The organism is Citrobacter sp. Cpo045 (genome assembly GCF_030332875.1).
Classification (GTDB): Bacteria; Pseudomonadota; Gammaproteobacteria; order Enterobacterales; family Enterobacteriaceae; genus Citrobacter; species Citrobacter portucalensis.
Map to the genome: position 1 here is coordinate 115,343 of NZ_JAOWGZ010000076.1, position 115,343 is coordinate 230,685.

At 51.6% G+C, this 115,343-nt stretch carries 96 protein-coding genes, 1 tRNA gene and 4 pseudogenes (2 of these 101 running past the window's edge); 47 read left to right on the forward strand and 54 right to left on the reverse strand.

The window, feature by feature from the left end; translation table 11 throughout:
• The 5 genes in view from chuY to OGY13_RS04280 are tightly spaced (at most 18 nt apart) and all read right to left on the reverse strand, a layout consistent with a single transcriptional unit that may run on beyond the window.
• Window positions 1–171: the 5' end (the start) of an anaerobilin reductase gene (gene chuY, locus OGY13_RS04260; protein WP_213752445.1), read on the reverse strand. Its footprint begins 453 nt before the window's first position; 171 of the gene's 624 nt are visible here — the first part of the coding sequence; its start codon is at window positions 169–171; its stop codon lies beyond the left edge, outside the window.
• The gene (gene hutX / locus OGY13_RS04265) at window positions 171–665 is read right to left on the reverse strand and encodes a heme utilization cystosolic carrier protein HutX (RefSeq protein ID WP_032942563.1); all 495 of its coding nucleotides are present in this window, start codon (window positions 663–665) and stop codon (window positions 171–173) included. The genes chuY and hutX overlap by 1 nt, the downstream gene beginning before the upstream one ends.
• A 12-nt stretch (window positions 666–677) precedes the next feature.
• A complete protein-coding gene (gene hutW, locus OGY13_RS04270; RefSeq protein WP_128612065.1) occupies window positions 678–2,015 on the reverse strand; it encodes a heme anaerobic degradation radical SAM methyltransferase ChuW/HutW in 1,338 nt (445 codons plus the stop codon).
• Window positions 2,016–2,033: 18 nt separating this feature from the next.
• Window positions 2,034–2,858 (reverse strand): heme/hemin ABC transporter substrate-binding protein, encoded by an 825-nt coding sequence (locus OGY13_RS04275; RefSeq protein WP_213752444.1) that lies wholly within the window; start codon window positions 2,856–2,858, stop codon window positions 2,034–2,036.
• A gap of 2 nt (window positions 2,859–2,860) precedes the next feature.
• On the reverse strand, window positions 2,861–5,005 hold the full coding sequence (locus OGY13_RS04280; RefSeq protein ID WP_213752443.1) for a TonB-dependent receptor plug domain-containing protein: 2,145 nt from the start codon (window positions 5,003–5,005) through the stop codon (window positions 2,861–2,863).
• A 290-nt stretch (window positions 5,006–5,295) separates the two neighbouring features.
• Between OGY13_RS04280 and cueR the strand changes: the two genes are divergently transcribed.
• Window positions 5,296–5,706, forward strand: a complete 411-nt coding sequence (cueR, locus tag OGY13_RS04285) for a Cu(I)-responsive transcriptional regulator (protein ID WP_008783984.1) — start codon at window positions 5,296–5,298, stop codon at window positions 5,704–5,706.
• On the opposite strand, the gene OGY13_RS04290 is transcribed toward cueR, so the two are convergent.
• The 4 genes from OGY13_RS04290 to OGY13_RS04305 are packed head-to-tail and all read right to left on the reverse strand — an operon-like array spanning window position 5,703 to window position 9,925.
• Entirely contained in the window at window positions 5,703–6,419 is a 717-nt protein-coding gene (locus OGY13_RS04290; RefSeq protein WP_048235953.1) for a DUF3142 domain-containing protein, read from the reverse strand. The genes cueR and OGY13_RS04290 overlap by 4 nt on opposite strands.
• Entirely contained in the window at window positions 6,389–8,533 is a 2,145-nt protein-coding gene (locus OGY13_RS04295; RefSeq protein WP_213752442.1) for a PA5441 family protein, read from the reverse strand. The genes OGY13_RS04290 and OGY13_RS04295 overlap by 31 nt, the downstream gene beginning before the upstream one ends.
• A gap of 19 nt (window positions 8,534–8,552) precedes the next feature.
• Window positions 8,553–9,011: an NfeD family protein gene (locus tag OGY13_RS04300; RefSeq protein ID WP_213752441.1), complete on the reverse strand. Its 459-nt coding sequence runs from the start codon at window positions 9,009–9,011 to the stop codon at window positions 8,553–8,555.
• Window positions 9,008–9,925 (reverse strand): SPFH domain-containing protein, encoded by a 918-nt coding sequence (locus tag OGY13_RS04305; protein WP_003831073.1) that lies wholly within the window; start codon window positions 9,923–9,925, stop codon window positions 9,008–9,010. The genes OGY13_RS04300 and OGY13_RS04305 overlap by 4 nt, the downstream gene beginning before the upstream one ends.
• Window positions 9,926–10,058: 133 nt before the next feature.
• On the opposite strand from OGY13_RS04305, the gene fetA reads away from it, so the two are divergent.
• Together fetA and fetB are read left to right on the forward strand one after the other, a co-directional pair.
• Window positions 10,059–10,736 (forward strand): iron efflux ABC transporter ATP-binding subunit FetA, encoded by a 678-nt coding sequence (fetA, locus tag OGY13_RS04310; protein WP_057067790.1) that lies wholly within the window; start codon window positions 10,059–10,061, stop codon window positions 10,734–10,736.
• Window positions 10,723–11,502: an iron efflux ABC transporter permease subunit FetB gene (fetB, locus tag OGY13_RS04315; RefSeq protein WP_008783989.1), complete on the forward strand. Its 780-nt coding sequence runs from the start codon at window positions 10,723–10,725 to the stop codon at window positions 11,500–11,502. The genes fetA and fetB overlap by 14 nt, the downstream gene beginning before the upstream one ends.
• A gap of 105 nt (window positions 11,503–11,607) precedes the next feature.
• Here the strand turns inward: fetB and OGY13_RS04320 are convergent, their stop codons facing one another.
• The 3 genes from OGY13_RS04320 to tesA form a co-directional block, all read right to left on the reverse strand.
• Window positions 11,608–12,462 carry a co-chaperone YbbN gene (locus OGY13_RS04320; RefSeq protein ID WP_250153112.1) on the reverse strand — a complete coding sequence of 285 codons (855 nt, stop codon included), beginning with the start codon at window positions 12,460–12,462 and terminating at the stop codon, window positions 11,608–11,610.
• A 58-nt stretch (window positions 12,463–12,520) separates the two neighbouring features.
• A complete protein-coding gene (locus OGY13_RS04325) occupies window positions 12,521–13,291 on the reverse strand; it encodes an SDR family oxidoreductase (RefSeq protein WP_213752439.1) in 771 nt (256 codons plus the stop codon).
• A gap of 163 nt (window positions 13,292–13,454) precedes the next feature.
• Window positions 13,455–14,069 (reverse strand): multifunctional acyl-CoA thioesterase I/protease I/lysophospholipase L1, encoded by a 615-nt coding sequence (tesA, locus tag OGY13_RS04330; protein ID WP_043015448.1) that lies wholly within the window; start codon window positions 14,067–14,069, stop codon window positions 13,455–13,457.
• Here tesA and ybbA point away from each other — a divergent pair.
• The 6 genes from ybbA to OGY13_RS04360 all read left to right on the forward strand — a co-directional run bounded on the left by ybbA (window position 14,040) and on the right by OGY13_RS04360 (window position 21,281).
• On the forward strand, window positions 14,040–14,726 hold the full coding sequence (ybbA, locus tag OGY13_RS04335; protein ID WP_008783992.1) for a putative ABC transporter ATP-binding protein YbbA: 687 nt from the start codon (window positions 14,040–14,042) through the stop codon (window positions 14,724–14,726). The two genes, tesA and ybbA, sit on opposite strands and share 30 nt — an antisense overlap.
• Window positions 14,723–17,137: a putative ABC transporter permease subunit YbbP gene (gene ybbP / locus OGY13_RS04340; protein ID WP_213752438.1), complete on the forward strand. Its 2,415-nt coding sequence runs from the start codon at window positions 14,723–14,725 to the stop codon at window positions 17,135–17,137. Before ybbA ends, ybbP begins: the two co-directional genes overlap by 4 nt.
• Before the next feature lie 186 nt (window positions 17,138–17,323).
• Window positions 17,324–18,457, forward strand: a complete 1,134-nt coding sequence (locus tag OGY13_RS04345; RefSeq protein WP_008783995.1) for a porin — start codon at window positions 17,324–17,326, stop codon at window positions 18,455–18,457.
• Window positions 18,458–18,718: 261 nt separating this feature from the next.
• A complete protein-coding gene (locus OGY13_RS04350) occupies window positions 18,719–19,549 on the forward strand; it encodes a MetQ/NlpA family ABC transporter substrate-binding protein (RefSeq protein ID WP_003831083.1) in 831 nt (276 codons plus the stop codon).
• Between the two features lie 63 nt (window positions 19,550–19,612).
• Window positions 19,613–20,629, forward strand: a complete 1,017-nt coding sequence (gene sfbB / locus OGY13_RS04355) for a virulence-associated ABC transporter ATP-binding protein SfbB (protein WP_032942581.1) — start codon at window positions 19,613–19,615, stop codon at window positions 20,627–20,629.
• Window positions 20,622–21,281, forward strand: coding sequence for a methionine ABC transporter permease (locus OGY13_RS04360; protein ID WP_003831085.1), 660 nt, complete (start codon window positions 20,622–20,624; stop codon window positions 21,279–21,281). The genes sfbB and OGY13_RS04360 overlap by 8 nt, the downstream gene beginning before the upstream one ends.
• Here the strand turns inward: OGY13_RS04360 and mnmH are convergent, their stop codons facing one another.
• The 5 genes from mnmH to ppiB form a co-directional block, all read right to left on the reverse strand.
• Window positions 21,282–22,367, reverse strand: coding sequence for a tRNA 2-selenouridine(34) synthase MnmH (gene mnmH, locus OGY13_RS04365; protein WP_186413640.1), 1,086 nt, complete (start codon window positions 22,365–22,367; stop codon window positions 21,282–21,284).
• Between the two features lie 96 nt (window positions 22,368–22,463).
• Window positions 22,464–23,531, reverse strand: a complete 1,068-nt coding sequence (gene purK / locus OGY13_RS04370) for a 5-(carboxyamino)imidazole ribonucleotide synthase (protein WP_008783999.1) — start codon at window positions 23,529–23,531, stop codon at window positions 22,464–22,466.
• Window positions 23,528–24,037, reverse strand: coding sequence for a 5-(carboxyamino)imidazole ribonucleotide mutase (purE, locus tag OGY13_RS04375; protein ID WP_008784000.1), 510 nt, complete (start codon window positions 24,035–24,037; stop codon window positions 23,528–23,530). The genes purK and purE overlap by 4 nt, the downstream gene beginning before the upstream one ends.
• A gap of 238 nt (window positions 24,038–24,275) precedes the next feature.
• A complete protein-coding gene (gene lpxH, locus OGY13_RS04380) occupies window positions 24,276–24,998 on the reverse strand; it encodes a UDP-2,3-diacylglucosamine diphosphatase (protein WP_100272817.1) in 723 nt (240 codons plus the stop codon).
• Between the two features lie 2 nt (window positions 24,999–25,000).
• Window positions 25,001–25,495 (reverse strand): peptidylprolyl isomerase B, encoded by a 495-nt coding sequence (ppiB, locus tag OGY13_RS04385; RefSeq protein WP_003021875.1) that lies wholly within the window; start codon window positions 25,493–25,495, stop codon window positions 25,001–25,003.
• A gap of 173 nt (window positions 25,496–25,668) precedes the next feature.
• Between ppiB and cysS the strand changes: the two genes are divergently transcribed.
• A complete protein-coding gene (gene cysS, locus OGY13_RS04390; protein WP_003831109.1) occupies window positions 25,669–27,054 on the forward strand; it encodes a cysteine--tRNA ligase in 1,386 nt (461 codons plus the stop codon).
• A 77-nt stretch (window positions 27,055–27,131) separates the two neighbouring features.
• Here cysS and OGY13_RS04395 read toward each other — a convergent pair whose 3' ends face one another.
• From OGY13_RS04395 to folD, 3 genes are all read right to left on the reverse strand, one after another.
• The gene (locus OGY13_RS04395; RefSeq protein WP_003831110.1) at window positions 27,132–27,656 is read right to left on the reverse strand and encodes a metal-dependent hydrolase; all 525 of its coding nucleotides are present in this window, start codon (window positions 27,654–27,656) and stop codon (window positions 27,132–27,134) included.
• A gap of 125 nt (window positions 27,657–27,781) precedes the next feature.
• Window positions 27,782–27,994: a ribosome-associated protein YbcJ gene (gene ybcJ / locus OGY13_RS04400; RefSeq protein ID WP_003831111.1), complete on the reverse strand. Its 213-nt coding sequence runs from the start codon at window positions 27,992–27,994 to the stop codon at window positions 27,782–27,784.
• Window position 27,995: 1 nt separating this feature from the next.
• Complete coding sequence (gene folD / locus OGY13_RS04405) at window positions 27,996–28,862, reverse strand: bifunctional methylenetetrahydrofolate dehydrogenase/methenyltetrahydrofolate cyclohydrolase FolD (protein WP_003831112.1); 867 nt, start codon at window positions 28,860–28,862, stop codon at window positions 27,996–27,998.
• Window positions 28,863–29,437: 575 nt separating this feature from the next.
• Between folD and fimA the strand changes: the two genes are divergently transcribed.
• From fimA to sfmF, 6 genes are all read left to right on the forward strand, one after another.
• Window positions 29,438–29,992, forward strand: coding sequence for a type 1 fimbrial major subunit FimA (fimA, locus tag OGY13_RS04410; RefSeq protein ID WP_032934356.1), 555 nt, complete (start codon window positions 29,438–29,440; stop codon window positions 29,990–29,992).
• A 77-nt stretch (window positions 29,993–30,069) separates the two neighbouring features.
• Window positions 30,070–30,603, forward strand: coding sequence for a type 1 fimbrial protein subunit FimI (gene fimI / locus OGY13_RS04415; RefSeq protein ID WP_286637542.1), 534 nt, complete (start codon window positions 30,070–30,072; stop codon window positions 30,601–30,603).
• Between the two features lie 41 nt (window positions 30,604–30,644).
• Entirely contained in the window at window positions 30,645–31,343 is a 699-nt protein-coding gene (gene fimC / locus OGY13_RS04420) for a type 1 fimbria chaperone FimC (protein ID WP_213752437.1), read from the forward strand.
• Between the two features lie 7 nt (window positions 31,344–31,350).
• Window positions 31,351–33,972 (forward strand): fimbrial biogenesis usher protein, encoded by a 2,622-nt coding sequence (locus OGY13_RS04425; RefSeq protein WP_213752436.1) that lies wholly within the window; start codon window positions 31,351–31,353, stop codon window positions 33,970–33,972.
• Between the two features lie 4 nt (window positions 33,973–33,976).
• Window positions 33,977–34,984: a type 1 fimbria D-mannose specific adhesin FimH gene (fimH, locus tag OGY13_RS04430; RefSeq protein WP_048214757.1), complete on the forward strand. Its 1,008-nt coding sequence runs from the start codon at window positions 33,977–33,979 to the stop codon at window positions 34,982–34,984.
• Between the two features lie 34 nt (window positions 34,985–35,018).
• Window positions 35,019–35,513, forward strand: a complete 495-nt coding sequence (gene sfmF / locus OGY13_RS04435; protein WP_187392937.1) for a fimbria assembly protein — start codon at window positions 35,019–35,021, stop codon at window positions 35,511–35,513.
• Between the two features lie 49 nt (window positions 35,514–35,562).
• Here the strand turns inward: sfmF and fimZ are convergent, their stop codons facing one another.
• From fimZ to fimW, 3 genes are all read right to left on the reverse strand, one after another.
• Window positions 35,563–36,195 carry a fimbria biosynthesis transcriptional regulator FimZ gene (gene fimZ / locus OGY13_RS04440; protein ID WP_003831119.1) on the reverse strand — a complete coding sequence of 211 codons (633 nt, stop codon included), beginning with the start codon at window positions 36,193–36,195 and terminating at the stop codon, window positions 35,563–35,565.
• A gap of 586 nt (window positions 36,196–36,781) precedes the next feature.
• Complete coding sequence (gene fimY, locus OGY13_RS04445; protein WP_213752862.1) at window positions 36,782–37,504, reverse strand: fimbria biosynthesis regulator FimY; 723 nt, start codon at window positions 37,502–37,504, stop codon at window positions 36,782–36,784.
• 386 nt (window positions 37,505–37,890) lie between these two features.
• The gene (gene fimW / locus OGY13_RS04450; RefSeq protein WP_213752861.1) at window positions 37,891–38,484 is read right to left on the reverse strand and encodes a fimbria biosynthesis transcriptional regulator FimW; all 594 of its coding nucleotides are present in this window, start codon (window positions 38,482–38,484) and stop codon (window positions 37,891–37,893) included.
• A 34-nt stretch (window positions 38,485–38,518) separates the two neighbouring features.
• Between fimW and OGY13_RS04455 the strand changes: the two genes are divergently transcribed.
• Together OGY13_RS04455 and OGY13_RS04460 are read left to right on the forward strand one after the other, a co-directional pair.
• Entirely contained in the window at window positions 38,519–38,698 is a 180-nt protein-coding gene (locus OGY13_RS04455) for a hypothetical protein (RefSeq protein WP_213752860.1), read from the forward strand.
• A gap of 39 nt (window positions 38,699–38,737) precedes the next feature.
• Window positions 38,738–38,814: transfer RNA gene (locus OGY13_RS04460), tRNA-Arg, on the forward strand.
• A 15-nt stretch (window positions 38,815–38,829) separates the two neighbouring features.
• On the opposite strand, the pseudogene OGY13_RS04465 reads toward OGY13_RS04460, so the two are convergent.
• The 4 genes and pseudogenes from OGY13_RS04465 to OGY13_RS04480 all read right to left on the reverse strand — a co-directional run.
• Window positions 38,830–39,154, reverse strand: a pseudogene (locus tag OGY13_RS04465) (site-specific integrase); the annotation flags it as partial.
• Between the two features lie 709 nt (window positions 39,155–39,863).
• On the reverse strand, window positions 39,864–41,321 hold the full coding sequence (locus OGY13_RS04470; RefSeq protein WP_186413637.1) for a glucosyltransferase domain-containing protein: 1,458 nt from the start codon (window positions 41,319–41,321) through the stop codon (window positions 39,864–39,866).
• A complete protein-coding gene (locus OGY13_RS04475) occupies window positions 41,311–42,249 on the reverse strand; it encodes a glycosyltransferase family 2 protein (RefSeq protein WP_186413636.1) in 939 nt (312 codons plus the stop codon). Before OGY13_RS04475 ends, OGY13_RS04470 begins: the two co-directional genes overlap by 11 nt.
• Window positions 42,246–42,608, reverse strand: coding sequence for a GtrA family protein (locus OGY13_RS04480; protein WP_174770601.1), 363 nt, complete (start codon window positions 42,606–42,608; stop codon window positions 42,246–42,248). Before OGY13_RS04480 ends, OGY13_RS04475 begins: the two co-directional genes overlap by 4 nt.
• A gap of 342 nt (window positions 42,609–42,950) precedes the next feature.
• Here OGY13_RS04480 and OGY13_RS04485 point away from each other — a divergent pair.
• Together OGY13_RS04485 and torD are read left to right on the forward strand one after the other, a co-directional pair.
• Window positions 42,951–43,256, forward strand: a pseudogene (locus OGY13_RS04485) (trimethylamine-N-oxide reductase TorA); the annotation flags it as partial.
• Window positions 43,253–43,867: a molecular chaperone TorD gene (gene torD / locus OGY13_RS04490; RefSeq protein WP_213752859.1), complete on the forward strand. Its 615-nt coding sequence runs from the start codon at window positions 43,253–43,255 to the stop codon at window positions 43,865–43,867. The pseudogene OGY13_RS04485 and the gene torD, both read left to right, overlap by 4 nt.
• Before the next feature lie 55 nt (window positions 43,868–43,922).
• On the opposite strand, the gene uspF is transcribed toward torD, so the two are convergent.
• Entirely contained in the window at window positions 43,923–44,351 is a 429-nt protein-coding gene (gene uspF, locus OGY13_RS04495; RefSeq protein WP_003831130.1) for a universal stress protein UspF, read from the reverse strand.
• Between the two features lie 527 nt (window positions 44,352–44,878).
• Between uspF and OGY13_RS04500 the strand changes: the two genes are divergently transcribed.
• Window positions 44,879–45,973 carry a NapC/NirT family cytochrome c gene (locus OGY13_RS04500; RefSeq protein WP_213752858.1) on the forward strand — a complete coding sequence of 365 codons (1,095 nt, stop codon included), beginning with the start codon at window positions 44,879–44,881 and terminating at the stop codon, window positions 45,971–45,973.
• Window positions 45,974–45,993: 20 nt separating this feature from the next.
• Complete coding sequence (locus OGY13_RS04505) at window positions 45,994–48,438, forward strand: trimethylamine-N-oxide reductase 2 (RefSeq protein ID WP_213752857.1); 2,445 nt, start codon at window positions 45,994–45,996, stop codon at window positions 48,436–48,438.
• Between the two features lie 69 nt (window positions 48,439–48,507).
• Here OGY13_RS04505 and OGY13_RS04510 read toward each other — a convergent pair whose 3' ends face one another.
• The 5 genes from OGY13_RS04510 to cusR form a co-directional block, all read right to left on the reverse strand.
• Window positions 48,508–49,311: an MBL fold metallo-hydrolase gene (locus OGY13_RS04510; RefSeq protein WP_213752856.1), complete on the reverse strand. Its 804-nt coding sequence runs from the start codon at window positions 49,309–49,311 to the stop codon at window positions 48,508–48,510.
• Window positions 49,312–49,394: 83 nt separating this feature from the next.
• Complete coding sequence (locus tag OGY13_RS04515) at window positions 49,395–49,898, reverse strand: hypothetical protein (protein ID WP_008784020.1); 504 nt, start codon at window positions 49,896–49,898, stop codon at window positions 49,395–49,397.
• 372 nt (window positions 49,899–50,270) lie between these two features.
• Window positions 50,271–50,597 carry a PcoE/SilE family metal-binding protein gene (locus tag OGY13_RS04520; protein ID WP_048214749.1) on the reverse strand — a complete coding sequence of 109 codons (327 nt, stop codon included), beginning with the start codon at window positions 50,595–50,597 and terminating at the stop codon, window positions 50,271–50,273.
• A 125-nt stretch (window positions 50,598–50,722) separates the two neighbouring features.
• On the reverse strand, window positions 50,723–52,174 hold the full coding sequence (locus tag OGY13_RS04525) for a Cu(+)/Ag(+) sensor histidine kinase (protein WP_063941362.1): 1,452 nt from the start codon (window positions 52,172–52,174) through the stop codon (window positions 50,723–50,725).
• Complete coding sequence (cusR, locus tag OGY13_RS04530) at window positions 52,164–52,847, reverse strand: copper response regulator transcription factor CusR (RefSeq protein ID WP_003831137.1); 684 nt, start codon at window positions 52,845–52,847, stop codon at window positions 52,164–52,166. The genes OGY13_RS04525 and cusR overlap by 11 nt, the downstream gene beginning before the upstream one ends.
• 195 nt (window positions 52,848–53,042) lie before the next feature.
• Here cusR and OGY13_RS04535 point away from each other — a divergent pair, with 195 nt between their 5' ends.
• The 4 genes from OGY13_RS04535 (at window position 53,043) to OGY13_RS04550 (ending at window position 59,330) form a co-directional block, all read left to right on the forward strand.
• Window positions 53,043–54,425: an efflux transporter outer membrane subunit gene (locus tag OGY13_RS04535; protein WP_213752855.1), complete on the forward strand. Its 1,383-nt coding sequence runs from the start codon at window positions 53,043–53,045 to the stop codon at window positions 54,423–54,425.
• 32 nt (window positions 54,426–54,457) lie between these two features.
• Complete coding sequence (gene cusF / locus OGY13_RS04540; RefSeq protein WP_008784023.1) at window positions 54,458–54,805, forward strand: cation efflux system protein CusF; 348 nt, start codon at window positions 54,458–54,460, stop codon at window positions 54,803–54,805.
• 77 nt (window positions 54,806–54,882) lie between these two features.
• The gene (locus OGY13_RS04545; RefSeq protein ID WP_213752854.1) at window positions 54,883–56,175 is read left to right on the forward strand and encodes an efflux RND transporter periplasmic adaptor subunit; all 1,293 of its coding nucleotides are present in this window, start codon (window positions 54,883–54,885) and stop codon (window positions 56,173–56,175) included.
• Window positions 56,176–56,186: 11 nt separating this feature from the next.
• Complete coding sequence (locus tag OGY13_RS04550; RefSeq protein WP_213752853.1) at window positions 56,187–59,330, forward strand: CusA/CzcA family heavy metal efflux RND transporter; 3,144 nt, start codon at window positions 56,187–56,189, stop codon at window positions 59,328–59,330.
• Window positions 59,331–59,382: 52 nt separating this feature from the next.
• Here OGY13_RS04550 and rclR read toward each other — a convergent pair whose 3' ends face one another.
• Complete coding sequence (rclR, locus tag OGY13_RS04555; RefSeq protein WP_137377130.1) at window positions 59,383–60,237, reverse strand: reactive chlorine-specific transcriptional regulator RclR; 855 nt, start codon at window positions 60,235–60,237, stop codon at window positions 59,383–59,385.
• A 237-nt stretch (window positions 60,238–60,474) separates the two neighbouring features.
• Here rclR and rclA point away from each other — a divergent pair, with 237 nt between their 5' ends.
• From rclA to OGY13_RS04585, 6 genes are all read left to right on the forward strand, one after another.
• On the forward strand, window positions 60,475–61,800 hold the full coding sequence (rclA, locus tag OGY13_RS04560; protein ID WP_213752852.1) for a reactive chlorine resistance oxidoreductase RclA: 1,326 nt from the start codon (window positions 60,475–60,477) through the stop codon (window positions 61,798–61,800).
• Window positions 61,801–61,972: 172 nt separating this feature from the next.
• On the forward strand, window positions 61,973–62,203 hold the full coding sequence (gene rclB, locus OGY13_RS04565) for a reactive chlorine resistance periplasmic protein RclB (protein WP_048216347.1): 231 nt from the start codon (window positions 61,973–61,975) through the stop codon (window positions 62,201–62,203).
• Between the two features lie 11 nt (window positions 62,204–62,214).
• Window positions 62,215–62,775 (forward strand): reactive chlorine resistance membrane protein RclC, encoded by a 561-nt coding sequence (rclC, locus tag OGY13_RS04570; RefSeq protein ID WP_008784029.1) that lies wholly within the window; start codon window positions 62,215–62,217, stop codon window positions 62,773–62,775.
• Window positions 62,776–63,343: 568 nt separating this feature from the next.
• Window positions 63,344–64,039, forward strand: a complete 696-nt coding sequence (locus tag OGY13_RS04575; RefSeq protein WP_103015057.1) for a flagellar brake protein — start codon at window positions 63,344–63,346, stop codon at window positions 64,037–64,039.
• Window positions 64,040–64,060: 21 nt separating this feature from the next.
• Window positions 64,061–64,642 (forward strand): helix-turn-helix transcriptional regulator, encoded by a 582-nt coding sequence (locus OGY13_RS04580; RefSeq protein ID WP_003831148.1) that lies wholly within the window; start codon window positions 64,061–64,063, stop codon window positions 64,640–64,642.
• A 100-nt stretch (window positions 64,643–64,742) separates the two neighbouring features.
• Complete coding sequence (locus tag OGY13_RS04585; RefSeq protein ID WP_003831149.1) at window positions 64,743–65,510, forward strand: putative bifunctional diguanylate cyclase/phosphodiesterase; 768 nt, start codon at window positions 64,743–64,745, stop codon at window positions 65,508–65,510.
• A 144-nt stretch (window positions 65,511–65,654) separates the two neighbouring features.
• Here the strand turns inward: OGY13_RS04585 and OGY13_RS04590 are convergent, their stop codons facing one another.
• The 3 genes from OGY13_RS04590 to OGY13_RS04600 all read right to left on the reverse strand — a co-directional run bounded on the left by OGY13_RS04590 (window position 65,655) and on the right by OGY13_RS04600 (window position 77,567).
• Entirely contained in the window at window positions 65,655–74,999 is a 9,345-nt protein-coding gene (locus OGY13_RS04590) for an autotransporter outer membrane beta-barrel domain-containing protein (protein ID WP_286637543.1), read from the reverse strand.
• A 196-nt stretch (window positions 75,000–75,195) separates the two neighbouring features.
• Window positions 75,196–75,774, reverse strand: coding sequence for a helix-turn-helix transcriptional regulator (locus OGY13_RS04595; protein ID WP_008784033.1), 579 nt, complete (start codon window positions 75,772–75,774; stop codon window positions 75,196–75,198).
• Window positions 75,775–76,391: 617 nt separating this feature from the next.
• A complete protein-coding gene (locus tag OGY13_RS04600) occupies window positions 76,392–77,567 on the reverse strand; it encodes a coiled-coil domain-containing protein (protein ID WP_008784034.1) in 1,176 nt (391 codons plus the stop codon).
• Window positions 77,568–77,866: 299 nt separating this feature from the next.
• Between OGY13_RS04600 and OGY13_RS04605 the strand changes: the two genes are divergently transcribed.
• From OGY13_RS04605 to OGY13_RS04630, 6 genes are all read left to right on the forward strand, one after another.
• The gene (locus tag OGY13_RS04605) at window positions 77,867–78,952 is read left to right on the forward strand and encodes a YncE family protein (RefSeq protein ID WP_137377133.1); all 1,086 of its coding nucleotides are present in this window, start codon (window positions 77,867–77,869) and stop codon (window positions 78,950–78,952) included.
• A gap of 146 nt (window positions 78,953–79,098) precedes the next feature.
• Entirely contained in the window at window positions 79,099–80,493 is a 1,395-nt protein-coding gene (gene pheP / locus OGY13_RS04610) for a phenylalanine transporter (protein WP_008784036.1), read from the forward strand.
• Between the two features lie 180 nt (window positions 80,494–80,673).
• Window positions 80,674–81,915 (forward strand): MFS transporter, encoded by a 1,242-nt coding sequence (locus tag OGY13_RS04615; protein ID WP_003835691.1) that lies wholly within the window; start codon window positions 80,674–80,676, stop codon window positions 81,913–81,915.
• 15 nt (window positions 81,916–81,930) lie between these two features.
• The gene (locus OGY13_RS04620) at window positions 81,931–82,959 is read left to right on the forward strand and encodes a sugar phosphate isomerase/epimerase family protein (protein WP_213752850.1); all 1,029 of its coding nucleotides are present in this window, start codon (window positions 81,931–81,933) and stop codon (window positions 82,957–82,959) included.
• A complete protein-coding gene (locus OGY13_RS04625) occupies window positions 82,956–84,107 on the forward strand; it encodes a Gfo/Idh/MocA family protein (protein WP_111465954.1) in 1,152 nt (383 codons plus the stop codon). Before OGY13_RS04620 ends, OGY13_RS04625 begins: the two co-directional genes overlap by 4 nt.
• Before the next feature lie 77 nt (window positions 84,108–84,184).
• Window positions 84,185–85,165 carry a LacI family DNA-binding transcriptional regulator gene (locus OGY13_RS04630; protein ID WP_003831159.1) on the forward strand — a complete coding sequence of 327 codons (981 nt, stop codon included), beginning with the start codon at window positions 84,185–84,187 and terminating at the stop codon, window positions 85,163–85,165.
• 3 nt (window positions 85,166–85,168) lie between these two features.
• Here the strand turns inward: OGY13_RS04630 and OGY13_RS04635 are convergent, their stop codons facing one another.
• The 4 genes from OGY13_RS04635 to OGY13_RS04650 all read right to left on the reverse strand — a co-directional run bounded on the left by OGY13_RS04635 (window position 85,169) and on the right by OGY13_RS04650 (window position 88,201).
• The gene (locus OGY13_RS04635) at window positions 85,169–86,413 is read right to left on the reverse strand and encodes a mechanosensitive ion channel family protein (protein ID WP_057066482.1); all 1,245 of its coding nucleotides are present in this window, start codon (window positions 86,411–86,413) and stop codon (window positions 85,169–85,171) included.
• A gap of 65 nt (window positions 86,414–86,478) precedes the next feature.
• Window positions 86,479–87,132 (reverse strand): oxygen-insensitive NAD(P)H nitroreductase, encoded by a 654-nt coding sequence (gene nfsB / locus OGY13_RS04640; RefSeq protein WP_003831162.1) that lies wholly within the window; start codon window positions 87,130–87,132, stop codon window positions 86,479–86,481.
• Window positions 87,133–87,251: 119 nt separating this feature from the next.
• The gene (locus OGY13_RS04645) at window positions 87,252–87,620 is read right to left on the reverse strand and encodes an MmcQ/YjbR family DNA-binding protein (RefSeq protein ID WP_008784040.1); all 369 of its coding nucleotides are present in this window, start codon (window positions 87,618–87,620) and stop codon (window positions 87,252–87,254) included.
• The gene (locus tag OGY13_RS04650; RefSeq protein WP_071445801.1) at window positions 87,620–88,201 is read right to left on the reverse strand and encodes a TetR/AcrR family transcriptional regulator; all 582 of its coding nucleotides are present in this window, start codon (window positions 88,199–88,201) and stop codon (window positions 87,620–87,622) included. The genes OGY13_RS04645 and OGY13_RS04650 overlap by 1 nt, the downstream gene beginning before the upstream one ends.
• 190 nt (window positions 88,202–88,391) lie before the next feature.
• On the opposite strand from OGY13_RS04650, the gene OGY13_RS04655 reads away from it, so the two are divergent.
• Window positions 88,392–89,504, forward strand: a complete 1,113-nt coding sequence (locus OGY13_RS04655; protein ID WP_008784042.1) for an MBL fold metallo-hydrolase — start codon at window positions 88,392–88,394, stop codon at window positions 89,502–89,504.
• A 17-nt stretch (window positions 89,505–89,521) separates the two neighbouring features.
• Window positions 89,522–89,863 (forward strand): RamA family antibiotic efflux transcriptional regulator, encoded by a 342-nt coding sequence (locus OGY13_RS04660; protein WP_003021996.1) that lies wholly within the window; start codon window positions 89,522–89,524, stop codon window positions 89,861–89,863.
• Between the two features lie 21 nt (window positions 89,864–89,884).
• On the opposite strand, the gene OGY13_RS04665 is transcribed toward OGY13_RS04660, so the two are convergent.
• The gene (locus tag OGY13_RS04665; RefSeq protein WP_008784044.1) at window positions 89,885–90,133 is read right to left on the reverse strand and encodes a DUF1158 domain-containing protein; all 249 of its coding nucleotides are present in this window, start codon (window positions 90,131–90,133) and stop codon (window positions 89,885–89,887) included.
• Between the two features lie 67 nt (window positions 90,134–90,200).
• Entirely contained in the window at window positions 90,201–91,319 is a 1,119-nt protein-coding gene (locus OGY13_RS04670) for a YbdK family carboxylate-amine ligase (RefSeq protein WP_213752849.1), read from the reverse strand.
• A 142-nt stretch (window positions 91,320–91,461) separates the two neighbouring features.
• On the opposite strand from OGY13_RS04670, the pseudogene OGY13_RS04675 reads away from it, so the two are divergent.
• Together OGY13_RS04675 and OGY13_RS04680 are read left to right on the forward strand one after the other, a co-directional pair.
• Window positions 91,462–92,151, forward strand: a pseudogene (locus OGY13_RS04675) (GNAT family N-acetyltransferase); the annotation flags it as partial.
• A 294-nt stretch (window positions 92,152–92,445) separates the two neighbouring features.
• A pseudogene (locus OGY13_RS04680) lies at window positions 92,446–93,159 on the forward strand (alpha/beta hydrolase); the annotation flags it as partial.
• A 51-nt stretch (window positions 93,160–93,210) separates the two neighbouring features.
• On the opposite strand, the gene OGY13_RS04685 reads toward OGY13_RS04680, so the two are convergent.
• From OGY13_RS04685 to OGY13_RS04700, 4 genes are read right to left on the reverse strand one after another with little or no spacing between them, the layout of a single operon-like run.
• Window positions 93,211–94,719, reverse strand: coding sequence for an FGGY family carbohydrate kinase (locus OGY13_RS04685; RefSeq protein ID WP_213752847.1), 1,509 nt, complete (start codon window positions 94,717–94,719; stop codon window positions 93,211–93,213).
• Between the two features lie 32 nt (window positions 94,720–94,751).
• Window positions 94,752–96,170, reverse strand: coding sequence for an L-fucose/L-arabinose isomerase family protein (locus tag OGY13_RS04690; protein WP_032942637.1), 1,419 nt, complete (start codon window positions 96,168–96,170; stop codon window positions 94,752–94,754).
• 26 nt (window positions 96,171–96,196) lie between these two features.
• Complete coding sequence (locus OGY13_RS04695; RefSeq protein ID WP_191238773.1) at window positions 96,197–97,153, reverse strand: transketolase family protein; 957 nt, start codon at window positions 97,151–97,153, stop codon at window positions 96,197–96,199.
• A complete protein-coding gene (locus OGY13_RS04700; protein WP_032942640.1) occupies window positions 97,146–97,976 on the reverse strand; it encodes a transketolase in 831 nt (276 codons plus the stop codon). The genes OGY13_RS04695 and OGY13_RS04700 overlap by 8 nt, the downstream gene beginning before the upstream one ends.
• A gap of 316 nt (window positions 97,977–98,292) precedes the next feature.
• On the opposite strand from OGY13_RS04700, the gene OGY13_RS04705 reads away from it, so the two are divergent.
• A complete protein-coding gene (locus OGY13_RS04705; RefSeq protein WP_079934804.1) occupies window positions 98,293–99,243 on the forward strand; it encodes a sugar-binding transcriptional regulator in 951 nt (316 codons plus the stop codon).
• Window positions 99,244–99,292: 49 nt separating this feature from the next.
• Here OGY13_RS04705 and OGY13_RS04710 read toward each other — a convergent pair whose 3' ends face one another.
• A complete protein-coding gene (locus OGY13_RS04710) occupies window positions 99,293–100,765 on the reverse strand; it encodes an apiosidase-like domain-containing protein (RefSeq protein WP_174770587.1) in 1,473 nt (490 codons plus the stop codon).
• Between the two features lie 404 nt (window positions 100,766–101,169).
• On the opposite strand from OGY13_RS04710, the gene OGY13_RS04715 reads away from it, so the two are divergent.
• Window positions 101,170–102,516, forward strand: coding sequence for a glycoside-pentoside-hexuronide (GPH):cation symporter (locus OGY13_RS04715; protein WP_213752846.1), 1,347 nt, complete (start codon window positions 101,170–101,172; stop codon window positions 102,514–102,516).
• A 97-nt stretch (window positions 102,517–102,613) separates the two neighbouring features.
• On the opposite strand, the gene OGY13_RS04720 is transcribed toward OGY13_RS04715, so the two are convergent.
• The 6 genes from OGY13_RS04720 to OGY13_RS04745 all read right to left on the reverse strand — a co-directional run bounded on the left by OGY13_RS04720 (window position 102,614) and on the right by OGY13_RS04745 (window position 109,893).
• Entirely contained in the window at window positions 102,614–103,702 is a 1,089-nt protein-coding gene (locus OGY13_RS04720) for an ABC transporter permease (protein ID WP_048214725.1), read from the reverse strand.
• A gap of 1 nt (window position 103,703) precedes the next feature.
• Window positions 103,704–105,230: a sugar ABC transporter ATP-binding protein gene (locus OGY13_RS04725; RefSeq protein ID WP_213752845.1), complete on the reverse strand. Its 1,527-nt coding sequence runs from the start codon at window positions 105,228–105,230 to the stop codon at window positions 103,704–103,706.
• Complete coding sequence (locus OGY13_RS04730) at window positions 105,230–105,838, reverse strand: DUF2291 family protein (protein WP_213752844.1); 609 nt, start codon at window positions 105,836–105,838, stop codon at window positions 105,230–105,232. The genes OGY13_RS04725 and OGY13_RS04730 overlap by 1 nt, the downstream gene beginning before the upstream one ends.
• Before the next feature lie 11 nt (window positions 105,839–105,849).
• The gene (locus tag OGY13_RS04735) at window positions 105,850–106,791 is read right to left on the reverse strand and encodes a D-ribose ABC transporter substrate-binding protein (RefSeq protein WP_032942648.1); all 942 of its coding nucleotides are present in this window, start codon (window positions 106,789–106,791) and stop codon (window positions 105,850–105,852) included.
• A 117-nt stretch (window positions 106,792–106,908) separates the two neighbouring features.
• Entirely contained in the window at window positions 106,909–107,571 is a 663-nt protein-coding gene (gene entD / locus OGY13_RS04740; RefSeq protein WP_111465944.1) for an enterobactin synthase subunit EntD, read from the reverse strand.
• 48 nt (window positions 107,572–107,619) lie between these two features.
• Entirely contained in the window at window positions 107,620–109,893 is a 2,274-nt protein-coding gene (locus OGY13_RS04745; RefSeq protein ID WP_128611415.1) for a TonB-dependent siderophore receptor, read from the reverse strand.
• 253 nt (window positions 109,894–110,146) lie between these two features.
• Here OGY13_RS04745 and fes point away from each other — a divergent pair, with 253 nt between their 5' ends.
• The 3 genes in view from fes to entF are tightly spaced (at most 30 nt apart) and all read left to right on the forward strand, a layout consistent with a single transcriptional unit that may run on beyond the window.
• On the forward strand, window positions 110,147–111,364 hold the full coding sequence (fes, locus tag OGY13_RS04750; protein ID WP_213753040.1) for an enterochelin esterase: 1,218 nt from the start codon (window positions 110,147–110,149) through the stop codon (window positions 111,362–111,364).
• A gap of 30 nt (window positions 111,365–111,394) precedes the next feature.
• Window positions 111,395–111,613, forward strand: a complete 219-nt coding sequence (locus tag OGY13_RS04755; RefSeq protein WP_109421421.1) for an MbtH family protein — start codon at window positions 111,395–111,397, stop codon at window positions 111,611–111,613.
• Window positions 111,610–115,343, forward strand: the 5' portion of a protein-coding gene (gene entF / locus OGY13_RS04760; RefSeq protein WP_213753041.1) for an enterobactin non-ribosomal peptide synthetase EntF. The gene runs 157 nt beyond the window's last position; only the first 3,734 of its 3,891 coding nucleotides appear in the window; the start codon lies at window positions 111,610–111,612; its stop codon lies beyond the right edge, outside the window. Before OGY13_RS04755 ends, entF begins: the two co-directional genes overlap by 4 nt.

Sequence of the window (115,343 nt, forward strand, 5' to 3'; positions counted from 1 at the left end):
GCTGTCGCAGGCGTCGCCAATAAAGACCTGCACACCTTTTTCCTGCAGCCCGGCAGCAACCTGGGGATTGCGAACGACAGCAATCACCGGACGATGCTCCGCCAGTGCGAGCTCCAGCGTTTTCGCGCCGACGCCGCTTCCACCTGCACCAAAAATAAGCCATGGAGCCATCAGGCATGTTCCTTTAAAGATGAAGACAACGTGTGAAAGGCGCTGACCTGTTCGGCCAGCAGCTGTCGATGCTCATCGCGACCGAGGAAAATTTTGAACATAGCGCTACCCGCCTGGTTGAAGAAGAGAATGGACGCAGTGTCCATTCCCATAAATTTGCGTTCAATCAGGGCAATATGCGTGCAGTTTTCTGCCTTGATATGACCGGTCATGCCTTTTTTGCCGCGCAGGTTGAAGTAACCGTGGCGGTGGAATCCGGAAGGTAATTCACCGGTGAATTCCAGAATGACATCAGCAGTATGGACCAGTGTGGTGACTTTGCCCCATTCGCAGACGGTTTCCCAGACGGTATCAAATTGACTGCCGGAAACCAGCGTTGGGGAAGGGAGGTTTTTCACCACCTCCAGCAATGTAGTGTTGTACTGGGCTGCGATAGCTTCCAGCGTACCGTCCGGCTCAGTTTTCAAAAAATCCTGTAAAGAGACATGGCTCATTATTCACTCCTTTTATGGTTGCTCTACCGCAATGCGCGGCGCGTTAAGTTCCTGAATCAGTTCATCAAGAGACTGCAAAATATTGCTCGCCCAAAAACGCCCTTCATTGGTCAGGCGTACACAGGTGCTGGCATCTCGCGTCAGTCCTGCGTGATGCCATTGGGTCAGTAGTGGGGCCAGTTTTTGTGCATGAGGCGTCAGCTCATCCAGCGGAACGCGGGCCGTCTCAATACCAGCCTGGAGAGTGTGTCGCCACTGGAAACCACGCTCGGCGGTGCGCATCATCATCATTAGCGGTTTTTTTCCGGCGGCGATAGATTCATGCCATGTATTCAGGTTGCGCTCGACCATCCAGGAATAGCCATTGACTGACCCTCCTGCGCCAGAGCCGAATGCCAGACAGTCTGCACCCTGTTTAATCAGCAGGTTGTACAGATTGCGTTCCCGTGTGGTACGCGCCCAGTGGCTGTTGCTGATGCAGCGCCAGCCCGCGCTGTCCATGAAATCGCAGCCCTGAAGATAGAGATCGCGGCGTTCGGCGGGAGAGGGAACGGTTGTGCGCCCGGTTTCAACCGCTTTGCCAAGCGGTGTATTAGGGATCAGATTCAGCGCATAAAGATCTACGCCGTCGAGGCCGATGTCGCGGGCAATCGCCAGATCCTCGCCCCACAGTTTTGCGTCTTGTCCTGGCAGACCAAACAGCAGATCGCACACCACGGCGGCACGATCTCGTTTTACCAGTCCCTGCATAAAGGCCGTCGCGGTCGGGCCGTCCGAAGTACGCGCCATTTTCTTGCGGATTCGGCTGTTAAAAGACTGAATACCGATTGAAAATCTATTGGCGCCAGCGTCAAGGCAGGCATCAATTCGCGCATCGTCAAAATTGAGCACCCGTCCCTCAATGGTGATTTCGCAGTCCGGCGCCAACGGTAGCTTGTCACGCAGCGCGGTAATGATTCTGGCCAGGTCCTGTGCAGACAGCGCAGAAGGCGTACCGCCGCCAAAATAGACGGCGTGAATGGGGGCTGACTGATGTAATGCGCTATCAGCTTCCATCTCTATTTCGCGCAACAGCGCGTTGGTGTAGCGGGCGCAGTTGTCTTCTTCAAATCGGTTTTGATAAAAACCGCAGAAAGTACAATGTGTTGCACAAAAAGGAATATGCAAGTACACCAGCCGTTTACGCGGTGGGGTTGGCTGGTTGATGACCTCCTGCCAGGTCTGTGACAATAGCTCTTTGGCAACCGGGATCGCCCCACGCCAGGGCATCGTGGCGCGGCGATCCTTAAATGGCTGACTTCCCTCGAGCGCAAAATGCGCGGTGAGATCCAGCGAATGTTCAGTTTTCATTCTTCTTAATAAATCCAGTTAGTGAGGCCAGAATTGCTGGTGCAGGGCTTCAACCGCATCGGCGACGCGTGGTCCCATTCCCAGAATCAGCGCCTGGTCTACCGCCACAATGCGCTGGTTTTTCCAGGCCGCAGTGTGGGTAATACCGGCAATCGCGCTCAGGCGAGCCAGACCGCCATCGACCATTTGTGACGTCACCACTATCACCTCCGGGTTGGCGGCGATCAGTGACTCCGCGCTGTAGCTTTTATACTGCGCATGGGTGGCGACATTTTGTGCGCCTGCGAGGGCCATAATGGCATCGGCAACGCTGCCTTTTCCGGCGATCTGAGGTGCGCTGCCGCCAGCAGAGAGAATGAACATGGCTTTGACCGGCGCGTTTTTCGCCGCCACGCTGTGCTTAATACGCTCCAGACGTTGCTGCAGGCGATTGACTAGCGCCTCACCTTGGTCAGGAATGTGCAGTGTTGTAGCCAGTTCTTGAATGTTGGCGTACATCTGTTCGACGGTGGCCGGTACGCGCGACAACGTCACGACGTTAACCTTTTGCGCCCGCAACTGATCCAACACGATTTGGGGACCTGCATCCTGCCAGGTGATAAAGCTGTCCGGATGGAGCGACAAAATGCCCTCGCTGCTTAACTGCTTCCAGTAGCCGATATGCGGGAGTGCGGCAGTTTCGGGCGGATACGAGGTGGTTTCATCAACGCCAACCACCCGGTTGCCGACGCCCATGGCGTATACCAGTTCACTAAGCGAGCCGCCCGCCACCACCAGGCGGTCGGCGGACTGGGCACTGAAAACGCAGGCGAGGCTCAGTAAGCCAATCATGAGCTTTTTCATCGTCAGAAATTCCACGCAAAGCCAACGGCGGCATTGAAACCAGCATCTGGAATAGATTCATGTGCGGTTCTGTAACGCTTATCGGTCAGGTTGTTGAGCGCGAGGTTGACCTGATACTGGTCCTGCGGACCGAACTCGGTGTTGAATGCGAGGTTAAGTGTGGCCCAGCCTGGGTAGTTGATTTCCGTGGTGCCGGTATTATCTTTAGCGCTGGACGCCGCGCGGATAAAGGCATCGGACGTCACGTTAGCGACATTCATCAACCAGGTATGTTTCAGGCCGACACGCCCGGTCAGCGTGGGTTCGCCGGTATCCCAGGTTTTTAGGGTATTGCCTTCGTACTGACGGCGAATGAGATTACCGCTCAGGTAAGGTGAAACCGCCCAGCCGTTGTATTCTGCGGTGAGTTCCATGCCCCAGGTTTTGGCCCGATCGATGTTTTCGTAGTAGTAATAGCCGCCCCGTGAAGAGGTGGTATTACCGCTGCAAACGGGTTGGCCTGAACAGGCCAGGCTGGCGATATAGTCTTTGGCTTCGGAGTAATAAATGGCGCCGTCAATCAGCCACATATTCCCTTTATACCGTGCGCCCAGCTCATAGTTATTCGAGTGTTCCGCCTTCAGGTTTGGGTTGCCGTAGGTCACGCTTCCGCCTGCGGACGTCTGCATAAACAGCTGAGTCAGCGTGGGGAAAACATAGCCCTGGGCATATGCTGCCCGGAGTTCAAGATCTTTAAAACCGGAATAGCGTAGGCTGGTTGAGGTCACCAGTTCATCATCGTGTACTGAATTTCCCCCGGTGGAATGCCAGGTGCTGCCGCTGCTTTGCAGGGTTTGCGTATCGTTGCGATTGAGCTTCGAAGACAGCCAGTACTGGCGTGCGCCTACGGTCCAGGTCCAGTCATCGGCAAAGCGCCAGTCGTTTTGCGCGAACAATGAGGTGTTGCTTTGCTCCGCTTCGTTGTATGACAGGGTGCGGGTTTGCGTATCGAAGAAGCCGGTAGCTGCGGTCTGGCGCGTACTGCCGTCCGTGTCCTGTTTGATTTTGTCATGCTGATATTGAGTGCCAATCACCAGCTCGTTGTTCGCGGGAAGGGAGAAATTGCCCTGCAGCGTTACCCCCTGGGTATACTGTTTGTCGTTGGTATTGGTTTGATTGTTTATCGTCAGCGCTTTAATCGCCGGGCTGGGGATTACCTGAGTCGTTTTGACCCGGTTTTCAAATTTGCGCTCTATTGTCTGGGTGTATGCGTCAACATGGATTTTCTTCAGGTAATCCCCGCCAGCCGCGTAGTCGTAGAAAAGACCGATTTTCTCGCGTTCCAGCTTAGGTATTTTGACGCTAAAGTCGTCGAACTGGCCCTCTGGATCGTCAAACCAGGTTTGAGTAGACAGTTTGTAACGATCGAGGGAGAGTCCGATTTTATGGCGATCGAAATTGTAGCCAAGCCACACGCCCTGGCCGTTATTACGGAAATTGGTGTCGGGCAATCTCCCGTCAGGCGTATCGCGGTCCCCCTGGTCGGAATAGCTGCCATTGATGCGGTAGTCAAAGTTTCCGATGCTGCCCCAGGCTGCTGCTGATTCTTCCCATCCTGCCGTTGCGGAGTTATAAACGGCCTTAACGCTGCCGCCGAGAGGCTTATCGCCGCCTTTTTTCGTAATAAAGTTTACGACACCGCCAATCGCCTGCGAACCGTAAAGGACAGAGTAGGGGCCTTTTACTACTTCAATCCGTTCCAGCGCGGATTCGTCAATCAGCAAACCGGCCCCGTAGTTTTGCCCGGCGCGCTGGTAGCTGACGACCTGGCCGTCGATCAAAATCAGCACCCGCGAAGAGGCTTCGCCACGGATACGAATTTGTTTCCGGCCAGCGAGGGCGTTATCGGTGACTTCGACGCCGGGAATATCTTGTAAATCATCAGCAATAGAAACGCTGGTGGAGTTTTGCAGCGTCTGGCGATCGATAACCTGAATAGTTGCCGGGCTATCCCAGAGACTACTTTCAGAGCGGTTAGCCGTGACGATCACCGTATCATCGTCGGGCGTTGAAGCGTGTGTTGTAGAGGTAGCTGCAGAAGCAGCGCCGGACATGCATAATGTCAGGGCTGAAAGAATAAATGGCCTTTGGTTAATCCATGGCAACATAAGAGAACCTTTATTAAATGTAAATGATCATCATTATCATTCGCATTTGTATATAAAAATGTTTCCCTTTGTTCAATATGAAAGATGCATAACCAATATATCTTTTGATTTGAGTCAATTTTGTACGGTCAATAAATACTGAAATGTGATCTGTATCGGGTATAACAATGTGAATAGAAAGGATTTATTCATCTCTTTGTTGGCTTATAATGTGCAGAGTTCTCGGGTAAATGATTACGGCAATCTGGGCTATAATGTGGCTCAGCACCAACAAGCACCGCGGGGGAAATGTGAATATTAGCGATGTTGCGAAAAAAACCGGTTTAACCAGCAAAGCCATTCGCTTTTATGAAGAGAAAGGACTGGTGACGCCGCCGCTGCGTAGTGACAATGGCTATCGCACTTACAACCAACAGCATCTGAATGAACTGACGTTGCTGCGTCAGGCGCGGCAGGTTGGGTTTAACCTGGAAGAGTGCGGCGAGCTGGTAAACCTGTTTAACGATCCGGCGCGTCATAGCGCGGATGTGAAAAAGCGCACCCTGGAAAAGGTGGCGGATATTGAGCGGCATATCAGTGAGCTGCAGGCCATGCGCTTGCATTTACTGGCGCTGGCGGACAGTTGCCCGGGTGATGACAGCGCTGAATGTCCGATTATGGATAATCTCTCCGGCTGCTGCCATCACAAAGCGAAGGCTTAACGGCGAGAAGGATTAAGCATAAACACCACCGTGCCGCGGTACCACGGAGATTTCTCAAGCTGCGCTTCAGCCAGTGGATCTCGGCTACCGTTTTGCACCAGTCCCAGCTTAAATGGAATGCGCAGGCGGCTCAGCGCGGGTAGATACGCCTGATAATTCGTCACCGTGCGACGCCCCTGATAGCTTTGCACCACCAGTTCATCGACCGCCAACGCGTTCAGCGTAGCGACGTCGCCCGTTTTTGCCCAATCCAGTAGTCCGGTTACCCCTAGCGCAAACTCGGCCGGGAGCTGTTGGCGCAGTTGCTGCAGAAAGCGGGCGTAGTCGGTCAGTTGATGGGTCGCTGCGTCAAAATCAACCTGCAGGCCGACGACGTTATTCCCGGCGGTCTGCCAGCGCTGCATCAACCGTATGATACGCGCCGGGATCTCTTCCGGTACGTCGAGGGTTGTAAAGCGTACGGTCAGCCAGATTGAGGGAAAAGACAGACGACTGACCGGCAGTCCGAGGCGCTGGAACACCACGTTACCGGAACGAACCAGTACCTCGCCCTGGTGCAGATAAACCGTTTGCGCGTCTTTCAGCTCGTAACTGGCTTTCACCCCAGACCACAGCCAGAAGGCTGAATGTTCACGGGCGGCGACGATATCCGCCGCCTGTGCCTGGCCGAGAAGCAGTGCGGTTACCAGTAATATTTGAGTTTTTGCGCCCACGGGCTTCCCGGATACTGCGTTTTCAGTTGGGTGAACCAGCCCTTACGCTGCAATTTGTCCACGTCTTCTCCGCCACATTCGTTAGCGCCTGATGGCGCATAGCACATGATGGCGCGATACAGCGCGAAGCTCTTATCTTCGACTTCCGCGGTGGGTGAGGTGATTACCTGCTGGTAGTAGCTCTGTCTGTCGAACTGGCCGAACGGTTTCTTGCGCGAGATAGCTGATTCAAGCACGTCGTTGCCAGCGCTGTTTTTCCACAGGTCGACATGTGTTTGCGTGGTGCGGAAGAATTCGCCAAGGCAGTTCAGCGCGTGAGCATCATCCGCTTTTTTGCTCAATACCGTTACCGTTTCATTGAGGCTGCGGCACGTATAACCCGCCTGCGCCGTGTCGCCATTCCAGTCGAATATGCTCAGGTTAACGTCAGCAAACGCTTCGCCAATGACCGGTGATGTAATCGCGCTGGCCAGCTTTCTGTCAGTAAGCCAGTCGCCAAAACGATTCTCTGTTAGATCCCGCACCAGCAGCGTATGCAACGCAATGGTACGCTCTTCGTTATTCGGGCCATGAACGGCCTGCTGGCGCAGCAGTTCTGGTGTGGCCTGCGTTTTCAGTACCTGCGAACGAAAGCGCAGGTTGGTCACCGCGCTATTCGGTGCGAAAACTGCCGCCACGTCGCCGCTATATACCAGCGTCGCAGTGAGCTTAGCCTGCACATATTGCTGCTGTTCGTTATCCTGGCTGAGTTTTAACAACTGCTGCCAAAAATCGCGCGCCTCGGCCCATTTCTTCTGGCCCATCAACGCTTCGCCGTACAGCACCTGTTCGCTGAAGGCGAGGGTATCGTGAGCGGCAAGTTTCTGCGCTGGCGTAACTGCCTGAATAATTGCCGCGTAGTTGCCCGTTGCCAGCCACAGATTCAGTTGCAGATCGCGCCATAGCGGCAGTTTTTGGCTTTGTTCAAACACCGGTTTGCTGGCGTCGAGCTGTGCCTGCGTCAGCGTCGGTTTGTTATTGTTATCGAGGCGCAGCGCGCGTAGTAGCTCGATATAGCTGACTCGCGGCGCGTCGGGGAAGGCCTCAACGACGGACTGGTCGTAGAACGCCATGCCATAGACATTATCGTATTCGATGACATTTTCGCGCAGTTGCTGTGCGTCTGCCGACTGCTGCAAAGTCTGTTCATACAACCCGGCCAGCTGCGGCCATGACTGTAAATACCAGTTGATGCGACGCAACATGCCTCGTGAAGAGTCAGCGTAGAGTCCTTGGGGAAAACGCTGCAGATAGGCCTGCGCCAACTCTTGAGCCTGAGTGGCATCCTCGCGGTTAATTTTCGCAATATCAAAATCGCCGTACTCGCCCACACTGTTCTGACTGCTCTTGTTCAACGCCGTGCGCATCAGCATGTATTGCGCGGTCTCTGCCAACCACGGACGGTCGCTTGTAGCAAGCTGAGTGAAATCCCGTTCGGCACTGGCATAATCACCGACATAGAAACTGGCGGCTGCTGCCAGATAGCTTTTATAGGGCAGAGCTTGAGAATCTGCCGGGAAGGTGGCAAGAGAAGACTCAATTTGCTCGCGGGTTGCCCCAGAAAGTAGTCCCATACGCGCCTGGGCTAAGGCCTGACGCTGTTCCGCTGTTAATGTGGAATCGGCCAACAGCGCGGCAAAAAAGGCGCTAACGCTCTCGGCGTTATTCGAAACATGACGGTTCTCTAGCTCAGCGTCATTGATGTTTATTTCGTCGGCGCTAATGTTCAGCTCGGCCATCTGTCGGGAGAGAGGACTGTCCGCGGCGGATGCCTGAGCTGCCGCTGTTTGCGGGGCAGCCTCATCCCATTGCGGGTGATAGGCAAAATAGAAATCGCGGGAGCGAGTGATGTCTGCGGGCATTGATTGCACCGGCAGAGCAAATGATTTTTCCTGGCTCAGCAGCCGCAGCAGGTTGTCACGGCTGTCGTTTTCAGGGTTAAAGGTCGGCGTTCCCTTTAGTAGACAGCTGTCGTCGCTCCATTTGCAGTCTTCCATATCGAACGAAGCGAATGCATGCGGAGCGGCGGTCAGTAATGTGCAAAGGGCAAAGGCAAGGGGTGTCTTCCTGACCATAGTCTTATTTCCTGTCTCTTTAGTGTGATACCGCTTTTATAATCAGGGTGATTCCCTCAACGGCAATGACTTCAACCTGCGTTCCGGCGCTCAAATCATCGCGGGCGCTAACGGGCCAGGAGCTGTCGCCGACGCGCATATGTCCCCGGCCATTGACCAGGGCGGTTTCCAGAATAAATCGACGGCCAACCAGCTGTTGTCCGCGCTGGTTCAGATGGCTGTCGGCGGGTTTCTGCTCCTGAACGCGCTTTGCCAGCCACTTCCACCACAGCCAGGCCGCCAGCAGAGTGAGGGCAGCGAACATTGCCCCCTGCCACGCCCAGTCTAGCGGAACGAGCCAGACGACAAGACCGGTAATCACCGCTGCCACGCCGCTCCACAGCAGATAGCCGTTGCCGCCCAGCATCTCGGCGGCGAGTAGCAAACCGCCGAGGCTGAGCCAGAAGATGTGCGGGTGCACCAGAATCATCGCTATCATGATTTTTTCCGCTCGCTGGCGCTGTCCTTAACCAGTTCGGCGATCCCGGCAATGGAGCCCATCAGGCTGCTGGCATCCAGCGGCATCATCACCACTTTGCTGTTATTCGACGAGCCGATATGCTGCAGCGCTTCGGTGTATTTCTGTGCCACGAAGTAGTTCACGGCCTGAATATCCCCGGCGGCAATGGCCTCAGAAACCATCTGTGTTGCGCGGGCTTCTGCTTCTGCGGAACGTTCACGCGCTTCAGCCTGTAAAAATGCGGACTGACGTTCACCTTCCGCGATGAGGATTTTCGACTGCTTCTCACCTTCGGCCTTGACGATTTCCGCCTGGCGGATCCCTTCGGCTTCCAGAATGTAGGCGCGCTTGGTACGTTCGGCTTTCATCTGCGCGTTCATGGCGTCAATCAGTTCCGCCGGTGGACGCACGTCACGAATCTCAATACGGGTGATTTTGATGCCCCAGGGATTGGTGGCCTCATCAACAATATGCAGCAGGCGCGTGTTGATGTTGTCACGCTGGGAGAGCATTTCATCGAGCTCCATCGAGCCGAGAACAGTACGAATGTTGGTCATGGTCAGGTTGATGATCGCCAGTTCCAGGTTGCTGACTTCATACGCGGCTTTCGGCGCGTCGATCACCTGAATAAAGCACACAGCATCAATCGAGACGTTGGCGTTATCTTTGGAGATGACTTCCTGAGAGGGGATATCAAGCACCTGTTCCATCATATTGATCTTACGACCAATGCGGTCCATGAACGGTACAACAAGGCTTAAACCCGGTTGCAGGGTTTTGGTGTAACGGCCAAAACGCTCTACCGTCCACTGATATCCCTGCGGGACGATTTTGACGCCTGCGCCGACGATCACCAGCGCGACAAAAATAAGAATAGGAATAAAAATGAGCATTGATGAAACCTCCTGTTGTGCTGTCCTTTACTGCCTCATTAGTCAAATTATACCCGATTTATCAAGGTGGGCTCCCCTATAATAAATTACAGGGATAGACTATCTGCACGAAAGATGTAAAAAGGGATTGGTAATGGAAGAAAGCAGCATTCTGCTTCAGTTAAAAAATGTCGCATGGCAGGCAGGGGCGACGCAGGTTCTTAATAACATCTGTTTTGATCTCCACGCCGGAGAATTTAAGCTGATTACCGGCCAGTCCGGCTGCGGTAAAAGTACGTTACTCAAGATAGTCGCGTCGTTAATTAGCCCGAGTTCTGGTGAAATCCTTTTTGAGGGTAAGGAGATATCAACGCTTAAGCCTGAAGCTTATCGCCAGCAGGTCTCTTATTGCGCGCAAACGCCCGCTTTGTTTGGTGACACCGTTTACGACAATCTCATTTTCCCCTGGCAAATTCGCGACAAACGTCCGGATCCGGATGTGTTTCTGGCCGATCTGGCCCGCTTTGAGTTACCCGAGACGATCCTCAAAAAAAATATCAATGAGCTATCCGGCGGCGAAAAGCAGCGCGTCTCGTTAATTCGTAATTTGCAGTTTCTGCCGAAAATTCTGCTGCTTGATGAAATCACCAGCGCGCTGGATGAATCCAACAAGCGTAATGTGAACGAATTAATTCACCACTATGTTCGCGATAAGAATATTGCTGTGCTGTGGGTGACGCATGACAAAGATGAAATTGATCATGCGGATAACGTCATAACCCTTCAACCGCACGCCGGTGAAATGCAGGAAGTAAGTAATGAACGAGCATAATATTACCAATGAATCCCTGGCGTTAGCGATGATGCTGGTGGTGGTCGCGATACTGATCAGCAACAAAGAAAAGCTGGCGCTGGAAAAAGATATTCTCTGGAGCGTTTGCCGGGCAGTGGTTCAGCTTATTATCGTGGGCTACGTGCTGAAATATATTTTCGGCGTCAACCATAGCATTCTGACCTTATTGATGGTGCTGTTTATCTGCTTTAACGCGGCCTATAACGCGCAAAAACGCAGTAAATATATTGATAAAGCTTTTCTCTCGTCGTTTATTGCTATTACGGTGGGAGCGGGGCTAACGCTTTCGGTGCTGGTTCTTTCAGGCTCTATCGAGTTCACGCCGATGCAGGTCATCCCGATCTCCGGCATGATTGCAGGCAATGCGATGGTGGCGGTGGGGCTGTGTTACAACAATTTGGGGCAGCGGTTTAACAGCGAGCAGCAGCAAATTCAGGAAAAACTCAGCCTCGGCGCAACGCCGAAGGTGGCTTCTGCACCGCTTATTCGCGACAGCATTCGCGCCTCGCTGATCCCGACGATTGATTCAGCGAAGACCGTAGGACTGGTTAGTTTACCGGGAATGATGTCAGGACTGATCTTTGCAGGTATTGACCCGGTAAAAGCAATTAAGTATCAGATTATGGTGACGTTTATGCTGCTATCAACCGCCAGCCTGTCGACCATTATCGCCTGCTACTTAACCTATCGAAAATTCTATAACTCACGTCACCAATTAGTGGTAACGCCATTAAAGAAACCGTGATGTGATGCCGTATGGCGGCTACCGCCATATCCGGCCGACGGGAATGAGGTGTTGGTTGTGTTTGTAAGCCCGATAAGCGTAGCGCCATCGGGCATGATGAACCAATTAGTACAACAGCGCGTACAGCTGGCGGCGATACTTCGAGGCCAGCGCATCACCGGTACCCAGTGCGGCAAGGATCTCCTGGAAAGTCTTACGTGCCTGACCATCGGCAGCCGTAAGATCTTTCTTCAGGTGGCTGAACAGTAATTCCAGCGACTCTTCGTTGCGCCCGACCTGGTGCAATTGAATAGCCAACTGTGTTGCCAGCGCCGCATCCTGTGGATTGCTGGCGACCTGCTGCTGCAACTGTTGGATTTCCGGTGTATCAGCGGCCTGCTTCAGCAGTTCGATCTGTGCCACCAGTCCCTGATAACGGGTATCCTGATCCTGCAACGGAATGGTTTTCAGTACCGCTTCGGCTTCATCAGAACGGTTCAGGGCGATTTGCGTTTCCGCCAGCAGCAGACCGATTTCGCTGCTCTGGTTGGAGATCTGCCAGGCTTCTTTCAGCAGCGGCAGCGCATCCGCGTGATTACCAGCTTCGATGAATTCGATAGCCTGGCGTGCTTTCAGCTCTTCTTCGCTCGGCAGCACTTTCTCCAGCAGCGCGCGAATAACCTCTTCCGGTTGCGGGCCCTGGAATCCATCTACCGGCTGACCGTTCTGGAACAGATAAACCGTAGGGATCGCGCGCAGACCAAACTGGGAGGCGATCATCTGCTCGGCGTCGCAGTCCAGCTTAGCGAGAATAAACTGACCGCTATACTGGGCGGCAAGGTTCTCCAGTACCGGCGTTAATTGCAGACAATGCTGGCTGCGCTCAGACCAAAAATAGAACAGGACCGGCGTGGTCATCGACTGTTCGAGGGTCTGCTGTAGGTTCGATTCGTTAATGTTAACAATATTCTGTGTGGACATGGAGTTACTCTCTTTTGTCGATTTCTTGTTACATGGGGGCTGACGCGCGAGCTTCAACTCAACCCTGTAAAATTTTGTCCATTATGCGGCCTGGCAACAGGCGTTTAAGCAGCATCACTGCCCAGGTCACCAGCGTAACCGGATAACGTAGCTTTGGTTTATCGCTCTCAAACGCATGACGCACTTTGGCGACAACCGCTTCTGGTCCCAGCGTAAAACGCGCGGCAATGCCGGGATTTTCAACGGGAGCATCGCTCTGGGTCTGGTTGACGTTTTCGGTAAAGCGGGTACGGATGGGGCCGGGTTCAATCAGGCTGACCTTAATCCCGCTGTGGCGCAGTTCCATACGCAGTGCGTCGGACCAGGCTTCCAGTGCATATTTGCTGGCGGCATAGGCGCCGCGTCCCGGCGTTGAGATCAATCCCATCACCGATGAGGTCATCACAATGCGCCCTTCGCCGTGGGGTAGCATGGCAGGTAACAGGCGCATGGTAAGTTGATGTGCGCCAAAGAAGTTGGCGGAAAACTGCTGTTCCATCTGTTCACGGCTGATGGTGGGCAGGGGACCATAGACACCGTATCCGGCGTTGTTAAAGATCCCATATAAACGATTATCGGTCAGGGCGATCACTTCATCGGCGGCACGATCCACGCTTTCGGGTGAATCCAGATCCAGCAACACGCCAGTGAATCCCATGCTGTTCATACGCGCGACATCGTCAGGTTTGCGACAGCCTGCCAGAATTTTAAAACCCTGGCGCTTTAGCTCAAGCGCACTTTCCAGGCCGATTCCGCTGGAACATCCTGTTATTAAGACCGATTTTTGCATAACTTTACCTGTCAGGATCTCCGTTGAATTACGAGTCGTGATTTACTATATCCGTCATACTTCAAGTTGTCTGCGCGTTGGCTATGCTCGCTCACCCCAGTCACATAGTTATCTATGCTCCTGGGAACTCTCTCACTTGCCGCCTTCATACAACTCGAATTATTTAGGATAGAAAAGGGGTGAGATGTTGCGCCATCCAGTCGGCGATAAACGGCTGGGCGTCACGGTTAGGATGAATACCATCATCCTGCATCCACTGGGGTTTCAGATAAACCTCTTCCATGAAAAATGGCAGCAGAGGGATATCAAACTCTTTGGCGAGCTTTGGATAAATCGCGCTAAAGGTTTCATTATAACGGCGACCGTAGTTTGCCGGCAGACGAATTTGCATCAGCAGTGGTTCGGCATTTGCCGCTTTCACGTCCTGCAAAATTGTTCGCAGGGTTTGTTCGGTTTGCGCAGGTGCGAAGCCGCGCAGGCCGTCGTTGCCGCCAAGTTCGACCAGCACCCAGCGCGGCTGGTGCTGCTTGAGTAATGCAGGCAGACGGGCCAGACCTTGCTGCGAGGTGTCGCCGCTAATGCTGGCATTCACCACCGGCGTTTTGGTTTGCCATTTATCATTAAGTAGCGCAGGCCACGCGGCGCTGGCGGACATTCGGTATCCGGCGCTCAGGCTGTCACCCAGAATTAATAACGTGTCCGCAGCGGCGGCGCGGAAAGTTAACAGGACCAGGAACAGGAAAGGCCAATGCCAGCGGAAAACATTGTTGAAGTTCATCATCTTAAGAAATCCGTCGGTCAGGGTGATCATGAGCTATCCATCCTTACCGGAGTTGAACTGGTTGTCAAACGCGCCGAGACCATTGCGTTGATTGGCGAGTCGGGATCGGGGAAATCCACGCTGCTGGCGATCCTCGCCGGGCTTGACGATGGCACCAGCGGTGAAGTCAGCCTGGTGGGGCAGGCGCTGCACACCATGGACGAAGAAGCCCGGGCGCAGCTGCGGGCGCGGCACGTGGGTTTTGTCTTCCAGTCATTCATGTTAATTCCGACCCTCAACGCGCTGGAAAACGTCGAACTGCCCGCGCTGTTGCGCGGCGAAAATAGCGGAAAAAGTCGTGACGGGGCAAAAACGCTGTTGGAACAACTGGGACTGGGAAAACGTCTTGATCATCTTCCGGCCCAGCTTTCCGGCGGGGAGCAGCAGCGCGTGGCGCTGGCGCGAGCGTTTAACGGTCGCCCTGACGTGCTGTTTGCCGATGAACCAACGGGCAACCTCGATCGCCAGACCGGAGACAAAATAGCCGACCTGTTGTTTTCTCTGAACCGGGAACACGGCACCACCCTGATTCTGGTGACGCATGACCCGCAGTTGGCGGCGCGTTGCGACAGGCGCTTACGTCTGGTGAATGGACAGTTGCAGGAGGAGGCATGATTGCACGCTGGTTCTGGCGCGAATGGCGCTCGCCTTCATTACTGATTGTCTGGCTGGCGCTGAGCCTGGCGGTAGCCTGTGTGCTGGCGCTGGGCAATATCAGCGATCGTATGGAAAAAGGGCTGAGCCAGCAAAGCCGTGAGTTCATGGCGGGCGATCGGTCACTACAAAGTTCGCGTACCGTGCCGAAAGCGTGGATTGACGAGGCGCGACAGCGTGGCCTGAAGGTGGGCGAACAGCTCACCTTTGCCACCATGACTTTTGCCCGGGATACGCCGCAGCTGGCGAACGTCAAAGCGGTAGATGATGTGTATCCGATGTACGGCACGCTGCAAACCAACCCGCCGGGACTGAAACCGCAGCCGGGCTCGGTGCTGCTGGCCCCACGTCTGATGGCGCTACTCAACTTAAAAGTCGGTGATTCCATCGACGTTGGCGATGCCACGCTGCGTATTGCCGGGGAGGTGGTGCAGGAGCCGGACTCTGGTTTTAATCCGTTCCAGATAGCACCGCGTCTGATGATGAACATGGCGGATGTCGAAAAAACGGCGGCGGTCCAGCCGGGAAGCCGCGTGACCTGGCGCTATAAATTTGGCGGGACGCCATCGCAACTGGAAGCCTATGAAAAGTGGCTGCTGCCACAGTTAAAGCCTGAACAGCGCTGGTATGGGCTGGAGCAGGATGAAGGGGCGCTGGGGAAATCACTTGAGCGTTCGCAACAGTTCTTGCTGCTGTCGGCGCTGTTAACGCTGTTGCTAGCGGTCGCCGCGGTTGCCGTGGCTATGAGCCATTATTGCCGCAGCCGTTACGATCTGGTGGCTATTCTGAAAACGCTCGGTGCGGGCAGAGCGCAACTGCGCAGGCTGATTGTTGGTCAATGGCTGATGGTGCTGGCGCTGTCTGGCGTGACCGGCGGACTATTCGGACTGTTATTCGAGCGCGTGCTGGTGCTGCTGCTCAAGCCGGTTCTGCCTGGAGAACTACCGCCTGCCAGCCCCTGGCCGTGGTTATGGGCACTAGGCACCATGACGGTGATTTCGCTATTGGTGGGGTTACGCCCTTACCGCCTGCTGCTGGCGACGCAGCCGCTGCGGGTGCTGCGCCGTGACGTGGTGGCAAACGTCTGGCCCCTGAAGTTTTATTTGCCGGTGGTAGTGATAGTCGTGATTGCACTGCTTGCTGGACTGATGGGCGGAAGTTCGCTGCTGTGGGCGGTACTGGCTGGTGCGGTGGTACTGGCGCTGTTGTGCGGGGTGCTCGGCTGGATGCTGCTCAACGTGCTGCGTGGTCTGACGCTCTCCTCACTGCCGCTGCGTTTGGCGGTCAGTCGACTGTTACGCCAGCCGTGGTCAACGCTCAGCCAGCTATCGGCATTTTCGCTTTCCTTTATGCTGCTGGCGCTGCTGCTGGTACTGCGCGGCGATCTGCTCGACCGATGGCAGCAGCAAATGCCGCCGGAAAGCCCGAACTATTTCCTGATCAACATTGCCACCGAGCAGGTGGTTCCGCTGAAGGCTTTCTTGTCTGAGCATCAGGTGATCCCGGAATCGTTCTATCCGATTGTGCGGGCGCGTCTGACGGCGATCAATGAGAAGCCGACCGAAGGCAATCAGGATGAGGCGCTGAACCGCGAGCTTAACCTGACCTGGCAGGATACCCGACCGGATCATAACCCGATAACCGCCGGAAGCTGGCCGCCAAAAGCGGGCGAAGTATCGATGGAAGAGGGGTTAGCGAAACGGCTGAACGTCAAACTCGGCGATCGGGTGACTTTTATGGGCGATACCCAGGATTTCAGCGCCACGGTCAGCAGTCTGCGCAAAGTGGACTGGGAAAGCCTGCGGCCCAACTTCTTCTTTATCTTCCCCTCCGGCGCGCTGGATGCTCAGCCGCAAAGCTGGTTAACCAGCTTTCGCTGGGAGAACGGCAACGGCATGCTAACGCAGCTTAACCGCGAATTCCCGACCATCAGCCTGCTGGATATTGGCGCCATCCTCAAACAGGTGAGCCAGGTGCTGGATCAGGTGAGCCGCGCACTGGAGGTGATGGTGGTACTGGTCACCGCCTGTGGCATGCTGCTGCTATTGGCGCAGGTCCAGGTCGGGATGCGTCAGCGTCATCAGGAGTTGGTGGTCTGGCGCACGCTGGGAGCAGGTAAGAAGCTGCTGCGTACCACGCTGTGGTGCGAGTTCGCCATGCTCGGGATGGTTGCCGGACTGGTGGCGGCCATCGGTGCGGAAACAGCGTTGGCGGTACTGCAAACCAAAGTGTTTGATTTCCCGTGGGAGCCAGACTGGCGACTGTGGGTAGTATTACCATTTAGTGGAGCATTGCTGCTCTCTTTATGCGGCGGATGGCTCGGTTCACGTCTGCTAAAAGGTAAAGCGCTGTTCCGTCAGTTCAGTAGTTAATTCATATTCGTGATGATTACGCACCGGTTTTAAAATCGGTGCGTCTTTTTTTCTATGTAGCACAAATTGATAACTCCTTGATATTTAACAGCACAGAACAATAAAAACCCAACAACACGAGAGTATTAATAAACGTTAATATTTGTGTGCTGAATAATTGGCAGGCTATCTATCAAGGTATAAATAATGACTATAAAAAAAACAGCGCTGGCGGTATCGATCGGCGCAGCAGTGGCATTAACGACTTTCGCTTCACAGGCGGAAATCACGGTCCTGAAACAAGATCCGCAGGCGGGCAACCCGCTGAGCCGTCTTAACTTCACCGTCGGCGGCAGTATTCGTCCGCAGTTCCAGAATATGGCCGGTGACGATGGTAAGAATGGCTACAAACGTAATGGCTTCGATGGCGGTACACGTTTCCGCTTCGCCGCTGACTACTATCTGTTTGATGATATCAGTTGGGTGAGCTACTACGAGCTGGGTGTTAACTTCCCGGCGATGTTCAACTGGGATAACCACTACGCTGACGGTGCCAACGATACCACGCGTCGTATGCTGTACACCGGTCTGAAGAGTGCAACCTGGGGTACGCTGACCTTCGGTCAACAGAACAGCATTTACTATGATGTAGTCGGTGCGAAAACGGATATCTGGGACTATGACATGATCGGTCAGGCGCCAGGTAACGGTATTAATGGCGACTATGATGGTTCCTATCGTACGCGTAAATCACTGAAGTATAAGAATACCGTTGGTGATGTGGATCTCTACGCCTCTTATCTGTTCAGTGATGATTACAACCCGAACAACGGTCTGCGCTACAAGCGTAAAGGCGGCGGCTCACTGGGTGTGGATTATCACATTACCGATGACCTGACCTGGGGTACGGCGTGGAACTACACTCGCGCGGAAATGCGTGGCAACACCAGCAAAACCTACGATCAAAACATCGTCGGTACCGCGCTGAGCTGGAAACCGGACAACTGGACCTTCTCGATGGGCGGCGGTTGGTATCAAAACTTCATGACCACCAAAAAAGTCTCTGTTAACGACTACTTTGCCGGTGACGCCTGGGGTCTGGAATACTTCGCCGGTTACACCTTCCCGGTGGGTCAATATGCGCTGAAATCCGTTCAGCCGTACTTTATGGGCGACCGTATTGAGTACGTGAATGGCCGTAACTATCTGCGTACCGACAACGGCGTGGGGATCAGCTTCCAGCTGGATTACGGTTTCCGTGTTGACTACGAACACGTCTTTACCTCCAGCACCGACAATCTGGGTGACATGAACCTGGTTCGTCTGCGTTACGACTTCTAATCGAACGCCTGCCGCCCGATACGCTTGCGCTTATCGGGCCTAAGAAAGCTGTTGTAGGCCGGATAAGGCACTTGTGCCGACATCCGGCTTTTTCATGCCTTCTTTCATTTAAAAACATACTCTGCAACATCATGAAATAATTTCAAGGACAGCAGGTTGTGATCTGTGTCATGTTAACAATCAGCCTGTTAACGGGCCAACAAGAACAACGCCGCAAGAACGGCGTGAGACATGACACCACAACGTTAAAATGGAGAGAATATGGGATTGCGTCAGAGTTTACGCGTCGCGACCGGGGCGCTGTTACTGGCCTGTGGATTACAGTTTGCTCATGCGAACAGTGACCCGCACACAATCGTGTTTGGCGTCGCGCCTGGGCCATACGGTGATATGGTGAAACAGGCCATTGCCCCCACGCTGAAAGAGAAAGGCTATAAGGTAGTGGTGCGCGAATTCAGCGATTACGTGCAGCCAAACATGGCGCTCTCCAACGGTAGCATTGATGCTAACCTGTTCCAGCATTCGCTCTATTTTGACAAATTCACCGCCGATAAAGGCCTGAAGCTGAGCAAGCTGATTGTGGTCCCGACGGCCGGGATGGGGTTTTACTCACATAAAATCAAAAGCCTGGATGAGTTGAAAAAAGGGGATGTGATCACGCTTTCCAACGATCCCACCAACCTGGCTCGCGGTCTGCGTTTCCTGCAGTCTATTGGCCTTATCACCATCAAAGACAATATTGATCCAACTAAAGCCTCCGAGCGCGATATCGCCAGCAATCCCAAAGGGCTGGTGTTTAAACCGCTGGAAGCGGCACAGCTGCCGCGTACGCTGGACGGTGTGACCGGTGCGCTGGTCAACGGTAACTTTGCCGTGGCGGCAAAAATGGATCTCGCCAGCGCCATCAAGCAGGAACACCTGGACGAAAATCTGAAAAATATCATCGCGGTACGCAGTGAAGATGCGGATAAACCGTTCGCAAAAGATATTGTTGAGGCGGTGAAATCTCCGGCGTATCGCGCGGTGATCGACGATCCGCAAAATATCTACAGCGCCTTCCAGAAACCGGAATGGATGTCGACAGCCCAATAATCGCTGCGCACAAGGGTTAACAGGGGCAGCGACGACTGCCCTTTTCGCATTTCTGAGGTGGCTATGATTGAGATTGAGAAAGTTTGCGTGGATTTTAGCGCAGGCCGAGGACCATCAACCCGGGCGGTTGATGACGTTAGCTTGCGCATTGGCGCAGGTGAGATATTTGGCATTGTCGGGACCAGCGGCGCGGGGAAAAGTACGCTGCTGCGCACCCTGAACGCCTTAACGCGTCCGAGCCAGGGAAGCGTGAAGGTGAACGGCGTAGAAATTTCCGCGCTGGAAGGGGGGCATCTACGTAAAGCCCGTCAGCGTATCGGTATGATTTTTCAACATTTTAACCTGATGCATACCCGTACCGTGGCGCAAAACGTCGCCTTTAGTCTGAAGGCTGCCGGATGGGAGCGCAGTAAAATTGGTCCGCGCGTGAGCGAAATCCTGGCGCTGGTGGGGCTGTCAGACAAGGCGAACCGCTTTCCGGTTCAGCTCAGCGGTGGGCAAAAGCAGCGTGTGGGTATTGCCCGCGCGATTGCCAATCACCCGGATGTGCTGCTGTGTGATGAACCTACCTCGGCGCTGGACCTCGAAACCTCAGCCACGATTCTGGCGTTGCTTAAGCAGATCAACCAACAGTTGGGGATCACGATCGTGCTGATCACTCACGAGATGAACGTGATCAAATCGATTTGCGATCGCGTGGCGGTAATGTCCGGCGGCAAGGTGGTGGAGTCTGGTGAGGTGTTTGACGTTTTTGCTCACCCGCAGCACGCGTTCACGCAGCAGCTGGTGTCGCATACCCTCAATTTGACGCTGCCCGAGCGTCTGCGCCAGCATCTGCCTGGTCAGTTGCTAAAAATTCTGTTCATCGGCGATTCGGCGGAACAGCCGGTGTTGTCAGAAGTCGCGGTTAAATTTGGCGTGGCGGTGAACATTCTGCACGGCAAAATTGAATATATTGGCGAACGTGCGCTGGGGATTCTGGTCGTGCAACTGACCGCGCCGCATAACCCTTCAGCGGTGGAAGTCGCCGTGGAACATATTCGTCAACGTACTGCACAGGTGGAGGTGATTCGTGGATGATTTATTGCCGGATTTGACGCTGGCGTTTAATGAAACCTTCCAGATGCTGAGCATCTCTACGGTGCTGGCAATTATTGGTGGTCTGCCGCTCGGTTTTCTGATTTTCGTCACCGACCGGCATTTATTCTGGCAAAACCGTTTTGTGTATCTGCTCAGCTCCGTGCTGGTGAATATCATTCGTTCGGTACCGTTTGTGATCCTGCTGGTCCTGCTGCTGCCGCTAACCCAGTTTTTGCTCGGGAATACCATTGGCCCGATTGCGGCGTCGGTCCCGCTCTCGGTGGCGGCAATCGCTTTCTATGCCCGTCTGGTTGATAGCGCGTTACGTGAAGTCGATAAAGGCATTATTGAAGCGGCGGAAGCGTTTGGTGCCAGCCCGATGCGCATCATCTGCACCGTTCTGTTACCTGAAGCGAGCGCGGGTCTGCTGCGTGGGTTGACGATAACGTTGGTGAGTCTGATCGGTTACTCCGCGATGGCCGGGATCGTTGGCGGCGGTGGAGTCGGCGACCTGGCGATTCGCTTTGGTTATTACCGCTACGAAACCCAGGTCATGATCGTCACCGTGGTGGCGCTGATTATTTTGGTGCAGGTCGTTCAGGTGCTGGGTGACTGGCTGGCAAAACGCGCAGATAAGCGCGACAGACACTGATCACTGTGCGTTAAGCCACTCGGCAACGTCGTGCCATGTGCCGCGAAAAACGATTTTCGCGGCTTTCTTTTCCAGCTGATAACGATACATCGGGTCGTAATACTCATTGAGCAACGGCACCAGCCAGCCCATATGGGCGTCGGTGCTGCCCGTTGCCTGCTGTTCGCGCAGAGCCTCGTCGAGCAGGGTGGTCAGCTCGGCAAAACGTTGTAAACCCAGACGACGGCGGATAGCAAACAGGCCGTGGTGCAGATACTCGCTGTACTCCTGCCAGCCCTGGCTCTCGCCATAAGCGTGGGTAAAATCGTGGTGCATCTTCACGAAATACTCTTCGCGTAGTCGCTCCAGACGACGCTCAAAAGGATCGTCCACCACCGCAATTGATGCCTGGGTCATGCGCTCGCGCAGGCATTCGGGCAGATGATTAGCCCCAATCATGCGGCCTTCATCTTCCAGTACCCACAGACGTAAATCTTGACGGCTATCGGTTTTGAGCATTTCAACCGCCAGCAGGTTTTCAAAACTCGCCTGACTCAATTGAGGTTCAACGGTGCGCCCAAACGAGGAGCCGCGATGGTGCGCCAGACCTTCGAGATCCACACCGTTTGGCTGCTGTTGCACCAGCTGCGTTTTACCGTTCCCGGTACAGCCGCCAATTAAGACGATCGGCTTTTGCACTAATTCTTCAGTCAGCTGTATCACTGCCTGGCGCAGGGCTTTGTAACCGCCTTTAATCAGCGGATAGTCAATACCGGACTCATGCAGCCACTGCTGCACAATATGCGAACGCTGACCGCCGCGCGCGCAGCATAAATAGCCTGCAGGATTTTGACGGCAGGCGTCCTGCCAGGCCCGCATTCTCTGTTGGCGGGTCTCACCCGAGACCAGTTGATGGCCGAGCGCGAGGGCGGCTTCGGGTCCCTGACGTTTATAACAGGTCCCAACGGCGGCACGTTCGTCATCGTTCATTAAGGGAAGGTTGATTGCGCCCGGCATTGCGCCCTGCTGAAATTCCACGGGGGCGCGTACATCGATTAAAGGCGTACCGGCGAGCAAAATTGCGCGGTAGTCCGTTCCATCGTTCATGTTTGATCCTGAAAATACAAAACAGCAATGGAGGGGATTTTACGCGCCAGAGGAGGGGCCGGGGAAGGATAAAATCAACTCCCCGGCATTATTGGCTTATTTCAGCTTTGACTGCGCCCAGATAATACCGCTGGCATATTCCGGCGGTAGCAGGGGGATAAGCGCTTCCAGCGTTGCGCTAAGGCGCGCGGTATCGCTGTCGCTCAGGTTCAGGTGACCCACCTTACGCCCTTCACGCACCTCTTTGTCATACCAGTGCAGATGCACCAGCGGCAGCTTCAGCCAGTCGTAGTTCAGGTCGCTACCAATCAGGTTTACCATCACCGAAGGGTGGTTCACCACCGGCGTCGGTAATGGCAGGTTGGTAATGGCACGTAGATGCAACTCAAACTGGCTGATGCTGGCGCCGTTTTGCGTCCAGTGGCCACTGTTGTGCACGCGCGGAGCCAGTTCGTTAATCAGCAGACCTTCCGGGGTGATGAAACACTCCATCGCCATCACGCCGACATAGCCCAGCTCCTGCATGATGGCAGAGAGCATTGCTTCAGCCTGTTCCTGCTGTCTGGCGTTAGCCTGCGGGAATACCACGCTGGTGCGCAGAATGCCATCCTGATGGAGGTTATGGGTCAGCGGATAGAAAACGGTGCTGCCGTCGTGCGCACGAGCGCCAACCAGTGAGACTTCTCCGGAGAAGTTGATTCCCCGCTCGACGATGCACTCGCCGTAGCAGTCGTCCGGCAGTTGCTCAGTTTCATTTGCGCGCAAGCGCCACTGTCCACGTCCGTCGTAGCCGCCGACGCGACGTTTCACAATCGCCAGCTCGCCAAGTTTGTCGAATACCGCAGACCATTCGCTTTTATCTGCCAGTAGCTGCCACGGCGCGGTCGCCAGACCGAGCTTGTCAAAAAGCTGCTTTTGCGTCAGACGGTCGGCAATAATCGGGAAGACGTCGCGGTTAACAAACGCCGGGTGGCGTGCCAGTTCGCGGGTGAGTGCCGTTTCCGGCCAGCGCTCAATCTCAGCAGTGATCACGCTTTGCTGAAAAGGGACCGCAGCCGGTTCAGCGTCCAGCCCGACGGGCCAGACCGCTATGCCCAGTGGCTCACCGGCCTGGCGCAGCATGCGCCCTAGCTGTCCGTTGCCAAGTACGCAGACCTGCTTCATGCGACACCTCGCGGGTCCGGGTTCTCCAGCACCTCATCGGTTTGCGCTTTGCGCCAGTCATGCAGACGCTGATGCAGTTCTTTATCGTGTGTAGCCAGAATTTGTGCTGCCAGCAGGGCCGCATTTGCCGCGCCCGCTTTGCCGATAGCCAGCGTGCCGACCGGAATACCGCGCGGCATTTGAACGATAGAGTAGAGGCTATCTACGCCGCTCAGCGCTGCGCTTTGCACCGGGACGCCTAAAACAGGCACCAGCGTTTTCGCCGCAATCATGCCAGGCAAATGCGCTGCGCCACCGGCCCCGGCAATAATCACCTGATAACCGTTCTCTTCAGCGCTTTCGGCGAAGCTAAACAGTTTGTCTGGGGTGCGGTGGGCGGAGACGACTTCAACATGATGCGGAACGTCCAGGATTTCGAAGATTTCGGCGGCGAACTGCATGGTAGCCCAGTCGCTTTTGGACCCCATCACGATGGCGACACGCGCCGGATTATTGCGGGAAGACATGCGTCTGAAAACTCCTGTGGTGCACTACACTCGACTTTTGAGGCCACAGAGAATAGCATAATTCACCGCCAAGGAAAACGATTGCGCGCTTTGCACTTCACTCTTCAAGCAGCCTCTTTGTTGGCTGCATCTGCTCACCCCAGTCACTTACTTTTGTAAGCTCCAGGGGACTCACAGATTTGCCGCCTCGATGCAACTCGAATAGTTTTGTGTAAAGAGGAACTGGGTATCTGCAGAATTAAAACGGAAAGGCGATCAGTTCAACGTCGTCAGGGGTGACTTTGATCATCGAACCTTCGGTGTGCCATGCGCCTAATACCACGCGGAAAGCGGGTTGCTCATTGGCCGTAAGTTCGTGGACGGCAGGGCGGTGGGTATGGCCGTGAATTAACCACTGAACCTGATGTTTTTCCATCTCGCTAATCACGGCCTGCTGATTCACATCCATGATTTCCAGAGATTTGGTGTTGTTGGCTGCTTTACTGTTGGCACGCATTTTCGCAGCGATTCGCTGGCGAACGAACAGCGGCAGAGCGAGGAACAGCTTCTGTAACCAGGGTTGATGCACTTTGGCGCGAAATGCCTGATAGCCTGCGTCGTCGGTGCATAAGGTGTCGCCATGCATGATCAGCACCTTGCGGCCATACAGGTTGAGCACTTTTTCTTCGGGAAGCAAGGTCATGCCGCTCGCACGGGCAAAACGTTTACCGAGCAGAAAATCACGGTTGCCGTGAATAAAAAAGCAGGGAACGCCGGAATCAGTCAGTGATTTTATCGCCGCGGCCATTTCACGATGCAGCGGATTAGGATCGTCGTCGCCAATCCAGGCTTCAAACAGGTCGCCAAGAATGTATAGCGCATCGGCCTTTCGCGCATCACCGGCTAAAAAACGCAGAAAACCGGCGGTAATCGCCGGTTCTTCTGTGCAGAGGTGAAGATCTGCAATAAACAGTGTCGCCACGATTACTCGCTGACGGTCACGTTTTCGATGATAACGTCTTCTTTTGGCACATCCTGATGCATACCGCTGCGACCAGTGGAAACGCCTTTGATTTTATCAACCACGTCCATGCCTTCAACAACTTCAGCGAACACGCAGTAACCCCAACCCTGCATGCTTTCGCCGGAGAAGTTCAGGAAGTCGTTGTCTGCAACGTTGATGAAGAACTGTGCGGTTGCGGAGTGCGGAGCCTGAGTACGCGCCATCGCCAGCGTACCACGGGTATTTTTCAGACCGTTGTTCGCTTCGTTTTTGATCGCTTCTTTCGTGGCTTTTTGCTTCATGCCTGGCTCGAAACCGCCGCCCTGGATCATGAAACCGTTAATAACACGGTGGAAAATGGTGTTGTTGTAAAAACCTTCGCGGCAGTAGTCCAGGAAGTTTTTAACTGTTTCAGGCGCTTTATCATCAAACGTTTTGATTACGATATCGCCGTGATTAGTGTGGAAAGTAACCATTTTTGCATCCTGTTCCGATAGATTGGTGCTTCGACCCCGTCAAGGGTCAGAGTTAGGGGTGTGTTATAGCATAACCGCAAGCTGCGATCACCTCGCAAAGTGTGCTGCTTCCGGTCTAAATTATGGGTATTATACAGACTTTACTATCCACACACGTCTACACGGAATCTTCGATGTTAAAAATCTTTAATACACTGACGCGCCAAAAAGAGGAATTCAAACCTATTCATGCCGGGGAAGTCGGCATGTACGTGTGTGGTATTACCGTTTACGATCTCTGTCATATTGGCCACGGACGTACCTTCGTTTCTTTCGACGTCGTTGCGCGTTATCTGCGCTTCCTCGGCTATAAGCTGAAGTATGTGCGCAACATTACCGATATCGATGACAAAATCATCAAGCGCGCGAATGAAAACGGCGAAAGCTTTGTGGCGTTGGTCGACAGAATGATCGCGGAAATGCACAGCGATTTCGATGCGCTGAATATTCTGCGCCCGGATCTGGAGCCGCGTGCTACGCACCATATCGCTGAAATTATCGAAATCACTGAACAACTGATTGCCAAAGGTCACGCTTACGTTGCTGATAACGGCGACGTGATGTTCGACGTGCCGACTGACCCGAACTACGGCCAGCTGTCGCGCCAGGATCTGGATCAGCTGCAGGCAGGCGCACGCGTTGACGTGGTTGATGTGAAACGCAACCCGATGGACTTCGTGCTGTGGAAAATGTCCAAAGAAGGCGAGCCGAGCTGGCCGTCTCCGTGGGGCGCGGGCCGTCCGGGCTGGCACATCGAATGTTCGGCGATGAACTGCAAACAGCTGGGCAACCATTTCGATATTCACGGCGGCGGTTCGGACCTGATGTTCCCGCACCATGAAAACGAAATCGCTCAGTCCACCTGTGCACATGACGGTGAGTACGTTAATTACTGGATGCATTCCGGGATGGTGATGGTTGACCGCGAGAAAATGTCCAAATCGCTGGGCAACTTCTTTACCGTTCGCGACGTGCTGAAATACTACGACGCCGAAACCATCCGCTACTTCCTGATGTCTGGTCATTACCGTAGCCAGTTAAACTACAGCGAAGAGAACCTCAAGCAGGCGCGTTCTGCGCTGGAGCGTCTGTATACCGCGCTGCGTGGCACCGACAAATCCGTTGCGCCAGCCGGTGGCGAAGCCTTTGAAGCGCGCTTTATTGAAGCGATGGACGACGACTTCAACACCCCGGAAGCCTACTCCGTACTGTTTGATATGGCACGTGAGGTTAACCGTCTGAAGGGTGAAGATATGGCGGCGGCTAACGGCATGGCTGCGCATCTGCGTAAGCTTTCCAGCGTACTGGGCCTGCTGGAACAGGATCCAGAAGCGTTCCTGCAAAGCGGTGCGCAGGCGGATGACGGTGAAGTTGCTGAAATTGAAGCGTTAATCCAACAGCGTCTGGATGCCCGTAAGGCGAAAGACTGGGCGGCAGCTGACGCCGCGCGTGACCGTCTCAACGAGATGGGCATCGTGCTGGAAGACGGCCCGCAGGGTACCACCTGGCGTCGTAAGTAACTCTGTAATGCCCGGTGGCGCTTACGCTTACCGGGCCGTGTAGGCCGGATAAGACGCATCGCGTCGTATCCGGCAGATTAATGTTTCCGATACCACCACAGCACACCCATCATTACGATTCCCGGCAGCCATACCCACATCAACTCCGACATGATCACCTGATGCCCGTACGGCGTGGCATAGCGTGATAGCGCAAACGGGGCGACTTTAATCACCTGCCATGGTGCGAAGAAGCGTTCATCCGACCACGGCCACAGCCAGCCGACGCCTTTGCCGCCGGTGGTGACAGAATCCAGCAGACTGTGCGACAGCAGTGAAACCGTCAGGAATAGCCAGCAGCGAATCAATCCCGCCTTAAACCATCGTCGGCCAATCAAGACGCAGAGCAGCGGTACCACGAAGGCGAACAGCAGTGAGTGGGTAAATCCCCGGTGGCCAAACACATTGCCGTAGGCGACGCCGAACTTAAATGACAACACGTCGGCATCTGGCAGCATGGCCAGAACGACGCCAGCAAACAGTAATCGTGGGGGGATGACTTTAAGTCCGAGACCTAACCCTAAACAGAGCGGAACGGCCGCGTGGGTAACGATAGTGGGCATGATGATCGCTTCGTATGGAAAAACAACATGCTATCAGTTCACTGTGAAGTGGGGATGAAGTCATTATCTGAAAACGAGAGGGGGAAGTGGCCGGATACGGTGTTAACCTCATCCGGCACTTAGGGTCACGCCACGACGTTAATGCTGTGGCCTTCAAAGCTGACGGTCTGTCCGGCAACGATTTTGCAGCGTTTACGCGTTTCAACAACGCCATCGACCTTCACTAACCCTTCGCCAATAGCAATTTTTGCCTGGGCGCCACTTTCGCTCCAGCCTTCCAGCTTCAGCAAATCGCAGAGTTCAACGTGTGGGTGTTTACCCAGTGAAAATGTGGCCATCTTAAACGTCCTTTACATCATGATATTCAACACACGCCTGCAGCGTGTTTTCGATAAGTGTGGCGACCGTCATTGGTCCTACGCCGCCGGGGACCGGCGTGATATATGACGCTCGTGCGGCCGCATCGTCAAAGACCACATCGCCAACAACCTTACCATTCTCCAGACGGTTGATGCCGACATCAATCACAATCGCACCTTCTTTGATCCACTCACCAGGAATAAAGCCCGGTTTACCGACGGCAACAATCAGCAGGTCAGCATTTTCTACGTGGCGGCGCAGATCTTTGGTGAATCGGTGGGTGACGGTGGTGGTGCAGCCAGCCAGCAGTAGCTCCATACTCATTGGGCGACCGACAATATTCGAGGCGCCAATGACCACGGCATTCAGACCGTAGGTATCGATGTTGTAACGCTCAAGCAGGGTAACAATACCGCGCGGAGTACATGGGCGCAGGCGCGGCGCGCGCTGGCACAGACGACCGACGTTATACGGGTGGAAACCGTCAACGTCTTTATCCGGTGCAATACGTTCCAGCACTTTCACGTTGTCGATACCCGCCGGCAACGGCAGTTGTACCAGGATACCGTCGATGGTGGTATCTGCATTGAGCGTATCGATCAGCTCAAGAAGCTCCGCCTCGCTGGTGGTTTCAGGCAGGTCATAGGAGCGGGAGACAAACCCCACTTCGTCACAGGCTTTGCGTTTACTCGCAACATAAATCTGCGAAGCCGGGTTGCTACCTACCAGCACAACAGCCAGGCCTGGGGCGCGTAATCCAGCCGCTAAACGCGCCTGAACTTTTTGAGCAACCTCAGAGCGCACCTGCTGCGCAATCGTTTTACCGTCAATAATCTTTGCTGCCATCAGAGAGAGAATTCCGTCTGTTACGTTAAACCGAAGGGGATGTCACTATTTTGTCAGAAGCGGGGCGTGCTGTCAGTTTTCGTTTGCGTTTTTACGTGCGATAACGGGTGCCATGGTCAGAGCATGGGATCAGCACAGAGGCTGAAGTCCTCCGGATAATTAATGAGCATGCGAATTAAAATTAACGTGAATGAAACAATTCATCACCCTGGTGTTTTCAGGGGTAATGCGCCATAAACCAGTCTGTTACGTACCTTTATGGGAGCATTTAAGTAATATTCACCCAGATTTTTCTTAGGTCCCAATAAGAATTGGCCAGGGTCAATAAAAGGATTTGCAGGTATTTTTCATTAATTGAAATGTTTAATTTAACCCTGTGACGAATAGTCATATTCGCGAAGATTAATTAGTGAATCAAATACTCAGGAGAGTTGGGGTAAAAGGTTAGCTAATTCTCTTGCGATATATATCTTTACAGGATGCAGAGATAATTAGCCTGACATTTAATGTCGATAATGATTCAAACGGATCCCGCAGGATGCCGGAGCCGGATGTGTGTAATTCAAGGGAAATCCATGAAACGTAAATTAATGACCTCTTCTGTTATTGCCAGCCTGATGTTAGTTGCAGGTGCAGCGGTTGCAGCCGATCCGGTAAGCGTTAGCGGCGGTACTGTGCATTTTGAAGGTGAACTGGTCAATGCAGCCTGTGCAGTCAGTACTCAGTCATCCGATCAGGTTGTCACCTTAGGCCAGTATCGTACCGCCAGTTTTACCGCAGTTGGCGATACAACTGCGCAAATTCCGTTCTCAATCGTGCTGAACGACTGTGACCCGAAAGTTGCCGCAACCGCAGCCGTGGCTTTCTCTGGTCAATCCGATATTACCAACAACAACCTGCTGGCTGTCACTTCTGCAGATAACGGTACCACTGCCAGCGGTGTCGGGATTGAGATCCTGGACAATACGTCCACCGCGCTGAAGCCGGATGGAGCTACCTTCTCTACCGCTCAGGCGCTGGTAGAAGGGACCAACACCCTACGTTTCTCTGCGCGTTACAAAGCCACAGCCACCAGCGCTACGCCGGGTCAGGCAAATGCCGACGCGACGTTCATCATGAAGTACGAATAAGCCGTTCTGATTTGCGCAAGGATGACGTTCGCCTCACTGGATGAGGCAATTTCCGGGGATGATGAAGGATGCGGCAGATGATAGGGAAAGGCGTGGCGCTGGCGGGAATGCTGTGCGTACTGCCTGTGTTTGCACATACGGTAATACTGGAAAGTGGCCGCCTTCACTTACGGGGGCAGCTCGTCAATGGTACCTGTTCGGTCGCTACCGACAGCCAAAATTTGCGGGTGCAAATGGGGCAGTATCGCACCAATGCTTTCTCCGGGACGGGAAGCTTTGCCTCGACCAGCGTGCCGTTTTCACTGCGCTTAACGTCATGCAGCTCCGATGTTTACGACCACGTTGGGATTGCGTTTGCAGGTGTGACACCAGCAGAAGATCCGCAGGTTTTTCTTGCCAGTGGTGATGCGTCTGCGGCTTCGGGGATCGGTCTGGCGTTATTTGATGAGCGCCAACGGCAAATTATTCCGAATGCGCTGCCGCTTCATTATGCACCGATTATAACGCAAGAGATGACGTTTCATTTCACTGCTCGTTATCGGGCTGTCTCGGAAAATATAACGCCGGGAACGCTTCATTCAGACGTGTGGTTTACGTTGGTTTATCCCTGATTAATTTCCCAACGATAATCACACCAAAGGTATTTGTAGCTATGTTTAATTATCTAAAATCAGGTTTTATCCTTTTACTGGCCTTATTTTCTGCTGCCAGTGTTCAGGCTGCCGGCGGTATTGCATTAGGCGCTACCCGCGTTATTTATCCAGCTGATGCCAAACAAACGTCCCTGTCTATTAGCAATAGTGATACCAAAGAACGTTACCTGGTCAATTCATGGATCGAGAATAGCTCAGGCGTTAAAGAAAAATCGTTTGTGGTTACGCCTCCGCTGTTCGTCAGCGAACCCAAAAGCGAAAACACGCTGCGTATCATCTATGCAGGTGTTCCGCTGCCCAAAGACCGTGAATCGCTGTTCTGGATGAATGTGAAAGCCATTCCGTCAGTCAATAAAAACAGCCTTGAGGGTAAAAACGTTCTGCAACTGGCGATTCTGTCCCGCATCAAGCTTTTTGTCCGTCCGAATAATCTGCCGCAAATTCCGGAAGATGCGCCCGGGATGCTGAAATTCTCCCGTACCGGCAACGGCAACCACCTGAAAATCAATAATCCGTCAGCGTATTACGTCACCTTGGTCAATCTCAACGTGGGGAAAACGAAGGTTGATAACGTGATGGTCGCGCCGAAAAGTGATGCGCAGGTCCTGCTACCAACGGGCGTTCAGGGCAACGTCACGTTCCAGACGGTCAATGATTATGGCGCCGTGACCCCGGCCCAAACGGTTAGCGTGCGTTGAGATAACGATGAATAAGACAACGTATTTTCCTGGCCTGTTACCGGGGGTTACGCCACCGCTGGCGGGGGTGGCGTTGTCCACGCTGGCGGCGCTCTTTCCCTCTTTAAGCCATGGGGAAAGCTATTTTAATCCGGCCTTTTTATCTGCGGATACGGCAACCGTGGCGGATTTATCACGTTTTGAAAAAGGCAATCATCAGCCTGAAGGCGTTTATCGCGTGGATATCTGGCGCAACGATGAGTTTGTTGCCACTCAGGATATTCGTTTTACGAGCAGTGCGGGAAAAGCCGGGGAGAAGTCTGGTGGGCTGATGCCGTGTTTTGGACTCGACTGGGTGAAGCGCCTTGGCGTCAATATCACCGCATTTCCGGCACTCAGTAAGGATCCGAACGATACCTGCATCAATCTACCTGAGGCGATTCCAGGCAGTGAGATTGCATTTGATTTTTCTACCCTGCGCTTGAACGTCAGCCTGCCGCAGGCGTCGCTGTTAAACAGCGCGCGTGGCTATATTCCGCCGGAGGAGTGGGATGAAGGGATCCCGGCTGCGCTGGTCAACTACAGCTTTACCGGCAGCCGCGGCAGTGACACTGACAGCTATTTCTTAAGTATGCTCAGTGGCCTGAACTATGGCCCCTGGCGCTTGAGAAATAACGGCGCATGGAGCTATTCCAAAGGTGACGGATACCACTCACAAAGCTGGAAAAATATCGGTACATGGCTTCAGCGCGCGATTATCCCGCTGAAGGGTGAACTGGTGATGGGCGACAGCAACACCGGCAACGACGTTTTTGACAGCGTCGGGTTTCGCGGGGCGCGGCTCTATTCCTCAGACAGTATGTATCCCGACAGCTTACAGGGCTACGCGCCAACCGTTCGCGGTATTGCGCGTACCGCAGCGAAACTGACCATTCGTCAGAATGGCTATGTGATTTATCAAAGCTATGTTTCACCGGGCGCTTTTTCGATAACCGATCTCAACCCGACGTCATCCAGCGGTGACCTTGAGGTGACGGTGGACGAAAAGGACGGCAGCCAGCAGCGCTATACGGTGCCGTACTCCACGGTTCCCTTGTTACAACGAGAAGGGCGTTTCAAATACGACGTGGTTGCCGGGGATTTTCGCAGCGGCAATAGCCAGCAATCTTCACCATTCTTTTTCCAGGGAACATTAATTGCCGGGTTACCAGAAGGCTACACCGCTTATGGCGGTACGCAGCTGGCCTCACGTTACACCGCGGTAGTTTTAGGCACTGGCCGAAACCTGGGGGACTGGGGGGCGGTTTCTGTGGATTTAACCCATGCGCGCAGTCAATTGGCGGATGACAGTACGCATCAGGGGCAGTCTTTGCGTTTTCTGTATGCAAAATCGCTGAACAACTTTGGTACAAACTTCCAACTGTTGGGATATCGCTACTCAACGCGCGGTTTCTATACCCTCGACGATGTCGCGTATCGCAGCATGGAAGGGTATGAGTATGAATACGACAGCGAAGGCAATCGCCACGACGTGCCCGATGTGAAGAGTTACCACAACCTGAGTTACAGCAAAAAGGGCCGCTTCCAGATTAACATTTCGCAGAACCTGAGAGACTACGGCTCGCTGTATGTTTCGGGGAGTCAGCAAACGTACTGGAATACCTCAGACACCAATACCTGGTATCAGGTGGGCTATGCCAGCGGCTGGCAGGGAATTAGCTATTCACTCTCCTGGTCGTGGAATGAATCGGTAGGCATCTCCGACACCGACCGTATTCTGGCATTCAATATGTCAGTGCCGTTCAGCCTGCTAAGCGGACGGCGCTACTCGCGTGATAACGCACTCGATCGCACCTACGCCACTTTTAATGCCAACCGCAACAGCAACGGACAAAACAGCTGGCAGAGCGGGATCGGCGGTACATTACTGGATGGACGCAACCTGAGCTACAGCGTGAATCAGGGGCACAGCAGCACCAACGGTTACAGCGGAAACGCCAGCGCCAACTGGCAGGCGGCTTATGGCACGCTGGGCGTGGGATACAACTACGATCGCGATCAACATGACTATAACTGGCAGCTCTCCGGCGGCGTGGTGGGGCATGCGGACGGTATTACCCTCAGTCAGCCGCTGGGGGACACCAATGTGCTGGTTAAAGCACCTGGCGCGCAGGGTGTGCGGATAGAAAACCAGACCGGCGTGCAAACCGACTGGCGCGGATACGCGGTGATGCCGTATGCCACCGTTTATCGCTATAACCGCGTCGCGTTAGATACCAATTCAATGAACAACAATACCGATGTGGAAAATAACGTTAGCAGCGTCGTGCCAACGCAAGGGGCATTGGTGCGAGCAGCGTTTGATACACGTATCGGTGTGCGGGCGCTGATAACCGCGAAATATGCAGGTAAACCTGTGCCATTTGGATCCGTTGTGCGTGAAAACACCAGCGGCGTGACCAGTATGGTGGGCGAAGACGGGCAAATCTACCTGAGCGGCTTGCCGCTAAAAGGCGAATTGCTGATCCAATGGGGGGAAAGCGCTAACGCTCGCTGCGTGGCGCACTATGCCTTGCCTGAGGAGAGTCTGAAACAGGCGGTGACGCTCACGAACGTGACGTGCGAATCTCCAACGGCACGACAGGAATAATACGATGAAACGACAAACAGGTTTGTTACTGGGAAGCGCTTTACTGCTGATGGCTCATTCGTCCTGGGCTACGGTCTGTCAAAACTCGAATGGCACACCAACGGATGTTTTTTACGATCTGTCGAACGTCTTTAACAGCAGCAATAATCAGCCGGGGCAGGTGGTGACGTTACCGGAAAAATCGGGCTGGGTTGGCGTTAATGCCACCTGTCCGGCTGGGACAACGGTGAATTACACCTATCGAAGCTATGTCACTGAACTTCCGGTTCAAAGTACCGAGGGTGGTTTTCAGTATCTGAAGCTCAATGACTACCTGCTGGGGGCCATGAGCATCACCGACAGCTATGCCGGGTTGTTTTATCCTCCGCGAAATTATATCCGTATGGGCGTTGACTCGAACGTTTCGAAGCAGAAGCCTTTTGGCGTACAGGATTCAAACCTGGTGTTTAAACTCAAAGTGATCCGCTCGTTTATTAACATGGTGCCGATCCCGCGCCAGACCATGTTCAGAGTCTATGTCACGACCAGTACCGGAGATGCGCTAAGTACGCCGGTTTATACCATCAGCTACAGCGGTAAGGTGGAGGTTCCACAAAACTGTGAGGTGAACGCAGGGCAGATTGTCGAGTTTGATTTTGGCGATATTGGCGCATCGTTGTTCAGCAAGGCGGGGGCAGGAAACCGTCCCGAAGGCATTAATCCGCAGACCAAAACGGTGGCGATAAAATGCACCAACGTCGCTGCACAGGCCTACTTAACCATGCGGGTAGAGGCCGAGAAAGCCTCCGGGCAAATGATGGTATCGGACAATCCTGACTTAGGGTTCATTGTCGCCGACAAAACCGGTAGACCGCTGACGCCCAATAATCTGTCCAGCACGATCCCATTTCAACTGGATGATAACGCCGCGGCAAACGTGAGTATTCGGACTTGGCCGGTCAGCGTGACGGGGAATAAACCTACCGAAGGGCCTTTTACTGCCCGTGGCTATCTGCGAGTAGATTATGACTAACAAGCAAACGCCAACTTCATGGGCGCTTCTGGTGATGCTGCCCATACTGACATTCAGCTCGTTGTGCCATGCGGCCTCATCGCTGGGCGAAATCAATATTGAACTGCGCGGAAACGTGGTGGACTTTACCTGTGCGGTGATTGCCAGCGACAGCAATAAGTCGGTTGAATTGGGCACCTGGCCAACAAAGCAGTTACAGACCAGCGGGGATACTACCCAACCAGTCGCGTTTACGCTGAAGCTGGAAGGCTGCCCGCCGGGATCCGCGTCAATAACGTTTTCTGGTACTCCGGCCCCCGGTACGACGTTGCTGGCGCTTGATGACGCGGTGATGGCGCAAAAGGTGGCGATCGAACTGCATGACAGTGACCGTACGCGATTACCGCTCGAGCAGGCCAGCCAAACCGTAGGGATTGATGAGAACGGCAATGCCACGCTGACCTTTTTCGCCAACTATATCGCGTTAGCAGACGGGGTTCAGCCAGGCCTCGCCAGGGCCGATGCCACATTTATGATTAACTATAACTAATAAATGCGCGGATAAAACGCTCCCGAACGAAGTCTCGCCGGGAGTGCTATTACATTAATTCATGCATTTTTGCGTAATCGATCAGCTCAACGATAGTATGTAAGCCGAGTTTGGCGTAGATGTTAGCTTTGTGAGCACTAATCGTTTTATTGCTGAGTAACAGCTGTTCAGCAATTTCCTTATTAGAAAGGCCATTTGCCAGATAACGCAAAACCGTAACTTCGCGATTAGAGAGCGGCATGTCATTCAATACACCTTTTTTCATATTTATATTGTTAATGAAGTTAAGGGTGTCTGAAGGGAAAAAAGAATATCCCGATAAAATCATTTTTACCGCATTGTAGATATCATTCAAATCCTTTCGTTTACTGACAAAACCATTTGCACCGGCCCGGATAGCACGCCCGGCATAAAAAGACTCCGATTTGGAGGAGAGAAACAGCACCCGAGTATTCTCCTGCAGAGACTTTATTCTCTTGAGTAATGTAAATCCATCTGAACCAGGTAGTTCAATATCCAGAATGACAAGATCGACAGGGTAAGTGCGCAGGTGCTCTATTGCCGTACGGCTGTCATCGGTCTTCAACACAACCTGAATATTACTGTTTTTTTCAAGTAGTACTTCTATCGACATTCTGACAATAGGGTGTTCGTCCATAATGATAACGGATGCTGGTTTCATTGTTGTATGCCTCAAACTGTATGCGTATCTTGATAATTTTATAAAACATCAGGCGTTATAATATTGTCAAATAGCCAAGGGTTGTTCTGAGGGAGAGTCGAATAAATATTATTTCATCCTTGTTTATTCGGTTGCTCTTCTACAGAACAATGAATTTGTGGAAAATCCATTTCACACTGGGAAAACTAACAATTAATCAGAAAACTATGGGGATTATACCTGCTCTGTTCTTTCGGAAAAGGCTTACAACATTCAGGTTGTTAATGTCAGTTAGGATGTTCTAAAAGATCCAGATGTGTTAATGACTATTGGCATTATTTTACTGCTGTTTGAATTATGGCAGACTGAAAAAAATTTTTAAATGGTAAAAACAATACAATAAACTAATTGTTTAGGATTTGTTAAGGTGGGAATGACGCTATTTGTGCTGATATGCACAGAATCAGTATGGTTTACTGGGGTGGTGGAAGTTAGCATAATACCAGGAATAGTTGTAAATATTAAATAGTTGTGAAATTTAGATCTTTTATCTCATATAAAAATAAGTAATTTCCTAAAAAATCTTATGGCACATAGGGTTAGGGTGTTAAATTAAATGAGCAGAGGTAACGCTGAGGCGATGTATCAGGTGCAAAAAACGCTGCCGGTTTGCTAAGCCCAGACGCGCAATCAGCTGGTTCAAGCGATAGATGATACGGTGGTAGGGGTGAGCTTGTAACAAAGCAATCTCTTTTAAGGAGTTACCTTGTAAGAGTAATTCCACCATCTCCCAATCGAGCTGGTTTATGTGCCTGGAGTGAATATAGTTAAGGACTGGCGACAATAAAGCGCGGCGCATTTCCGGGAGGCGCAGGCTACGTGACAAGATATAAAATGGACCGGACAGAGAAATAAAAGGGATTAGGTCTTCATCGTGGCGGGAAAGCAATATGAAGATTTGGATGTTATTCCGCGGTTTAATTAGCTGGCGCAGATACTCCAGAACATCAAAATAAGAGATTGTTAAACCTTCCATATCAACCACTAACTGACTAATTACCGACTCTCGCAGGCTGACTTTGGCCGATTCAATGGTCTGGAAGATCGCGGTACGTGCTCCTGAAAATAAATGTCGACCCAGCGCATAGGCCAGATAGTAATCTGTCGTAATAATCGCCTGAGATATAGTGTCACTCGGTAATGTGTATTCGAGTTTTTGCGTCAGATACTCAAGTTGGTCAAATACCTGTGATGTGTAGTGAGGATATTGCCAGGTACAGTTAGTGTTTCGTATACGGCGATGTCGATCCCGGCGTTTTGCGCTGTGCATCCTTTTCCATTCCATTTCTGTTGCGGCAGGTCTGGATAAATTGCCGACTATAAACATCCCTGACCCAAATTTTCTCCAGCGTAAAGGTGAGTTTCCTTGTGCTGTTGGGTTTCAATGCTTCAGCAATCATCAGACTGGCAATTGCGTATCCCATCAGAATAATCTGCCGGAAGTTTTCTGATGTCTTACTCAATGCCCAAAAAGTCGTTTTATCCAGTTCAACCTCTCTATGGGATTAGATAAAATATTACCGGGTGTGTCTTTCTGTTACCCCGGAAATAGTAAGCCAGGATTATTCTGGCAGCATGGAGATAGGTACAGTAGGTGCCGATACTTAATTGGTGATGAGATTTTTCTCAATAAAAAATCAGGCAGAGAGATGCCACCTAATTTTGTAGAAAGTTCAGATGCGCCCGGATGTATCTTAAGAATTGCTGATCGTTTTTCACATGCAGCTTTTTCATAATGCTGCGACGGGTGGCTTTGGCCTGAATTTCGCTTACCGAGAGCAAGTGAGCTGTTTCGGCTAAGGTATAGCCGCTGGCGAGAAATATTAAGAACTGACGTTCTTCGATAGAAAAGTTACGAGTGGTGCAGTAATGGCAGATAGTTGCGGGCACGTTGTTGCGCAGCGCACGTTTTTGCAGGATGAGGACTAATTTTTTAGTCATTTCCTCAACGTCATCTTCCCGATAGATCAGTGGCAACATATACAGGCAGGGCCGGAACATCAGCTTATCTTTATCGTTTCTGTTGCAGATGACAACCCGGTGTTGGCGGCGGGTATGGACCGGAATCTGATAGCAATCGGCGCTGAGCCAATCTTCATCCAGGGAAATAAACGCGATGTCAGCGCGATCGATATCCTCGACAGGCAAAAAGCAAATCTCCTGATACCACTGATTTGCCAAATGGGAGATGATAATTTTTAGTCCATGTTCGAAGTGACTGTTTTCTTCCTTGATGGCGATACTTAACATTAAAGAGTTCCTGAACCGCTGGAGGGGTAAGGGAATGTTAAGCAAAATCATAAATATTCTAAATACATGTATCCCTAAATCTGGCGTTTCATGGGCTGAGTTGTTACCAGGCGATTTCCTGGATACCCTTGAACAAGCAGAAAAACTCAACATTCGTACACTTCGCCAGCAACTGAAACAAAAGGCATTGACTCAGCAGGCGCTGACCGTATAATTCACGCGATTCATCTGCATGAAGTAATCACTTCGCAATGCGCCCTTAGCTCAGTTGGATAGAGCAACGGCCTTCTAAGCCGTAGGTCGTAGGTTCGAATCCTACAGGGCGTACCATTATATTTCAGTAACTTATCCATTTTCTGAAAGTTCCTTATTTTCCAGATGGTACATATTTGGGACATCATCACTCGAAAATCGAGTCAATTTGCTTCGCGTGTTTCGTTAAATGGTTCGGCGCAAGGTGAGCGTATCGGCGCACCATCTCGATGCTCTCCCATCCTCCCGTTTCCTGCAGAACAGAAAGCGGTACTCCAGACTGAATCAGCCAACTGGCCCACGTGTGTCTCAGGTCGTGGAAGCGGAAATCATCAATCCCGGCCCGTCGGCAAGCTGCATTCCATGCCCGCTGATCATCGACGCGCATCTTTCTGACGGTTGGCGTCTTTGAACCGTTGGTACCCCATTCTTCAGGTTGTAGAAGTCTGATTTTTCATATCGTAAGCTACTTGCGGTTGCTCATATTATTTACTAAAGAGTAATTATTTTGCTCGGTAACATCCCCTATGCTCAGAATTTTGGCAATCACACTCATTATCTCTACAAGTAAGTAATGCGGCTTATGGCTGATGAAGCCAACAAGATATAAAAATTATTCCTGAAAAAAGTTATAATGAAAGTTAGTCTAACTCCTAAAGTTGTGTACAACATCCTGATCATTAAGAGCATGCTTCTGCATCTAAGCCAGTAAATTTGCTATTTTCGCTGTCAGGTAGCGAATCCTTATGGTTAAATTACACCCAAATTTACAGGTTATACAATGGATTGACGACGAGCGTGTGGGGGGGATATTCCCAGTTTTAACTGAAAATGTATCCAGAGATTGATGCTGTTAACTATCATTATTTTATTTTAATTCAGTACATATTGTAATTATGGATATTGACCACTGTGAGAGCATGTTATTTTATACTATTGTATATACATTTTAAAAGTGGGAGATTGCGATTGGAATGCACAATCTTATCCATGTATATAGTATGGTTATAATTGGTGTTACTTTTATAGAAATGCCGTTACCGTTTAATCCCTCAAACCTAACATATGATTGAGACTGAGGGATTAGAGGTATCTAATGTTTCGATATAATTAATTGTAAGGTCGCATTAGCGGCCATTTCCTAACGCTACGACAGCGACTCCGTTTTTTTCATAAATACTATATTCTGAATTAGAAACAAAAGGAGTTATTTTTTCTTTTTTAAATTCATCTAGTATTTTTTTGTTATTTTTTTCTATGCCATACCCTACTCTAACTCCGGGTAGGCCCTTGTTAGATAACTGATATGTGGCTAAGAACTCGGTTGCCCTGCTAATTGAAGCATTGACCAATGGCCTCTCTTTGGCTATTAGTTCTGATCGTTTGCTAAAATTTATTGTTCCAACAGTTAGTATTTGCTTTATATTTTTTCTGTTTAATATGTCATAACTTATCATATTAATAACAAAATTCTCATGCTCTCTTTGCTCATGAAGAGCATTTGCTAATTGAGCGCTAAAGGCCATTGATGGTATTACAGCTATAAGAGCAATATATTTTAATTTATTGCTAATTGTCACAAAAATTATAGAAAACATAACAAACAGGCACGAAAAACTCACAATTGTTCTTGCATATATAGGTGCATCGTGTAGCGCTATAGTTGGACCGACTAAAGATAAGTAAAATATCAAAAAGGATATAGTGATCTTTAACAATGTGTTTATTAATGGCACTTTATGTACAAAAATATAGAATATTAGTGCAGCGAATAACATCACGATTGTAACGATAAAGTAATTAATAACCGTTCCATACATATAGCTACTTATTAAATCATTTAGTCTTAAAAATGATCTTGATATCTCATTGATACCATTAGAGTTTAATGAGATGAGAACATTTCGTGTATTTGAATTAGCATAAATTTTTGCTATTGTAGCCATGTAAGCTAAATAAATCGTTATGAAAATTAGAGATTTAGCAATAATTTTTCTAATGAAAAATTTGATTGGTAGATCTTTTTTTATTGCTAGTATGCAGGTCTCTATCGCCATTAAACCAAGATATATATTTACGCATGGCTGATATAATGATAAAGCACCAACACCAGTGATAACTTTAACTGCTGTTGATATCTTTATGTCTTTGTGGCTATATGTGTATGATAATATAGCTAAAAAGAATGCTAAAGACATGCTTAATGAATCGTACCGATAGGCTAAGTTTTGAAGCATAAACGGGTTGAAAATAAGCAGTGATGATGATATTAAGCTATTTGGACATTCATAATCATCTAGAAGTTTTTTTACGAGCAAGCATGATAAAGCTACAGATATGGATGAAAAAATAAGAGTGTATGGGAAAAAGTCTAGCAACCGATCTCCACTAGCAGACACTATGGAAATTATTAGCTCTGCAAGTGGGCGTCCTGAATTACTCCATCCATAATAGCCGGTTACAGCTCTATCTAGATCATCTCTAAAGTAGACCCCATAGCTCAACAATGGATATATGAACAATATAGATAGAAAAGCTAAGATTGTGAAAGATATTTTTTCTTTATGAAAAGAATCAAAATTCATTTTTCTTTTCCTTACCTTTTTTAATTAAAAACTTAGGCCTTCTTTTGGTTTCTATGTAGATTCGGCCTATATACTCCCCAAGAATACCAATGCCTATTAACTGAACACCTCCCAGGAATAATATCGCAGTCATTAGCGATGGATATCCAGGGACTGGGTTACCCCAAATAAGCTTATCTACAACCATCCAGGCAGCATAAATAAATGAAAACGCTGATACACCTAGGCCAATATATGTCCATACCCTTAAAGGCAATGTTGAGAAACTAGTTATTCCTTCTAATGCGAGATTCCATAGTCTCCAGCCGTTAAATTTTGATTTTCCAGCAGATCTTGATGCCTGCGTATACTCTATAATTTCAGTTTTACCTCCAACCCAAGCAAAGATACCTTTCATAAACAGGTTTCTTTCCGGTAGGTTTATAATATTTTCCACTGTTTCTCTTGACATCAAGCGGAAATCACCAGCATTCTCTTCAATTTTTGGGTTGCTAATCTTATTATGAAATTTATAGAACCAACTAGTAGTTTTACGTTTTAAGTAACCATCAGTTAATCGCTCGGTGCTTTTCGCTAGAACAACATCGGCACCCTCTTGCCATTTTTCAACAAGTCGTGGTATCACTTCAATTGGATGCTGTAAATCCACATCAATAGGGATGACTACATCACCAACGGATTTTTCTAACCCAGCGAAAAGCGCAGCTTCTTTCCCAAAGTTTCTGGTAAAACTTATTGCCTTAATATTTTTATCGGCAATTGATAAAGAATTAATAATTTTTTCTGTAGAATCTTTGCTTCCATCATTTATAAATATAATTTCCAATTCATATTTTTTGAGCGCATCATAATTTTTAACAGCTTCATAAAATAAAGGGATAGTATCTTCTTCATTGAAGACAGGTACAACTAAGGATATTGTGGTCATTGATCACCCTTAAAAACTATAAAATTAAAAAATACGAATCCTATAAGAACGCTGGCTGGGGAGAAGATGAAAAATGTTGCAACCGGTGGCAGTTTGAACACGTCTGATATATGACCAGTCAAATAGCTGATCACTCCCATAAAAGATAAAAAGGCAAAATACCTACCGCCAGTAGCTTTTTTCTTGAACGTGAATCGTGCGTTTGCATAAAAAGAGAATGTAACAGCCACACAGAATCCTGCTAGGTTAGCGATAGCCTGAGTAGTGCTCATCGCGTAGCAAAAAACAGTAAAAATTAGCCAGTGTAAAGCAGTATTTATGACCCCAATTGAGGCGTATTTCGTTAGGAGCTTAAGCATTTGTCGATAAGAGTAATTTTAAGAGATAGCAGAGTTTAGCATTTGAGAAGAATCAGATCAGCTATTGATCGCATGGTACCCTAACTTTTGAGGTTTGCTGCGTGTGAATAGTTGATTTGGGGGCTTCATCTTTAATTCTTTCGAAATCAGAACCTTCCCGCATTCCCTCGTTTATCCCATTCTCAGTAGCCTAATCTGCAATTTTACTGTGTTTATAAACAGTTCACCCCCGTGAATTGGTAGAGATCAAGGGAGCATAGTACCTGTCCACTGATGGTATATTAATTTACAAAGCCCCCTGATTTTGCGTTGCGTACCGAGATGTATGAGCGAAGTGTGGACGGAGATTTACTGGCCAGCGCGGTTGTCTCCGATCTCTACTCGCCGGGCGTGGCGCGCATCCATGAAGGTGCCTGGTACGATCCTGATAACGGTGGAGAAAGCGGAGCGCTGTGTAAATACGGTAATCCGAACGTGTTAACCCTAGATATCGGCACGTCTCAGCTGGCGCAGGCGACCAGTGCGCATACTACGCTGGTGGAAATTGAGAAATATACCGGTAAGGTGGATAACGTGACGGCGTTCAGCGGCCCGATAAAAATGGTGGCGCAGTGCGAATATGTCCCGGCGGAGAAGGTGACGTCATGATGAAACACACCTCCCTGACGACAGAACAGATGGCCTGTGTTTATGCATGGTTGGCGCAAATGTTTTCCCGGGAGCGTGACGGTGAGGGATTAGCGCAATTGCAGTCCAGCGAAATGACGGAGTGGTTCACCGTGCTCAAAGGTGAACCGTCGCTTGAGGCCGATGTTCTTTTGCTGGAAGCGAAAATTGCCGCGCTCAAGGTACGTGAAGATGCTACCCTGGAACTGGCGGCTGATTTTTGCAGCCTGTTCCTGATGTCGGATAAACACGCCGCGTTACCCTATGCGTCGGCTCATCTTGAAGAAGGGCCAAACTACGGGGTCATTAAACAACTGTTATCTGATGCGGGCATGCAGGTAAGCGATACGTTTAGCGAATCAGCCGATCATCTGGCGATTTTTATCGAACTGCTGAGCCATCTGCATTTTTCTCTTGGTGAGCCAGGGGTTAGCCGTCAGCGTATTGATGCGTTGCGCAGAGAAACGCTGGCGGGGCTGTTACACTGGTTACCGGAGTTCACCGCTAAATGCCGCCGATATGATGACTTTGGTTTCTACGGTGCGTTGAGCCAGCTGCTGCTGGCATTTGTCAGGCTGGATCATCAGAACTGAGTGATGGCCTGAGCCACAGAAAAACGGGAGCACATTCGCTCCCGTTTTAACCCTATCACCGCACAACCAGCACCGGGCATTTCGCGTGGCGGACTACGGCTGCCGCCGTTGAACCCAGTAAATAAGTGCTAAACCCCGGTTTGTGTGAGGCGATGACGATAAGCTCGGCGTCAACCGCCTCCGCCAGCTTGAGGATCTGATCCTTCGGCGGGCCGTAAACGACGTGGGTTTGAGTCCTGCCGGCAGGAATATTGAACTGCTTAATAATTTCTTCGAGTTTTTCGCTGGCCTTGGCCTGCAGACCACTTCTGTCCGGAAATTCGGTAGAGTAGGCCAGTCCCAGCGAGGCATAGAACGGAACGGTAGGAATAACGGCTAAAAAGTGGACCTTCGCGGTTTTGGCATGCGCCTGGACCTGCGGCACAACATGACGAGTGAGATCGGCTTCAGAGATATCAATGGGCACCAGAATTGAGCGATACATATTCACTACCTCCTGTTTGTTTTACCTCTACCCTGAGTGTAGCGAAAGTTGTTTCTGTATAATAAGTGACCAGATCAAGGATGTGTGCATCAGTGCGCGTCATTAAGCAGTATGTACTATAAGCCTATCTTGAATGTATTTCTGAGCAAAACCAAAAGAGATGTCCCCTCGTTAATGCTTGCCATCTCGAAATAGAAAAGGGTGCTTTTTTATATTTTTCATTGTATATTTAATTATATAACGATGGCCGTTAAGGGGGTAATTTCAACAGCGTTATGAACTCCGTAATTTTTTATTCTGACATCATCTTACTTTACAGATGTATAAACTTGGAAAGTGGTTTAAAAATCTGTTTTTAAAGAAAAAACAATAATTACATTTCGTTCTCACTAATTATGCGAGCCTCTTCAAACTTACCCATTTGCTGATTCTCATTTCTCTCCGCGCTTGATGAATATCAATAAATAGCTGCTTTAGGATATTTATTGTCTACCCCTAAAAGGGTATTCGTCTGATGGAATTAAAAGATGAGAAAAATAAATAAAACTATCCTATGGACGATGCTGCCGTGCATTGTTCTTGGTGCAGTTATTGTTTTGGCAGGGCAATGGACATTACATAAAACCTCGAGTACAGAATTCTGTTTGTCTTGCCATACGATGCAGGCGCCCTACGAAGAATATACAGGCTCGGTTCACTTCCAGAATCAGAAAGGCATTCGCGCAGAGTGCGCGGACTGTCATATCCCGGAGGGCGGTTTGGATTTTCTGGTGGCTAAGCTGCGGGCCTCAAAAGATGTTTATCATCAGTTCATAACCAAAAAAATCGATACCCCGGAAAAATTTGAAGAACACCGTCTGGAGATGGCGCAAACCGTTTGGGCACAGCTCAAGGCTAATGATTCTGCGACCTGCCGTAGCTGCCACAGTATGGACGCCATGGATCTTGCCGCACAAAGCGCGGATGCTCAGAAGATGCACAAAATGGGCATCGCGGAAAAGCAAACCTGTATTGATTGCCATAAAGGCGTCGCCCATTTCCCACCTGAAATAAAAATGGATGACAGTGCGCTTAAAGGACTTGAAGCGCAGTCAGCCTCCACCCCAGCTTCAGCAACTGAACTTTATGCTGTAAGCAACACCGCGCTTGGCGATCTGGGAACTGTTTACCCGGCAACCAAAATGCAGGTCCTGAAAACAACGGACAATGCGCGACTGGTCGAGATTCGCGGTAGCCAGATGCAAGGAAGTGAACAGGTTATTTACTACACAGCAGGGCAGCGTTTGATTCTTGCCAGCCTGAGTGAAAAAGGTCAACAGTCGCTGAAGATCCTCTCCGACTGGAAAAAAGATGACTACGGCAATGCGTGGCGAGATGTCGTGCTGCAGGGCGAATGGAGCGGTTCCGCACTCGCCAGCCGTGAACCTATGTGGGATTACGCGCGCAAACTCGACAATGTTTACTGCGCGGGCTGTCATGCGCCAATTCCGGCGAATCACTTCACGCTTAACGCCTGGCCTTCAGTAGCCAAAGGGATGGGGGCCCGCACCAATATCAGTGAAACCGAACTGGATATCCTGAGCCGTTACTTCCAGTACAACGCTAAAGACATGAATAAATAAGCGATCAATCAGGAGAAATCATGAAACTCACAAGACGTGACTTTATTAAGACGGCTGGCGCGGCAACCGGGACAATGGCGATTTCTTCGGTGATCCCAATGCCAGCCTGGGCCGAAGGCCAGAATGGCGGAGCAATCCTGACGGCAGCACGTTGGGGTGCGGTATACGTGGAAGTAAAAGACGGAAAAGTGGTTTCCTCAAAAGGTGCGTTGCCGAAAACGGTGCCGAACTCATTACAGCAAACCGCGCCAGATCAGGTTCATACCAATATCCGCGTTAAGTATCCGATGGTGCGCAAAAGCTATCTGGAAAACCCGGGTAAAGTGGATGGCAAACGCGGTAACGATCCCTTCGTGCGGGTCAGCTGGGAACAGGCGCTGAAGCTCATTCATGAACAGCACAGCCGGATCCGCAGCAGCTATGGTCCCGCTTCGATATTTGCCGGTTCTTATGGCTGGCGATCCAGCGGCGTTCTGCATAAGGCGCAAACCTTACTGCAACGCTATATGAGCATGGCCGGTGGCTACGCTGGGCATACCGGAGATTATTCAACCGGTGCCGCGCAGGTGATCATGCCATACGTTGTGGGATCGGTTGAGGTTTATGAGCAGCAAACCACCTGGCCGATGGTGCTTGAGCACAGTCAGGTCGTGGTGCTGTGGGGGATGAACCCGCTCAACACCCTTAAGATTGCCTGGAGCAGCACGGATGAACAAGGGATCGAATACTTTAATCTGCTGAAGAAATCAGGGAAAAGCGTCATCGCCATCGATCCGATGCGTTCTGAAACCATTGAGTTCTTTGGTGAGAATGCGACCTGGATTGCGCCACATATGGGGACCGATGTGGCAATGATGTTAGGGATCGCCCATACGCTGGTGAAGAAAAACCTTCACGACAAAGCCTTCCTGGAAAAATACACCACCGGATATCCGCAGTTTGAAGAGTACCTGCTCGGCAAGAGCGATAAAGTAGAGAAAACCGCCGAGTGGGCATCTGGCGTGTGTGGCGTGCCTGCTGAGCAACTGGAAAAGCTGGCGGAAATTTTCTCCAGCAACAAAACCATGCTCATGGCAGGTTGGGGGATTCAGCGCCAGCAATACGGTGAGCAAAAACACTGGATGCTGGTGACTCTGGCGGCGATGCTGGGGCAAATTGGTACCGAAGGCGGCGGCTTCGGGTTCTCTTATCACTATTCCAACGGCGGTAATCCAACGCGCATCGGTGGGGTCTTACCGGCGATCTCCGCCAAAATTGAGGGTGGGTCATCGGCAGGTAATGACTGGGCGGTTTCCGATGCGGTGACCAGCCTGCCGGTAGCGCGAATTGTCGAAGCGCTGGAAAACCCAGGCGGCAAATATCAACATAACGGTAAAGAGCAAACCTTCCCGGATATCAAAATGATCTGGTGGGCGGGCGGCGCTAACTTTACCCATCATCAGGATACCAACCGCTTAATCAAAGCCTGGCAGAAGCCTGAACTGGTTGTCATCTCTGAATGCTACTGGACCGCTGCGGCCAAACACGCCGATATCGTTCTGCCAATCACCACTTCGTTTGAGCGTAACGATCTGACCATGACCGGTGATTACAGTAACCAGCATCTGGTACCGATGAAGCAGGTCATTGAGCCGCAGTTTGAAGCGCGTAGTGATTTTGACGTATTTGCCGATCTGGCTGAGATGCTCAAGCCGGGGGGGAAAGCTGTCTACACCGAAGGCAAAGACGAAATGGCGTGGCTGAAGCAGTTCTATGACGTCGCGCAAAAAGCCGCCCGCGCCCAGCGTGTTGCCATGCCTCAGTTCAACGCGTTCTGGCAGCAGAATAAGCTGATCGAAATGCGTGAGAATGAAAAGAATAACAAATATGTGCGCTACGCGGATTTCCGCAGCGATCCGGTGATGAACGCACTCGGAACGCCGAGCGGCAAGATTGAAATCTACTCGAAAACGATTGAAGGCTATCAGTATAAAGACTGTCCGCCGCATGCGTCCTGGATTGAACCGGATGAATGGAAAGGAACTGCGGATAAAGATCAGCTGCAGCTACTGACGGCGCACCCGGCACATCGTCTGCATAGCCAGCTGAACTACGCGTCGCTACGTAAAGAGTACGCAATTGCCAATCGTGAACCGGTGACGATTCATCCGGATGACGCAAAAGCCAGAGGGATTGCCGAGGGCGATCTGGTCCGCGTATGGAATGCTCGTGGACAGGTTCTGGTTGGGGCGCACGTCAGCGACGGCATCAAACCGGGCATCATCTGTATTCATGAAGGCGCATGGCCGGATATTGAAAATGGTATCTGTAAAAATGGCGGCGCGAACGTGCTGACGGCGGATATCCCGACTTCAAGACTGGCGAACGGCTGTGCCGGGAATACCAGCCTGGTATACGCAGAAAAATACACCGGTGAAGCGCCAAAACTCACCGTCTTTGATGAGCCAGCAATTGTCACCATGTAATGATGGCTGATAAACGGGGGCCGTAAGGCTCCCGTTTTTTATTGCTGTTTGGGCAACGTTTTACTGTTGTTACTCAGCCAGCACTATCACATCTCCCGTTGCCGGGGCGTCAGTTCCCGGTAGCCACAATCGCCCCCACGAACCGGTGCAATGACAGCCGAGCAGTTTTTCGGGTTGTTGTTGCTTAATAAATTGTCGGGTTCGCCATAGCTTAGCGGGGGAGGCTGCGCGTAAATGAAAGCCACCGACCAGGGCATAAATTTTGTTAACCCCGGTGATTTTCTGGCAATGGCGTACGATGTTTTCTATTCCCCGATGCCCGCAACCGGTAATGATGACTAACCCGCGTGCAGATTTATAGATCAATACGCCTTCGTCACTGATGTAATCTGGCTGGAGTGTTTTCTCGCTAATCACGCCATAGGACTGTGGCGTGGGGACACTGATTTCCCCGGACCACAAAAAACGATCGCTGATAGCCAGCGGCTCGCGGGTGTATTCCATTATGAATCGAGAGTAGTTGTTATCACGCGAGAGTTTTTTAATTTTTCGTGGTATTCCCGCAACCGTTATCGATGCGTAACGCTCGCAGGCCAGTTGAGGATGGCAAATGATACGGCTGTTATCCGCAAGCCACGGCACGCCGCCGCAGTGATCATAATGACCGTGCGACAGCACTACGGCGGTTAATTGGGTCAGGTCCACGCCCATTTGTGCAGCGTTATGCATGAAGCTGCCGTCCGGCCCGGTATCAAACAATATTGTGGTTGTTTCATCCTGAACTAACAGACTTAATCCAGGCTTGGCCAGTATTGATTTTTCTGCGCCAGCAGCGCGTCGGTTTTCAAGCAGCACTGTGAGGGTTAAAGCCATGCCTGACTCCCGTATTAAAACGGCATACTGTAATGCATCGCTTTTGAGAGCGCTGTGATCGCAGCGCTCTTTAGCGTTATCCGTTATTCACGCACAATTTTGCCTGCGTTTCCTGCATCGCTGTCATTCCAGCTACCGTGACCATTTGTTTTAATGGTGTAAGTGGCATAACCGACGCGGAAGGTCATCGTATCCTTATAGGTATTTACGTCACGCACTTCATTACCATTGACGTAAACGCCGGAATCTTCGACGTGAATATCAACGCTGCGTTGACCATTGGCAAATTTGGCCACGTAATTTCCGCTGAATTTGCCATCAATACCGGCATTATCGTGGTTATCCGTGTTAGTGGTATTTTGCTGTTTTTCACCATGATGATGACGATTCTGCTGGCCGTTGCTGTTCTCAATAAAGCCATGATCGCGGTTCCACTGATAGGATTTATTCACATCGCAGCCATTGAGTTCACTCATCTGCGTACAACCTGAACGTTCATACTTTTTCTGCATTGCCGGGGTAATTGCACATGCTGTTGTGGCAGTTGTCAGGCCAAGGACCAGGAGGGTTAGCAGACGTTTATTCATTTTTTACTCACTATCATCATTAAATTTATTTATAGGAATGCGAACATTTGGACTGTCATGTTTACGACGACGGCAGTCTCCCATTAAATATTAATGAAGCATACCAGGGGGAATCCTAATTTATAATTAGGGTGGGGTGATGAATGCTGTAATACGCAACAAAACAAGCCGTTTATTTACTTATTTTATACAACCCGGGTAGAGAACTAAGATGTATTCACTTTTAGAAGAAGGATTTAATAAATTATTAATATTGACATTAACGATGAAGTGGGACGCGGGCTTGTATATAAACAGGCCCGCGTGGGGAGAGTAGTCCACAATATTCAAACTTCGCGTATTTATGGATGTCGTTGTCAATATAGTTCGTCTTTACCCCTGAGTGGAGATCTGCGCGCGGTGCTGCTCGGCCTGTACCTCATGAGCAAATGAATGGCCGTTGTTTACCGATTGGTGAACAACCATCGCTTTTTCATGTTCATTCATTTGTGAAAATGATTTCGCATTGGTTGATATTGACGATGAATTATTTGCTTGCGCGGCGTGTGCTTGTGCCATTTGTTGATGTGCAGGAGCATCGCTGTTATTCATCATTTCATGAGCCATTGCGGCCTGCTGATGCATTTTGGGTGTTTCTGCCGCATTAACGCCAGCTGAAATAAAAAACGCGATAGCTAAAAAAGAGGACATCTTATTCATCATATTTCTCCTGTTTGGGTTTACGGAAGAAAGTATAATTAATAGGGGCTGTCAGTGGCGTGACAGGATTATGACGGTTGTGTCAGACAACAGGTGATGACGGGTATAAGCGTCATCACCATAAATTACATCGCGTGCTTGGGCAGCGTCAGAATAAAGCGAGTGGCATGAGGGTCGGAAGTCACCGAGACTTTTCCTTGATGGGCAGTCACAATTGATTTCACAATCGCCAGACCAATGCCGCTGCCTTCGCCCTTACGCTGTCGTGAAGGGTCCACTCGATAAAAGCGGTCAAAGAGTCGCGGAAGATGTTGCGGGGGAATGGGGTTTCCGGGATTCTCAACGACTATCTGCACCTGGCCATCCGCCTCTTTCACCCGCACGGTTACCGACTCGCCTTTTGGCGTATAGCGCATGGCATTTGACAGCAGATTACTCATTGCCCGGCGTAACATTAATGGGTCGCCTGAAACCCAGCATGCGCGTCCTTCAAACCGTAAACCAACCTCACGCTCTTCAGCCCAGGCTTCGAAAAAGTCGAACACTTTACCGACCTCATCAGCCAGATTGAGCGCTTTTTTTTCTGGGATCAGCTGATTGTTATCCGCCTGCGCCAGAAACAGCATATCACTCACCATCTTCGACATACGGCCAAACTCTTCGAGATTGGAATACAGCACATCTTCCAGCTCTTTTTGGCTGCGGGTCTGGCTGAGCGCAATCTCCGTTTGAGTGACAAGGTTAGTTATTGGCGTGCGGATCTCATGGGCAATATCCGCTGAGAAGTTCGACTGCCGTTTAAATACGTCCTCGATGCGTTCGATCATGTGATTAAACGAACTCACCAGCTGTTCCAGTTCAATAGGAACAGCTTGCGGATCGAGGCGTACATCGAGATCTTTCGAGGTGATATTTTGGATGCGACGACTGACGTTACGAATTGGTTCATGACCTTTGTATACAGCGAACAACACGATAAAAACAATCATCATGCTAATCAGCGATGCTGTCATAATCAGCTTGTTTTTCAGATCGTTAATATAGTGCAGATGAAAGTCGATCGATAATGCCAGATACAGCGTATACGCTGGTTTTCCATCGGCAAGCTGTCCTACCGGCAGGCGAATCATTCGCCAGTTAGACGATGTTTTCTGTCCGTGGATATGTTTGGAGGTTTGCAGTGTGGGGCCTGAGATAATAAAAACATCGCTGGCATGAGCATTTTTATCCGGCCTTGCACTGGCGATAAACTGCCGGAGATCCGGCGCATTGGGCGAATGGAAAATGGCCTTCTGGTTGCTATCTTCCAGAGAAATAATGACGTTCGAATAACCCGCCACCACATTTTTTAGCGTTTCCAGGCGGCGTGATTCTGGCTCGTTGGGTTGGTTAATAATCCTCTCCAGCGTGGCGCTAATCTCTTGTAAATCGTTGATGTCCTGCTCGGCGAAGTGGACTTTCACGGAGTGGATCATTATCCATGCAAAGGCGAAAAATGAAGCAATTGTCGCCAGGCTGATAAAAAAGGTCAGTCGTGTCGCCAGTGAAAAAGGGCGCCGCCATCGTTTACTGGTCATCAGGAACCTCAAGCATATATCCCACACCGCGCACGGTCTGAATCAGTTTCGGCTCAAAATCGTTATCAATTTTGGCGCGCAGACGCTTAACGGCGACGTCGATGGCATTAGTATCGCTGTCAAAATTCATATCCCAGACCTGGGAGGCGATCAGTGAGCGGGGTAAAACTTCCCCCTGATGGCGCAGGAAAAACTCAAGCAGCGTAAACTCTTTGCTGGTCAGGGTGATGCGCGTACCGCTGCGGGTGACTTTCCTGCTGACCAGATCGACCATTAAATCCGCGACCTGAAACTGGCTTTCAACAATCACCGCAGCGCCCCGGCGCAGCAGCGTTCTGACCCGTGCCAGCAGTTCGGCGAAGGCAAACGGTTTAACCAGGTAATCATCAGCACCTAATTCCAGACCTTTAACCCGATGTTCAATGGTACCCAGTGCGGTGAGGAGAAGAATGGGCATTCCTTTGTTGGCGGAACGCAGCATCCGCACGATATCCCAGCCGTTTACATCCGGCAGCATGATGTCGAGTATGAGCAGGTCGTAATCGCCGGTCATCGCCAGGTGATACCCGTTCAGGCCGTTATCCGCCAAATCCACAACAAAACCCGCTTCCGTCAGGCCTTTCGTCAGGTATTCACCGGTTTTTTTCTCATCTTCGACTATCAAAACCTTCATCGCATTCTCCTTCTCGCACTGGTTGTGCGGACTTTCAATTCTAGGGAAGCGGGATCGGATAGCAATCTGTTATTGGGAAAATGACAGTTTTGTCATTTTCCTGTCACCGGTTAAACAGAGTCACTTCGTTAAAGTACAAGACTATAAATTCCTACTTATTTTAGGGACATCAGTCCGGTCAGGACGAGAAGAACTATGAGCAAATTTAAGCTTCTTACTCTCAGCGCTATATTCGTGCTCGCTGGTTGTTCATTGGCGCCGGACTATCAGCGCCCGGCCTTGCCGGTGCCACAGCAATTTTCTTTAAGCCAGAATTCCCTGGTGTCGGCTCCTGGTGAATACCAGGACACGGGGTGGCGAACCTTTTTTGTTGACGACCAGGTGAAGGCGTTGATTGGTGAGGCGCTGATCAATAACCGCGATTTACGCATGGCGACGCTGAAGGTTCAGGAAGCGCGAGCGCAGTATGGCGTCACGGACGCTGACCGTTATCCGCAAATCACGGCAGGCTCCAGCGGTACCTACAGCGGTAAATTAAAAGGTGATAGCAGCACCGATCGTGAATTCGAAGCTGGACTCAATCTCAGTTTCGACCTGGATTTCTTTGGGCGGCTTAAAAATATGAGTGAAGCCGAACGGCAGAACTTCTTCGCCAGCGAAGAGGCGCGTCGGGCGGTACATATCTTATTAATTTCCAACGTGTCGCAAAGTTATTTCAACCAGCGTCTGGCTTACGCGCAGTTGCAAGTTGCCGAAGAAATGCTGCAAAACTATCAGCGCTCTTACGCTTTTGTAGAGAAGCAACTGATAACCGGTAGCACCAACGTACTGGCGTTGGAACAAGCGCGCGGTGTGATTGAAAGTACGCGTAGCGAAATTGCCAAGCGTAAAGGTGAGTTGGCACAGGCCAATAACGCGCTGCAACTGTTGCTGGGTACATACGGGAAATTACCCGATGACCAGGCGCGCAGCCGTGGGGATATTAAACCGGTAACGCTGCCGCCATCGCTTTCGTCGCAAATACTGTTGCAGCGCCCGGATATTATGGAAGCTGAGCACGGATTATTGGCGGCAAATGCCAATATCGGTGCTGCGCGGGCGGCATTTTTTCCGTCGATAACGTTGACCAGTTCCGTGTCCAGTAGCAGTAGCGATCTTTCCAATTTATTTAATGCCTCCAGCGGCATGTGGAATTTTGTCCCCAAAATAGATATTCCAATCTTCAACGCCGGACGTAATCAGTCCAATCTCGATCTCGCCGAAATACGCCAGCAGCAGTCGGTGGTGAATTACGAACAAAAAATTCAGAACGCGTTTAAAGAAGTGGCGGATGCACTGGTGTTACGCCAAAGCATTGCCGATCAAATTAGTGGGCAGCAGCGTTATCTGGATTCATTGCAAATCACACTACAGCGCGCCAGAGCGCTTTATCAGAATGGCGCAGTTAGCTATATCGAAGTATTAGACGCAGAACGTTCTTTATTCGCTACGCGGCAATCGCTGCTCGATCTTAATTACGCCCAACAGGTTAATGAAATTAAACTGTTTGCTGCCTTAGGCGGCGGTTGGGTGGAGTAATCCTTAATATTAACTTTTCAGGAGCATGATGTATGAATACTACCGCCAAAGCCGTACTGTTTAGCCTTTTCTCTGTGGTTATGTTTAACGCCCAGGCCAATGAAAATCAGCATGGCGAGATGATGAATATGCAACCAGCGGCTCAACAGGAACAACTCATTAGCGCTACCGGGGTGATTGAAGCTGTTGATATGGAGAGTAAAAAAATCACGATTAAGCATGACCCTATTCCAGCGGTGAACTGGCCGGCCATGACGATGCGCTTTACGCTGGTTGCTGATACGAAGGCTGATGATATTAAGCCAGGCGATAAGGTCGCGTTTACGTTTGTTCAGCAGGGAAATCTCTCTGTGTTACGCGATATTCACATCAGTAAATAACGTTCTCGCTGGTCTCTTTTATTCTTGCCCGAGTTTTTTGCGAACGCGGGTGAGACTATCGCGCAATGGAAATCACTATGGCGTCTTTAAATATTAAAAATACCGCGCTTATTCTCGGTAGCATGATTGCCGGCGGGATTATTTCTGTCGGTGTTTATACTTATTATTCATCGGCAAAAATATCGTCTGTAGCCGGGCCAGTTCAGCAAAAAGAAGCCAGAAAAGTGTTGTTCTGGTATGACCCCATGTATCCGAACACGCGCTTTGATAAACCGGGTAAATCGCCGTTTATGGATATGGATCTGATCCCGAAATATGCCGATGAAGAGACCGCGAACGCATCATCGCGTGGCGTGCGCATCGATCCTACACAGACCCAGAACCTGGGGCTGAAAACAGAGCCAGTGCGTCGTGGACCACTGCACTACGCGCAAACTTTCCCGGCCAACGTTAGTTATAACGAATACCAGTTTGTTATTGTCCAGGCACGCTCTGCGGGCTTTATCGAGAAGGTTTACCCGCTGACCGTGGGGGACAAAATTAAGAAGGGTTCGCCGCTGATCGACCTGACTATTCCTGATTGGGTTGAGGCGCAGAGCGAATATTTATTGCTGCGGGAAACGGGCGGTAGCGCGACGCAGGTGGAAGGGATTCTGGAGAGATTACGTCTGGCTGGAATGCCTGAAGCAGATATCCAGCGCTTAAAATCGACGCGTAAAATTCAGACTCGCTTTACCCTGAAAGCGCCTATCGATGGGGTGATCACCGCATTCGATTTGCGTACCGGTATGAATATTTCCAAAGACAATGTGGTCGCGAAAATTCAGGGTATGGACCCGGTATGGGTCAGCGCGTCGGTTCCGGAATCTATCGCCTGGCTGATTAAAGATGCCTCGCAATTTACCATCACCGTGCCCGCCTGGCCGGATAAGCCTTTCACCATCAGCAAGTGGAGTATCTTACCAAGCGTTGATGCTACCACGCGTACGCTCCAGCTCCGTTTACAGGTCGATAACCCCGACGAGGCGCTCAAGCCCGGGATGAATGCTTACCTGCAACTGAAAACACAAAGCGAGCCAATGCTGCTGATCCCGTCTAAAGCACTGATTGATACGGGTACCGAGCAGCGGGTTATCACCGTTGATAACGAAGGCCGATTTGTGCCGAAACAGGTTGCGGTATTCCATGAATCCCAGGGGCTGACGGCTATCCGCTCCGGCCTGACCGAAGGCGAAAAAGTGGTGTCCAGTGGCCTGTTCCTGATTGATTCCGAAGCGAATATCTCTGGCGCACTGGACCGTATGCGCGCCCAGAACAGTAAGGCGCAAGACGCAGCCGCCATGCCAGCCCAGGCGACCCATTCACACTGAGGACATGATAAATGATTGAATGGATTATCCGTCGTTCGGTGGCAAACCGTTTTCTGGTGATGATGGGGGCGCTGTTTCTTAGCGTCTGGGGAACCTGGACCATCATCAATACGCCGGTTGATGCGCTGCCCGATCTCTCTGATGTTCAGGTGATCGTCAAAACCAGCTATCCGGGGCAGGCGCCGCAACTTGTTGAAAACCAGGTGACCTACCCGCTGACCACCACCATGCTGTCGGTACCGGGTGCGAAAACCGTGCGCGGTTTCTCGCAGTTTGGTGATTCCTACGTGTACGTCATTTTCGAAGATGGTACCGATCCTTACTGGGCGCGCTCGCGCGTACTGGAGTATCTCAACCAGGTTCAGGGAAAATTACCGGCTGGCGTTAGCGCGGAAATGGGACCGGACGCCACGGGCGTCGGCTGGATATTTGAGTACGCGCTGGTGGATCGCAGTGGGAAACATGATCTGGCGGAATTACGCTCTCTTCAGGACTGGTTTTTAAAGTATGAGTTAAAAACGATTCCTAATGTGGCGGAGGTCGCTTCGGTAGGCGGCGTGGTTAAACAGTATCAGGTCGTTATCGATCCGATGAAGCTGACGCAATATGGCATCAGCCTGGCGGACGTGAAATCGGCGCTGGATACGTCGAATCAGGAAGCGGGCGGATCATCTGTTGAGATGGCTGAAGCGGAATATATGGTCCGCGCCAGTGGATATCTGCAAACGCTCGATGATTTCAATAACATCGTCCTGAAAACAGGGGCCGACGGTGTACCTGTTTACCTGCGCGATGTGGCGCGCGTACAGATTGGGCCGGAAATGCGCCGTGGGATCGCCGAACTGAATGGCGAAGGCGAAGTCGCGGGCGGGGTGGTTATCCTGCGTTCCGGTAAAAATGCGCGTGAGGTGATCTCTGCCGTTAAAGCCAAACTCGACACGCTGAAAAGCAGTCTGCCGGAAGGCGTAGAGGTAGTTACAACATACGATCGCAGTCAGCTCATCGATCGCGCCATTGATAACCTCAGCTACAAGCTGCTGGAAGAGTTTATCGTCGTGGCGCTGGTGTGCGCACTGTTCCTGTGGCATCTGCGTTCGGCGCTGGTGGCGATTATTTCCCTGCCGCTGGGGCTGTGTATCGCGTTTATCGTGATGCATTTCCAGGGTTTGAACGCCAACATCATGTCGCTAGGGGGAATTGCCATTGCCGTCGGGGCGATGGTTGATGCCGCAATCGTGATGATTGAAAACGCCCATAAGCGGCTGGAAGAGTGGGGGCATCAGCATCCGAATGAAAAGCTCGATAACGCAACGCGCTGGAAGGTTATTACTGACGCCTCGGTAGAAGTCGGCCCGGCATTGTTCATCAGCCTGTTGATCATCACGTTGTCGTTTATCCCCATTTTCACGCTTGAGGGGCAAGAAGGGCGACTGTTTGGCCCGCTGGCGTTCACCAAAACGTATGCCATGGCAGGGGCGGCATTTCTGGCGATTGTGGTTATTCCGATCCTGATGGGATTCTGGATCCGTGGAAAAATACCGGCCGAAAGTAGCAACCCGCTTAACCGTTTTCTGATCCGTATTTACCATCCGTTGTTGCTGAAGGTGTTGCACTGGCCCAAGACCACCATTCTGGTGGCGGTGCTTTCAATACTGACGGTTGTCTACCCGCTGAATAAAGTCGGTGGTGAATTCCTGCCGCAGATTAACGAAGGCGATCTGCTGTATATGCCTTCGACATTGCCGGGGATCTCAGCGGCGCAGGCAGCGGATATGCTGCAGAAAACCGACAAGCTGATCATGACCGTTCCGGAAGTGGCGCGCGTGTTTGGTAAAACCGGTAAGGCAGAAACCGCAACAGACTCCGCGCCGCTGGAAATGGTTGAAACGACGATCCAACTGAAGCCGCAGGACCAGTGGCGTCCGGGGATGACGATGGACAAAATCATCGCCGAGCTGGACAAAACCGTACGCTTGCCGGGGCTGGCGAATCTGTGGGTTCCGCCGATTCGTAACCGTATCGACATGCTCTCTACGGGGATCAAAAGCCCAATTGGCATTAAGGTGTCGGGTAATGTTCTGGCAGATATCGACGCCACGGCGGAGCAAATTGAAGAGGTGGCCAGAACCGTGCCGGGTGTCTCTTCGGCGCTGGCCGAGCGTCTGGTGGGCGGACGCTATCTCAACGTAGATATTAATCGTGAAAGAGCGGCCCGGTACGGCATGACCGTAGGTGCTGTGCAGCTGTTTGTCACTTCAGCGGTAGGAGGGGCAATGGTGGGCGAAACGGTGGAAGGGATTGCACGCTATCCTATCAACCTGCGCTATGCGCAGAGCTATCGTGATAGCCCGGAAGCATTGCGTAATCTGCCGATTCTGACGCCCATGAAACAGCAAATTACGCTGGCGGATGTCGCCGATGTGACGGTGGTTTCGGGGCCTTCGATGCTGAAAACCGAAGATGCGCGACCAACCAGTTGGATTTACATCGACGCCCGAGATCGTGACATGGTCTCAGTGGTAAACGATCTGAAAAAGGCTATTGCTGAAAAGGTCCAGTTAAAGCCTGGGACCAGCGTGGCGTTTTCAGGGCAATTCGAGCTGCTTGAGCGCGCCAGCCATAAGCTCAAGTTGATGGTGCCAATGACGCTGATGATTATCTTCGTCTTGCTTTATCTGGCCTTCCGTCGCTTTGGCGAAGCGCTGCTGATTATCACCAGTGTGCCTTTTGCGCTGGTGGGCGGCATCTGGTTCCTTTACTGGATGGGTTTCCATATGTCGGTCGCAACCGGAACCGGATTTATCGCCCTGGCAGGTGTTGCTGCGGAGTTTGGCGTGGTGATGCTGATGTACTTGCGCCACGCTATTGAAGCCGAACCCGCGCTGGAAAATCCGCAAACCTTTACGGCGGACAAGCTGGATGAAGCGTTATATCACGGTGCCGTGCTGCGCGTGCGCCCAAAAGCGATGACCGTGGCGGTGATTATCGCGGGTCTGTTACCTATCTTGTGGGGGTCGGGAGCTGGCTCAGAAGTCATGAGCCGCATCGCCGCGCCGATGATTGGCGGCATGATCACCGCGCCATTGCTGTCGCTATTCATTATTCCGGCAGCGTATAAGCTGATGTGGCTGCACAGACACCGCGGTCAAAAATAATGCTCTAAAGCGCGCGCCTGCATTCGGATTTGTTGCCGAAGCAGGCGCCGCGTTATACCTCCAGTGCCTTCACGCGTTTGCGGTACTCGCCCGGCGTGCAGCCAAATTCCCTTAAAAAGACTTTATGGAATGACGATTCGCTGGCGTAGCCCACCGACTCGGCCACCACAACCAATGGCTGCGACCCGCGAGACAGCATCTGGGCAGCGAATTGCAGGCGTAATGTGGTTAATACTGCGAGCGGCGTGGAGTTTGAGACTTCACGAAATAGCTGCGCGAAGCTGGCCCGCGACATATGCGCACGTTTCGCCAGTTCTTCGACGGTCCAGGCAAACGCCGGTGACTCCAGCATCATGAAGACGACAGCCCCTAGTTTGGGATGAAGCAGTAGATTTAACACGTTCTGAACGGGGGTCGCCTTGGTTAACCATTCGCGAACGGCTAAGGCGAACAGTGTGGCGCATTGTTGACTGCAGACTACACTGGAACCTGGCAGAGTACTCAAGGATTCCTGTTGCATCAACGCAATCATGGCCTTGAGCCAATAGCTGACAGGGCTATTTTCATCAGGTGCCAGAACCAATACTTCCGGTAACGCAGTTAAAAAATAGCGTGAGGAAGCGTGCAATCGAAGGCTGCCACAAACAATGTGTGTTTGTTCATCGCCAGACTGGCAGAGCCGATGTGCGGAGTTTTGCGGCAGGATCACGATAGTACCGGGCCGCAGAGTAAAAGATGTCCCATCGGGCATGTCCAGTTGGGCTGCCCCTTGTGTGACCGTATGCCAGCGGATAATGGACAATTCACCTGCTGCGTGAGGCAGTTGCCAGTCCCTGCTCAGTAGGCAGTTTTGGTCAATTGAGCCTTGTGGGTCGTTAAGCATCAGTAATCGGCTAAGGGCATCCATGGAGACTCCTGAACATTTTTTGTTGTCGTTTATTGAAACGATATTATCTCTTTATTTCATTATTATATTAATACCTTCAAAGTGTTAGTGTAATAATTCATTCTCGAAATGTTAGTCATCTTTAAGGCTAATTTAGACGATCTGACAGTTATCTGCGAGTTGTGGATACATTGTTTCGGCAGAGTTAGAGCTATATTTCAGTTCATCAAACGAACAGTGACTTGGCGGAGAGACAGCATGAATCAGTATCAGGCGATTATTATTGGATTTGGCAAAGCGGGTAAAACGCTGGCGGCAACACTGGCCAAAACGGGTTGGCGGGTAGCGATTATTGAACAGTCAAACACCATGTATGGCGGGACATGCATCAACATCGGCTGTATCCCAACCAAAACCCTGGTACATGATGCTGAACTTCAGCATGACTTTGCCGAAGCAATGCAACGCAAGGCCTCTGTTGTCAGTTTTCTGCGCGATAAAAATTTCCATAATCTTGCCGATCTGGAAAACGTGGATGTGATTGAAGGTCGTGCTGAATTCGTTGATAACCATACTGTGCGAGTCGTGCAGTCAACAGGCGAGATTGAGCTGAGCGGCGAGAAAATCTTTATTAATACTGGCGCCCAGTCAATGATTCCAAACGTTGAGGGATTAACCACGACACCTGGCGTATTTGACAGCACCGGGCTGTTGAATTTGACGCAACGTCCAGAGCGTCTGGGCATTTTGGGCGGTGGGTATATCGGCGTTGAATTCGCATCGATGTTTGCCAACTTTGGTAGCAAAGTCACTATTTATGAAGCAGCTCCGCAGTTTTTGCCTCGTGAGGACCGGGATATTGCTGACGCTATCGCCAACATTTTACGCGACAAAGGCGTCGAGCTGATCCTCAATGCCAACGTGCAGTCGGTCTCCTCTCATGATGGTGCAGTACAGCTGCACATGCCGGAGGGTGCCCAGACGGTGGATGCGCTGTTGGTAGCATCAGGTCGCAAACCGGCGACAGAAAACCTGCAATTGCAGAAAGCGGGTGTGGATGTAAACGATCGTGGTGCCATTGTTGTGAATAAATATTTGCGTACATCGGCAGATAACATTTGGGCAATGGGCGATGTCACTGGTGGATTACAATTTACCTATATCTCGCTGGATGACTTCCGTATTGTGCGTGACAACCTGCTAGGCGAGGGGTTACGTAACACGGGCGATCGCCAAAACGTACCGTATTCCGTCTTTATGACGCCGCCGCTTTCCCGCGTCGGAATGACTGAAGAACAGGCTCGCGCCAGCGGTGCGGCGGTGCAAGTCGTGACGTTGCCGGTAGCGGCTATCCCGCGAGCGCGGGTGATGAATGATACGCGTGGTGTTCTTAAAGCGGTGGTGGATAGCGAAACGAAACAAATATTAGGCGTGTCGCTGCTGTGCGTGGATTCTCATGAAATGATTAATATCATCAAGACGGTTATGGATGCGGGGTTACCTTATACCACATTGCGTGACCAGATATTTACCCATCCAAGTATGAGCGAATCATTAAACGATCTCTTTTCTCTCATAAAATGATAATAGCGTAGTCTGCATATTTGCCCCACCCGTGTGGGGCTTTTTTTTATTTATTTTTTATATTCCTGATACTAATTGACAGTTATTCTGGCGTTACGGATGAAATAAAATAAAGTGACATGTTTTATTATATTCCCACTGAAATAACTCGTTAATGGAAATAGAAATGAACATGCTTAAAACTACGTTACTAATGACTGCGTTACTGACTGCTCCGGTGACATTTTCCGCGTTAGCGCAAACCGAGGTTGCCCACGTTAGCGTATCAGCCGTGTCTGGCTCTCCTTCCGTGGTGGAAGATGCCATTGCGAAACTGGCGCAGGAAAAGAATGCGACTTCCTGGAAAATTACCTCAATGCGCATTGATAGCAGCACTCACGCAACGGCAATTTTGTACAAGTAAGGAGAGCCGGGATGGAAAAGTATCTTCGTATATTGGGCAAGGGCGATAGAGTTGGATTAACCTTGATTCGCCTGAGTATCGCGATTGTTTTTATCTGGATTGGTTTATTAAAATTTGTACCTTACGAAGCCGACAGCATTACGCCGTTTGTCGCCAATAGTCCGGTAATGTCATTTTTTTATGAGCATCCAGAAGAATACAAACAACATTTAACCCACGAAGGTGAATTCAAACCGCAGGCTCGTGAATGGCAGACAGCGAATAACACGTATACGTTCTCAAATGGCCTGGGCGTAGTCGAAGTTCTTATCGCTTTGCTGGTGCTGGCTAATCCTGTTAGCCGTTGGTTGGGATTAATTGGCGGCGTTCTGGCATTTGCCACACCAATTGTTACCTTATCATTTTTAATAACCACACCAGAAGCATGGGTAATGCCTCTGGGTGATTTACACCACGGATTTCCGTACTTGTCAGGCGCCGGGCGGTTGGTGTTAAAAGATACGTTAATGTTGGCGGGAGCAGTGATGATTATCGCAGATTCATCCCGATCAATAATTAAGCAGCGGTATTGAATTTTTAACGTTGTGCCCTCTGTAAGATAGCAAGCCACTATAGTTCGATTCGGTACTTACCGGGCCAGCAGGATGCTGGCTTTTTTCTGACTTAAGGTAAATTTATTAAGCATATATAAATTGCAATTATTCAATTTAGAAGCATAACGAGTCAGGGCTATATTTTAGTTAATGATAGAGTGCAGTAAACATCTTCTCTTATCCCCCGCGATAGCACGCCAACCCGCATGTTGCGTAGCCCCTCCATCATGATTGCTTTATTTTTTTCTGTACAATTCTTGCTATTTGTTATCTCAAAACCTCATTTTAAAAATTTTGTTATTCGCTTTTGTTATAGCCAGTACGCAAGTTCGCGTGGTTTTAGGCCTGGCTTGAGCTAGAATTAATCCTGATTAAATGTTTTTACGTATCAATAACTGACTAAAGATAGTTAAAAACTTAATTTTTAACCAACTGTTTGACATGGAATCCACTATGGTAATTAAGCACCAGGGGTGGATGCTGATCTCGCGTTTTGTGAGTAACCAAAGGCGGGACATATCTTAAATATGGAAATAAGGGTTTTAGAATGAGCTTTGGCTTAGCAAAGGAAGACAAGTTTGAAATCATCGCTATCCTTCGTGAAGAGCTTCATAAGAAAACGAAACTGGAAATCCTGTGTGGAGACAGTAGCGTTATCACGCAGTTAGAGAAGATTGATTTCGAACGGTTTGTCATCTCCGGACACGGAGACATTGTTCCTGAAAAGGTCCAATACTTTATCCTGCACAGTGAAAGCGGGATTGTAAAGTTTACTGCCAGGTTCGAACAAACCTCGTCAGCAGGTGCGGAAGCAGGATTATCCTACTTCATCCCGGATATGATTTTCTTTGCCCAGCAGAGACAAAATCAGCGTTTTTCATTCCTGAAGGGTTATGACTTTTTCTGTTTTGGTCGTTACAAAAATGGAGAAAACTACTCTCTCAAGATTAAAAATATCTCGCAGGGTGGTTGTGCGTTAATCGTTAAAGATGTAAACGCCCGTTTTCTTTATAAAGATGCGGTGATTAAAAATGCATCTCTGGATTTCGATACCTTTGGCAGTTTACAACTGGACTTAAAAGTGATCGATGTCGTCCCGATCAATGAATTTGATGAGGATAACCAGTTGTATTCCTGTCATCAGATCTCATGTGAGTTCGACTTTAAAAATCGTCGTGAAGAGACTGAAGTCGAGAAAATCATTATTAAATTTTTAATGAGTAACAAGATTAGAAGCTTATAAGGAACGGTGAACAGGATGTTGATGTGTGGCAGTGATAATTTTGTGGGCAATGGTATGTTTGCCTACCTGACCAGCAAACATGTACCGATACAAACATTCCAGTTTGAGGATATGTTGCATCAGTCATCATTATGCCAGCATCAAACCATGGTTTTTAATATCATTGATAATGAACAAGCGTGTTCAGACATTGTTCAGTTTTTGAATAAAAACCGATTCAAATTTTATAATAACGTCGTGGTGATTGTTGCTGATAGTTTGGTGGCGAAATTATGCGTAGAGTTATTATATGTCGAAAAAACAATAGTTTTGACTGAAAAATCTTCACTGCGCGATTTTGGTCAATTGGCGAAATTATCAGTCGGGAAATGGAACCCCCGACTGTATCGTTCGCAGAAGAGATTAACCGAAAGAGAACAGCAGATCCTGAACTTACTGGTAAGTGGTTATACAGCCAAAGAAATTTCTGAGTTAGTTAGCCTGAACTATAAAACGATTCAGGCACATAAGATGAGAGTCGTCGCCAAACTTGGCCTGACCAATACCTCTGATTTAAATAAGTTAATTGTCAGATTTACCCATCGTATGTCTTTTTTACCCTAACCTGACCATTCTTTTCTGATGTAATACACCTAATAGTAGATACAATTTGGGAGTGATTTTGACTGGTTTTTAATTTTATGATTTGTAGAGGGAGAGGGGAATGTTTAATTCCAATGAGGTGCTAACTGCGCTTGAAAAGGCTTTGAATACCAGTCAACTTTATATGGTTTATCAGCCTATTTTCAATTTGCATGCCCAGCGTATAAGCGGATTTGAAGCATTAATGCGTTGGAATAGTCCTCAGATGGGTATGATCTCTCCCGATGTTTTTATTACCTTACTGGAAGATAGCGGCAATATTATTTCCATTGAAGATATGGTTACTCACTCTCCGTGGGATGTTGCAACTTCCTGGCCTGACCCCATTGTATTATCCGTCAATATTTCCGCGCTTGAATTCTGCGATCCTCTGCTACCCCAACGCGTCAGACAAAATCTTGCCACTTCCGGACTGCCGGTCCATCGATGCCAAATAGAGGTCACGGAAACGTCACCGCTGTGTGACAGCCAGATTGCGGCTAAAAATATGACGGAATTAAAGGCGATAGGGGTCAAGCTTGCACTTGATGATTTTGGAACCGGCCATGCTAATCTTAATTACCTGTTGAAATATCCTTTTGACACTTTAAAAATTGATAAGGAATTTGTCACCGGTATTGAGCCCGACACCCGATCAACGAAGATTGTTGAGGGTATTATTTCACTGGCGCATAATTTTGGCATTGAAGTTCTTGCCGAAGGGGTGGAAACCCAGTCCCAGCTGGAGCGGTTGATGCAGATTGGTTGTGACAAAATTCAAGGCTTTTTCATTTCTCCCCCGGTGCTGGCAGAAGAGATCCCTTCACTCTTAGCACAATATAATCGTTAATCCCTCCTTTTCACGTTTCCCAACCCCTTGGTTGTTCCGCGTTGCTGTTAAGTCTGTAGGCCTGATAAGCGTAGCGCATCAGGCGACTTTGAACGGCAAAAAAAAGCCCCCTGCAGAACAGGGGGCTGGTGAGTTTATGTCAGCTTAGAACGATTTCTTAAAGCCGATAGAGGCATTGACCGGCGCTTCTACCTGCGACTTACTGCCGCCGTTGCTGAATTGCGTACCCAGCTCACCGTAGACCTGCAGGTTTCTGTCGATGGACCATGACAGGCCGGCTGCAACTTCAGTGCTGGAGTACTGCTGTGAAGATTCCAGCGTGGTGGTGGCTACCGCATTGGTAAAGTGCGTTTTGTCTTTTGAACCCAGACCCTGCCAGACGTTTACCCTGCCGTACGGCTGGAATTTGCCATGGTTGGTGTCATAGTCAGCGACCAGACGCACGCCCAGACGCGCGGTAAAGGAATCCGCAGTATCCATTTTCACTTTCGTTGGGGTCACACCATCCAGCGTGCTGTTATCAAAGTCGCTGTACTGGTAGATCAACTGAGCCTGAGGTTCCAGACTCCATGCGCTGGCACCTAAACGGAACGATTTACCTACCTCTGTCGACGCCGTCAGCGTGTTGCCTCTGACCGTATACGAGCCGTTGTTACCGGTCGCCTCCAGGCGGGATTTATGGTTACCGTACTGCAGGACGTTATCAACATACATACCGTCACCCGAGAACCAGGTAGCATATCCGCCGACGTAAAATGCGTTGTCGTCGATGTTACCGCCTTTGCCATCGCTGCCTGTCTTCGTGCCTTTCACGTTGCTGTCGATATCAAGGATGCTGGTATACATCCCGGCTTTCCAGCTTTCGTTAGCATACATATCAACGCCGACCTGAATGCCCATGGTATGGGAGCTGGTTTGCGTACCGGCCGCATCATCCAGTTTGGTTTTACCGGAGTAGCCAATCATTCTTGCCCAGGCGCGATTGTCTTCATCAATGCCCGGTTTAACCTCGTCACCCATACGTTGGTGCATGTTACCCAACAGGCTAAGATCACCCTGACGTACGACGCTGGCGAGGCCAGAATACAGCATGGTTTCTGGACGGTATTCACTTCTCAGATACCAGTTTTCACCCTGGCCCTGAGCATTACCCGCATGCAGTTGGTACTCAAACGCACCTGCAGCCATACGATCGGCGGCAAGATGGAAGGCATCCCGCGACGTTTGTGCGGTGGTGGTTGCGCCATTGAGCGCTGTCACCACTTCGATACCATCCCCAATGGTCGGCGCGCCGAGACCAGAACCATCGACATCCAGCAGCGTGCTACCGCTGGCTTTACCGCCATCGATAATCAGACGGTCGGCAATGCCTGAGCCGCTACCATTCTGGATAGCCGCCATGTTGATAGTCCCTTTTTCGCCGGTGTAATCCCCTTTGACGGTTAAGGTTGTGCCAGTCTGCTGACCGATGAGCGAGACATCGCCACCGTTGCTCAGGCCCGCTACCGTTTGGTTGTAACCCTGAGTGTTCAACGTGGTGTCTGCGACCACATAGTGGTGCGATGCGCTACTCAGGGTGTTGGCATTACCCGCTTGCAACACGCCGTTGGCGATCAACGTCGCGCCGCTGTAGCTGTTTTCGCCTTGCAGCTCGGTAATGCCGCTACCGGTCTGATGCAACTGGCCTTTACCACTGATATTGCCGGTCAGCGCCAGGGTATCGCCACGATTGACGTTGAGTACGCCGTTATCAACGACATCCCCCTGAATGCTGCCGATATCACCGCCGTTACCCAGCTGTAAAACGCCTTGTTCGATGGTGGTGCCACCGGTGTAGGTGTTATCCAGCGTCAGGGTGAGGGAGCCTTTACCGGTTTTGGTCAGTTGACCGTTACCTTCGACTTCAGTCAGCAGAGAAACGTCATGTCCGTTGGTGTCGAATGTCCCGCCGCCGGATTCCAGCGTCACCTGACGGGCAGTATCAAACGCTTCGCCATACTTCAGCGTACCGCCATTAAAGGTAATTCCCGTATCTGCCGCACCCAGGTTGGTATCGCCCGCTACCTGCAGCGTCCCGGAGGTGATGGTCGTTCCGCCGCTGTAGGTGTTGTCGCCCGTGAGGATGAGGGTACCGAGATCGCCTTTATTCAGGCCGCCGGTACCGCGGATAACGCTGTCGATAGTCGCGGTGTAGTTGGCGCCGTCTACTGTGCCATCGCCAACGCGAATCAGGGTGTTGGCCGTATCGGTGGTAATGGCTTCGCCACCCACGCGATAACCATCGGTGGCGAACTGCGCGCCGCTGATGATGACGTCGCCTTTGCTGTTATCGACGGTCACGTTGCCTGCTTCACCCTGGAAGACGGCAAACGCGGCATCGGTAAACGGTGCGTTCAGCGCGCCTTCCGGCGTTGATTCATCGGTAGTCCAGTTGTCGTTACCCTGGCTGGATTGCCAGATACCGTCGCCGCCGTTGATGACGCCGTTGTTTTTCAGCTCGCCATTCTCACCGCCGGTGCCGTCCCAGAAGCGCAGCGTTAGTCCTGCGTGGTTGACCAGGTTGACCTGATTTTTCACCGATGTCTGCACGTACAGGCTGTCAGCCGCTTCCGGCGCGTTAGCAATATCCATCACATTGTTGGTCAATGTGCCGGTGTAGTTGATGACGCGATAGACGCCGACATCAAAGCTGCCGCCCGGTGAGGTTTCAATGTTGAGCTTACCATCGAGCGTCAGATCGCCATTTACATCAATCAAGTCGTTGAAAGCACCGCCCGGGGTGTAAGCCTGACCAAACTGATAATCCAGCTGTGCGTTATCACTGAGCGTCAGCGAACCGGTAGTCAGTTTACCCACGCTGTTGATGGCCGCACCTGCGGTAATATGAGCGTCGTCCAGCACATCAACCGCGCCGCCAATAATTCCGTTTCCGCCAAGCGTTGCCCCGGATTTCACCGTCACCTGGCCGGTAGCCGCAGACTGATTACCGTTGACCAGCAGCACGCCTTCATTGACGTCCGTGGTGCCGGTGTAAGTATTGTCGCCGGTCAGCGTTAACGTACCGTCACCGATTTTCACCAGGCTACCGTCGTTGCCGCTGATAATGCCGCTGATGGTGTCATCAAGATGCAGATTACCCAGTGACAGCTCTTTATTGCCCAATTCGACATTACCTGCGCCGGACAACGAGCCGATCGATGTTGCGCTGTCGACTGCGCTGATATCGACCTTACCGCCCGCCAGGTTTTTAACGACGGTATTTTCTGCCATCGCCTGGTCAGCGAAGGTCATCAGTCCGCTGTTGTTCACGGTGGCATTGCCGCCGCTGGCGTCTTCTTCCAGCGCCAGAGTACTGTCTTTTGACACGTTAACCGTCGCGTTGCCCGCGGTGGCGTTGTTGGTTAACACCGCTTTCGCCGTGCCCGTCAGGTTCAGCATTGCGCTCGCTGCGGTGACGTTATCTGCCAGCGTTAACAGGCTGTCGGCGATGTTCATGGTCAGGGATTTCAGGCTGGTATCTGTCCCGCTGACATTGAGCATCGCGCCCTTATTGACATTCACGGTGCTGCTTTCGTTACTGCCAAAGGCTCCGGTTTTGCTGACGTTGACCGTCACATTGTTGGTGTTTCCGGTACCGGCAATTTCTGTGTCGCCTTTGTAGCTGTTTGCGCGGTCGAGCGACAAGGTGCTGCCCGCATCGCTAGAGCTGCTGGTGACTTTCAGTTTACCGTCGCCAGTAATCTCACCGGTTGGCGTGAAGTGGCGCGAATTGAGATCGAACACCGCTGCGTTCTCATTCGCTCCCAGCTCGATGGTGCGATTGCTGGTCAGGTCCGCGCCCAGTTGCAGCGTTGAACCGTTATTGATTGCCAGGTCAGTTCCGCTCTGGCCGAGATTGCTGTCGGAGGAGATCTGCAACGTGCCGCCATCAATGCGCGTGCCGCCGCGATACTCGTTATCGCCGCTGAGGATCAGACGGCCAAGGTCGGTTTTCACCAGCGTCAGCTTGTCAGCAGTACTGGCTTCGCGGATAACAGACTCAATGGTCGCGGTATAGTTTTGTCCCGCGCCACCGGCGCCAACGCGCAGCAGCAGTTCGCCTGTTCCCGGCGTCTGGCCTGCGTGGGTCGCGTTTTCAGTGGTGGCATACGCGTTAAGCGCATCGCCTTTAACGACATAGCCATCGGCATCAAACTGTGCTCCGGAGAAGTTAACTTCTCCCGCGGCGTTGTCCACGGTAACTGTACCGCCTTTGGTGGTGAAGACGGCGAAGGACTTCTGTGCCCAAGGGGCGTTACCTTCACCGGTTGCGGTGGTCCAGTTGTTATCACCCTGGCTGCCGATTGCCATCCATTTGCCATCGCCACCGTCAATTTTGCTGTCGCCTTCAATACCCGACGCGCCGTGGCTCTGATTGACGGTTGCGCCGTCCCAGAACTGCAGGGTAACGCCGTTGGCGTTCACCAGGTTGACCTGTTTGTCGATGGAGGTCTGGACAAAAATATTGCTCTTATCCTGACTGTCCGGTATTGCGCCTAATTCCAGCGTCTGGTTATCCAGCGTGCCGCCGTAGTTATAGATACGGTACACGCCCGGTCCGAAGTTACCGCCCTGTGAAGTGGTGACATCCAGAGTCCCGTCCAGTTGCAGATCGCCCGCGACGTTAATCAGATCGTTTAGCGCGCCGCCTGGCGTATAGGCCTGACCCAGTTCGAAAGCGGAAGTCGTTTTGCTACCAAGCTGCAGATTACCGTTAATGGATAACGTACCCGCACCACCGTCACCGGCGCTGAGGGTCGTGGCATCGTTCATCAGCACGTTGCCGCCGATAGTGCCATTACCGCCAAGTGTGGACGTGCCGCTAACGGTGGTGGCACCGCGCGCCGCGCTTTGATCGCCATTCACCAGCAGCGTGCCGTTGGTAACGGTGGTGTCGCCGGTATAGGTGTTATTGCCGTTCAGACGGGTAATGCCGCCGCCGATTTGCTGCAGCGCGCCAATACCGGAGATCACGCCGTTGAGCAGCACGGTGTTGGCGCGATTAATCGCCAATATGCCGTTGTCGATAATGTCTGACACGGCGCTGACTTCGCCTGTATTTCCGCCGTCACCCAACTGCAGCGTACCGGTTTGAGCGATAGTGGTAGAGCCGGTGTAGGTATTGTTAGCGGTGAAGATCGTGGTACCGCCCGCCGCACGTTCGAACTTCCCGTCACCGCTGATGATACCGCGATAAATTTGCGCCGCTGAAGCATCACCCTGGGTATCGAAGATAACCCGGCTGCCTGTGCCCTGGGTCGTAACATTGTAATCGCCAATGCTTGCGGCAGTACTGGTCGGCTCGACGTGGTCGCCGGTGCTCAGGGTTGCGCCATTGTTTACGGCAATGGTTTTGCTTGCCAGCGTCAGGTTTTCTACGACCCGGACATCTGCGTTTGAGCCGCTGATGGTCAGCGAATCCCAGCCGGTGCCGATGTTGGTGCCAGTGGTCAGGTTGTCGCTAGCCAGCGTACCAATCTTCGCACCTTTTGTATCGGTGAAGGTGAGGGCGTTGCCGCTACCTGCTTCAGTAGTGATGTGGCGTGTTTTATCCAGCGTCACATTGCCGATGTTGGCTTTATTGTTACCGCCAGTACCGGCGAAATTCACTTCACCCGCATAGGAGCCACTACGCCAGTTAAAGATGTCCGCACCTTCGCCGGTATTGATTACGCCGCTGGTTACACCGCCGCTGATATCAATGGTGTCATTGCCTTTGCCGGACTGAATGGCCACGGCCGTGTCGTTGATGGCCTGCAGGGTTCCCGTGTTGGTAATGGTTTTACTGCTGTCGCCGCTGGCGTCAATAACCGGTGAGGTGGTGCTGGCAGAGATAATCTTGCCGCTGTTGGTCAAGGCGCTGACGTTTTTCGCGATGATCGCCGAACCGCCTGCGTCGTTATGCACGTTAATGTCGGCATTGGTGGTGACATTACCGTTGGTATTAGCGCGGATACCGCTGCCTTCGCTGTTCAGCACCTCAATGGTGTAGCCTTTGCCGATGGTCAGATCGCCCGATACCGAGCTGCCATCGCGTTTTTCAAAGGCAAAGCCGGTACCTTTCCCGTTGACGTTGAGGATATTTCCAGCGCTGTCTTTATCGGTCATGGTCAACGCCACGCTGGTGCGGATGCCTGCGCCATCGTTGGAGTTTATGGTGACGTTTCGTAACAGGATATTGTTATTGTTAGCATCGTTTTGAATGCCAGCACCGTCACCCTTTGCACTGATCTCCACATTTTGCGCGGACAGAGCGCCAGCGCCTTCGGCCAGACGAATACCGTCAGCGGTGCCATCGGTAGTAATACTGTCGCCAGAAATACCGTTAATTAGCAGGCTGGCTCCTTGGGTGAGCAGAACCCCGGCAGTACCATTATCAACCTGAACTTTGCCCAGTGTATTGATTTGTGCGCTGGCACCTGAAGCTCTAACACCGATGCCGTTGCTGACATGCAGAGCGCTGGAAGAGTTATTGGTTAAGCTCCCGCCTTGTTGAACATCAACACCGATGCTGTCGACGCTGGCCAGATCAATAATCGAGTTGGTATCCAGGATCAGGTTGCCCTGATTCCTCGCCACATAGGCGATAACCTCATTGCCGCTAGCTTCAGAGGTAATCTTCGCGTTGGAGGTGAGGGTGGTGCTAGTAGGATTACCCTGCGTGTCACCATTCAACTGGTGAGCCTGACCATCCACAACCCCGGCAACGGTTCTTTCGCCGGTTAAATTGATGGTCGTTTTATCGCTGATAGTTCCTTTCGCGCCGCCTTCGATAACCAGCGCCGCTGAGTCGCTACCCTTAACGGTAAACGTAGCTTCACCGGTATCTACGCTACTGCCAGCGCCGGTGGCGAGAACGCCCACGGAATTCTTACCGCTGAGGGTAAGATCAAGGTTGGAGCCAGCCTGACCATTCGGCGGCGTGGTATTCCCGGCCAGCAATGCGCCATTGGCGATACGGAAAATGGTGGTGCGATCCTGACCATTGTCATTCATCACCGCCTGACCAATGTTGGCGGTAGCGCCTTTACCAAACAGGTAATAACCAATCTGATCGGTGCTGTTAAATGTCGGGCTACTCAGACTGTCAACGTTAGCGATGGCGTTATCACGTACATGCACACCGATGTTACCGGCTTTATCCAGCGTAATGTTGGAGTAGACGTTGACCACAGCCTGGCCGTTAGCGCCGCCTTCTGCCCAGATAGCGTAGTTACGGTTACCGACACCGCCTTCACCGTCCACCACGATAGAGCCTGAAGCGCTGGTGGTGACTTCGGCATTTTTGTTATTGGCGCTAACGTGGATCCCCACGTTGTTGGTGCCATTTACGTTAATCTTGCCGTCGTTGCGGATTTCCTGATTATTTTCCGCGCCGCTGTCGCGTACGGAGATGCCGTAGTTCTTACTGCTGCCCCCGCCAGAACCTCCATTGATCACGATATTGCCGGTATTGAGGACGTTGCCCGTGGCATTCCCGACCAGAATCCCCGCGGCGTTGCGTATGCCGGTTCCCAGCGTGATCAGACCGTTGTTAATCACCTCTTTGGCACTCTTGGTCATGATCCCGGCGCTCAGACTAGAGCCGCCAGCCATCGTGACATCTTTAGACGGATCGCTTGCGTCGCGACCAAGATAAATTGAGGCATCCTGAGCGTTAGTGAAAGTGGCATTCCCGGCAACTTCTACGCCATAAGCGGTGCCTTTGGCAAAGGATGCACCGTTTTTGCGCCCGTCCACGACGTTGATATCGCCGTTGTTGACGCCTTGCGATTCGTCAGACAGTTGCATGCCAATAGCCAGCGTCAGCGAAGAATCTGGCTCATCCTTACTCCAGGGATCTGCTGCCGACGCGGTACCAAAGTTATCGGTGGTGATCGCCTGGTTAATGGTGCCGTTGTTTGCTATCTGGCTGGCGCCTTGCCCCTGCATGCCAAATGCGCCATAGCTGTTGACGTTTTGATTGCCGTCTTTGTCGATAAACAGCCCGGAGTTGATGATCCCGTTGTTGGTTGCCGTTGCGTCTTTTGCCAGCATGCCAATCGCCAGACTCTGCCCGGTAGACGTGCGTAATGCGTTCAGCTCGCCAAGGTTAGTGATAACCCCGCCACTAAGGGATTTCATGACACCGTTAATACTGCCGTCAACGGCAATAATCGCATCTTTGTTCAGGGTGCCGGAGGTGCCTGCACCGTTGGCGTAAATAGCATGCAGCTCACCGCGGCCAGCGGTCGCGTTATTGCTATGCGACAAGCCGTCGGTCCAGACGTCGTAATCCCAGGTAAGCACGTCTGAAGACTTGCTGGAGTTGATCAAGCCATCAATCAGCTCCGCGTATTTTGTCTGCGCGGCGGTGACGGTTGTGATATCACCGTTTTCAACATCCAGCCACAACTGCAGTTGACTGACCTTTTGCCCTTCAGGGTTTTCTGCTGCGTCGCTGCTTTTACCCAACAGCCAGTCGTTAAAATCGGCCAGCTCCTGCGTGCTGGTAATGTTAAATGTGCGCGTACCCGTTTCGACTACTTTACCGTCTGCATCATAGCCGTAGGACATGAGTGTTACATCATCGCCAAACACGGAGGTTTGCGCTGAACCGGCGAACGTTTTTTCAGGGATAACTGGGGCGGCGTTAAATTTTATATAGTTATCGGATTGCCAGTTAACCTGGCTACCTGCGTCCTGAGCCTCCAGCAAGGAGGAGTCTTTAGCCAGCAACTCGATAGTATTGGCTTTGTCACGGACATTGAGCGTGTCGTTGCCAATATCCAGATTGGCTATGGAGCCATTTGTCGCCAGCGCGATGCCAAATTGTTTATAGATTTTAGACAATGTTGGATCGCAGGTGTTTAATACCGAATCGCCAATCTGGGATTCAGTAAGAAAATTACTTAACTCATTGGTGTCAAATACTTTAATAGTTGTAGGTTCGCCAGGGAACGCCGGGTCGTTAATATCAAATTCTGTGCTCTGTGAAGGCGTCGACGACCGGTTGTACGTCAGGTATTCCGCCAGCTCTTCAGCATTAGTAATCGTTTTTACGCTCTGGTCAGGGCTGGTGGCCTTAAGAGTGATTTTGCCGGTTTGCAGCAGCTCTCTGATGGTCGTTGATTCAACAACGCCACTTTGACCCGGACTGATCGTTGGGATCGCACCGCTGATATTGAGCGCCTGACCAGCAGTGATATCTTTATATAAGAATCCGTAGTCGTGGATACCCGCATAATCCCCAACGGAAATACCTGCCTGGTAGTCGGTGAAAATATTGTGATCACCGATATCGATAATCGGATCAGCGGAAACCTGCATTGAAGCAGCGCTTAATGCACCCGCTGCTAATACCGCAACCGTTTTACGCGAGCTGCTTTTTTTCTTTCCTTTGGTTAATTCAGAAACGACCACCCAGATACCGAGCGCCGCGTTCCAAATAATGCTGTAAACTTTGTTCATATATAACCCTCGTCTACATTCCTGTTATGCATGTGTTAATACATTGAGTTGTTGGCTATGGTTGGCACGCGGATGTGCTACCCGGTAATAGATTTTTGGGAATAGGGTTTCCTTCCGTGCGATGCGGAATTAAAAAGCGAGTCGAAAGAAAACTTTTTTAAATAATAACCGTGATAATTGTCCTTAAATAAGTCAGTTACGGCTGGCTATAGTGAGAAATGGTGTACTTGAGCCGGGTGTTATTTTTGCCGAGTTTTCTGGCAATATTGCTTTTGTACGCCCCGATGGTTTTTTCACTTTTTTGTGATGCCCCGGCGATTTGTGTCAGTGACCATCCTCGTGCAAGCATCATCATTACGTTGAATTCGTTTGCTGTGATCTTGTTGTGTAATGCTTTGATATTTTGTTGGTTATTGTTTTTTGTGATACGTGTAACGGCATGGTGTAGCCGATCAAGACTGGCATCTTGATCAAGAAACAGCATGTTCTTCCCACAAACGGTTTGAAAAAGAGTAAAAGTAGCTTCATCTGCCAAAACAATAATTTTGGTGACAGGTCGTAAAGCCATGTTGCGGATAATCCTGGCATATTTTAAAAAATCTGATTTGTCAGGATTAATGATGATGCAATCCGTTTCATAAGGAAGCATTTTGACAGCAGAGAGCGTCTGGGAGGAGTAATACGCGATATCAATATATAATGATGAGCCACGTAGGATTTCTCGCATGCCTAGCCAAGGGTAAATTGAGTCACCCAAAAAAATAGCCTTTGACATAACGATCTCCTTGAAATTTTGGTGCAAGCAGCCGCCTCTTTTTGTAGGTTAAAAAAGAGTTTCTTGCGACGCGTGAAATGTTAATTAAATCTCGTATTACGTTCTGTGCTGTGAACGTATCCTTATTAATTCCAGATTAAACAGATATTCTCTGTATTTATTAGAATCATTAACTATTCTTAAAGTAGATATTACACTTTGTTAAAATTTAAGATAAATCGTTTATTTCAGCTCTGCGTAAATGATTGATAGATTTCGCTTATGAATCGCATGAATAATGATTGAGTGGTTTCTATAAAGACAGGGTATTCCTATCTGTTTTGGAGGGGATTTATATGAAAAACATTATATTTCAGATGGATACCCGTTTTTCTTAATGGGCTTACTGGTTGGTAGGAGAATTCTTAATCAAGACCAGGACAAAGAGAAGGGGCGTCGAGGGGAAGAGAGAAATATCGCTAAATTTGCAGTTATCGACCTGAAACTCGAGTATCCAGGTTGATAATTCTTAGAGTTGTGATGTTTTTAGGGAATTATCCTATTTTTAGCTTTTTGTGCTTAATTTTAAAAACTCACTTGAAGAGGTTATTTTTTCTGATTGCTATTGCTGATAGGGCTTAGCCTGCCAACAGTTCCTGTTCAACCTGATGTACCTGCTGTTCCAGCGTATTGCGGATTTCCGTAAGCGCCCGTTGTTGATCGGAGAAGTAGGCTTCTTTATCAGTCACGGAGGTGGCAAGCCGCCAGGCGTTTTCGGCTTCCAGTTCGGTAATCTCTTTGAGCAGCGCGTTAATTTGTTCTCTGAGCTGCTGTATTTTGCTGCGTAAATGCTGCAAATCGTTCAATCGGTCACTGGCCATCATCGGTTCGAGGCCGCTTTGCAATTGAGTCAGTAGCGCCCGGACGGTGGCAAGATCGGCATTTTGGCGCGCCTGGTTAAGCTGCACCATCATCTGATGCGCTTTCTCTTTCAGATCATCGGCTACCACGTCCGGGTGGCAAAGACGGCTTGCCTGACGCCACAGGCGTTTTAACTCATTACGTTCATCAGAGGAAAGCCGCTGGTCACGGCTAAAACGATGCTGTGCATCCTGCTGCTGCTCCTGATATTCATCATATTCATGGCTGGCCTCTTCCTGTGCCTGACGGGTTGCGCTGTCATCCTGGCGAGAAAAGTCGTTTTCCAGCTCACGAATCTCAGCCAGCAGGGCGGTAATCAGTTCAGTTTGCTGCTGAATACGTTGGCGTGTTTCCACCGATTCGCGCGAATCTGAATTCTGGTTCATCCAGTGCTGCTTGAGCCTGGCCAGTTGATCAACAGCCTGGGAAATATAGTGCTGACAGGATTGATAGTCTTTTTCCCGGCGTTTTCGCTCCGCTTCCTGTTTGCGCTGGGCACTGGCGGCGAGCTGTTTACGCAGTTCGAGAATGCGGCTCATCAGCGGTCCAAGACGAAGGTGATACAGATCGTTGAAATCATCGAGGATTTGAATGCGCGTGTTACGCTTATCGATCAGGTCACGCAACTGTGTTTCGAGTGCTTTGAGTTCCAGCTTACTGGCGGCAATGGCGGGATCCTGCCACGTAGAGACTGCCCGTTGAGATTGCAGCCAGGCCGAGATTTCACGCAGGGCATCACCAAAGCGTCGTTCTTCGATCGCCTGCACAATGGTGCCTGGTACGACTGACAAAGGCTCATTTTTAAGATGCGCCACCTGCTGGAAAATAATCTCCTCATCTTCCAGTTCAATAGCGCTTTTGACGATTTCCAGTCGTTTGATGATCTTATTCATGACAGTCGTTGCCTGGCCTGGCTAAAAAACGAGTGGCTGAAGTACAACAGGTTCACCCGTTTGAAAATGTTAGAAAAACAGTAAAGCGCATTCTGTGGCCTGCGATGCCTTTTCGTCCAGAATAATTCACTGTAATTATGAAAAACCGGAAGTCGCGCGCACCTGTCTGCATCTTCAAACCTCTGTTTCATGTTTTTTACTCTCGGGTAATTATTCTTGATTCAGTAAAGATAATGCGTATAGTTCTCATTCTCTTTTGTTATTAACTCCCTGTATTACTTCTGGTAAGGATCCCGACAATGAAAAAAACAACATCCGCGCTGGCATTGCTGATTACTGCGGCGTTAAGCGGTTGTGCGGCGCATACCACGCCAGCCAGCAACGCCAGCGTTACGGAAAAAACAGCGCAACCTGCCGTCAGTGATGTGCAACAACGCGCGCTGGCGGATGGGTTATATGAAATGGCGCTTAGCCCGGCAGGGGATGCGTTGTACGTTGCCAGCGCCGAAGGATTTAAAGATGTGCAGGGCGGCGTGGTTTACAAGCTGGATCCAAAAACGCTTAAAACGCTCGGCTTGAGTCATACCGATATGAAAAACTTTGGTATGGCTATCTCGCCGGACGGTAAAACAGTGTATGTCACCAACTCACTGGATGGTGGCCTGAGCGCGCTGAATACCGCTGACGGCAAAGTGAAAAATCGCGTACTGTTCCCGGAACGTAACCCAGAAGGTTTCCCGTATGGTGCGCGCCAGGTGCTGCTGCATAACGGTTTGCTCTATATTGGTGCCGTGGCGGATCCGGCGGTGATTTGGGTGGTTGACGCTGAAACCCTGAAGCTAAAAACCCGCATTAAAAATACGGGTAAATGGATGACCGGACTGCATTATTCAGAAGTGACGCAGCGAATTTATGCAGCTAACGGCGGCGGTGAAATTCTTGTTATCAACCCGCGTAATCAGCGCGTAGAAAAACGCTGGCAACCGCTGGGAGAACAACCTGCGCTGTTGCTGAATATGACGGAGGACGCACAAACGGGTCGCCTGTTTGTCACCGACAACTCGAAAGCGAAGACTACCCTGGTGCTGGATATCCATACTGGTAAGCTGCTGAAAAAATTGGATGTGGGTGATTCGCTGGCGGTGAAATTTAACGCAAAACGCAACGAAATCTATATTACCCAGCGTGATTCAGGGAAATTGCTCAGCCTGAATGCGACCGATTACAGCGTGAAGAAAAGCTGGGATTTACCACCAAACCCTAACAGCTTGCTGCTCTCGGCGGATGGGCAAACCCTGTTTGTCACCGTGAAACAGAAATTTAATAAAGACCACTCTACGTCTGCGCCAGATAACGTGGTACGTATTGACCTGAATAAACAATAACAACTCGCCTTCTTTCTATTGTTTTTCTCCCGAGCCTCGGTGCGTTGGGCAAGGAAGCCCGGCGTATCCAATCGATTGCGCCTTGCGACAACCAGGTTGAAATGTTAAAAGAAGCCCCTTCAATAAAAACCACACAGGGGAAGGGCGTGAAAAACGCGTCAACTGCATCTGACACCAGCGTGTCTGATGCCGCGTCGACGAACGAGCCGACGCTTCAACGAGGGTTGCAAAACCGCCATATTCAGTTAATTGCGCTGGGCGGCGCAATTGGTACCGGCCTGTTTTTGGGCATTGGCCCGGCTATTCAGATGGCGGGACCTGCGGTGTTACTGGGTTACGGCGTTGCCGGGATCATCGCTTTTTTGATTATGCGTCAACTGGGCGAAATGGTGGTCGAAGAACCCGTTTCCGGATCGTTTGCCCATTTTGCCTATAAATACTGGGGACCGTTCGCGGGTTTTCTGTCCGGCTGGAACTACTGGGTGATGTTTGTGCTGGTCGGCATGGCAGAACTGACAGCGGCAGGGATCTACATGCAGTACTGGTTGCCCGATGTTCCAACTTGGATTTGGGCCGCGGCATTCTTCGTGATCATCAACGCCGTCAATCTGGTCAACGTACGTCTGTATGGCGAAACGGAATTCTGGTTTGCGCTGATTAAAGTACTGGCCATTATCGGCATGATTGGTTTTGGCGTGTGGATGCTGTTTTCCGGTAACGGCGGGGAACATGCAAGCATCGATAACCTGTGGCGTTACAACGGCTTTTTTGCTACCGGCTGGAACGGATTAATTCTGTCGCTGGCAGTGATTATGTTCTCCTTTGGTGGGCTGGAGCTTATCGGGATTACTGCCGCGGAAGCGCAGGATCCGCAGAAAAGCATTCCAAAGGCGGTAAACCAGGTGGTGTACCGTATTCTGCTGTTTTATATCGGTTCTCTGGTGGTGCTGTTGGCGCTGTACCCGTGGGTGGAAGTGAAATCCAACAGCAGCCCGTTCGTAATGATTTTCCATAATCTCGACAGCAACGTAGTGGCTTCTGCGCTGAACTTTGTCATCCTGGTGGCTTCGCTGTCGGTGTATAACAGTGGCGTCTACTCTAACAGCCGCATGCTGTTTGGTCTTTCGGTTCAGGGTAACGCGCCGAAGTTCTTAACCCGCGTCAGCCGTCGCGGCGTACCGGTGAACTCACTGATCCTTTCCGGTGCTATTACGTCGCTGGTGGTACTCATCAACTATGTGCTGCCGCAAAAGGCCTTTAGCCTGCTGATGGCGCTGGTGGTGGCGACGCTGCTGCTGAACTGGATTATGATCTGCCTGGCACATCTGCGATTCCGGGCGGCGATGCGTCGTAAGGGACGTGACACGCAGTTTAAAGCGCTGCTGTATCCGGCAGGGAACTACCTGTGTATTGCTTTCCTTGGCATGATTCTGGTGCTGATGTGTACGATGGATGAGATGCGCCTGTCAGCTATCCTGCTGCCAGTCTGGATCCTGTTCCTGTTTGTTGCCTTCAAACTGCTGCGTCGTAAGTCCCGCTAAGTTTCTACCGATCTTGTTATTACCGATCCCATCGTCAGGGTGGGATCGGATCCTCACTCAACGTTTATCGTGACCGTTCTCGCAATTTTGCTGCTGCTGACAGGATCTTTATTTTGTAATCGATTACTTTTCTATTGAATCTAATTTGTAATCGATTACTTTTTAAGGGTGGGGCAAAAAATGGTGTCAACAACCGAAAGTAGTGGAAAACAGAGCGTACAGTACCGGCTGCTGGTGCCCCGGCTGTCGCTAATGATGTTCTTACAGTTCTTTATCTGGGGAAGTTGGTCCGTCACGCTGGGGCTGGTGATGAGCCAGCACAACATGTCGCTGTTGATTGGCGATGCGTTTTCAGCCGGGCCCATTGCCTCTATTCTGTCGCCATTCGTCTTAGGGATGCTGGTAGACCGCTTTTTTGCCTCGCAAAAGGTGATGGCGGTGATGCACCTTGCTGGCGCGGCAATCCTGTGGTTTGTTCCGCAGGCATTGGTGGCGCAAAACGGTGCACTGTTGATTGGTCTGCTGTTTGGCTACACGTTGTGCTACATGCCTACGCTGGCGCTTACCAACAATATTGCTTTTCATAGTCTGTCGGATAAGGACAAAACCTTCCCGGTGGTGCGGGTGTTTGGCACCATTGGCTGGATTGTCGCGGGGATCTTTATCGGTGTAACCGGAATTTCGGACACCACCGGCATCTTTACGCTGGCGGCGATTATCTCTGTGATTCTGGCGCTCTACAGCCTGACGCTGCCCAACACGCCAGCACCGGCGAAAGGACTGCCGGTGAAAGTTCGTGATCTGTTTTGTGCGGATGCTTTTGCCTTACTCAAGGTCCGTCACTTTTTTGTCTTCTCGCTCTGCGCGACGCTTATCTCTGTACCGTTGGGAACCTATTACGCGTATACCGCGTCGTTTCTTGCTGATGCGGGCGTCGGCGACGTCAGTACGGCGATGTCGTTTGGTCAGATGTCTGAAATATTCTTCATGCTGGTGATCCCGTTCCTGTTCAGACGTTTGGGCGTGAAATACATGCTGTTAATCGGGATGTGCGCCTGGTTCGTGCGTTATGCCTTCTTTGCCCTCGGCATCAGCGAAGAGGGCCGATTCCTGCTGTATCTCGGCATTCTGCTGCACGGCGTGTGCTACGACTTTTTCTTCGTGGTCGGCTTTATTTACACCGATCGTATCGCCGGGGAAAAAGTAAAAGGTCAGGCGCAAAGCATGATCGTTATGTTTACCTATGGGATCGGTATGTTGCTGGGTTCGCAAATTTCAGGCGCACTGTACAACCGGCTGGTGGCGGGGCAAACCGTGCCTCAGGCGTGGACCACATTCTGGTGGATCCCGGCAGTCGCTGCCGCAGTGATTGCCGTGATTTTCCTTTTCTCTTTCAAGTATGACGATAAAGAGCAGGCGTAATTTTCAGGAGGGGTTATGAAAACCATCAAGGGGCCTGGCATTTTTCTGGCGCAATTTATCGGGGAGCATCCTCCATTTAACACCCTGGAAGGCATGGCAAAATGGGCGGCGGAGCTGGGCTATAAGGCATTACAAATCCCGTGTAATCACAAGTCGCTGTTTGATGTCGAACAAGCTGCTGTAAGTCAGGCCTATTGTGATGATATTCGCGGGATGCTGGCCGGATATGGGGTGGTGATTAGCGAATTATCGACCCATCTTGAAGGTCAACTGGTTGCCGTCCATCCGGCTTACGATGACGCTTTTGACGGATTTGCTCCGCCGTCTGTACGCGCTAATCCGCAGGCCAGACAGGCGTGGGCCATCGAAACCTTACACCAGGCCGCTGCGGCTTCGCAAAGACTGGGGCTGACGGCACATGCCACGTTTTCAGGTTCGCTCGCCTGGCCTTTCTTTTATCCGTGGCCACCGCATAATCGTCAGCGCTTTGAAGAGGCTTTTCTGGAGCTGGCGCGCCGCTGGAGACCGATACTCGATCGCTTTGATCACCATGGGGTGGATGTTTGCTTTGAGATCCATCCAGGCGAAGATCTGCACGATGGCGTGACGTTCGAGCGTTTTCTTGCGCTGGTTGATAATCATCCTCGCTGCAACATTCTCTATGACCCGAGCCATCTGTTATTGCAGCAGATGGATTATCTTGGGTTTATCGATGTCTATCACTCGCGTATTAAAGCGTTCCACGTCAAGGACGCTGAGTACCACGCCAGTAGCCGCAGCGGTGTCTATGGCGGTTATCAGCCGTGGCTCGATCGCGCCGGGCGCTTCCGTTCTTTGGGGGACGGGCAGGTCGATTTCAAAACGATCTTCAGCAAGCTCACACAATATGATTTCCCTGGCTGGGCGGTGCTGGAATGGGAGTGTTGCCTGAAAGACGCGCAAACCGGGGCGCGTGAGGGGAGTGATTTTATACGCCGCCATGTTATTCCGGTTTCTGCTCGTGCATTTGATGATTTCGCCGCTGGCGATGAGGTACGCAAATGATACAGGTTGGCATTATTGGCAGCGGATTTATTGGGCCTGCACATATTGAGGCGTTGCGTCGACTCGGCGGTGTGAACGTGGTGGCGCTCTGTGATAGCTCGCTGGCGGTTGCCCAGGAACGCGCAGATGCTCTTCATATTCCTCATGCGTACGGCAGCGTTGAAGCGCTGCTGGCGCATCCCGGACTGCAGGTAGTGCATAACTGTACACCGAATCATCTGCATGCCGACATCAATCGGCAGATTTTACGCGCGGGTATGCACGTGTTTTCAGAAAAGCCGCTGTGTATGACGCCGGATGAGGCTCGTGAACTGGAAACGCTGGCACAGCAGGCTGGAGTGGTGCACGGCGTGAGCTTTGTCTATCGCCAGTTTGCAATGGTGCAGCAGGCGGCCAGTATGGTCAGAAGCGGCAGCGTGGGTAGTCTGTTTGCCGTACAGGGGAGCTATCTGCAGGACTGGATGCTGCTGGAGACTGACTACAACTGGCGGGTCGATGCCGCACAGGGCGGCGATTCACGGGCGGTAGCGGATATCGGTTCGCACTGGTGCGATACGGTGCAATTCGTGACTGGAAAACGTATTGTCGAGGTGATGGCCGATTTGGCTATCGTCTGGCCGGTACGTAAAGCCAGCATTGCCAGTAACGCTACGTTTGGCCAGCAAACGGCTGATGTGCAATTTGAGGATAAAGCGGTTACGACGGAAGATCGTGGGTCGGTGCTGGTACGTTTTGATGATGGCAGCAAAGGCTGCTTTAGCGTTTCGCAGGTGAGTGCCGGGCGCAAGAATCACCTGAGCTTTGAAATTAACGGTAGCCACTGTTCACTGCACTGGGATCAGGAAACGCCGCAACAGCTTTGGGTCGGGCACCGTCAGCAGGCGAACCAGATCCTGACGGACGACCCTGGATTGATGAATGCTGATGTTGCTGCCAGTGCGCACTTTCCGGGTGGGCATATTGAAGGCTGGCCGGATGCGTTCAAGAATATGATGCAGCAGTTTTATCAGGCGGTGTTGGCAGGCAAAATGCCCGCGACGGCGGAGCGTCGATTTGCGTCTTTTTCTGACGGTGCGGATGTGATGTATATTATTGATGCAATTATAAAAAGCCATCAGCAGCAGCGTTGGATATCAGTACAGCGCTAAACACGCATCCGGTTCGCCAGTCGGCGATTTTATGGTAGCCTCAACGCAAAGCGTAAACCGCAGGATGTGTCGTCGTTATGTCTATTCAAAAAATCGCCCAGCTTGCCGGTGTGTCGGTGGCGACGGTATCGCGTGTACTGAATCACAGTGATACCGTCAAAGCCAAAAATCGTGAGCGCGTGCTACAGGCTATTAAAGAAAGCAATTATCAGCCCAACCTGCTGGCGCGTCAGCTGCGTACGGCACGTAGTTCGATGATTCTGGTGATGGTTTCCAACATCGCCAATCCTTTTTGTGCAGAAGTTGTTAAAGGCATTGAAGAGGAGGCGGAGAAGAATGGCTATCGCATTTTACTGTGTAATTCCGGCTCGGATACAGCCCGCTCAAAATCAGCATTGAAGCTCCTGTCGGGGAAAATCGTCGATGGCATTATCACCATGGATGCATTCTCCAAATTACCGGAACTGACTACGCTGATTGGCGATGCGCCCTGGGTTCAGTGCGCGGAATATGCTGACAAAGGCGCGGTTTCCTGCGTGGGGATTAACGATGTTGACGCCGCACAGTCGGTAATATCTCACCTGGTGGATAAGGGCTACCGACGAATTGCCTTAATCAATCATGACCTGAGTTATAAATATGCTCGTTTGCGCGAACGCGGCTATAAAGCGGCGCTGCATGCTCTGTCGCTTGAATATCAGGCTGTGGAATATGCCAGTGAATTAAGTTCCAGTGCAGGAATTGCGGCGATGAAAACACTACTTGCCGCAGAGGTGAAACCCGACGCGGTGTTTGCCGTATCGGACACGCTTGCCGCTGGTGCGATGCGCGCTATTTTCGATGCCGGATTACAGATCCCGCAGGATATCGCCGTTGTTGGTTTCGACGGTACGGAACTGGCAGAAATGGTTTCTCCACAGCTTTCGACCATTGAGCAGCCCTCACGGGATATAGGCCGCAAAGCGGTAGGATTATTGCTGAATAAAATAGAAAATCCTGACGCGCAGACGGAAAGGGTGATGATGGACTGGCGCTATATTTCACGCGCCAGTACCTGAGCTTTATCGCTGAAACGCGCCAGACAGCGCACGAATATCGTTTCCGGTAGGCGACTGATGAATGCGCAAGCCAAACTCTTCGACTACGGCAAATATATGGTCGAAGATATCAGCCTGAATACTTTCATATTCAAGCCAGACCACCGTATTGGTAAAGGCATAAATTTCGATCGGTAATCCGTGATCGTCCGGCGCAAGCTGGCGCACCATTAACGTCATATCTTTGCGAATACGCGGATGATGACGCAAATACTCGTTCAGATAAGCGCGGAAGGTGCCAATATTGGTCATCCGGCGGTGATTCAATACCGATTCAGGCGCATCTAACTGCTGATTCCACTCGTCAATTTCCTGGTGACGTGCGGTTAAATACGGTTTCAGCAGGTGGGCTTTATGCAGACGCTGGCGCTCATCCTCATCAAGAAAATGGATGCTGGTGGCATCAATGCTGATGCTGCGTTTTATTCTCCGCCCACCGGAAGCCGACATTCCACTCCAGTTTTTAAAAGAGTCTGAGACCAGTGACCAGGTTGGGATAGTGGTGATGGTGTTATCCCAGTTGCGCACTTTCACGGTGGTTAAGCCAATATCGATAACCGCGCCATCTGCACCATATTTCGGCATTTCCAGCCAGTCACCCAACTTCAACATATCGTTGGCTGAAAGTTGTATTCCGGCAACCAGTCCGAGGATTGGATCTTTAAACACCAGCATTAACACGGCGGCCATGGCGCCCAGACCGCTTATCAGTATTGCCGGTGACTGACCAATCAGCAGGGAAATCATCAATATTCCGACGAGAATTGCGCTGATGAGTTTGATGCCCTGGAATATGCCTTTTAGCGGTAATTGCGATGCGGCAGGGAGTTTTTGCGACAGATTGAGAATAACGTCCAGCAGGGAAAACAGGGACAGCAGGGCGTACATCATGATCCACAACTGTGCGCAGGTCACTAATATTTCTGCTGCTTCGCTGCCTTTCTGTAGCCAGAGTGCGGCCTGTATATTGACAATGATACCCTGCAGGGTGAATGCCAGCCGGTGAAATAACTTGTTCTGCGTGATGATTTGTAGCCACAGGCGGGAGCTGGCGCTGGCGCGCTTTTCAAATGCGCGTAATACCACCCAGTGCAAAATAACGTGAACAATAATGGCGGTGATAAAAATAATGCCAAAAATCATCACCAATGAGGTGGTGTGATTTATTTCAATGCCGAGTTCTTCTACCTGAGATATCAATTCCTGCATAACGTCTCCTTAATAAACAGCGGTCTATGATGACCGCTGTGCGGAGCTTATGCAAATGCGGAGGATTAGACTTCCGTCAGCGTCGTTTCCAACGGCAGACGAGATTTCGGCAGCGCGGCGTTGAAATCTTCTACGCTGTGATGACCCACAGGAACCACCACTACGCTGGTGAAACCTTTTTCTTTCAGGCCAAATTCTGCATCCATGACAGCTGAATCAAAGCCTTCGATCGGCACAGCATCCAGGCCCATCGCCGCAACGCCCAGCAGGAAGTTACCGACGTTCAGGTACACCTGTTTTGCCATCCAGTGGTTGTCATCTTTCAGTTCTTTGCGATGCATGTCGGCAAAGAAGGTGCGGCCTTTGTGGTTTGCGGCTTTCGCTTCAGGCGTGGCGAAACGACCATCGCTTTCTTCTTGATCCACCACGCGTTCCAGCCACGCATCGTCCATCGCCGTTTTGGCGCAGAACACCACGACGTGGGAAGCATCCAGCATTTTACGTTCGTTGAATACAAAGCCGCCGGCTGCGGATTTAGCCACACGCGCCTTACCTTCGTCAGTGCTGGCGACAATAAAGTGCCATGGCTGAGAGTTGGTGCTGGACGGGCTAAACTGCAGCAGCGTTTTTAATTTTTCGGCCTGCTCAGCGGTCAGTTTTTTATTCGGATCGAATGCCTTAGTGGAGTAACGTTTTAAGGCGACAGAAACAATATCCATAACTACTCCTGGTGATTTTCCATACCCTGCGGGTGCGTTTTGTTTCAGCAGGGTACAGGGTTAGCAGGAAAAAGATAAGACAGGAAAATGCAAAAACACTTATCGGGGTTAGCGATAAATCAACCTGGACGCAGGCGTTTTTGATCCCGCTTCGGCAAGCCGTCGACGACGCGGTGCCAGGAATCATTCACCAGCTCTGCCAGTAATGACTCGGTAATATCGTCACCAGGATAGACCGAGATCCAGTGCTTTTTATTCATGTGATAGCCGGGCTTAATGCTGGGGTAGATCTGCTGGTTTAACAGTGATTTTTGCGGATCGGATTTCAGGTTAATAAGCGGCCGTCCGCGAAGCTCCGTGACCAGCATAAAAATTTTACCGCCAACCTTGAAGACATCGTATTCCGGGCCGAAAGGCCAGCAGTGTTCGGTAAAAGGTAGTTCGAGCGCAAGGCGTTTCGCACAGGCAGGAAGGGTCTGGCCGTCCATTATTGTTCCTCGCGGGTCAGGGCGCGCCACATGGCTTCAAACCCCATCGAAATATATTCATTTGCGCGGGCAGCGTCGCGGGCGGCGAACTCCATGGTGGTTTCTGCCAGAGAAAGGAATAGCCCGTCGCCAAAGGCGCGATATTCGTCAGACATAAACTCGGGTCGTACGGAACGATGACAAAGATCGCGCAGTTCTGGGAACATATCGTCAGCCTGTTGTTCGGTTTCCTTGCTTATTTTCTCGCTGACGGCCAACTGACGAATCGTGCGATGCCCGCAGGTGTGGTTCAGGCCCCAGCTAATGTAGCTGTTCCAGATGTAGTGAGTCATGGTTTTGGCATCGGTCACTGAACGATCCAGGTTTGCCATCATCGACTGACAAAGGTCTTGCTTCAAAAAGAGGTAAAGCTCGTTGATCAAATCATCTTTGGTCGCGAAATAGCGAAACAACGTTCCCTCCGCAACCCCTGCATTACGGGCTATCACGGCGGTCGAAGCCGCAACACCTGATTGTGCAAATGCTGTGGTTGCAGCTTCCAGTAATGCCAGTTTTTTGTCTTCACTCTTCGGACGAGCCACTACACTTTACCCTTAAGTCTGTAAAAAACATGATTGAATCACGGCGTTTGCTGCGCCGCAACGGCGAATGTCAAAGATTGAAAATCATCTTGACGGAGAACTTTCGATTTCTATAATGAGTGCTTACTCACTCATAATCAAGAGTCAGTCGCGCAAACCAGCGGAAAGGGGGCGCGTTTAAGGTCAGGATATGAAGCGTCTCACAGTTTGTGTGGTTGTTATTATGCTTATTGCTGCAGCTGCAAGTTTACCGTTTGTACTCAATGCCGGGTTTGGTCAGGCGCCGCAAGGGGCACAACTGAGTCAGGTTGAACAGTCACCGCACTATCGTGATGGACAGTTTCATAACCAGGTGCCGACACCGGGCTATACCGGCAACAAAGGCATGCTGGCGGCCTGGTGGGAGTTTCTGGTCGCTAAGCGTGAAAATGCACGACCAGCACAACCGTTACCTATGGTCGCGACCGATCTCGCCGGGCTTTCGCCGCAGCAGGATACCCTGGTCTGGCTGGGCCATTCTTCGTGGTATTTACAGCTGGCGGGTCAACGTATCCTGATTGATCCGGTTTTCAGCAATTATGCCGCACCGTTTTCGTTCCTGAACAAGGCCTTTGCCGGTGATTATCCGTGGACCGCACAGACGATGCCGGAGATAGACCTGCTCATCATCTCGCACGATCACTATGACCATCTGGATCTCGCCACTATCAAGGCGCTAATGCCGAAAATTAAGCGGGTGATTACGCCGCTTGGCGTCGGGTCGCATCTGCGTTACTGGGGGATGCGCAGCGAGATAATCGAAGAACGGGACTGGAATCAGTCCGTCAGAGTGACGGATTCGCTGATCGTTCATGTGCTGCCCGCCCGTCATTTCTCGGGGCGCGGTATCAAACGCAACCAAACGCTATGGGCGAGCTTCATGTTCGAAACGCCGGAGCAGAACGTTTATTACAGCGGCGATTCCGGCTATGGACCGCATTTTAAAGCCATCGGCGAGCAGTTTGGCTCTGTCGATTTGGCGATTATGGAGAACGGTCAGTATGACCAGGACTGGAAGTTTATTCACATGATGCCGGAAGAGACGGCGCAGGCTGCGGCAGATCTGCATGCGAAAGCCGTGTTGCCAGGGCATGCCGGCCGTTTCGTTCTGGCGAAACATACCTGGGATGATCCTTACAAACGACTGGCGCTTGCCAGCCGTCATCAGGATTACCGACTGCTGACGCCAATGCTGGGTGAACCGGTAATACTGTCCGAACCGGACCAACCGTTTACGGCCTGGTGGCAACAGGTGACTCAATGAATACAGGGGAGAGCATGATGACGATTTCTGCTCAGGTAATTGATACGATTGTTGAATGGATTGATGATAATTTGAATCAACCATTGCGCATTGATGATATTGCACGCCATGCGGGATATTCCAAATGGCACCTGCAGCGTCTTTTTATGCAGTATAAAGGCGAAAGTCTTGGGCGTTACATCCGCGAGCGCAAGCTGCTGTTGGCGGCGCGCGATCTACGCGATACCGACCAGAAAGTGTACGACATCTGTTTGAAATACGGATTCGATTCGCAGCAGACCTTTACGCGTATTTTCACCCGTACGTTCAGCCAGCCGCCGGGAGCTTATCGCAAAGAAAATCATAGCCGAACGCATTAACAGCAGAGGGTTCTCGCGGGCCTAATCCGCCAGCGAGAACCAGCGCCGCCAGATGAAGCGCAGCACCAAATATTCAATCACGCCCAGCAGTAAAAACCACAGGCAAAACAGCAAAGTATAAAACTGATTGAGATCCATCAGATGAAAAATGGCGACGAGTTTTTGCGCCAGCACCAGGCCAAGCGAGGGGGCGGGTAGCAGCAGGCAAGACAAAAAAGCCAGTAGCAGGATCCCTGCGACAGTCATCAGTGATTCAAGCGGGTGTTTCATGACATTGTTAAACTTGAGTTAAAAAGCTATTGTCCGGGATCTCAGCGGGTAACGCAAATACCCACGCTTACAACCCCGCCCAAATCTCACAATGTTTTTTCACCAGGCCACTCAGTGACCCGCCTTCGGCGACAAAGTCACGCATGTTTTGTGCTTCATCATGACCATTTTTAACCTGCAGATGTATAGCTTCAATCGCGCTGGTTGCGCCTACTTTATCTGCAGAGGTAGCGATATTCTCCAGTAGTCGCAATGTGTCTTCTGACAGGCGGCAGCCGTCGCCGGTATTCACGTCGGTGACGATTCCCGCCATACCAAAACGGCAGGCCTGGAAACGGTTAAATTTATACAGCAGATAATCGCGCTCCTGGTGTTTGAACGGGCGTTTGGTGAGTAACCAGTGGGCAGTAGCTTGAATAAGTCCTGCCATATTGACCGCATGCTCAAGGGTCAGCGGCGTATCCATTACCCGAACCTCTACCGTGCCAAAGTGCGGGCTGGGGCGGATATCCCAGTGTAAATCTTTAATGCTATCAATCATGCTGGTGTAAGCCAGTCGACGGAATAACCCCTCAAATTCCTGCCAGTTATTCACCCATGGCATCGGGCCATTATCGGGAAATCCGGAGAAAATATTTAGCCGTGCGCAGGCAAACCGCGTGTCAGACGTCTGCATATAAGGTGAGGTGGCCGAGAGCGCAATAAAATGGGGAACAAATCGCGACAGGCCGTGTAGCAGGTAAATGGCATCATCGCCGTTTGCGCAGCCGATATGCACATGCTGGCCGAATACCGTCGCCTGCTGGATAAGATAGCCAAAATTTTCCAGGTTGCGCCGATAGCGTTCGTCATCGCAGACTTCCTGACGTTGCCATTTTTGAAATGGATGTGTGCCACCTCCACAAATGGCGAGGTGATGCTCTGCAGCAACTCGCATAATTATCTGCTGCATAGCGGACAATTCAGCATCAGCCTGGTCGATATCTCGGCAAACTCCGGTCGCCATCTCCAGCATACTTTCGGTGATATCGTGCTTCACTTCTCCGGCGGTGAGCTGTGGTTTTACGGCATCAATCAGCCGGGAAGAATCCTGGCTCAGGTCGTAGCCTGGCGGATTGACCACCTGCATTTCCAGTTCAATGCCTAACGTAAAAGGGTCGGAAACATGAAAATCAGGTAGTGGCATAAGGCTCTCTTCCGCGTTGATTTTTAATCAGTATAGAAGGACTGCTGATTTTCTGTTCGTCGTCAAAATCACCCTTGCGACGCTTTGAAGGCGTAATGGCCAGTGTTATAACTATTTTTTACTTCGCTACTGGGGTTGAATCGTGCCGGAAATAAATCTTTATGGGCAAACCGTCGGCGATGTCGTGCCGGACTGGAATGGCGCTGCCGTACTGCCACGGGAAACGCTGATAGGGCAATATTGTCGACTGGTTCCCCTGGATGCCGGCAGCCATGCCGCCGATCTGTTTGATGCCTACGCGCAGGCGCCGGACGATCGCGACTGGACCTGGCTTGCAAGCTCTCGCCCCACAAGCGTCGAGGCCGCAGCTTGCTGGGTGCAGGGGAAAGTTACTGATGCATCTCTGGTTCCCTATGCCGTCATTGAACAGCGTTCAGGACGAGCTGTCGGACTGGTGTGCTTTATGGCGATTGAACGAGAGCACGGTTCGGTCGAAATTGGTCATGTGACCTGGTCACCGCGTATGAAAAATACGGTTCTCGGCACCGAAAGCATCTGGCTGCTGTTACGCCAGGCATTTGCGTTGGGCTATCGTCGCGTGGAGTGGAAATGCGATTCTCTGAACACCGCTTCTCGACGGGCAGCGGAACGCCTTGGGTTTATCTTCGAAGGTCGCTTTCGCCAGAAGATTGTGCGCAAGGGGCGTAATCGCGACAGCGACTGGTTATCAATGATTGATAGCGAATGGCCCCAGTGTGACGCCGTGTTACAGCGCTGGTTGGCCGCAGAGAACTTTGATGAAAACGGCCGACAACGCCAGTCGATGGCAGAGTGCTTTTCCTGTGAGACTGCCAACGCTGAGACTGTGCAGATGCAACAGCAAGGTTATCAACAGCGCTGGCAACAGGAACACGGCTCGCTGACGCAAACACCGCCCGCGCTTCTGGCTGATTTACTCGCCGCACAACCTCGCAATCCCAACCTTTGCTACGACACGCTCAGCTCAAGAGCAGGGTTAGCAGCACTGACAAAAGCAAATGTGTCCACCTCAGAACCGATGGCGGCGATTATCAATACGGAAGTGGATACCGGAGAGCGTCGCATCCCGGTACGGATTTATCGCCCGGCACTGACCGGAGAGCCGAAGGTGGTGCTGTTTATCCATGGTGGTGGGCATCTGAGCGGTTCGGTGGACGTGTATGACCCGGTTGCCCGTCATCTGGCGATGGCGACAGGGAATATCGTTGTGTCGGTTGATTATCGACTTGCGCCAGAAAACCCGTATCCGGCTGGTCTTTCCGATGCTAAAGCCGTAATAGAAAACGTCTGGTCGCTGCTCGAAAGTCAGCATATTCCTTACACTCGCCAACTCACGCTTATCGGCGACAGCGGTGGCGGCGCATTTAGCACGACGCTGGCGGCCTACTTTTCCCGCGAGCAGCTAGGATTTATTCATCGCCTGGTGCTGATTTATCCGAGCCTGGACTACACGCTGAACTGGCCATCGGTGCAGGAGAACGGTACCGGAAAACTACTGGATGAAAGCAAAATACGCTGGTATTTTCAGCAATATTTCCGCAATGGAGAAGATCGTAAACAGACGTCTCCGCTTTACCTGCCGTTGAGCCAGGATTTTCCACCCACTCTGGTAGTCAGTGGTGGGTTGGATCCTTTACGGGATGAGAATTTTGCTTTTGTCGCCAGACTGCAAGCTGAGAGGATACCCGTACAGCATGTTCACTTTCCTGGGATGACGCATGCTTATCTGATGCTGGAGGATAAAGTCCCGCAGGAAGCAAAAGCCACCTATCTGGCGATTGGTGAGTTTGTTCGCGATTAGCGCCCGCACTCAGTCGTGGCTGCGGGCGGATTTATCATGATTGCTGACTCGCTAAGGTGTTTGCCAGCGCGTACGCTCAACGGCGCTTTGCCACTCGTGCCAGCGTTTTTGCAATCGACCGTGACGCTCTGCGTTTGGCTGAAATGATATGTGGTCGGGCAAAAAATGGCGTAGCTGAGCGGTTTTTGTACCGAGCAGCGCCTTGCGTGCCAGCAGCCCGGCGCCAATGGCTGAAAGCTCGGGAATGTCGCTGCGCATAACCGGGCAACCCAGCAGATCGGACTGGTACTGCATCAGCCAATCATTTTTTGTCGGCCCGCCATCAACCATCAGCGCGCTGAGGCTGAAACCGCTGTGCTGGTGCATCGCTTGCACCACATCGGCAATTTGATAGGTAATAGACTCCAGCGCGGCGCGCACCAGATGCGCGCGTTTCACGCCGCGGCTGAGGCCATGAATTAACCCCCGGGCGCTTTCATCCCACCAGGGTGCGCCCAGCCCGGTAAGTGCCGGAACAAAATAGACGCCCAGCGTCGAGTCGACCGTGGCGGGCAGAGTATTGAGTTCATGTAACAGTTGCTCCTCCGGCAGTTCGCTTAAGCCGGTACTGTCGGCCATCCAGGCCACAGCATCGCCGGTATGGGGAATATTGCCTTCCAGACCATAGACCCGGGTATCGCCATCATGCCAGGCAATAGTTGTTGCCAGCGCATTCACCGCAGACTGCGTTGAAGATACCGGAGCCATCACCGATGAGCCGGTGCCATAGGTCGCTTTAACACAACCTTCAGCACCTAACCCGTGGGCAAAGAGCGCGGCATGAGAATCGCCAATCATAGCCAGAATGGGGATCCCATCGGGGATGGTCGCCAGACCTTTCGTCACGCCAAAATGATGACTGGAAGGGCAAACTTCTGGCAGCGCCTGTTGCGGGATACCAAACAGCGCCAGCATCTCGCTATCCCATTGGCCGCTATGTAGATTGAGCAACTGCGTGCGCGAAGCGTTGGAGGCGTCACAACGAAACGCCGCACCGCCAGTAAGATTCCACAGTAACCAGCTATCGATAGTGCCGAGGCAAATTTCGCCTTGCTGCGCGAGCGCCATGCCGTTGGGGACGGACTCCAGAAGCCAGCGCATTTTAGAGGCGGAAAAGAGCGGGGCGACGGGCAATCCGGTGATGGATTTTATTTTCGCCTCATGACCTTGCTCGCGCAACGCCCGGCAAAAGTCAGCCGTGCGCGAGCATTGCCAGGTAATGGCGGGGCCGAGCGGACGCCCGCTTGCGCGATACCAGCCGATTGCCGTTTCTCGCTGATTACTGATCGCCAGCGCCGCCACCCGCTGCGTACCTACGGCGGCAACTGCTTGCGCCATTACAGCCAGAGAGGCCTCCAGCAGCGCGTCGCCGGACTGTTCAACCCAGCCTTCGCGAGGCGTGTGGATCGCCAGCGCGCGGGAGAACTTCGCGACCACATTTCCCCGACCGTCCAGCGCAACGGCTTTGGCATTGGTGGTGCCTTCATCAAGCGCAATAATAATGTCTTTCGTTGCTGACATCGTTTTCTCCAGCCTCTCTGTTTCCCTGAGTATTAGCGATGGAACAACGTATCCACCCCGAGATAGCGGGTGAAGGCTTCATGCAGCACCTCGGCGCTGGCGGAATGGTTCATTGCCACGTGATGTTCAAAACCGTTACGACAGATCCACGCCAGTAAATTCTCCAGATGCGGCACCTGGATTACTGCACGACAGCCAACCGTATCCAGCGGATCGTCTACCGATTGGCCTTCTCCGACGTACGCTTTGATTTCACCGGTTAAATCGTCGGTGCTCAGGCGGAAATAGGTCAGTGTGCCGCTTTTCATGCGTCCATGTACTGCACCGCAGGTGTTCTCTTTCCCAACGGTGGTACCGATGATGTCCGCTGTACCCATTTTGGGGCTCTCCAGACTGGCTGATGCAAAGTTTCCGCAGTGAAAAAGCACACATTTATCACGATCGTCGCCGAAATTGTTATTCCAGTCGGCAATGGAAGCCGGGCTTAAATTACTGCTGGCGAGGGCGTACATTGACAGCGCGCCCATCACATCCACTTCGCATGCGCTGGGCATTAACTGCCCGGACATCACGCTCATGATTGAGCATACGTTGATGCCTAAATTTTCCTGCAGCGAAGTCCAGCACTGGATCGCAGTGGTATCTATATCGTTAGCGATGACCCATTCGCTGATGACGACAAACAGTTTTGCCATTGTGACGAGTTTGTCGGCGGGAATGGCGCTGGCATCGGCGTTATCCAGCAGCAGACGACGTTTTTCATCCACACGGATATCGTCATCGCGCAGACATTTGATGCGGGTAAAGACTTCAGACAGATCCAGCGTTTCAACGGCGATACCCAGTCTTTCGAGTAATTTTTCGCTGTAGCGAACGGTATTGAATCCAGCCGGGCGAGCACCGATAGCGCCGACGCGTACGCCACGCATACTGCTGACAACACGGCAAATCTGTTCGAAACGTTTCAGATCCTGAGCAAAAACCTCACCGGCCAGATCGCAGACATGCTGGGTGGTGAGCGTAAATGGAATGCCGTACTGACGCAGGTTATTGCACAGGGAGATTTTTCCACAGAAGCTGTCACGGCGGGTGGCAAGCCCCATTTTATCAAGGTTATCTTCCTGCGCCTGAACCAGTACCGGGACATTCAGGCCAGACAGGCGCAGCGTTTCCGCTATTGCTTTTTCATCGCCAAAGTTCGGCAACAGCACGACCACGCCGTGAATGTCGTCGCGGTGAGCGCGGAAAAGTTCGGCGCACACTTTCGCATCCTGGCGGGTTTCTACCCCACCGAGTTCCGTTTGCGTATCGTCGAGCATAATGGTTTTAATGCCCAGTCGCGCAAAGAGCACGCTGGCTTGTTCGCGGGCTTCAGCAACCAGATAGCTTGGGAAAAATCCCCGATTGCCAATAATCACCGCCATGGTCAACTGTTGAGGAATTCGTGACATCGCTTTCTCCAGTAAGTGTTCTGTTGTTATTGTTTTATCGTGTGGTGCTGCAACAGCGCGGCGGCGTTTTTCACGACGCCAGCGGCGTCAATTTCGTGGCGGGCACGCGTTGCCGCGCGATCGGCCGCGATGGCATATTGACCATCGCCAATGCCGAGTCGGCGCAGCGGAATGGCACAGCCAGCTTCTGCCAGTACCTCGGCCACCAGGCTTCCCACGCCGCCATTAATGTTATGCTCTTCCACACTGACCACGGCCTTGCAGTGGGCTAATGCCGCCAACAGTTGTTGGGTATTGCAGGGACGAATTGACGGTACACTGATTACGCTTGCATCAATACCCGCCTGTTCCAGCACTGTGGCAGCCTCGACAATTTCATGGACGGTTGAGCCCATCGCGACCAGAGCGACATCTTTTCCTTTCCGCAGAATATCGATATTACCCGGAGTGAACTGGTAATTTTCGTCGTGTAGTTCCGGTAAGGCTTTTCCGTCGAGGCGAACATAAACCGGGCCGACGTGGCTTAAGGCATAGTCGATAATCTGCCGGCATTCCACTGGGCAGGACGGGGCGTAAATTTCAATATTGCCAAAACCGCGCAGAACGGAAATGTCATCAATACTGTGATGTGTGCTGGCGAGGGGGCCGTAGCTGGCGCCCGCGTTCAGGCCGATCAGCTTCACGTTGGTGTTGTTGTAGCAAATGTCGACTTTGATTTGCTCATTGGCCCGCGAAATAAGGAACGGAGCGGCATTACATGTGACAGCGATTTTGCCCCCCAGCGCCAGGCCGGCGGCGGCGCCAACCAGCGTCTGTTCGGCGATACCCACGTTGACCAGACGACCGGGAAATTCCTTCATAAACGGGGCGATTTTCGCCGTAGACGTTGAGTCAGCAACGACGGGTACAACGTCCATTCCGCGCTCGACCGCGGCAATTAAGGTATTCACCATCACGGTGGCGAGGTGTTCACTATTACGCATCTTTCAGTTCCTCCAGCGCCAGTTCAACTTCTTCCCCTTTTGGCACGCGGTGGTGCCATTCCGGGCGGCCTTGAATAAAGGAGATCCCGGCCCCTTTGGTGGTGTGGGCAATGACGACGTGCGGTTTACCTTCCGGGGTTAACCCTTCCAGCGTGCGCACCACATCACTCATATCATTACCGCGGCACTCTGTGACCTGCATACCGAAGGCGCGCCATTTCTCATCCAGTGGATCGGTGTTCATGATCTCTTTGGTTGCGCCAGCAAGTTGGAGGTTATTTTTGTCGTTGATGATAATCAGGTTATCCAGCTTGTAGTGGGCGGCGACCAGTGCGGCTTCCCAGTTGCTTCCTTCTGCCAGTTCACCATCACCGGTAACGACAAACACCCGGCGCTTGCTGTTGTTACGTTTAGCTGCCAGCGCAATGCCCACGGCGACCGGCAGACCGTGACCGAGCGCTCCGGTATTCAGTTCGATCCCTGGCGTTTTGTGTTTCACCGGATGGCCCGGCAGGTGTGAATCGGCGTGCTGATAGGTCGCCAGCCAGTCCACGGGAATAAAACCAGCCTCAGCCAGCACGCAGTAGTAACCGCCCACTGCATGACCTTTCGACTGGATGTAGATGTCGCGCTCATCGCTTGCTATAAGCTCTGGTGAGCAATTCAGGATGCGAAAATAGAGTGCTGTCAGCAGTTCGACCTGCGACAGGTCAGCGCCGGTATGTCCCCCCGCCGGGCTTTCTGCATTCAACACGATAATGCGACGACGTACCGCACGTGCTTTCTTGACTAGCTCTGGTATTGAGAGCGAAAACGGATTCATAAGACACCTCTTGAATGTTTAATCCTTAGTGAATAAATATTCCATGTGGGTGCAGTAGTGCAACTGTCTCGCTATCCACTGCGTAATATGCAGCTAAAACAGTTGGTCGTTATCGGTTAGAATAAATATTCACTACTGATTTATTATTCATTATTAAAGATATGCCTTGTCTGAGGGTTTGTCTACGCCTTATAGCAGCAAATTTTGGCGAAAAGAGAAAAGGATCACACTAACGCGATAACCGGAAAGGCGCAGACGACTTGTTATCTATTCAGGTATGAATAAAAATAACAGGCAGTTTACCAGGGGGAATGTTATGTCAAAGCAGGATGAACAGCGGTTGCTGGTTAAGATTGCCACACTTTACTACGCCGAAAATAAAAAACAGTCTGAAATCGCCACGCTGCTGCATTTGTCGCAGTCCTTTGTCTCCCGTGCCTTGACGCGTTGTCAGAAAGAAGGGCTGGTGAAAATCACCGTCGTACAGCCGACTAATATCTTTGTCGAGCTGGAAAAAGCCATTGAAGAGCGGTTTGGTCTGCGCCAGGCGATTGTCGTGGATGTTGGCGACAGCCCCAGTAGTACGCAAATTAAGCATGCCATTGGCAGTGCGGCGGCACATTACGTTGAAACTCGTCTGCGTGCCGAAGACCTGGTCGGTATTTCCTCCTGGAGTAGTACCATTCGCTGCATGGTTGATGAAATGCACCCGCAAAATATCCGGGCGGCAGGCGTGATCCAATTACTGGGTGGCGTGGGGCCAAACGGCAACGTGCAGGCCACGATTCTGACGCAACAGCTGGCGGCACACCTCGGCTGCCCGGCCTGGCTGTTGCCTTCGCAAAGTATTGAGCATTCGGTGGAAGAACGTTCTCGGCTGGTTAACAGCCCGGACGTGGCGGCGGTCGTCGAAAAATTTGCTGAAGTGGATGTGGCGATTGTCGGCATCGGGGAGCTGGAACCTTCTCAATTGCTGAAAAATTCAGGAAACTATTACAACGAAGAGATGCTGCGACTGCTGGCCGAACGCGGCGCGGTCGGGGATATCTGTCTGCATTATTACGACGCGGCGGGCAATCCGGTACTCAGCCATGAGGAAGACCCGGTTATCGGCATGGAGCTGGCGCAGATCCGCGACTGCAACCATGTGATAGCGTTGGCGGGCGGGGTAGAAAAACAGAATGCGATCCGTGGCGCGCTGCAGGGGAATTATATCGACGTACTGATCACCGACTACCCGACAGCGCGCAATCTGGTTAAAGGGTGACGCCGCGGTGAGTCAAGTTATCGCCAGCCCCTGGGGCTGGCTGTAGTTATCAGAGTTTTATTAAGCGTAGAGCAATCCATGGCTTAGCCGGTAGATCCAGCTTGTCACCGTGTTGAATAACCCCCGCAACCGGCGTGATCGTCATGGCCCAGGTATCAATGATATCGACCTTCCACGTCGTATTCTCCGGCAACATAGTCATCATCTTGTAGGCAGGGCAATGATCGCCAAAATAGAACAGTCCCCAGTTGCCCTCGCAGCTTATCCCCATCGACGTATCCCAGTGGCTACCCCACGGGAGCGGTGTCAGGCGTTTGGCTTGTCCTTCCTCAAGGATGTTGCGCAAAAAAGCGATGCGCGGGATGCTTGTTCCTTTGAGCGTGCCGCCATGTGACCACCAAATAATCTCATCTTCATTCAGGTATGTTTCGCCGTGAGTGACATAGCCGCCGAGTATTACGCCATGCCAGAACAATGCAGTCATTTTTTCTCCGGTGATATTGCCCCAGCCGAGATCGACATTGCCTTCATAGCAGCATTCGTCAATGACAATGGGTTTGGCAAATGTCTGCCGCCATTCCGGGACAAAGTGCATATCGTGGTGCTGGATGCTGGCGTGGGTGAGCGCGGGATTGTGATGATCGTACCAGTGCGCATTTGAGCGGTAGTGGATCGGCGGGTTGTGCCAGTTATGAATGGAGATCATGTGCGAAGAGGGATCCTCGCGTTTGATTTGCGCTATGGCGGCATCCCAGAATGACATCGGTTTTTCTTTCAGCAGGTCGAACTCATTGGCCAGCGACCACCAAATATTTTTAAACGATGCGAGGCGTGCCACCACGTAGCGGAGATAGCGGCGATCGGTCTCCTGCGACATGGCGGAAAATCCCCAGCGGTCGTACGGATGAAAGAGGATCAAATCCACCTCAATATTCAGTTCATCCAGCTTTTGTATTTGACTCTCCAACTGGGCAAAAAAGGTGGTATCGAAGCGGGTAAAATCAAATCCCTGGTCGAGGGTACCCGGAAAGGGGAAGCGCATCGGTTCCTGCAGATTGTAGCGATAGTGTTTAGGAAATACGCACATGCGGATTTTATTGAACGGACTCGCCGCCAGCGATGCCAGCGTTTGTTGCTGTATATCGTCCGGTTGGTAATTCCAGACGTAGGCCGTGGTGCCAAAAGGATAAAACGCGTTGCCATTGGCATAGCGGAAGTGCCCGTCGCCATCACGCTGTACCGGGCCGGTTAACTGTGTTTCAGGGACGCAGGTAAACGTTCCTTCGACAGGGGACTGCGAAGGAATATTTGAGCTGATGCGATAGTGCCAGACGCCGGGGATATCCGGCATAAAGCGCAGTATGAACTGACCGTTACCGTTGTAAAAGCCCCAAACCGTGCGGGATTCTTCGCCGCAGGTAAAGGTGGCTGATAGCTCGGTGTCGGTAAAATGGCGAGGATCGTCAACGTCCGTGACTTGATACTCAAACCGCCCCCACAGGGCAATACTTTGTTCGCTCATAGCACCTCTCCTTTGGAATATATATTCCATTGTGATTTTATATTCACGATGAGAGTAAGGGAGGTTACCGTTAACATTCCACTGTCAAGGCGAAAAAATGAGCATGCGATCACAAAAACGCCGCCATTTCTGCTGATTACTGTGAGGTTTTTACTGTGAGACTGAAAGGAGTAAGCGTTATCTGAATGACGAGAGAAACGGCCAGCCAGCATAAACGTCTTGTTTATTAATAAGATGACATTTCGCCACTAGATGACGGCGCGCTTAGGAGCAAAAGAATGAGGTTAATTGTGATACTGGTAACAATGTCACGACTAACCACTTGCCAGCGCTAAATTCGTGGGCTTAACCTTTGTGTGAATAGTAATTCGACAATGAATATATATTCATAAAGAGGGTTTCTCATGAAGCAACAGCATAAATTGAGTATCAAAGAGAAGATCTGTTATGGGTTAGGTGATTCGTCAGCGAACATTTTTCTTGGGATGACGATGATGTTTTTGCCCTATTTTTATACCGATGTTTTAGGGATTTCGGCAGCGGCGATGGGGATATTGTTTATTGTTGCCCGTCTGGTTGATGCCTTCTATGATCCATTTATCGGTAATATCTCCGATCGCACGCGGACAAAGCACGGATCGTATCGTCCTTTTTTGCTCTGGTTGGCGATCCCTTACGGTATTTCCTGTGTTTTAGTCTTTCTGGCGCCGGACTTTTCACCCACTGGGAAGCTAGTCTATGCAGTGATTACCTATCTATTTCTGATCCTGATGTATGCCTCCACGGTGGTGCCGTATGTGGCGTTGTTGACGACACTCACCGCCGATCCCATGGATCGTTTAAGCGCCAACTCCTGGCGTTTCCCACTGGCTAAAATGGCCTTTCTTATCTGCTCAATGGTAGTGCCGATTTTCGTCGCCTGGTATGGAAAAACCGATGAAGCACGCGCCTACATGATGGCGATGAGCTTTATTGCCGTGCTGGCCACGGCGTTTATGCTGCTCTGTTTCTGGGGAACAAAGGAGCGATATCAGGTTAGCGTGGAGACGGATAAAGTCCCGTTTACCAAACAACTGGGAATTATGCTGAAAGCGAAACCGGTGGTTGTTTTCTATCTGTTCAAAATTACCAGCTCCATTGCTTTTGTAATTAAAGGCAGTGTGACTATTTATTTTGTGAAGTATTTCCTGAATCGTGGGGATGCCTTTGTTTCTGGTCTGCTTTCGGCCACCGCGATTGCGGGGATCATTGCGCCGATGATTGCTATTCAACTGATTAAGCGCAACAAACTCTCGAAATTAGGTACGCTGAAGGTGGCGCAACTGGGCGGTGGCGTGGCGGCATTATGTCTCTATTTCGTTAACCCTGAACAAATCTCACTGGCATGTGTTCTACTGGTGCTGTCGGTATTGATGGCTGAACTTGGCTCGATTACTGCCTGGGCGCTGCCTTCTGATTGTGCCGACTATTGTGAAGACAAATCCGGCGTCAGAATGTCTGGGACTGTCGCTGCCGGTACGCTCTTTTCGATGAAGGTTGGTCTGGCGCTGGCGGGTGGGATGGTTGGGCTAGTGCTCTCCCTTAGCGGTTACAAAGCGGGTGAGGCGGTGTCATCGGAAACGATGACGGCGATTATGTTCTTAATTGCCGGGATCCCTGCCATTTTCCATGCCATTAGTTTGGGGTTGCTGATGATGTTTAAACTGGATGATAAGGTTTCGGCAGGGCAGGCTGAAGCCGCCATGAAATAAAATTTCCCCACTGCCGGATGGCGGTGCATTATCAGGCCCATATGTCATACACGACCTACGCCTGATAAGCGCAGCGCCATCAGGCGTAATTTCAGGGCTACTGACTTTCCATCGCCGCCTTTTGCGCAACCACTGCGGCTTTTTGCTGCATCCGGTTTTGCATCTGGTCGATAATGACCGCGACAATAATCACGATGCCCTTAATCACCATTTGCCAGAATTCGCTGACGCCCATCATCACCAGACCATCGGCCAGAAAACCGATAACGAAAGCGCCAATTAACGTGCCTAAGATGGTGCCACGACCACCGGCCAGCGACGTACCACCAAGTACAACGGCGGCAATGGCGTTCATCTCAAATGCTGTACCGTTGGCCGGATGACTAGCGGAAAGTTGTGCTGAAACAACTATTCCGGCAATTGCAGCGCATAGTCCGGACAGGGTGTACACCCAGATTTTTACCTGCCTCACTTTTACCCCGGACAGTTCAGCTGCGCGTTCGTTATCGCCGATGGCGTACACGTGACGGCCAAAGGGCAGACGGCGGGCAACGTAGGCAATAACCAGCGCCAGCACAATCATCATCCAGATGGCCCACGGAATACCAAACAGAGTTCCCGCGCCAATTTCATCAAAACCGGTGTTACCCAACTGTGGATTGCCGGAAAGCCCGGGGAATGTTTGTCCGTCAGAGGTCAGCATCGCCGCGCCGCGCAATACGTACATGGTGCCCAGCGTACAAATAAAAGGTGCGACGTTATAGCGCGTAATAATCCAGCCATTTGCTGCGCCAATCAATCCGCCAATCAGCAGTACGACAGGTACAATCACCCAGACGCTGGGGAAGATAGCGATGCCAAACATGGGCAATACAATGCCTTTGGTGATCAGCCATCCGGCAATCATGCCGCACAGCCCAAGCGTAGCGCCAATCGAGAGATCAATGCCGGCAGTAATAATGACGAAAGTGATTCCCAACGCCAGAAACGCGTTAATGGCGATGTGCTTGATCATAATGACCATGCTGCCGCCAGAGAGGAAACCGGGGACGGTGAAGGCAAAAAATCCGACGATCAGAAACAGCGCAATAAAGGTACGTAATTTCAGGATCAGCAGCAGGATATTTTCCCGCGAGAAGGTGACGCCGGCTCGCGGTGCGACGACGGCAGATTGTAGTGTTTTCATGTCAGAACCCCTGAGCACTTGCGGTGACCAGCGCCGATTCTTCGGCACGATCGCGAGTAATATCGGCCGTGAGCTTGCCGCCAGACATCACCAGAATGCGGTCAGATACCGCCATAATTTCTTTTAAATCCGAGGTGGAGAAGACAACGGCAATACCCTGTTGTGAGAGCTGTACCATCATGCGAAACACATCGGCCTTCGCGCCAACGTCAATGCCGCGTGTGGGCTCATCAAGGAACAGAATTTTGGGATTGGTAAGTAGGGAGCGGCCAATCACCACTTTCTGCTGGTTACCCCCGCTCAGAGCCTGGATTTCAACATCCGGTGAGGACACTTTGATTGACAGATTACCAATTGTGCTGGCGACGACGGCCTCCTCATTTTTGCGGGCGATGGCAAAACCGCGCTGCAGACGACGCCACAGGCTGGCAATAGTCAGATTGCTGGCAACCGAAGAAATGGGAAAAATGCCTGTGCGCTTGCGATCTTCCGGTACAAGACTCATTCCCATACGAATGCGGTCGGCGGTGGTTAAGCGTTGTGGAACTGGCTTGCTGTCGAGCCACAGTTTACCGAGGTAGTTGCGCTCAGTACCCAGCAAGCACTCGAACAATTCGGTTCTTCCGGCCCCCATCAGTCCATAGATACCGACAATTTCGCCCGCGTGGACGTTAAAGGTGACGTCGTTGACCACCGCATTGCCAGCGGCATTGACGCAGGTAATATGTTCCGCTTCGAGAACCGGCGCGCCGAACGTGCGACCTGGCTCAAGAAAATTACTCACCGGGTCGCTGCCCAGCATTTCACGCACAATCCACGGCACATCGATATCGCTAACTCTGGCTTCGGCCTGGAATTTGCCATCGCGTAAAATGGTGATCACATCGCCAATCGCCATCAATTCTTCGAGTCGATGAGAGATGTAGATTATCGAAACGCCCTGGCGAGTCAGTTCGCGAATCACGCGAAACAGGATCTCGACTTCGGTTTTACTCAGCGCCGAGGTGGGTTCGTCGAGGATTAGAATGTCAGCGTCCTCCGCCAACGCTTTGGCGATTTCAACCAGCTGTTGCTGTCCAACTTTGAGATTGCCGACCAGATCGCGGGGTGAAATGGGCTGATCGAGTCGGGTTAGCAGCTCCGCAGTACGCTTCTCCTGTTCGGCCTCATCAATGGGGGTCATGCCTTTTTGGATCTCCCGGCCAAGGAAAATATTTTCCGCGACGGTGAGATTCTCAAACAGGTTAAGTTCCTGATGCACCATACCAATCCCGTGCGCCGCGGCGTCCCGGGTATTGGCGAAGCGAACAGGGTTGCCATTGAGCGTCATCTCGCCGCTGCTGGGCTGCTGAACACCGGCGAGGATCTTCATCAGCGTGGATTTCCCCGCACCGTTTTCGCCAATAATCACGTTGACCTTACCGCGCCACACCTGATAATCCACGCTGTCCAGCGCAATCGTGCCGGGAAACAGCATTGAGATGGCATGTGTGCGCAGGATGATGTCATCTGCTGAGGAATTATTCATCAGTGTGCCTCCTGTTCCAGCGCTAACGCTGCTGCGTTTTCCGCTTTTCCTGCATTCAGCGTTACGGCGAACAGTACCGTGGCACGCTTCCCTTGCCAGCTTTCGTCCACTGCGGGCAAGTGTTTTACCGCTTCGCGGTTATACGCCCGAGAAAGCTGGGCAAACTGAACCTGGTTAGTGAAGTCTTCAAACTTAAAACCACTCGCATCGCGAATGGCATTGCCGCGCATCACCGGGCCTATTTGGATGGTGACAGGGGCGTCATTGACCCTCATCACAATGCTTTTCTCGCGCGCATTGGTGGTGTCGACGTTCTCAATCTGACTGGTCAGGCGCACAAATACGCTCTCGGCGGTGGGTGAGGGCGTCTTCAGGCGTGCGTTCAGCGCTGACGCATCCAGAGCGTGTTGCTTTGCCGCATCCAGGACGCGGGATTGCCAGGTTTGTTGCGCGATCTGCTCGGGTGTTTGATTGTCGAAACTGGCTTTGGCCTGTGGGTCGGCCGGGATGATGGGGTTGCCGTTTTCGTCGAGGTCAACTACCGTGCAGGCCGTCAGCAACAGGGTGGCGCACCCAACCAGTGCAGCACCCCATTGTGTTAACGACATAGTGCCTCCGCTTAGTGGCTCAGGTTGAATTTACTCAGCTTGCTGGCATTGGTTTCATCAATCAGCACGCAATCCATGAGCTGTTTTTCTTCTTTCTGCGCTTTGCCGTTTTTCAGGTAGTAATCAGCCTGCTCAACCGCCATTTGTGCCTGCTGCCAGCCGGGCTGAAGGACGGTCGCTTTAATGTTGCTCTTGTTGATGATGGAATCTCGGGTGTAGTCGCTGCCGTCAAAACCCACCACGATGACATTGTTTTTCCCCGCAGCCTTCAGGGCAGCTTCTGCGCCCAGCGCCATGGTGTCGTTGCCGGAAATGACGCCGACGATATCAGGGTTGGTTTGTAAAATAGCTTCCATACGGGTAAACGCTTCAGTTTGGCTCCAGTTCGCCGTTTGCTGGGCGACCATTTTCATATCCGGATAGTCGTCGAGCACATCGTGATACCCCTGTGAGCGCACATGCGCGTTGGTGTCGGACTGGCGTCCCAGTAGCTCAACGTACTTGCCTTTTCCATCCAGTAGTTTGGCGAATTTCTCTGCGCCGAGCTGCGCGCCCTGGTAGTTGTTCGACACGATTTGCGCGACTGCGATGCCGGTCTTATTAATTTCACGATCGATGAGGAATGCAGGCACGCCCGCCGCTTTGGCTTTTTCCAGTGGACCAACGGTGGCATCGGCGCCCGCGTTATCGAGAATGATGGCTTTCGCTTTTCGGGCTATGGCGGTCTCAATCAGTTGGTTTTGTTTATTGACATCATCATCATGAGAGGCGACCAGCGTGGTATATCCCAGCTCTTTCGCTTTGGCGACCGCGCCGTCGGCTTCGGCTTTAAAGAACGGGTTGTCGTGTGAAGGGGTGATAATCGCAATCAGTCCGTTGTCGGCAGCATACAGCGAACCCGATGCGGTAAGGATCGAGGCCAGTAATACGGATTTAATCAGGGTCTTGTTCATCTTTTTCTCCACTTTGAATATTTATTCAAATATGATTTATTATTCAAGTTAACGATAAGTCGAGATAATCGAACTGTCTACGATTTGCGCAGCTAATTTCTTAAAAGGAGAAAAGGATCACGATCCTGACAGCGTGGGTGCACACAGGGTAATGATGTTTTTATCGCGTTGAAACCAATGCACGTTAATTTCCTGATTGGCGAGGTTAGGCGAAAATGATGGCATGATTTGCAATGTTAATTGCTGATTCGTGAGTGCGGTAATTTTTGCGCTGGTGAAACCTGGTAACCCGGATGCCTGAGTGGAAAACGCCTTATACAGGCTCTCCTTGGCGCTGAATGCCAGAGTTAAGGCGAGTGGAAAGGGCAATTCAGAATGATGCAAAATCGGTCGTTCGTGGTTATCGATAATACCGTCAGCCAGCTCAACTGCGGTTTGTTGCGTAAAAATAGCTTCTATATCCAGCCCAACGGGATGCGTTGATACTACCGCCAGCGCAGTTGATGCACTGTGGCTGATGCTGCCAAACAACTTTTGTGGCCACAGCGGTTGTCGCTGCCTGCCGATGCCAGGTACAGTTTTGATACCGTATTCACGTAATGCATGTACTGCGGCAATACGCCCTGCTAAGTGCTCAGCTTTACGCTTACGTCCACAGGATTGAAGCTGAGAGTGGTGAGGGAGCCAGAGCAGGTCGTGCTCATGGAAGCTGTCGGGATCGAACTCGACCATGTGCAGCGTGTGGTCTGCGAAAGTGAGCGGTGTGTGCGTGGTGTGCATGATAGTTATAATTTCCCTCTCCCCGCAGCGAGGAGAGGGAAAGCGTTATCAGAAGTGGGTGTTTACGCTCATGAACCACGTCCGGCCCGGTTCGTTATAGGTATTCGCGCCAGCGCCCGCCATATAGTTCCCGGTTACAATATCGCCCGTGGTCTGGGCATTACCTTCACGCCACAGACGTTTGTCGAAGACGTTATCCACGCCGCCGGTCAGGCTGACGTTTTTCGTCACATCCCAGGTCGCGCTCAGGCCGACGATGCTGTACGGGCTGACTTCACTCGCCGAACTACCGGTTACTGGTTTACCCTGGTAATCGTATTTCTTCGGCTGCTGTTTGCCGTACCAGGTGAAGGTGGACTGCAGCGACAAATCTTCGCGTGCCTGCCAGCTCAGCGTTGAGTTCAGGGTATATTCAGGAATAATCGACAGGCGCTCGCCGGTCTCTTTATTCTTACTTTGCAGCATGTAGGTAATGTTGTTGGTCCAGTTAACGGTTTCGCTAACCGGCACGTTCAACGTACCTTCCAGACCCTCAACCACCGCTTTAGGAATGTTTTCCCACTGATAGATATCGGTGTAAGTCGTCTTCCCTTTGTTGGTGATAGATGTTCTGTCGAACGGTACCGTACCCGCTTCAATCTTGTTGCGGTAATCGTTACGGAACCAGGTTACCCCAGCCAGCCAACCGTCACGCTTGAACTCAAGACCAATCTCTTTGTTGATACTGGTTTCAGCCTTCAGGTCATCGTTGCCCATCATGTAGCAACCAATTCCGGTCGCGGAACCGGTGGCGTAGCAGCCCTGGCCTTTACTGTACAGAATGTAGTTCGGGTTGAGCTGGTACAGGCTTGGTGCTTTATAGGCGCGCGCAATCCCCATCTTCAGCGTGAAGTCATCACCCAGACCCTGTGACAGGTTCAGAGATGGGCTCCAGTTGTCGCCAACGATGCTGTGGTGGTCGAAACGCAGACCCGGCGTCAGCATGGTGCTGTCGGTCAGTTCCATGTTGTTTTCAGCAAACAGGGAGAAAATCTCTGCGTCTGAGTACGGGCTACGGTTGGTGCTGCTCGAACCGGGGATATCGCCGCCCATAAAGGTCTGCGAATTGGACAACATGTCCTTCATGCGTTGCTGGTTCCATTCAGTACCCAGCGTCAGGTTTTGGTTCACCAGCAGATCAAACGGAATGCTGATTTCACTGTGCAGCATGACGTCATTCAGGTCGGCATCGACATATTTTTGTGACGCATTCGGGTCGAAGATCCCTTCCGTACCTCCTGCCAGGCCTTCTGGTGTACGGGAGTTACGCGTATGTTCATACTGCACCCAGTTGCTGGTGGTGACGCCGTTATCCCAACCGCCGTTCCAGGTCAAAGAGTAGTTCTGGCGGTAAAGACGGTTGGTCTCTTTCCCGTAGTTATCTTTCACCAGTTGGTTGGTGTTGGTGTTTTGGGTGTCACCCGCATACAGGTTGCCCTGACGGCTATAACCGGCTTCCAGTTCCAGTGACTGGAGCGGGGCGAAATCCCAGCGCACCACGCCGTTAATGTCTTTGTTGATCACCCCTTCACGACCGGCCGGTAAGGTGTTGGCGTAAGTGCCGGTACGTTCTGACTGATGGCCCTGGTTGATGTCCCATGCGTCGGCCTGGGTTTTATCAAGATTACCGTACAGGCGGAAGCTGAAATCCCCGCCCATTGGACCATTCAGGCTAAAGTTGGTGCGCTTGGTCGATCCTTCGTCTTTGTGTTCCGGGGCGTTGAAATAGGTATCCCAGGAGCCGTGCCATTCATTGCTGCCCTTTTTGGTGATGATATTCACCACACCGCCAGCTGCACCGTTGCCATAGCGTGCCGCGGCAGGACCGCGCAGCACTTCAATACGTTCGATCATTTCCGGTGGAACCCAGGCGGTATCGCCACGAGTATCACGCTCGCCGCGCCAGCCCTGACGCACGGAGTTACGGCTGGTAACCGGTTTACCGTCGATCAAAATCAGGGTGTTTTCTGGCCCCATGCCGCGAATATCGATCTGGCGGTTGTTGCCGCGCTGACCGCTGGTTGAGTTACCGGTCAGGTTAACGCCAGGCATGGTACGGATGATTTCCGACACATCGCGAGCGGGAGGGTTCTTACGAATTTCATCAGCGGTAATGGTTGAAACGCCCGGCGCCTGCAGGTTCTGCTGGGCGGCGGTAACGACGATGGTGTCTTCATGAGAGACAGCGACGCTATCGGTTTGATCTTCTGCCATTGCTGGCAGGGCTACCCCGTAAATCCCTAAATTGACCAATAAGGCCAGTGAATGAATCTTGTTGTTCATTGTATGTCCTGCTGTTCTTTTAGCCACGAGTACCAATGTGCCGTGGTGCGGCATTTGGCCTGATGTCGCCCGCATCTGCGTAAACTATCCATTCCAGAAAAAGTACGCAGCGCCAGGTCGGTTTATAAGTGGTGAAAAACTGTACGCGCTTCCCACAGCGCGACAATACGCTATTGCAAATGCAAATAGTTATCAATAATATTATCAATATATTTCACGCTAGATCATAAAATTTCACAATAAACATGGAGTTATGGCTGTGACGACGTTAAAGATGGGAAGCGAGGCGTGGTGGCAGTCGAAAAAAGGCCCGGAGTGGGAGCGTGAAGACAACGGAAATTATCGGGTAACCTTCTGGTGGCGTGACCCGCAGGGAACGGAATATGAGTCAGCCATTCATCGCGTTTGGGTTTATATCACCGGCGTCACCGACCACCATCAAAATGCCACCCCTCAGTCGATGCGACGCATTGATGGAACAAATGTTTGGTGCTGGAGTGTTTCCCTCAGCGCCAACTGGCGTGGCAGTTACTGTTTTATCCCAACAGAGCGCAACGATATCTTTTCCTCGCTTGTGGCAGGCGAAGCGCCTGACCGAAACGTGCTGCGTGAAGGCTGGCGGCAATTGCTGCCACAGGCCATTGCCGATCCCCTTAATTCGCTGAGCTGGCAGGGCGGTCGTGGCCACGCGGTGTCTGCGCTGGAAATGCCGGAGGCACCCGTACAGCCAGGATGGGATCGACCTGAACCCCCCAAATCCCCCGCAGTGTGCCTGCAATGGCATAGCGCCAGGCTCGGCAATACGCGTCGCGTATGGGTGTTTACCGCCGGTGATGCTCAACCCGAAACGCGTCCGTTGGCTATCCTGCTGGACGGACAGTTTTGGGCACAGAGTATGCCGGTCTGGCCTGCGTTGACTTCACTCACGCATCGCGGACACCTTCCTTCTGCCGTTTATCTCCTGATTGATGCCATTGATACGGCTCACCGCAGCCATGAGCTACCGTGTAATGCGGATTTTTGGTTGGCGGTGCAGGAGGAGCTATTACCACTGGTGAAGACAACGACCGCGTTTAGTGACGATCCGCAGCGCACCGTGGTGGCTGGGCAAAGTTTTGGCGGGTTGTCATCGCTGTATGCCGGGCTGAACTGGCCCGCGCGCTTTGGCTGTGTGCTTAGCCAGTCGGGCTCTTACTGGTGGCCGCATCGTGGTGGTCATCAGGACGGGGCGATCGTCGAGCAACTGAAGACCGGGACCGTCAGCGCTCAGGGGCTGCGTATTGTCCTGGAAGCGGGGATCCGCGAGCCCATTATTTATCGCGCTAATCAGGCGTTATATGCCCAGTTACCTTCTGCACCACAGTCTATTTTCTGGCGTCAGGTTGATGGCGGACACGATGCGCTTTGCTGGCGCGGCGGTCTGATGCAAGGGCTAATGACGCTCTGGCAACCGCTTACCGACACGATTTAACCGGACGATGTTCCACGACAGGAGTTGAGTATGGAATTCAGTAACCCCTTCGATAATCCGCAGGGCCAGTTTTACATTCTGCAAAATCCCCAGCGTCAGTTTAGCCTTTGGCCGCAGCAGTGCTCGCTTCCTGCTGGCTGGCAAATTGCTTGCGAACCTCAATCCCAGGAAGCCTGCCAACAATGGCTGGAAGCAAACTGGACCACGCTGACGCCCGCGAACTACATCGATGTGCAGGAGGCTCCATGACTCAGCGTTTACCGTTAGTGGCGGCTCAGCCGGGGATCTGGATGGCGGAAAAACTCTCCACATTGCCCTCGGCGTGGAGCGTGGCGCACTACGTAGAGTTAACTGGCGAACTGGACGCGTCGTTGCTGGCGAAAGCCGTTGTGGCGGGCCTGGAGCAGGCCGATACCCTGCGGATGCGGTTTAGCGAAGATAACGGTGAGGTCTGGCAATGGGTGGATTCTGCGCTCGCCTTTGCGCAACCTGAAATTATCGACCTGCGCGCAAAATCAAATCCACATGAGGCGGCGCGTGCGTTGATGCAGGCAGACCTGCAGCAGGACATACGTGCTGATGGCAATAAACCGCTGGTTTTTCACCTGCTTATACAGGTGGGAGAAAAGCGTTGGTATTGGTATCAGCGTTACCATCATTTGCTGGTCGATGGCTTCAGTTTTCCGGCCATTACCCGCCAGATAGCCGCAATTTATCGCGCATGGCTACACGGCGAGCCTACGCCAGACTCGCCTTTTACGCCGTTTGCCGAGGTGGTGGAAGAGTATCAACAGTACCGTCAAAGCGATGCCTGGCAACGAGACGGCGCTTTCTGGAGCGAGCAGCGAAAGCAACTCCCGCCTCCTGCTTCGCTGTCGAACAATCCGTTGCCGGGACGATCGGCCAGCGCGGATATTATTCGTATGAAGTTAACCGCGCCTGAAGGGGCGTTTCGTCGGCTTGCGGCACGTATGCCTGATGTTCAGCGTGCGGATCTGGCCCTCGTGCTGGTGGCATTGTGGCTGGGACGTTTATGCAGCCGAATGGATTATGCCGCCGGGTTTATCTTTATGCGGCGCATGGGGTCGGCGGCGTTGACCTCCACTGGACCGGTTTTAAACGTACTGCCATTTGGTGTGAGGCTGGATGCGGCAGAAAGCTTGCCTGCGCTTGCACAACGACTGGCCGGACAGTTGAAGAAAATGCGTCGGCATCAACGTTATGATGCCGAACAAATCGTTCGCGACAGCGGGCGTGCAGCCGGTGCCGAGCCGCTGTTTGGCCCGGTGCTGAACGTGAAAATATTCGACTATCAGCTGAATATTCCCGGCGTTCAGGCGCAAACCCACACGCTGGCGACAGGGCCGGTGAACGATCTTGAACTGGCGTTATTCCCGGATGAAAACGGTGGGCTGAGTATTGAAATCCTGGCCAATAAACAGCGCTACGATGCAGAAACGCTGGCGCAGCATGCCTCGCGTTTAATCGGGCTTATCGAGCAGTTTGCCGACAATCCGGCGCTATGCTGCGGCGACGCCGGGATGCTGTTGCCAACAGAACATGAGCGGCTGGCGAAGATTAATGACACCACCGTCGAGATCCCGTCCACTACGCTGAGCGCGCTGGTGGTACAGCAGGCCGATAAAACGCCGGATGCCCCGGCGTTGGCCGATGCCCGCTATCAGTTTAGCTATCGCGAAATGCGCCAGCAGGTCGTGGCGCTGGCGAGCCTTTTGCGTGCACGCGGCGTCAAGCCTGGCGACAGCGTCGCCGTGGCATTACCGCGTTCCGTGTTCCTGACGCTGGCGCTGCACGGTATCGTTGAAGCCGGTGCAGCCTGGCTGCCGTTGGATACCGGATACCCGGACGATCGCCTGCGGATGATGCTCGAAGACGCGAAGCCAAAATTGTTGATCGCGACCAATGAGCAACTGGCGCGCTTTAGCGATATTCCTGGGCTGGAAAGTCTGTGCTATGACTCGCCCCTGCCAGCAGAAGATGCTGCTCCGCTGGCACTATCTCAGCCCAATCATACTGCCTATATCATTTTTACTTCCGGTTCTACCGGTAGACCAAAAGGGGTGATGGTTGGGCAAACCGCCATCGTTAACCGTCTGCTGTGGATGCAAAATCACTATCCGCTGACCGCGGATGATGTGGTGGCGCAGAAAACACCGTGCAGTTTTGACGTCTCGGTATGGGAGTTTTTCTGGCCGTTTATTGCCGGGGCAAAGCTGGTAATGGCAGAGCCTGAGGCGCACCGCGATCCGCTGGCGATGCAGCAGTTCTTTGCCCAATATGGGGTGACGACCACGCACTTTGTTCCCTCTATGTTGGCCGCTTTTGTCGCTTCACTGACGCCGGAAACCGCGCGGGAGAGTTGTGCCTCGCTGAAACGGGTATTTTGCAGCGGCGAAGCCTTGCCTGCAGATTTATGCCGTGAGTGGGAACAGTTAACTCATGCGCCACTGCACAATTTGTACGGACCAACGGAAGCAGCGGTTGATGTGAGCTGGTATCCGGCCTGGGGGGAAGACCTTGCTGCTGTAACCGGCAACAGCGTGCCGATTGGCTATCCGGTATGGAATACCGGTTTACGTATCCTGGATGCCATGATGCGCCCGGTGCCTTTCGGCGTGGCTGGTGATTTATATCTGACGGGGATCCAACTGGCGCAAGGTTATCTGGGCCGTCCGGATCTGACAGCAAGCCGCTTTATCGCCGATCCGTTTAACGTTGGCGAACGCATGTACCGTACCGGGGATGTGGCTCGCTGGCTGGAAAATGGCGCGGTGGAATACCTCGGGCGCAGCGATGACCAGCTTAAAATTCGCGGACAACGCATTGAGCTCGGCGAGATTGACCGGGTGATGCAGCAGTTGCCTGATGTCGAGCATGCCGTTGCCCACGCCTGCGTATTCAACCAGGCGGCGGCGACAGGCGGCGATGCGCGTCAACTGGTGGGGTATCTGGTGTCACAATCGGGTTTACCGCTGGATACGTCCGCGTTGCGGGAAAAGCTGCGTGAAAAACTGCCTGCGCATATGGTGCCGACGGTTTTGTTGCAGCTGGCGGAGCTACCGCTTAGCGCGAACGGTAAACTGGATCGTAAAGCGCTGCCGATGCCGCAGTTGACGTCGCGTACTTCCGGGCGCGCACCGCGAGCAGGGACTGAAACCACCATCGCGCAGTCTTTTGCGGCTTTGCTGAATTGCGAGGTGAATGACGTGGCGGCAGACTTCTTTGCGCTTGGCGGACATTCGTTGCTGGCGATGAAGCTGGCGGCACAGTTGAGCCGGGTTTTTGAGCGTCAGGTGACGCCGGGGCAGATTATGGTGGCCTCTACCGTTGAACAACTGAGTGCTCTACTGGAGAGCACTGATGATGAGCAGTCGCAACATATGGGATTTGAGGCACTGCTGCCGCTTCGTGAAAGTCACGGCCCAACGCTGTTCTGTTTCCATCCGGCGTCGGGTTTTGCCTGGCAGTTTAGCGTGCTGTCGCGATATCTCAGCCCGCAGTGGTCGATTATAGGTCTTCAGTCGCCACGACCGGATGGGCCTATGCAGACGGCGGAAAACCTCGACGCGGTATGCGAACATCATCTGGCAACGTTGCTCAGTCAACAGCCTCACGGACCTTACTATTTATTAGGTTATTCGCTGGGTGGGACGCTGGCACAGGGGATCGCCGCACGCTTACTTGCCAGAGGAGAGACGGTTGCATTCCTCGGGCTGTTGGATACCTGGCCGCCAGAAACGCAAAACTGGCAAGAAAAAGAGGCCAATGGGTTGGATCCAGCGGTACTGGCGGAGATCGAGCGTGAACGCGAAGCGTTTCTGGCGGCGCAGCAGGGGAATGCGTCAGAGGCTTTATTTAACGCAATCGAAGGCAACTACGCCGATGCGGTTCGCCTGCTCACCACGGCACACAGCGTGCCGTTTGCAGGTCACGCTACGCTGTTCGTTGCTGAGCGCAC

Excerpts from the sequence above, each read along its gene's own strand:
- hutX (WP_032942563.1), bottom strand. The coding sequence starts at position 665 with ATGAGCCATGTCTCTTTACAGGATTTTTTGAAAACTGAGCCGGACGGT.
- hutW (WP_128612065.1), bottom strand. The coding sequence starts at position 2,015 with ATGAAAACTGAACATTCGCTGGATCTCACCGCGCATTTTGCGCTCGAG.
- OGY13_RS04275 (WP_213752444.1), bottom strand. The coding sequence starts at position 2,858 with ATGAAAAAGCTCATGATTGGCTTACTGAGCCTCGCCTGCGTTTTCAGT.
- OGY13_RS04280 (WP_213752443.1), bottom strand. The coding sequence starts at position 5,005 with ATGTTGCCATGGATTAACCAAAGGCCATTTATTCTTTCAGCCCTGACA.
- OGY13_RS04295 (WP_213752442.1), bottom strand. The coding sequence starts at position 8,533 with ATGGTCAGGAAGACACCCCTTGCCTTTGCCCTTTGCACATTACTGACC.
- OGY13_RS04300 (WP_213752441.1), bottom strand. The coding sequence starts at position 9,011 with ATGATAGCGATGATTCTGGTGCACCCGCACATCTTCTGGCTCAGCCTC.
- OGY13_RS04305 (WP_003831073.1), bottom strand. The coding sequence starts at position 9,925 with ATGCTCATTTTTATTCCTATTCTTATTTTTGTCGCGCTGGTGATCGTC.
- fetA (WP_057067790.1), top strand. The coding sequence starts at position 10,059 with ATGGAAGAAAGCAGCATTCTGCTTCAGTTAAAAAATGTCGCATGGCAG.
- fetB (WP_008783989.1), top strand. The coding sequence starts at position 10,723 with ATGAACGAGCATAATATTACCAATGAATCCCTGGCGTTAGCGATGATG.
- OGY13_RS04320 (WP_250153112.1), bottom strand. The coding sequence starts at position 12,462 with ATGTCCACACAGAATATTGTTAACATTAACGAATCGAACCTACAGCAG.
- OGY13_RS04325 (WP_213752439.1), bottom strand. The coding sequence starts at position 13,291 with ATGCAAAAATCGGTCTTAATAACAGGATGTTCCAGCGGAATCGGCCTG.
- ybbA (WP_008783992.1), top strand. The coding sequence starts at position 14,040 with ATGCCAGCGGAAAACATTGTTGAAGTTCATCATCTTAAGAAATCCGTC.
- tesA (WP_043015448.1), bottom strand. The coding sequence starts at position 14,069 with ATGAACTTCAACAATGTTTTCCGCTGGCATTGGCCTTTCCTGTTCCTG.
- ybbP (WP_213752438.1), top strand. The coding sequence starts at position 14,723 with ATGATTGCACGCTGGTTCTGGCGCGAATGGCGCTCGCCTTCATTACTG.
- OGY13_RS04345 (WP_008783995.1), top strand. The coding sequence starts at position 17,324 with ATGACTATAAAAAAAACAGCGCTGGCGGTATCGATCGGCGCAGCAGTG.
- OGY13_RS04350 (WP_003831083.1), top strand. The coding sequence starts at position 18,719 with ATGGGATTGCGTCAGAGTTTACGCGTCGCGACCGGGGCGCTGTTACTG.
- sfbB (WP_032942581.1), top strand. The coding sequence starts at position 19,613 with ATGATTGAGATTGAGAAAGTTTGCGTGGATTTTAGCGCAGGCCGAGGA.
- mnmH (WP_186413640.1), bottom strand. The coding sequence starts at position 22,367 with ATGAACGATGGAACGGACTACCGCGCAATTTTGCTCGCCGGTACGCCT.
- purK (WP_008783999.1), bottom strand. The coding sequence starts at position 23,531 with ATGAAGCAGGTCTGCGTACTTGGCAACGGACAGCTAGGGCGCATGCTG.
- purE (WP_008784000.1), bottom strand. The coding sequence starts at position 24,037 with ATGTCTTCCCGCAATAATCCGGCGCGTGTCGCCATCGTGATGGGGTCC.
- ppiB (WP_003021875.1), bottom strand. The coding sequence starts at position 25,495 with ATGGTTACTTTCCACACTAATCACGGCGATATCGTAATCAAAACGTTT.
- cysS (WP_003831109.1), top strand. The coding sequence starts at position 25,669 with ATGTTAAAAATCTTTAATACACTGACGCGCCAAAAAGAGGAATTCAAA.
- OGY13_RS04395 (WP_003831110.1), bottom strand. The coding sequence starts at position 27,656 with ATGCCCACTATCGTTACCCACGCGGCCGTTCCGCTCTGTTTAGGGTTA.
- ybcJ (WP_003831111.1), bottom strand. The coding sequence starts at position 27,994 with ATGGCCACATTTTCACTGGGTAAACACCCACACGTTGAACTCTGCGAT.
- folD (WP_003831112.1), bottom strand. The coding sequence starts at position 28,862 with ATGGCAGCAAAGATTATTGACGGTAAAACGATTGCGCAGCAGGTGCGC.
- fimA (WP_032934356.1), top strand. The coding sequence starts at position 29,438 with ATGAAACGTAAATTAATGACCTCTTCTGTTATTGCCAGCCTGATGTTA.
- fimI (WP_286637542.1), top strand. The coding sequence starts at position 30,070 with ATGATAGGGAAAGGCGTGGCGCTGGCGGGAATGCTGTGCGTACTGCCT.
- fimC (WP_213752437.1), top strand. The coding sequence starts at position 30,645 with ATGTTTAATTATCTAAAATCAGGTTTTATCCTTTTACTGGCCTTATTT.
- OGY13_RS04425 (WP_213752436.1), top strand. The coding sequence starts at position 31,351 with ATGAATAAGACAACGTATTTTCCTGGCCTGTTACCGGGGGTTACGCCA.
- fimH (WP_048214757.1), top strand. The coding sequence starts at position 33,977 with ATGAAACGACAAACAGGTTTGTTACTGGGAAGCGCTTTACTGCTGATG.
- sfmF (WP_187392937.1), top strand. The coding sequence starts at position 35,019 with ATGCTGCCCATACTGACATTCAGCTCGTTGTGCCATGCGGCCTCATCG.
- fimZ (WP_003831119.1), bottom strand. The coding sequence starts at position 36,195 with ATGAAACCAGCATCCGTTATCATTATGGACGAACACCCTATTGTCAGA.
- fimY (WP_213752862.1), bottom strand. The coding sequence starts at position 37,504 with ATGCACAGCGCAAAACGCCGGGATCGACATCGCCGTATACGAAACACT.
- fimW (WP_213752861.1), bottom strand. The coding sequence starts at position 38,484 with ATGTTAAGTATCGCCATCAAGGAAGAAAACAGTCACTTCGAACATGGA.
- OGY13_RS04455 (WP_213752860.1), top strand. The coding sequence starts at position 38,519 with ATGTTAAGCAAAATCATAAATATTCTAAATACATGTATCCCTAAATCT.
- OGY13_RS04470 (WP_186413637.1), bottom strand. The coding sequence starts at position 41,321 with ATGAATTTTGATTCTTTTCATAAAGAAAAAATATCTTTCACAATCTTA.
- OGY13_RS04475 (WP_186413636.1), bottom strand. The coding sequence starts at position 42,249 with ATGACCACAATATCCTTAGTTGTACCTGTCTTCAATGAAGAAGATACT.
- OGY13_RS04480 (WP_174770601.1), bottom strand. The coding sequence starts at position 42,608 with ATGCTTAAGCTCCTAACGAAATACGCCTCAATTGGGGTCATAAATACT.
- torD (WP_213752859.1), top strand. The coding sequence starts at position 43,253 with ATGATGAAACACACCTCCCTGACGACAGAACAGATGGCCTGTGTTTAT.
- uspF (WP_003831130.1), bottom strand. The coding sequence starts at position 44,351 with ATGTATCGCTCAATTCTGGTGCCCATTGATATCTCTGAAGCCGATCTC.
- OGY13_RS04500 (WP_213752858.1), top strand. The coding sequence starts at position 44,879 with ATGAGAAAAATAAATAAAACTATCCTATGGACGATGCTGCCGTGCATT.
- OGY13_RS04505 (WP_213752857.1), top strand. The coding sequence starts at position 45,994 with ATGAAACTCACAAGACGTGACTTTATTAAGACGGCTGGCGCGGCAACC.
- OGY13_RS04510 (WP_213752856.1), bottom strand. The coding sequence starts at position 49,311 with ATGGCTTTAACCCTCACAGTGCTGCTTGAAAACCGACGCGCTGCTGGC.
- OGY13_RS04515 (WP_008784020.1), bottom strand. The coding sequence starts at position 49,898 with ATGAATAAACGTCTGCTAACCCTCCTGGTCCTTGGCCTGACAACTGCC.
- OGY13_RS04520 (WP_048214749.1), bottom strand. The coding sequence starts at position 50,597 with ATGAATAAGATGTCCTCTTTTTTAGCTATCGCGTTTTTTATTTCAGCT.
- OGY13_RS04525 (WP_063941362.1), bottom strand. The coding sequence starts at position 52,174 with ATGACCAGTAAACGATGGCGGCGCCCTTTTTCACTGGCGACACGACTG.
- cusR (WP_003831137.1), bottom strand. The coding sequence starts at position 52,847 with ATGAAGGTTTTGATAGTCGAAGATGAGAAAAAAACCGGTGAATACCTG.
- OGY13_RS04535 (WP_213752855.1), top strand. The coding sequence starts at position 53,043 with ATGAGCAAATTTAAGCTTCTTACTCTCAGCGCTATATTCGTGCTCGCT.
- cusF (WP_008784023.1), top strand. The coding sequence starts at position 54,458 with ATGAATACTACCGCCAAAGCCGTACTGTTTAGCCTTTTCTCTGTGGTT.
- OGY13_RS04545 (WP_213752854.1), top strand. The coding sequence starts at position 54,883 with ATGGCGTCTTTAAATATTAAAAATACCGCGCTTATTCTCGGTAGCATG.
- OGY13_RS04550 (WP_213752853.1), top strand. The coding sequence starts at position 56,187 with ATGATTGAATGGATTATCCGTCGTTCGGTGGCAAACCGTTTTCTGGTG.
- rclR (WP_137377130.1), bottom strand. The coding sequence starts at position 60,237 with ATGGATGCCCTTAGCCGATTACTGATGCTTAACGACCCACAAGGCTCA.
- rclA (WP_213752852.1), top strand. The coding sequence starts at position 60,475 with ATGAATCAGTATCAGGCGATTATTATTGGATTTGGCAAAGCGGGTAAA.
- rclB (WP_048216347.1), top strand. The coding sequence starts at position 61,973 with ATGCTTAAAACTACGTTACTAATGACTGCGTTACTGACTGCTCCGGTG.
- rclC (WP_008784029.1), top strand. The coding sequence starts at position 62,215 with ATGGAAAAGTATCTTCGTATATTGGGCAAGGGCGATAGAGTTGGATTA.
- OGY13_RS04575 (WP_103015057.1), top strand. The coding sequence starts at position 63,344 with ATGAGCTTTGGCTTAGCAAAGGAAGACAAGTTTGAAATCATCGCTATC.
- OGY13_RS04580 (WP_003831148.1), top strand. The coding sequence starts at position 64,061 with ATGTGTGGCAGTGATAATTTTGTGGGCAATGGTATGTTTGCCTACCTG.
- OGY13_RS04585 (WP_003831149.1), top strand. The coding sequence starts at position 64,743 with ATGTTTAATTCCAATGAGGTGCTAACTGCGCTTGAAAAGGCTTTGAAT.
- OGY13_RS04590 (WP_286637543.1), bottom strand. The coding sequence starts at position 74,999 with ATGAACAAAGTTTACAGCATTATTTGGAACGCGGCGCTCGGTATCTGG.
- OGY13_RS04595 (WP_008784033.1), bottom strand. The coding sequence starts at position 75,774 with ATGTCAAAGGCTATTTTTTTGGGTGACTCAATTTACCCTTGGCTAGGC.
- OGY13_RS04600 (WP_008784034.1), bottom strand. The coding sequence starts at position 77,567 with ATGAATAAGATCATCAAACGACTGGAAATCGTCAAAAGCGCTATTGAA.
- OGY13_RS04605 (WP_137377133.1), top strand. The coding sequence starts at position 77,867 with ATGAAAAAAACAACATCCGCGCTGGCATTGCTGATTACTGCGGCGTTA.
- OGY13_RS04615 (WP_003835691.1), top strand. The coding sequence starts at position 80,674 with ATGGTGTCAACAACCGAAAGTAGTGGAAAACAGAGCGTACAGTACCGG.
- OGY13_RS04620 (WP_213752850.1), top strand. The coding sequence starts at position 81,931 with ATGAAAACCATCAAGGGGCCTGGCATTTTTCTGGCGCAATTTATCGGG.
- OGY13_RS04625 (WP_111465954.1), top strand. The coding sequence starts at position 82,956 with ATGATACAGGTTGGCATTATTGGCAGCGGATTTATTGGGCCTGCACAT.
- OGY13_RS04630 (WP_003831159.1), top strand. The coding sequence starts at position 84,185 with ATGTCTATTCAAAAAATCGCCCAGCTTGCCGGTGTGTCGGTGGCGACG.
- OGY13_RS04635 (WP_057066482.1), bottom strand. The coding sequence starts at position 86,413 with ATGCAGGAATTGATATCTCAGGTAGAAGAACTCGGCATTGAAATAAAT.
- nfsB (WP_003831162.1), bottom strand. The coding sequence starts at position 87,132 with ATGGATATTGTTTCTGTCGCCTTAAAACGTTACTCCACTAAGGCATTC.
- OGY13_RS04645 (WP_008784040.1), bottom strand. The coding sequence starts at position 87,620 with ATGGACGGCCAGACCCTTCCTGCCTGTGCGAAACGCCTTGCGCTCGAA.
- OGY13_RS04655 (WP_008784042.1), top strand. The coding sequence starts at position 88,392 with ATGAAGCGTCTCACAGTTTGTGTGGTTGTTATTATGCTTATTGCTGCA.
- OGY13_RS04660 (WP_003021996.1), top strand. The coding sequence starts at position 89,522 with ATGACGATTTCTGCTCAGGTAATTGATACGATTGTTGAATGGATTGAT.
- OGY13_RS04665 (WP_008784044.1), bottom strand. The coding sequence starts at position 90,133 with ATGAAACACCCGCTTGAATCACTGATGACTGTCGCAGGGATCCTGCTA.
- OGY13_RS04670 (WP_213752849.1), bottom strand. The coding sequence starts at position 91,319 with ATGCCACTACCTGATTTTCATGTTTCCGACCCTTTTACGTTAGGCATT.
- OGY13_RS04685 (WP_213752847.1), bottom strand. The coding sequence starts at position 94,719 with ATGTCAGCAACGAAAGACATTATTATTGCGCTTGATGAAGGCACCACC.
- OGY13_RS04690 (WP_032942637.1), bottom strand. The coding sequence starts at position 96,170 with ATGTCACGAATTCCTCAACAGTTGACCATGGCGGTGATTATTGGCAAT.
- OGY13_RS04695 (WP_191238773.1), bottom strand. The coding sequence starts at position 97,153 with ATGCGTAATAGTGAACACCTCGCCACCGTGATGGTGAATACCTTAATT.
- OGY13_RS04700 (WP_032942640.1), bottom strand. The coding sequence starts at position 97,976 with ATGAATCCGTTTTCGCTCTCAATACCAGAGCTAGTCAAGAAAGCACGT.
- OGY13_RS04705 (WP_079934804.1), top strand. The coding sequence starts at position 98,293 with ATGTCAAAGCAGGATGAACAGCGGTTGCTGGTTAAGATTGCCACACTT.
- OGY13_RS04710 (WP_174770587.1), bottom strand. The coding sequence starts at position 100,765 with ATGAGCGAACAAAGTATTGCCCTGTGGGGGCGGTTTGAGTATCAAGTC.
- OGY13_RS04715 (WP_213752846.1), top strand. The coding sequence starts at position 101,170 with ATGAAGCAACAGCATAAATTGAGTATCAAAGAGAAGATCTGTTATGGG.
- OGY13_RS04720 (WP_048214725.1), bottom strand. The coding sequence starts at position 103,702 with ATGAAAACACTACAATCTGCCGTCGTCGCACCGCGAGCCGGCGTCACC.
- OGY13_RS04725 (WP_213752845.1), bottom strand. The coding sequence starts at position 105,230 with ATGAATAATTCCTCAGCAGATGACATCATCCTGCGCACACATGCCATC.
- OGY13_RS04730 (WP_213752844.1), bottom strand. The coding sequence starts at position 105,838 with ATGTCGTTAACACAATGGGGTGCTGCACTGGTTGGGTGCGCCACCCTG.
- OGY13_RS04735 (WP_032942648.1), bottom strand. The coding sequence starts at position 106,791 with ATGAACAAGACCCTGATTAAATCCGTATTACTGGCCTCGATCCTTACC.
- entD (WP_111465944.1), bottom strand. The coding sequence starts at position 107,571 with ATGCACACCACGCACACACCGCTCACTTTCGCAGACCACACGCTGCAC.
- OGY13_RS04745 (WP_128611415.1), bottom strand. The coding sequence starts at position 109,893 with ATGAACAACAAGATTCATTCACTGGCCTTATTGGTCAATTTAGGGATT.
- fes (WP_213753040.1), top strand. The coding sequence starts at position 110,147 with ATGGCTGTGACGACGTTAAAGATGGGAAGCGAGGCGTGGTGGCAGTCG.
- OGY13_RS04755 (WP_109421421.1), top strand. The coding sequence starts at position 111,395 with ATGGAATTCAGTAACCCCTTCGATAATCCGCAGGGCCAGTTTTACATT.